At 64.3% G+C, this 111286-nt stretch carries 103 protein-coding genes and 3 pseudogenes (2 of these 106 running past the window's edge); 57 read left to right on the top strand and 49 right to left on the bottom strand.

What is annotated here, in order from left to right; genetic code table 11:
- From ACNFBT_RS22100 to csiR, 8 genes are all read right to left on the bottom strand, one after another.
- Positions 1 to 507, bottom strand: the 5' portion of a protein-coding gene (locus tag ACNFBT_RS22100) for a DUF3833 domain-containing protein (protein ID WP_416752935.1). It extends 39 nt beyond the left edge of the window; only the first 507 of its 546 coding nucleotides appear in the window; the start codon lies at positions 505 to 507; the stop codon falls past the left edge of the window.
- Between the two features lie 5 nt (positions 508 to 512).
- Positions 513 to 1058 (bottom strand): chalcone isomerase family protein, encoded by a 546-nt coding sequence (locus ACNFBT_RS22095; RefSeq protein WP_416752873.1) that lies wholly within the window; start codon positions 1056 to 1058, stop codon positions 513 to 515.
- Between the two features lie 545 nt (positions 1059 to 1603).
- Complete coding sequence (locus ACNFBT_RS22090; RefSeq protein ID WP_416752872.1) at positions 1604 to 2560, bottom strand: helix-turn-helix domain-containing protein; 957 nt, start codon at positions 2558 to 2560, stop codon at positions 1604 to 1606.
- Positions 2561 to 2658: 98 nt separating this feature from the next.
- Positions 2659 to 4743, bottom strand: coding sequence for a hydantoinase/oxoprolinase family protein (locus tag ACNFBT_RS22085; protein WP_416752871.1), 2085 nt, complete (start codon positions 4741 to 4743; stop codon positions 2659 to 2661).
- Between the two features lie 13 nt (positions 4744 to 4756).
- A complete protein-coding gene (locus ACNFBT_RS22080; RefSeq protein ID WP_416752870.1) occupies positions 4757 to 6502 on the bottom strand; it encodes a hydantoinase B/oxoprolinase family protein in 1746 nt (581 codons plus the stop codon).
- A 254-nt stretch (positions 6503 to 6756) separates the two neighbouring features.
- Positions 6757 to 7938, bottom strand: a complete 1182-nt coding sequence (locus ACNFBT_RS22075; protein WP_416752869.1) for a hypothetical protein — start codon at positions 7936 to 7938, stop codon at positions 6757 to 6759.
- Between the two features lie 76 nt (positions 7939 to 8014).
- Positions 8015 to 9355, bottom strand: coding sequence for a purine-cytosine permease family protein (locus tag ACNFBT_RS22070; protein WP_416752868.1), 1341 nt, complete (start codon positions 9353 to 9355; stop codon positions 8015 to 8017).
- A gap of 209 nt (positions 9356 to 9564) precedes the next feature.
- Complete coding sequence (gene csiR / locus ACNFBT_RS22065; protein ID WP_416752867.1) at positions 9565 to 10254, bottom strand: DNA-binding transcriptional regulator CsiR; 690 nt, start codon at positions 10252 to 10254, stop codon at positions 9565 to 9567.
- Positions 10255 to 10448: 194 nt separating this feature from the next.
- Here csiR and glaH point away from each other — a divergent pair, with 194 nt between their 5' ends.
- From glaH to gabP, 5 genes are all read left to right on the top strand, one after another.
- On the top strand, positions 10449 to 11426 hold the full coding sequence (gene glaH, locus ACNFBT_RS22060; protein ID WP_416752866.1) for a glutarate dioxygenase GlaH: 978 nt from the start codon (positions 10449 to 10451) through the stop codon (positions 11424 to 11426).
- Positions 11427 to 11561: 135 nt separating this feature from the next.
- Positions 11562 to 12812: an L-2-hydroxyglutarate oxidase gene (gene lhgO, locus ACNFBT_RS22055; RefSeq protein WP_416752934.1), complete on the top strand. Its 1251-nt coding sequence runs from the start codon at positions 11562 to 11564 to the stop codon at positions 12810 to 12812.
- A 38-nt stretch (positions 12813 to 12850) separates the two neighbouring features.
- Complete coding sequence (gabD, locus tag ACNFBT_RS22050) at positions 12851 to 14299, top strand: NADP-dependent succinate-semialdehyde dehydrogenase (RefSeq protein WP_416752865.1); 1449 nt, start codon at positions 12851 to 12853, stop codon at positions 14297 to 14299.
- Between the two features lie 72 nt (positions 14300 to 14371).
- Entirely contained in the window at positions 14372 to 15649 is a 1278-nt protein-coding gene (gabT, locus tag ACNFBT_RS22045) for a 4-aminobutyrate--2-oxoglutarate transaminase (protein WP_416752864.1), read from the top strand.
- Positions 15650 to 15795: 146 nt separating this feature from the next.
- Positions 15796 to 17202 carry a GABA permease gene (gabP, locus tag ACNFBT_RS22040; RefSeq protein WP_416752863.1) on the top strand — a complete coding sequence of 469 codons (1407 nt, stop codon included), beginning with the start codon at positions 15796 to 15798 and terminating at the stop codon, positions 17200 to 17202.
- A gap of 133 nt (positions 17203 to 17335) precedes the next feature.
- Here the strand turns inward: gabP and ACNFBT_RS22035 are convergent, their stop codons facing one another.
- On the bottom strand, positions 17336 to 18025 hold the full coding sequence (locus tag ACNFBT_RS22035; RefSeq protein ID WP_416752862.1) for a GNAT family N-acetyltransferase: 690 nt from the start codon (positions 18023 to 18025) through the stop codon (positions 17336 to 17338).
- A 401-nt stretch (positions 18026 to 18426) separates the two neighbouring features.
- Here ACNFBT_RS22035 and ACNFBT_RS22030 point away from each other — a divergent pair, with 401 nt between their 5' ends.
- The 3 genes from ACNFBT_RS22030 (at position 18427) to arsJ (ending at position 21125) form a co-directional block, all read left to right on the top strand.
- Positions 18427 to 18783, top strand: a complete 357-nt coding sequence (locus ACNFBT_RS22030) for a metalloregulator ArsR/SmtB family transcription factor (RefSeq protein ID WP_416752861.1) — start codon at positions 18427 to 18429, stop codon at positions 18781 to 18783.
- Positions 18784 to 18862: 79 nt separating this feature from the next.
- On the top strand, positions 18863 to 19867 hold the full coding sequence (locus ACNFBT_RS22025) for an ArsJ-associated glyceraldehyde-3-phosphate dehydrogenase (RefSeq protein ID WP_416752860.1): 1005 nt from the start codon (positions 18863 to 18865) through the stop codon (positions 19865 to 19867).
- Between the two features lie 19 nt (positions 19868 to 19886).
- A complete protein-coding gene (gene arsJ, locus ACNFBT_RS22020; protein ID WP_416752859.1) occupies positions 19887 to 21125 on the top strand; it encodes an organoarsenical effux MFS transporter ArsJ in 1239 nt (412 codons plus the stop codon).
- Between the two features lie 38 nt (positions 21126 to 21163).
- Here arsJ and ACNFBT_RS22015 read toward each other — a convergent pair whose 3' ends face one another.
- The 3 genes from ACNFBT_RS22015 to ACNFBT_RS22005 are packed head-to-tail and all read right to left on the bottom strand — an operon-like array spanning position 21164 to position 23021.
- Positions 21164 to 21907 carry a class I SAM-dependent DNA methyltransferase gene (locus tag ACNFBT_RS22015; RefSeq protein WP_416752933.1) on the bottom strand — a complete coding sequence of 248 codons (744 nt, stop codon included), beginning with the start codon at positions 21905 to 21907 and terminating at the stop codon, positions 21164 to 21166.
- Positions 21908 to 21943: 36 nt separating this feature from the next.
- Positions 21944 to 22555: a TetR/AcrR family transcriptional regulator gene (locus ACNFBT_RS22010; RefSeq protein WP_416752858.1), complete on the bottom strand. Its 612-nt coding sequence runs from the start codon at positions 22553 to 22555 to the stop codon at positions 21944 to 21946.
- A 4-nt stretch (positions 22556 to 22559) separates the two neighbouring features.
- Positions 22560 to 23021 carry a MaoC family dehydratase gene (locus tag ACNFBT_RS22005; RefSeq protein WP_416752857.1) on the bottom strand — a complete coding sequence of 154 codons (462 nt, stop codon included), beginning with the start codon at positions 23019 to 23021 and terminating at the stop codon, positions 22560 to 22562.
- Between the two features lie 259 nt (positions 23022 to 23280).
- On the opposite strand from ACNFBT_RS22005, the pseudogene ACNFBT_RS22000 reads away from it, so the two are divergent.
- From ACNFBT_RS22000 to ACNFBT_RS21940, 13 genes and pseudogenes are all read left to right on the top strand, one after another.
- Positions 23281 to 23495: pseudogene (locus tag ACNFBT_RS22000) on the top strand (helix-turn-helix domain-containing protein); the annotation flags it as partial.
- Positions 23496 to 23544: 49 nt separating this feature from the next.
- Positions 23545 to 23820 (top strand): annotated as a pseudogene (locus tag ACNFBT_RS21995) (DUF2000 family protein); the annotation flags it as partial.
- A gap of 52 nt (positions 23821 to 23872) precedes the next feature.
- Complete coding sequence (locus ACNFBT_RS21990) at positions 23873 to 23953, top strand: DUF2000 family protein (protein ID WP_416752932.1); 81 nt, start codon at positions 23873 to 23875, stop codon at positions 23951 to 23953.
- Positions 23954 to 23968: 15 nt separating this feature from the next.
- The gene (locus ACNFBT_RS21985; RefSeq protein WP_416752856.1) at positions 23969 to 24592 is read left to right on the top strand and encodes a LysE family translocator; all 624 of its coding nucleotides are present in this window, start codon (positions 23969 to 23971) and stop codon (positions 24590 to 24592) included.
- 300 nt (positions 24593 to 24892) lie between these two features.
- Positions 24893 to 26170: a cystathionine gamma-synthase family protein gene (locus ACNFBT_RS21980; protein WP_416752855.1), complete on the top strand. Its 1278-nt coding sequence runs from the start codon at positions 24893 to 24895 to the stop codon at positions 26168 to 26170.
- Between the two features lie 144 nt (positions 26171 to 26314).
- The gene (locus tag ACNFBT_RS21975) at positions 26315 to 27754 is read left to right on the top strand and encodes an amino acid permease (RefSeq protein WP_416752854.1); all 1440 of its coding nucleotides are present in this window, start codon (positions 26315 to 26317) and stop codon (positions 27752 to 27754) included.
- A gap of 47 nt (positions 27755 to 27801) precedes the next feature.
- The gene (locus tag ACNFBT_RS21970) at positions 27802 to 28692 is read left to right on the top strand and encodes a LysR substrate-binding domain-containing protein (protein ID WP_416752853.1); all 891 of its coding nucleotides are present in this window, start codon (positions 27802 to 27804) and stop codon (positions 28690 to 28692) included.
- 19 nt (positions 28693 to 28711) lie between these two features.
- Positions 28712 to 30097: a threonine synthase gene (locus ACNFBT_RS21965; protein WP_416752852.1), complete on the top strand. Its 1386-nt coding sequence runs from the start codon at positions 28712 to 28714 to the stop codon at positions 30095 to 30097.
- Complete coding sequence (locus tag ACNFBT_RS21960) at positions 30094 to 30531, top strand: Lrp/AsnC family transcriptional regulator (protein WP_416752851.1); 438 nt, start codon at positions 30094 to 30096, stop codon at positions 30529 to 30531. Before ACNFBT_RS21965 ends, ACNFBT_RS21960 begins: the two co-directional genes overlap by 4 nt.
- A gap of 221 nt (positions 30532 to 30752) precedes the next feature.
- Positions 30753 to 31796 (top strand): homoserine dehydrogenase, encoded by a 1044-nt coding sequence (locus ACNFBT_RS21955; RefSeq protein WP_416752850.1) that lies wholly within the window; start codon positions 30753 to 30755, stop codon positions 31794 to 31796.
- Between the two features lie 13 nt (positions 31797 to 31809).
- Positions 31810 to 33228 (top strand): aldehyde dehydrogenase family protein, encoded by a 1419-nt coding sequence (locus tag ACNFBT_RS21950; protein WP_416752849.1) that lies wholly within the window; start codon positions 31810 to 31812, stop codon positions 33226 to 33228.
- A 105-nt stretch (positions 33229 to 33333) separates the two neighbouring features.
- On the top strand, positions 33334 to 33690 hold the full coding sequence (locus ACNFBT_RS21945; RefSeq protein WP_416752848.1) for a RidA family protein: 357 nt from the start codon (positions 33334 to 33336) through the stop codon (positions 33688 to 33690).
- Positions 33691 to 33854: 164 nt separating this feature from the next.
- Positions 33855 to 35234, top strand: a complete 1380-nt coding sequence (locus ACNFBT_RS21940) for a purine-cytosine permease family protein (RefSeq protein WP_416752847.1) — start codon at positions 33855 to 33857, stop codon at positions 35232 to 35234.
- Positions 35235 to 35426: 192 nt separating this feature from the next.
- Here the strand turns inward: ACNFBT_RS21940 and ACNFBT_RS21935 are convergent, their stop codons facing one another.
- Positions 35427 to 36749, bottom strand: a complete 1323-nt coding sequence (locus ACNFBT_RS21935) for a CapA family protein (RefSeq protein WP_416752846.1) — start codon at positions 36747 to 36749, stop codon at positions 35427 to 35429.
- A 272-nt stretch (positions 36750 to 37021) separates the two neighbouring features.
- On the opposite strand from ACNFBT_RS21935, the gene ACNFBT_RS21930 reads away from it, so the two are divergent.
- From ACNFBT_RS21930 to ACNFBT_RS21905, 6 genes are all read left to right on the top strand, one after another.
- A complete protein-coding gene (locus tag ACNFBT_RS21930) occupies positions 37022 to 38875 on the top strand; it encodes a DUF1302 domain-containing protein (RefSeq protein ID WP_416752845.1) in 1854 nt (617 codons plus the stop codon).
- A 26-nt stretch (positions 38876 to 38901) separates the two neighbouring features.
- Positions 38902 to 40260: a DUF1329 domain-containing protein gene (locus tag ACNFBT_RS21925; protein ID WP_416752844.1), complete on the top strand. Its 1359-nt coding sequence runs from the start codon at positions 38902 to 38904 to the stop codon at positions 40258 to 40260.
- 343 nt (positions 40261 to 40603) lie between these two features.
- Complete coding sequence (locus tag ACNFBT_RS21920) at positions 40604 to 41509, top strand: LysR family transcriptional regulator (protein ID WP_416752843.1); 906 nt, start codon at positions 40604 to 40606, stop codon at positions 41507 to 41509.
- Between the two features lie 120 nt (positions 41510 to 41629).
- The gene (locus ACNFBT_RS21915) at positions 41630 to 42823 is read left to right on the top strand and encodes a M20 aminoacylase family protein (protein ID WP_416752842.1); all 1194 of its coding nucleotides are present in this window, start codon (positions 41630 to 41632) and stop codon (positions 42821 to 42823) included.
- The gene (locus ACNFBT_RS21910; protein WP_416752841.1) at positions 42820 to 44091 is read left to right on the top strand and encodes an MFS transporter; all 1272 of its coding nucleotides are present in this window, start codon (positions 42820 to 42822) and stop codon (positions 44089 to 44091) included. The genes ACNFBT_RS21915 and ACNFBT_RS21910 overlap by 4 nt, the downstream gene beginning before the upstream one ends.
- Before the next feature lie 68 nt (positions 44092 to 44159).
- On the top strand, positions 44160 to 45269 hold the full coding sequence (locus ACNFBT_RS21905) for a M14 family metallopeptidase (protein WP_416752840.1): 1110 nt from the start codon (positions 44160 to 44162) through the stop codon (positions 45267 to 45269).
- Between the two features lie 389 nt (positions 45270 to 45658).
- Here ACNFBT_RS21905 and ACNFBT_RS21900 read toward each other — a convergent pair whose 3' ends face one another.
- Together ACNFBT_RS21900 and ACNFBT_RS21895 are read right to left on the bottom strand one after the other, a co-directional pair.
- Positions 45659 to 46792, bottom strand: coding sequence for a M20/M25/M40 family metallo-hydrolase (locus ACNFBT_RS21900; protein ID WP_416752839.1), 1134 nt, complete (start codon positions 46790 to 46792; stop codon positions 45659 to 45661).
- Positions 46793 to 46816: 24 nt separating this feature from the next.
- Positions 46817 to 47137 carry a hypothetical protein gene (locus ACNFBT_RS21895; protein ID WP_416752838.1) on the bottom strand — a complete coding sequence of 107 codons (321 nt, stop codon included), beginning with the start codon at positions 47135 to 47137 and terminating at the stop codon, positions 46817 to 46819.
- A gap of 808 nt (positions 47138 to 47945) precedes the next feature.
- On the opposite strand from ACNFBT_RS21895, the gene ACNFBT_RS21890 reads away from it, so the two are divergent.
- From ACNFBT_RS21890 to ACNFBT_RS21875, 4 genes are all read left to right on the top strand, one after another.
- On the top strand, positions 47946 to 48788 hold the full coding sequence (locus ACNFBT_RS21890) for a sugar phosphate isomerase/epimerase family protein (RefSeq protein ID WP_416752837.1): 843 nt from the start codon (positions 47946 to 47948) through the stop codon (positions 48786 to 48788).
- 18 nt (positions 48789 to 48806) lie between these two features.
- Entirely contained in the window at positions 48807 to 49850 is a 1044-nt protein-coding gene (locus ACNFBT_RS21885; RefSeq protein ID WP_416752836.1) for an isopenicillin N synthase family dioxygenase, read from the top strand.
- Positions 49851 to 49883: 33 nt separating this feature from the next.
- Positions 49884 to 50693 carry an ABC transporter substrate-binding protein gene (locus ACNFBT_RS21880; protein WP_416752835.1) on the top strand — a complete coding sequence of 270 codons (810 nt, stop codon included), beginning with the start codon at positions 49884 to 49886 and terminating at the stop codon, positions 50691 to 50693.
- Positions 50694 to 50757: 64 nt separating this feature from the next.
- Entirely contained in the window at positions 50758 to 52314 is a 1557-nt protein-coding gene (locus tag ACNFBT_RS21875) for an amino acid ABC transporter permease/ATP-binding protein (protein ID WP_416752834.1), read from the top strand.
- Between the two features lie 93 nt (positions 52315 to 52407).
- Here the strand turns inward: ACNFBT_RS21875 and ACNFBT_RS21870 are convergent, their stop codons facing one another.
- The 5 genes from ACNFBT_RS21870 to ACNFBT_RS21850 form a co-directional block, all read right to left on the bottom strand.
- A complete protein-coding gene (locus ACNFBT_RS21870; RefSeq protein ID WP_416752833.1) occupies positions 52408 to 52695 on the bottom strand; it encodes a hypothetical protein in 288 nt (95 codons plus the stop codon).
- A 227-nt stretch (positions 52696 to 52922) separates the two neighbouring features.
- The gene (locus tag ACNFBT_RS21865; RefSeq protein WP_416752832.1) at positions 52923 to 53936 is read right to left on the bottom strand and encodes an alpha/beta hydrolase; all 1014 of its coding nucleotides are present in this window, start codon (positions 53934 to 53936) and stop codon (positions 52923 to 52925) included.
- Positions 53937 to 53968: 32 nt separating this feature from the next.
- A complete protein-coding gene (locus ACNFBT_RS21860) occupies positions 53969 to 54388 on the bottom strand; it encodes an organic hydroperoxide resistance protein (RefSeq protein ID WP_416752831.1) in 420 nt (139 codons plus the stop codon).
- A gap of 204 nt (positions 54389 to 54592) precedes the next feature.
- Positions 54593 to 54994, bottom strand: coding sequence for a helix-turn-helix domain-containing protein (locus ACNFBT_RS21855; RefSeq protein ID WP_416752830.1), 402 nt, complete (start codon positions 54992 to 54994; stop codon positions 54593 to 54595).
- 164 nt (positions 54995 to 55158) lie between these two features.
- Complete coding sequence (locus tag ACNFBT_RS21850; RefSeq protein ID WP_416752829.1) at positions 55159 to 55845, bottom strand: hydrolase; 687 nt, start codon at positions 55843 to 55845, stop codon at positions 55159 to 55161.
- 259 nt (positions 55846 to 56104) lie between these two features.
- On the opposite strand from ACNFBT_RS21850, the gene ACNFBT_RS21845 reads away from it, so the two are divergent.
- Positions 56105 to 56566 (top strand): Rid family hydrolase, encoded by a 462-nt coding sequence (locus ACNFBT_RS21845; protein ID WP_416752828.1) that lies wholly within the window; start codon positions 56105 to 56107, stop codon positions 56564 to 56566.
- A gap of 19 nt (positions 56567 to 56585) precedes the next feature.
- Here ACNFBT_RS21845 and ACNFBT_RS21840 read toward each other — a convergent pair whose 3' ends face one another.
- Positions 56586 to 57554 (bottom strand): LysR family transcriptional regulator, encoded by a 969-nt coding sequence (locus tag ACNFBT_RS21840; protein WP_416752827.1) that lies wholly within the window; start codon positions 57552 to 57554, stop codon positions 56586 to 56588.
- A 106-nt stretch (positions 57555 to 57660) separates the two neighbouring features.
- Between ACNFBT_RS21840 and ACNFBT_RS21835 the strand changes: the two genes are divergently transcribed.
- Positions 57661 to 58002, top strand: a complete 342-nt coding sequence (locus ACNFBT_RS21835; RefSeq protein WP_416752826.1) for a tyrosine-type recombinase/integrase — start codon at positions 57661 to 57663, stop codon at positions 58000 to 58002.
- Between the two features lie 348 nt (positions 58003 to 58350).
- Here the strand turns inward: ACNFBT_RS21835 and ACNFBT_RS21830 are convergent, their stop codons facing one another.
- The 5 genes from ACNFBT_RS21830 to ACNFBT_RS21810 all read right to left on the bottom strand — a co-directional run bounded on the left by ACNFBT_RS21830 (position 58351) and on the right by ACNFBT_RS21810 (position 61614).
- Positions 58351 to 58776 (bottom strand): GNAT family N-acetyltransferase, encoded by a 426-nt coding sequence (locus ACNFBT_RS21830; RefSeq protein ID WP_416752825.1) that lies wholly within the window; start codon positions 58774 to 58776, stop codon positions 58351 to 58353.
- Positions 58777 to 58866: 90 nt separating this feature from the next.
- Positions 58867 to 59442, bottom strand: coding sequence for a DinB family protein (locus ACNFBT_RS21825; RefSeq protein ID WP_416752824.1), 576 nt, complete (start codon positions 59440 to 59442; stop codon positions 58867 to 58869).
- An 82-nt stretch (positions 59443 to 59524) separates the two neighbouring features.
- The gene (locus ACNFBT_RS21820; RefSeq protein ID WP_416752931.1) at positions 59525 to 60382 is read right to left on the bottom strand and encodes a PhzF family phenazine biosynthesis protein; all 858 of its coding nucleotides are present in this window, start codon (positions 60380 to 60382) and stop codon (positions 59525 to 59527) included.
- A 115-nt stretch (positions 60383 to 60497) separates the two neighbouring features.
- Positions 60498 to 61178, bottom strand: coding sequence for a LysE family translocator (locus tag ACNFBT_RS21815; RefSeq protein ID WP_416752823.1), 681 nt, complete (start codon positions 61176 to 61178; stop codon positions 60498 to 60500).
- A gap of 31 nt (positions 61179 to 61209) precedes the next feature.
- A complete protein-coding gene (locus ACNFBT_RS21810) occupies positions 61210 to 61614 on the bottom strand; it encodes a VOC family protein (RefSeq protein ID WP_416752822.1) in 405 nt (134 codons plus the stop codon).
- Between the two features lie 140 nt (positions 61615 to 61754).
- Here ACNFBT_RS21810 and ACNFBT_RS21805 point away from each other — a divergent pair, with 140 nt between their 5' ends.
- From ACNFBT_RS21805 to ACNFBT_RS21770, 8 genes are all read left to right on the top strand, one after another.
- Positions 61755 to 63113: a PLP-dependent aminotransferase family protein gene (locus ACNFBT_RS21805; RefSeq protein WP_416752821.1), complete on the top strand. Its 1359-nt coding sequence runs from the start codon at positions 61755 to 61757 to the stop codon at positions 63111 to 63113.
- A gap of 92 nt (positions 63114 to 63205) precedes the next feature.
- The gene (locus ACNFBT_RS21800) at positions 63206 to 63637 is read left to right on the top strand and encodes a hypothetical protein (RefSeq protein WP_416752820.1); all 432 of its coding nucleotides are present in this window, start codon (positions 63206 to 63208) and stop codon (positions 63635 to 63637) included.
- Between the two features lie 208 nt (positions 63638 to 63845).
- Positions 63846 to 64199 carry a hypothetical protein gene (locus ACNFBT_RS21795; RefSeq protein ID WP_416752819.1) on the top strand — a complete coding sequence of 118 codons (354 nt, stop codon included), beginning with the start codon at positions 63846 to 63848 and terminating at the stop codon, positions 64197 to 64199.
- A gap of 105 nt (positions 64200 to 64304) precedes the next feature.
- Positions 64305 to 64754, top strand: coding sequence for a hypothetical protein (locus ACNFBT_RS21790; protein WP_416752818.1), 450 nt, complete (start codon positions 64305 to 64307; stop codon positions 64752 to 64754).
- Positions 64755 to 64843: 89 nt separating this feature from the next.
- A complete protein-coding gene (locus tag ACNFBT_RS21785; RefSeq protein WP_416752817.1) occupies positions 64844 to 65095 on the top strand; it encodes a DUF2933 domain-containing protein in 252 nt (83 codons plus the stop codon).
- 81 nt (positions 65096 to 65176) lie between these two features.
- A complete protein-coding gene (locus ACNFBT_RS21780; RefSeq protein WP_416752930.1) occupies positions 65177 to 67438 on the top strand; it encodes a heavy metal translocating P-type ATPase in 2262 nt (753 codons plus the stop codon).
- A gap of 111 nt (positions 67439 to 67549) precedes the next feature.
- Complete coding sequence (locus ACNFBT_RS21775; protein ID WP_416752816.1) at positions 67550 to 67819, top strand: heavy-metal-associated domain-containing protein; 270 nt, start codon at positions 67550 to 67552, stop codon at positions 67817 to 67819.
- 13 nt (positions 67820 to 67832) lie between these two features.
- Positions 67833 to 68276 (top strand): DUF411 domain-containing protein, encoded by a 444-nt coding sequence (locus ACNFBT_RS21770; protein WP_416752815.1) that lies wholly within the window; start codon positions 67833 to 67835, stop codon positions 68274 to 68276.
- 127 nt (positions 68277 to 68403) lie between these two features.
- Here ACNFBT_RS21770 and ACNFBT_RS21765 read toward each other — a convergent pair whose 3' ends face one another.
- Positions 68404 to 69369, bottom strand: coding sequence for a GlxA family transcriptional regulator (locus tag ACNFBT_RS21765; RefSeq protein ID WP_416752814.1), 966 nt, complete (start codon positions 69367 to 69369; stop codon positions 68404 to 68406).
- 96 nt (positions 69370 to 69465) lie between these two features.
- Here ACNFBT_RS21765 and ACNFBT_RS21760 point away from each other — a divergent pair, with 96 nt between their 5' ends.
- Both ACNFBT_RS21760 and ACNFBT_RS21755 read left to right on the top strand, forming a co-directional pair.
- Positions 69466 to 69918, top strand: coding sequence for a tautomerase family protein (locus ACNFBT_RS21760; RefSeq protein ID WP_416752813.1), 453 nt, complete (start codon positions 69466 to 69468; stop codon positions 69916 to 69918).
- 695 nt (positions 69919 to 70613) lie between these two features.
- Entirely contained in the window at positions 70614 to 71999 is a 1386-nt protein-coding gene (locus ACNFBT_RS21755; protein WP_416752812.1) for an APC family permease, read from the top strand.
- Between the two features lie 573 nt (positions 72000 to 72572).
- Here ACNFBT_RS21755 and ACNFBT_RS21750 read toward each other — a convergent pair.
- Genes ACNFBT_RS21750 through ACNFBT_RS21740 form a run of 3 tightly spaced genes read right to left on the bottom strand, consistent with a single transcriptional unit; the run spans position 72573 to position 73491 of the window.
- The gene (locus ACNFBT_RS21750; protein WP_416752811.1) at positions 72573 to 72797 is read right to left on the bottom strand and encodes a YMGG-like glycine zipper-containing protein; all 225 of its coding nucleotides are present in this window, start codon (positions 72795 to 72797) and stop codon (positions 72573 to 72575) included.
- Between the two features lie 11 nt (positions 72798 to 72808).
- Positions 72809 to 73192 carry a hypothetical protein gene (locus ACNFBT_RS21745; protein ID WP_416752810.1) on the bottom strand — a complete coding sequence of 128 codons (384 nt, stop codon included), beginning with the start codon at positions 73190 to 73192 and terminating at the stop codon, positions 72809 to 72811.
- Positions 73189 to 73491, bottom strand: coding sequence for a hypothetical protein (locus ACNFBT_RS21740; RefSeq protein ID WP_416752809.1), 303 nt, complete (start codon positions 73489 to 73491; stop codon positions 73189 to 73191). The genes ACNFBT_RS21745 and ACNFBT_RS21740 overlap by 4 nt, the downstream gene beginning before the upstream one ends.
- 383 nt (positions 73492 to 73874) lie before the next feature.
- Here ACNFBT_RS21740 and ACNFBT_RS21735 point away from each other — a divergent pair.
- A pseudogene (locus tag ACNFBT_RS21735) lies at positions 73875 to 74291 on the top strand (ABC transporter substrate-binding protein); the annotation flags it as partial.
- 77 nt (positions 74292 to 74368) lie between these two features.
- Here the strand turns inward: ACNFBT_RS21735 and ACNFBT_RS21730 are convergent.
- Both ACNFBT_RS21730 and ACNFBT_RS21725 read right to left on the bottom strand, forming a co-directional pair.
- Entirely contained in the window at positions 74369 to 75661 is a 1293-nt protein-coding gene (locus ACNFBT_RS21730; protein ID WP_416752808.1) for an OprD family porin, read from the bottom strand.
- 150 nt (positions 75662 to 75811) lie between these two features.
- Complete coding sequence (locus tag ACNFBT_RS21725; RefSeq protein WP_416752807.1) at positions 75812 to 76618, bottom strand: alpha/beta fold hydrolase; 807 nt, start codon at positions 76616 to 76618, stop codon at positions 75812 to 75814.
- Positions 76619 to 77098: 480 nt separating this feature from the next.
- Here ACNFBT_RS21725 and ACNFBT_RS21720 point away from each other — a divergent pair, with 480 nt between their 5' ends.
- The gene (locus ACNFBT_RS21720; protein ID WP_416752806.1) at positions 77099 to 77803 is read left to right on the top strand and encodes an MgtC/SapB family protein; all 705 of its coding nucleotides are present in this window, start codon (positions 77099 to 77101) and stop codon (positions 77801 to 77803) included.
- 72 nt (positions 77804 to 77875) lie between these two features.
- Here the strand turns inward: ACNFBT_RS21720 and ACNFBT_RS21715 are convergent, their stop codons facing one another.
- The gene (locus ACNFBT_RS21715; protein ID WP_416752805.1) at positions 77876 to 78985 is read right to left on the bottom strand and encodes a polyamine ABC transporter substrate-binding protein; all 1110 of its coding nucleotides are present in this window, start codon (positions 78983 to 78985) and stop codon (positions 77876 to 77878) included.
- Between the two features lie 91 nt (positions 78986 to 79076).
- Entirely contained in the window at positions 79077 to 79892 is an 816-nt protein-coding gene (locus ACNFBT_RS21710; RefSeq protein WP_416752804.1) for a carbon-nitrogen hydrolase family protein, read from the bottom strand.
- 130 nt (positions 79893 to 80022) lie between these two features.
- Here ACNFBT_RS21710 and ACNFBT_RS21705 point away from each other — a divergent pair, with 130 nt between their 5' ends.
- Positions 80023 to 80814: a LuxR C-terminal-related transcriptional regulator gene (locus ACNFBT_RS21705; RefSeq protein ID WP_416752803.1), complete on the top strand. Its 792-nt coding sequence runs from the start codon at positions 80023 to 80025 to the stop codon at positions 80812 to 80814.
- Positions 80815 to 80959: 145 nt separating this feature from the next.
- On the opposite strand, the gene ampC is transcribed toward ACNFBT_RS21705, so the two are convergent.
- A complete protein-coding gene (gene ampC / locus ACNFBT_RS21700) occupies positions 80960 to 82105 on the bottom strand; it encodes a class C beta-lactamase (protein WP_416752802.1) in 1146 nt (381 codons plus the stop codon).
- 124 nt (positions 82106 to 82229) lie between these two features.
- Between ampC and ACNFBT_RS21695 the strand changes: the two genes are divergently transcribed.
- Entirely contained in the window at positions 82230 to 83264 is a 1035-nt protein-coding gene (locus ACNFBT_RS21695) for an RNA methyltransferase (RefSeq protein ID WP_416752801.1), read from the top strand.
- A gap of 18 nt (positions 83265 to 83282) precedes the next feature.
- Here the strand turns inward: ACNFBT_RS21695 and ACNFBT_RS21690 are convergent, their stop codons facing one another.
- The gene (locus ACNFBT_RS21690) at positions 83283 to 84083 is read right to left on the bottom strand and encodes a helix-turn-helix domain-containing protein (protein WP_416752800.1); all 801 of its coding nucleotides are present in this window, start codon (positions 84081 to 84083) and stop codon (positions 83283 to 83285) included.
- Positions 84084 to 84167: 84 nt separating this feature from the next.
- Between ACNFBT_RS21690 and panB the strand changes: the two genes are divergently transcribed.
- The 3 genes from panB (at position 84168) to ACNFBT_RS21675 (ending at position 85964) form a co-directional block, all read left to right on the top strand.
- Positions 84168 to 84992, top strand: coding sequence for a 3-methyl-2-oxobutanoate hydroxymethyltransferase (panB, locus tag ACNFBT_RS21685; protein WP_416752799.1), 825 nt, complete (start codon positions 84168 to 84170; stop codon positions 84990 to 84992).
- Between the two features lie 96 nt (positions 84993 to 85088).
- Complete coding sequence (locus tag ACNFBT_RS21680; RefSeq protein ID WP_416752798.1) at positions 85089 to 85433, top strand: cupin domain-containing protein; 345 nt, start codon at positions 85089 to 85091, stop codon at positions 85431 to 85433.
- 222 nt (positions 85434 to 85655) lie between these two features.
- Entirely contained in the window at positions 85656 to 85964 is a 309-nt protein-coding gene (locus ACNFBT_RS21675) for an NIPSNAP family protein (protein ID WP_416752797.1), read from the top strand.
- A 357-nt stretch (positions 85965 to 86321) separates the two neighbouring features.
- Here ACNFBT_RS21675 and ACNFBT_RS21670 read toward each other — a convergent pair whose 3' ends face one another.
- From ACNFBT_RS21670 to ACNFBT_RS21660, 3 genes are read right to left on the bottom strand one after another with little or no spacing between them, the layout of a single operon-like run.
- Positions 86322 to 87749 (bottom strand): efflux transporter outer membrane subunit, encoded by a 1428-nt coding sequence (locus ACNFBT_RS21670; RefSeq protein WP_416752796.1) that lies wholly within the window; start codon positions 87747 to 87749, stop codon positions 86322 to 86324.
- Between the two features lie 5 nt (positions 87750 to 87754).
- On the bottom strand, positions 87755 to 90886 hold the full coding sequence (locus ACNFBT_RS21665; RefSeq protein WP_416752795.1) for a multidrug efflux RND transporter permease subunit: 3132 nt from the start codon (positions 90884 to 90886) through the stop codon (positions 87755 to 87757).
- Positions 90887 to 90913: 27 nt separating this feature from the next.
- Positions 90914 to 92062, bottom strand: a complete 1149-nt coding sequence (locus ACNFBT_RS21660) for a MexC family multidrug efflux RND transporter periplasmic adaptor subunit (RefSeq protein ID WP_416752794.1) — start codon at positions 92060 to 92062, stop codon at positions 90914 to 90916.
- Between the two features lie 187 nt (positions 92063 to 92249).
- Between ACNFBT_RS21660 and ACNFBT_RS21655 the strand changes: the two genes are divergently transcribed.
- From ACNFBT_RS21655 to ACNFBT_RS21645, 3 genes are all read left to right on the top strand, one after another.
- Complete coding sequence (locus ACNFBT_RS21655) at positions 92250 to 92816, top strand: TetR/AcrR family transcriptional regulator (RefSeq protein WP_416752793.1); 567 nt, start codon at positions 92250 to 92252, stop codon at positions 92814 to 92816.
- Positions 92817 to 93075: 259 nt separating this feature from the next.
- Positions 93076 to 94074, top strand: coding sequence for an ATP-grasp domain-containing protein (locus ACNFBT_RS21650; RefSeq protein ID WP_416752792.1), 999 nt, complete (start codon positions 93076 to 93078; stop codon positions 94072 to 94074).
- 131 nt (positions 94075 to 94205) lie between these two features.
- The gene (locus ACNFBT_RS21645) at positions 94206 to 95651 is read left to right on the top strand and encodes a SulP family inorganic anion transporter (protein WP_416752791.1); all 1446 of its coding nucleotides are present in this window, start codon (positions 94206 to 94208) and stop codon (positions 95649 to 95651) included.
- Positions 95652 to 95785: 134 nt separating this feature from the next.
- Here ACNFBT_RS21645 and ACNFBT_RS21640 read toward each other — a convergent pair whose 3' ends face one another.
- From ACNFBT_RS21640 to ACNFBT_RS21630, 3 genes are all read right to left on the bottom strand, one after another.
- Entirely contained in the window at positions 95786 to 96721 is a 936-nt protein-coding gene (locus tag ACNFBT_RS21640; RefSeq protein WP_416752790.1) for a universal stress protein, read from the bottom strand.
- A gap of 153 nt (positions 96722 to 96874) precedes the next feature.
- On the bottom strand, positions 96875 to 97783 hold the full coding sequence (locus ACNFBT_RS21635) for a universal stress protein (RefSeq protein ID WP_416752789.1): 909 nt from the start codon (positions 97781 to 97783) through the stop codon (positions 96875 to 96877).
- Positions 97784 to 98019: 236 nt separating this feature from the next.
- Positions 98020 to 98580: an Hsp20/alpha crystallin family protein gene (locus ACNFBT_RS21630; RefSeq protein ID WP_416752788.1), complete on the bottom strand. Its 561-nt coding sequence runs from the start codon at positions 98578 to 98580 to the stop codon at positions 98020 to 98022.
- A gap of 219 nt (positions 98581 to 98799) precedes the next feature.
- Between ACNFBT_RS21630 and ACNFBT_RS21625 the strand changes: the two genes are divergently transcribed.
- The gene (locus ACNFBT_RS21625) at positions 98800 to 99531 is read left to right on the top strand and encodes a hypothetical protein (RefSeq protein ID WP_416752787.1); all 732 of its coding nucleotides are present in this window, start codon (positions 98800 to 98802) and stop codon (positions 99529 to 99531) included.
- Between the two features lie 76 nt (positions 99532 to 99607).
- Positions 99608 to 100504, top strand: a complete 897-nt coding sequence (locus ACNFBT_RS21620; protein WP_416752786.1) for a universal stress protein — start codon at positions 99608 to 99610, stop codon at positions 100502 to 100504.
- A gap of 470 nt (positions 100505 to 100974) precedes the next feature.
- Here ACNFBT_RS21620 and ACNFBT_RS21615 read toward each other — a convergent pair whose 3' ends face one another.
- The 3 genes from ACNFBT_RS21615 to fnr form a co-directional block, all read right to left on the bottom strand.
- Positions 100975 to 101532 (bottom strand): GNAT family N-acetyltransferase, encoded by a 558-nt coding sequence (locus tag ACNFBT_RS21615; RefSeq protein ID WP_416752785.1) that lies wholly within the window; start codon positions 101530 to 101532, stop codon positions 100975 to 100977.
- A gap of 187 nt (positions 101533 to 101719) precedes the next feature.
- Positions 101720 to 104020, bottom strand: a complete 2301-nt coding sequence (locus ACNFBT_RS21610) for a heavy metal translocating P-type ATPase (protein WP_416752784.1) — start codon at positions 104018 to 104020, stop codon at positions 101720 to 101722.
- 557 nt (positions 104021 to 104577) lie between these two features.
- Positions 104578 to 105339 carry a fumarate/nitrate reduction transcriptional regulator Fnr gene (gene fnr, locus ACNFBT_RS21605; protein WP_416752783.1) on the bottom strand — a complete coding sequence of 254 codons (762 nt, stop codon included), beginning with the start codon at positions 105337 to 105339 and terminating at the stop codon, positions 104578 to 104580.
- Positions 105340 to 105781: 442 nt separating this feature from the next.
- Between fnr and ACNFBT_RS21600 the strand changes: the two genes are divergently transcribed.
- A complete protein-coding gene (locus ACNFBT_RS21600; RefSeq protein ID WP_416752929.1) occupies positions 105782 to 106822 on the top strand; it encodes an ATP-grasp domain-containing protein in 1041 nt (346 codons plus the stop codon).
- A 24-nt stretch (positions 106823 to 106846) separates the two neighbouring features.
- On the opposite strand, the gene ACNFBT_RS21595 is transcribed toward ACNFBT_RS21600, so the two are convergent.
- The 4 genes from ACNFBT_RS21595 to ACNFBT_RS21580 all read right to left on the bottom strand — a co-directional run bounded on the left by ACNFBT_RS21595 (position 106847) and on the right by ACNFBT_RS21580 (position 111180).
- Positions 106847 to 107812 (bottom strand): FAD:protein FMN transferase, encoded by a 966-nt coding sequence (locus ACNFBT_RS21595; protein WP_416752782.1) that lies wholly within the window; start codon positions 107810 to 107812, stop codon positions 106847 to 106849.
- Complete coding sequence (locus ACNFBT_RS21590; RefSeq protein WP_416752781.1) at positions 107796 to 109958, bottom strand: PepSY domain-containing protein; 2163 nt, start codon at positions 109956 to 109958, stop codon at positions 107796 to 107798. The genes ACNFBT_RS21595 and ACNFBT_RS21590 overlap by 17 nt, the downstream gene beginning before the upstream one ends.
- Positions 109959 to 109972: 14 nt before the next feature.
- On the bottom strand, positions 109973 to 110443 hold the full coding sequence (locus ACNFBT_RS21585; protein ID WP_416752780.1) for a DUF2271 domain-containing protein: 471 nt from the start codon (positions 110441 to 110443) through the stop codon (positions 109973 to 109975).
- Between the two features lie 233 nt (positions 110444 to 110676).
- On the bottom strand, positions 110677 to 111180 hold the full coding sequence (locus ACNFBT_RS21580) for a DUF2938 domain-containing protein (RefSeq protein ID WP_416752779.1): 504 nt from the start codon (positions 111178 to 111180) through the stop codon (positions 110677 to 110679).
- A gap of 74 nt (positions 111181 to 111254) precedes the next feature.
- On the opposite strand from ACNFBT_RS21580, the gene ACNFBT_RS21575 reads away from it, so the two are divergent.
- On the top strand, positions 111255 to 111286 hold the beginning of the coding sequence (locus ACNFBT_RS21575) for a helix-turn-helix domain-containing protein (RefSeq protein ID WP_416752778.1). 445 nt of this gene lie beyond the right edge of the window; 32 of the gene's 477 nt are visible here — the first part of the coding sequence; it begins with the start codon at positions 111255 to 111257; its stop codon lies off the right edge, out of view.

The raw sequence follows: 111286 nt of genomic DNA, 5'->3' as shown, positions 1-111286 counted from the left end.
GAACAGCGTCACCTGGCCAAGCTCGAAGCCCAACTTGCTCATGCTCGATCGATTGATCAGGGTGTCTTCGTCCATGAGGTACATCCAGTCGTCGAAGCTCACTTCCCAGGTCCGGCCATCCACCTCCAGGTTCAGGCGATAGCGCCAGCGCAGGGCATTGCCAGCGATTTCCCCGGACGCCTCGCCGACCACATCGGCGGCGCGCCCACGCCAGCGTCCGTGTCCTTCCGGCATCAGGGTCCAGACCCGCTGCTGGCGGGTGCCATCGCTATACAGGAAGCGCTCGTCGAGGATCAGGCGCTCGCCCTCGCGGCGGCTGGTGATATCCACCTTGAAACGCTTGACCACCTCGCCGGAAGGCTTCTGGAAAATGCCCCAGGCCTGCACCGGGCCGGAGAAGAATGCCGGCAGGTCCAGCGCGGGACGCTGCGCGGCATATCTCTCGACCCCGACGTTGCCGCAACTGCCCAGCAGGAGGGCGCACGAAAGCAGAAGCAAGCGGAAGATCAGATTCATGGTTCATCCACTCCGTTCAGGCCCAGCAACTTCCGGCGCAGTTCGGGATTGCGCGTACGCCGGTCCAGCCAGATCGAAAAGAACGCCCGGGCGAATCCGCTATCAGCCACCGCGTGCCGAAACGCTCCATCGACGTAGAACCGGCAGCCTTGGCCTGGCTGGTAGACACCGGTGATCCTTTGTCCGGCGCGCACATCGACGAAGGCCTTGCGCATCTCGCCGGCCCAGCGTGTCAGCAAGTCCTCGTCGTTGGTACCCAGACGGCGCATTTCATCGACGCTGCTTTGCACTAGCGTGTCCCGCGACAGGTCTCGCCGATAGGCCAGTTCCAGCGCGAAGGAGGACTCCCATCCGACCGGCTTGGCCGCACTCCAGAGGCTCGCGTGGTAGACCGGAACGCCGAACCAGCTGAACTGCCCTTGCCCGATCTGCACGGCACCCGGCACATCCCGCTGCCATTCTGCGCATCCAGGCGCGCTCCAGATTCCACACCACAGCGCCATGCTCAGGCCGATTGCACGCGAGAGAAGTGACTGGCGCATGGGGGCAGCTCATCGTCTGTTTTGCTAATACTTGTACATAAATATTCAAATGTACATATTTGTGATGAGGGATGTTTATTCGCAGGCCACTGAGCCACGCTGCGTGGAGCTTGGCAGTGGGTGAAATTCGGCTGCGGTACTCACCTGGATCGCTTCATTCGAGGCGAGCCGGTATCCGAGTGCGAAATTGCACCTGGGCTTTTTTCTTGAGTGTTGTCAGTCGTGCCCTGACAACGCCTGCTTTTCCAGTTTGATCCGAGGTAGTCGTTTTTGGCCGACTCCCGGCTCTGGTGAGAGGCCACAGGCGATAGCTGCCGTCGGCAAACGGCGGCTACCGACCCAGGCAGACGGTGGGCAGTTTGCTTCCGCTGGATAACCACCAGTCGTGGCCCAGCCTGATGCGAACAGGTTGCGGGAAACTATCAATGGGCACTCTGTTGGCTAAGCCACAGGCATTGGTAGCAGGGGGAGGGCCGTTGATGGTGGCGTGTCGGTGATGAAGGCGCTGTCTCCCCACCTGTCTGCAGCACTCGCTCCCACAGGAATCAGTGGGCGTGTGCACCCCGCACTTCGCGGGCGGTGCAGCCGAATCGCTGGCGGAAGGCCCGGGTGAACTGGGCCTGATCGTTGAAGCCCCAGTGATAGGCCAGTTCGCCGATGGAAAGGTGGCAGTGCGGGTCGCGCAGTTGGCGGTGCACGGCTTCCAGGCGTTGCTGGCGCACCCATTCGCCCAGGGTGTAAGGCGTGGCGGCGAAGAGCTTGTGCAGGTAGCGCAGCGACAGGCCGCAGGCGTTGGCGATGGATTGTGGGGAGAGGTTCGGATCGCCCAGGTTCTGCGCAACGAACTGTTCGACCCGTTGCAGGTGCAGGGCGCTGAGGCTGGAGCTTTCGCTGTTGAGCACGCGCTCGTCCTGTTGCAGCGCCAGCAGCAGGATGGACAGGGTCTGTTCCAGCAACAGGTGGTGGGCGGCGGGTGGGCAGGCGTCGAAGTGGGTGGCGCACAACGCCAGTTGCTCGACGAACAGCCGGCCCAAGCCGCGCTCGGCATCGAAGCAGTAGCGGGTGTAGCGCTCGGGCCCGCGCAGCTGGCCCTTGAGCGCACGCTCGGGGAGCTTGAGCACCCAGAGATCGTTCTCGGCGGCGTAATGGAAGCGGTAGGGCGCGTCTCCGCGTTCGACGATGAAGCCGCCCGGCGCGCAGCTCAGCTGGCGACCGTCCTGTTCGAAATGCACATCGGTACAGCGGGGCACCGTGACCAGGTAGAAGGCTTCGCGGTCTTCGCCGGCCTGGACCTTGCTGCGCGAATAGCCCAGCGTGCTGGAGCGAAGGCGGGAAAGGCTGACGGGGCTGCTGGGGGTATCCCAGACCTGCAGGTGGCCGTCGAAGGGCTGGTCGCCGTCGAACTGCAGCGACAGAGGGAAGTAGGTACTGCTGATTGCCTCGGCCCAGCGCGCCTGGCGTTCATGCTGCGACCAGCGGGCGGTCGACAACTCATGGGGCATGGCGTGTCCTCGTGCTTATTGCTTTTGTGAGGACAGCGCGGCAGGTCGAGCCTGCCGCGCTGTGTATCGGCCAATGATCCGCGTGATTCAGGGCTGCATCAAGCGCAGCGCGTCACCCGGTAAGTGGCGGAAGGTTCGAGTGTCGCCTGCCAGAGCGGTGGAACCACGATGTTGGTGGTGTCCTCCTCGATCACGCAGGGGCCCTGGACCGTCTGGCCCGGCAACAGGCGGTTGCCGTTGAACACGGCGGTGGACTGGAACTCGCCATCGGCACTGAACAGCATCGGACGCAGGCTGTCCGGCACCGCCGGCGGCGGGTTGGCCGGGCCCTGCAGTTCGAGCTGCGGCGGACGCGGCAGGTGGCCGATCACCGAGCACTCCAGGTTGACCAGTTCCACCGGGCTTGCGTCCTCGCTGTAGGAGAACAGCTTGCGGTGCCGCTCATGGAAGGCCTCGCAGAGCGCGGCCAGGCCCGCCTCGTCGAGCCGGTGCGCCTCCAGTTCCACGCTGCATTCGTGGATCTGCCCGAGGTAGCGCATTTCCAGGGTGTAGTGGCAGCTGCTGCTTTCGTCGCCGAAACCGTCGTCGCGCAGGTTGACCAGGCCTTGCTGGCGCAGCTCGGCCAGCGCCCGGTTGAGCTGGTCCAGGTCGACGTGCCCGGCGTCCAGGCGCATCGGCAGGGTGGTCAGCTGGTCATAGCGCACGTCGGAGAGGATCTGGCCGAAGGCGCACAGGCCGGAGGCGACCTTGGGGATCAGCACGGTCTGGATGCCGATTTCCTCGGCCAGGCGCACCACGTGCATGCCCGCCGCGCCGCCGGCGCCGATCAGGGCGAAGTCGCGCGGGTCGTGGCCACGTTCGATGGACACCCGGCGGATGCCGTTGACCATGTTCAGGTTGACCAGGGTGGTAATGCCGAAGGCCGCGCGTTCGATGCTGATGCCCAGCGGGTCGGCGATCTTCTGCCGGATGGCGTCCAGCGCGGCCTGGCGGTTCAGGCGGATGGTACCGCCGAGCAGGGCGCCGTCCGGCAGGTAGCCCAGGGCGAGGTTGGCGTCGGTCACGGTCGGTTCGCTGCCGCCCTTGCCGTAGCAAACCGGGCCGGGCTTGGCGCCGGCACTGCGGGGGCCGACCTGGAGCATGCCGAACTCGTCGAGGTGGGCGATGGAGCCGCCGCCAGCGCCGAGGGTTTCCACCTGGATCATCGGCACGCCGATGCGCTGGCGGAGGAAGTCCACGTCCTTGCTGAAGTTGGTGCGCCCGGCGTTGGTCAGGGTGATGTCGAAGGAGGTGCCGCCCATGTCCACGGTGATGATGTTGTCGATGCCGAAGGGACGCGCCACCGAAAGGCCGGCCTGGGGCGCGGAGGCCGGGCCGGAGTTGATGGCGTTCACCGCCCGCTCGCGCATCACGTTGCCCGGGGCGAGGCCGCCGTTGGACTGGAAGTAGCGCACCGGCTGCTGGGTGCCGAGCTCCTCGAACAGCGCGTCGATGCGTTCGACGTAGCGCGCCATCACCGGGCTGAGGTAGGCGTTGACCACGGTGGTGGAGGTGCGGGTGTATTCGCGGATCTGCGGGAAGACCTCGTAGCCGGTGCAGACGAACACCCCCGGCAGCGCGGCGCGCACCAGTTCGGCGGCGTGCTTCTCGTGGCTGGGGTTGCGCACCGACCAGACGAAGGAGATGGCCACGGCCTCCACGCCCTCGGCGCGGAAGTAGTCGATGGCGTCGTGCACCGCACGCTCGTCCAGCGGGCTGTGCTCGCGGCCGTCGCCGAGGATGCGGCCGCCGACGGGGCGGCGCAGGTGGCGCGGTACCAGCATGTCCGCCGGCGGGTAGTGGGCGTCGTAGCGGTGGCCTTCTTCCTTGTGGCCGAGGCGGATTTCCAGGCTGTCTTCGTGGCCGGCGGTGCAGAGCAGGCCGACCTTCACGCCGGTGCGTTCGATCAGCGCGTTGAGGGCGACGGTGGTGCCGTTGATGCACAGGTCACAGTTGGCAATGATCTCCGCCGGGGTGCGGCCGGTGGCGTCGGCGATCTGCGCCAGACCAGCGCGGATGGCCAGGGTGCCGTCCTGCGGGGTGGAGGGAGCCTTGAACAGCTGCACGCCGCCGTCACGGTCGGCCAGGATGAAGTCGGTGAAGGTGCCGCCGGCGTCGATGCCCAGGCGATATTGGTTGCGCATGTCGGATCTCCGGTCAGAACTGGCCGCGGGCGGCGCGGGTGGCGGTTTCGTCGAGGTGGCCTTCGGCGTCGAGGATCACGCCGTATTCCAGGGCCGCGCCCTGGGGCGAGACCAGGCCATTGCGGACGTCCTGCAGGACTGCCGCCACCGGGCGGCGCAGCGGGTCGCCGTAGCCGCCGCCACCGGGATTGATGTTGATGATCCGCTCGCCGGGCTGGATGGTGAGCATCGGGTTCTGCACGTAGTGGTCTTCCTCGCCGTCGGCGTGGCGGTGGATCAGGCGGCCGAGCTTGGGTTCGGGCATGGCGTTGCGCGCCCCGGCGGCGCCGGCGGTGGGCAGCTGGCGGCCTTCGCCGAAGCCGACCACGGTCATGGCGTGTTGCAGCGGCTCGATTTCCAGGCGGGTGCCGGAACCACCGCGAAATTCACCGGCGCCGCCGCTGTCGGCCATCAGGCTGTAGCGGTGGATCAGCACCGGGTAGGCATGCTCCAGCAGCTCGATGTCGCCGCTCATCAGGGCGCCGAAGCAACACAGCGGGCCGCAGGCGTGCCAGCCGTCCATCACCTTGTTGGCGCCCGCGCCGGCGATGATCGAGGCCAGCACCATGGTCACGTATTCGCTGTTGGCGTTGCGCGGGTCCAGACCGGCGATGTTGATGCCGCTGGCATGGCCCCAGGAGGCGGTGACGCGCTGCGGCGAGGCCTGCTCCAGCGCCAGGCGCACGGCGTCGGCCAGGGTTTCCATCGGGGTGGTGGTGCAGTTGACGTGGGGCGCGGGCTCCTGGGCGTTGCACAGGGTGCCCTTGGGGCCGACGTCGACGCTGACGCAACGGTACAGGCCTTCGTTATAGGGCGGGGCGACCTGGGCGAACATCATCAGCCCGAGGTAGACGCCGGAGACCGAGTTGCCCTCGTAGGAGTTGATGAAGTAGGGCACTTGGGGCGGGCTTTCGATGCGGATGTGCGCCTCGTCCCCGCGGATTTCCACGTGGGCGGTGATCGCCAGTTCGCCCAGGCCGTGGCCGGAGTCCTCGAGCACGGCGGTGCCGCTGTAGTGGCCGTCCGGTACGTCGCGAAGCAGGGCGCGCATGTGGCGGTCGGCCATGTTCTTCAGCTCGGCGATGCAGGCACGGACCTGTTCCACGCCGTACTTGTCGAGTAGCTCCAGCAGGTGGCGCTCGCCGACCTTGCAGGCGCCGTACTGGGCGTTGAGGTCACCTTCCTGGTAGGGACGGGCGCGCATGTTGGTGAGCATCAGGTTGATCACGTCTTCGCGACGCTTGCCCTTGTCCCACAGCTTGACCGGCGGGATGCGCAGGCCCTCGGCGTAGATTTCCTTGGCGTCGGGGTTGTAGCCGGCCGGCACCGGGCCGCCGATGTCGGTGAGGTGGCCCTTGCAGACGGTCCAGAACACCAGCTCGCCCTTGTAGAACACCGGCTTGTACATGCAGCAGTCGAGGATGTGGCTGCCCTTGTAGGCTGGGTCGTTGTGGTAGATCACGTCGCCTTCGGCGATGTCGTCGCCGAAGAAGCCGGCCACGCACTTCATGGCGGGAATCAGCGAGCCCAGGTGGATCGGGATGTCCTGGCCCTGGAGGATCATCTCGGGGAGGTGGTCGAACAGGGAATTGGAATAGTCATGGGCCAGGTTGAACACACTGGAGCGGCCGGTCTTTTCCAGGGTCAGGGTCATCTCGCGTTGCGCTGTTTCCAGCGCGCCGCGAACGACCGCGAGAGTGATGGGATCAACTGTTTTCATGGGGCACCAACGCTTGTTTTTATGTTTCGGGTGAGGGTCGTTCGTGTACGGCCCTTGCTGCATACGCTACGGCCGGCGGGGGCGGCTGGCTTGTCGCTGGGTGCACCGGTTGTTGCGTTTTGGCGCACTGGGGAGGCGGGCGGCCGGGCAGCAAGGAGGATGCCCCCGCGAGGCGGGGGCGAACGTCTGGACTCAGGCGAGGGAGGGCCGCCGGCATCGCTTGTGAAGACGCCTGTCAGCAGCCCGGCAGCGCCTCAGAAGTAGTAGCCAATGTTGCTGTACAGCTGGTTCTCCCAGTGGTCGGTGCCGCCCGCGCCCAGGCTCTGGGTGTAGCTGCCGCCGCCGATGTAGGGGTCGTTCTTGCCGTGCAGCCATTCCAGGGCGATCCATAACGGGCCCAAGGTGAAGGAGCTGCCGGCGATGAAGCGCTGGGAGTCGCGGAAGTCCCGTTCATCCTTGTCGAACAGGCTGTAGTTGGCGTAGAGCTTGACGCCGGAGAACCAGCCGTACTGGCCTGGCAGGCTGTAGCTGAGGTCCGCCACGTAGAGGTTGCCCTTGGCGGCGACGTTGAAGGTGCCGTCGAAGCTGCCGAAGCTCACCAGGCGGTCGTCGCCGGGATTCTCCGGGGTCATCTGCTGGCGCGCGGCCTGGGCCTGGAAGCCCCAGGGGCCGTTCTGCGCGGTGGCGTGCAGGGCGGCGGCGGTGCGGTGGCCGTCGCGGCCGGTGTCCTGGTTGTCCAGGGTGGAGGTCAGCAGCGAGACGCCGGCCTCGCCGCTCCAGTCGCCGGCCTGGTAGGTCCGCGCCAGGCGGCCGACGAGGATGTCCTGCTCGTGGTTGTCGCTGCCGTCCACCACGTAGTCATCGGCACTGGCGACGCTGGTGCCGTAGGTGCGGCCACCCCGGCTGGTGCCGCGGCCCTGCTCGGCGGGGATGGGGTAGTAGGCGGCCTGCAGGTCCCAGTCGCAGTGCCGGGCGAGGTACTTGAAGCCGATGTCCTGGGTGTCTTCCAGGCCGATCACGTTGCCCAGGGTCTCGAAGAAGGTGCTGCCGAAGTAGGGCGCCAGGCCGAAGGGGATGGCGGTCTGGCCGACCTGCAGCTGCTGTTCGGGGGTGAAGCGGTAGCCGATCCAGGCGTACTCGGCGAAGGCGATGTCGCCCACCCGGTCGGTGTAGTCGTAGGGGTAGTCGCCGCCGTAGAAACGATACTTGGCGGCCGCTATCCAGCTGTCCGAGTGGTAGTCGGCGGTGAGGAAGAAGGTGTCGAAGCTGAACTCGGAGATGTCGCGGTCGGGGTCATAGTCCAGGCGTCCGCGCAGGGCGCCGCCGAGGTCGAGGTTGTCGGTGATTTCCACGGCGCTGGCTGGCTGTGCCAGGCCGAGAACGAGGGTGGGCAGGGCTGCGAGAATCGAGATAAGCCGAGTGCGTTGCGGGTGCATGAACCGCTCCAGATGTTCTTGTAGTTGTTGGGGCATGTGGTTGTTGGGGAGGGGCCGCCCGCCGGGCGGCCGAAGATCAGCCCAGGTCGCCCTGGGGTTGGGTGCGGCGTGACAGCAGGGGCGCGAGGTAGCCGAGGAAGGCCACGAGGAAGGCGGCCGGCGCCGAGGCGGTGGCCAGCTCGGTGACGCCGCACAGGTGCAGGCCGATGCCCACGGCCGCGGAAGCCAGCCAGGCGAACAGGCCCCTGGCGCGGAAGGCGGGCAGGCCGTCGAGCCGATAGCGGGTATTGCGGGTGACCAGCAGGTGGGCGAGGGCGATGGCGACCCAGCCGACGATCAGCAGGCTCTGGTAGGCCAGTGCCTGGAGGATGTAGCTGAACACGTCGAAGAGCATCAGCAGGTAGACCAGCGCGCCGGTCAGCAGCGCCCAGGCCACGTAGGGCACCCAGGCCAGGCCCAGGTGGCCGGCGAACGCCTGCAGGTTGGTGGCGGCGAGGAAGAAGTTGCCGGTGTTGATGCGGGTCTGGCTGATCCAGACGAAGAGCAGGCCGCCCAGCCCCATCAGCTGGATGATCGCCAGCACCACCGAGACCTCGCTCAACCCGCCCTCGGTGGGGATGGTGGCGGCGAGGAAGATGCCCACCAGGCCGTTGAGCAGGAAGGCCACGCAGTAGAAGGGCATGCCGAAGTTGATCCGCGCGTGGTAGCGGCTGTCTTCCTTGCGGCCGAAGCGGGCGTAGTCCCAGGTGTACATCATCAGCACCCAGACGCCCATGAAGTAGGTGAAGCAGTTCCACCAGCCGTGGGGCACCGCTCCGCCCTCGGGCGCCAGTGCCAGCCAGGCGGAGGAGTAGCCGTATTCGCCGATGGCCATGGCCACCGCGGCCACGAGCCCGAGCAGGTAGAAGGGCAGCAGCACGCCGTTGAGCTTGTCCAGCCAGCGCAAGGCGTTGCCGAAGATCAGCAGCACGCTGTACACGACCACCAGCAGGAACGCGGCATGCAGTTCGAGGCCCGGCAGGTAGTGATGCAGCGCCACCGCCATCACCGAGCCTTCGAAGACCGCGTAGTAGATGGCCGTGGCGCTGAAGATCAGCGTGGCCAGCGCCGCTCCGGTGCGGCCGAACAGCACCTGGGAGAACTGCGCCACCGACAGGCCGGTGGCGATGGCGTGGCGGCTGATGATGGCGTTGACCAGGCCGTAGCTGATCACCGACAGCACCAGGCCGATGATGGCGTTCAGCGTGCCGTAGCCCATGGCCAGGGCGGCGGCCACCACCAGGTAGAACATTGCGCTGCAGATGCCCCACCAGGCCATGGTCAGGGAGCCGCGGCCGAGCCGCTGCGAGTCCGGGACCGCGCCCTGGGAATGGGACTGTTCAGGGGATGAATCGTGGTTCGAGAGTGCTCCAGCCATGACCGTACCTTTCTTGTTGTTGGAGTTGGGAGGCTCCAAGACGGTAAGGAAAGTCGGTCGGGCGGGATTGCCGTTGGGTGTACGGGTTTTTGCGCCTGGATGCACAGGCGCTCTGGGGCGCGGGTCGGGCGCGTGGGTGTGGTTTCAATCGCGATGCGAAGCGGCGCTTCGAGCCGCCTCGATCGAGTGCATTCCCCCGGCGCGGGGGATCAGCGCGTCCCGTTCGCCTGCATGATCTGGGCGATGATCGGCACCGGCGTCATCAGGTGGGTGCGCATCATCTCGCTGGCGCGCTTGGCGTCGCGGGCGAGGATGGCCTCGACCAGCGCGGCGTGCTCCTGGCGCTTGAGCTCCAGGGCCTGCTCGGAGAACACCGTCTGGGTCAGCCAGAGATGGCGATAGCGCTCGGCCTGGTCGAACAGGTAGGTGCGCGCCTGCAGCAGGTGCTTGGAGCCGCAGCCCGAGGCGATGGCGGTGTGGAAGGCCTTGTGGCGTTGGTCCCAGACATCCAGGCGCTGCTCGCGGGTCTTCACTTCCATCACCTTGGCCAGGGTGTGGGACTGGGCCAGCACCGAGGCTTCCCAGGCATCGTCGCCGCGCTCGATGGCGAGGCCGACGATCATCGCCTCGAGGTTCGCGCGGGCATCGTAGATGTCCTGCATCTCTTCCAGCGACATGGGCGCCACGCGGTAGCCCTTCTGGCTGATGGCGACCACCAGCTTTTCCGCCACCAGTTGCGAGAGCGCCTCGCGCAGAGGGCCGACGCCCAGGTCGTAGCGCTCCTTCAGGGCGCTCATCAGCAGCTTTTCGCCGGGCTTGAACACCCCGCGGATGATGTCTTGCTTGAGCCACTCATACCCGCTGAATGCCGAGTTTTGACGGGGAGCGAGAGCTTCCAAAGTCCTGTTCCTCAAAGCGTTTTGCGGATCATACCGAAACGTCGTATGGACGAAAAACAATAGACAGAGTATTCGAATGGCTGCGTTTTATAAAAATGTAGACATTTTTATTTGATGGCGATATTTTTTGATTGCCCGCCTGATCCAGGTCATTGCTGGACGGCCCAATCCATCCCCTATGCCAGGACACCGCCATGAACGCCTTTACGAAGATCGAGGACCTTGTGATGCCGCTGCCGCTCGAGACCCGGGGTTACACCGTCGCCCCCTCGAAGCAGTCGCCCCGCCTGCTGGAGTTGACCTTCGCCCGCGAAACCGTCGACGCCTTCGTCAAGGCCGTGGCCGAGTGGCCGGTCCAGGCGCTGGAGTACAAGTCCTTCCTGCGCTTCCGTTTCGGCGAGATCCTCGACGAGCTTTGCGAAGGCACCCTGCGCCCGGTGCTGCTGAACACCATCCTGGGTCGTTCCACCGGCGGCATGCTGATCAAGCCCGTTGGCCTGGATGACGTGAGCCAGGCCGAGGACATGGTGAAGTTCACCACCGCCTGCGCCCACCTGATCGGCCGTTCCAACTACGACGCCATGAGCGGCCAGTTCTACGCGCGCTTCGTGGTGGTCAACACCGACAACTCCGACAGCTACCTGCGCCAGCCGCACCGCGTCATGGAGCTGCACAACGACGGCACCTTCGTCAACCAGATCACCGACTACGTGCTGATGCTGAAGATCGACGAGAAGAACATGGAAGGCGGCAACTCCCTGCTGCTGCACCTGGACGACTGGGAGCAGTGCGACGAGTTCTTCCGCCACCCGCTGGCCCGCCGCGAAATGCGCTGGACCGCGCCGCCGAGCAAGAACGTCACCGAGGACGTGTTCCATCCGGTGTTCGATACCGACGCCGAAGGCCGCCCGACCATGCGCTACATCGACCAGTTCGTGCAGCCGGCCAACTTCGAGGAAGGCATCTGGTTGAACGCCATGTCCGAATCCCTCGAAGGCAGCGCGCAGAAGCTGTCGGTGCCGGTACCGGTGGGCAGCTTCCTGCTGATCAACAACCTGTTCTGGCTGCACGGCCGCGACCGCTTCACCCCGCACGAAGGGCTGCGCCGCGAACTGATGCGCCAGCGCGGCTACATCAGCTACCAGAAGCCGCGCTACCTGCGCGGTCAGTAATCAGGCAAGCAGGCTGGAGGGCCGCCCCGGGCGGCTCTTCGCCGTGTCCGGAAATCGCCGACCCGCCGCATCGAGGCGGGTGGGCCGATGCGGACCGCGTATCGATTTGCAGCGCCCCGGCGCGAGGTAATGGCTGTGTACGATTTCATCATCATCGGCGGCGGCATCGTGGGCATGTCCACGGCCATGCAGCTGACCCAGGTTTACCCGGACGCCAGGATTCTCCTGCTGGAGAAGGAATCCGGCCCGGCCCGGCACCAGACCGGCCACAACAGCGGCGTGATCCACGCCGGCGTCTACTACACCCCGGGCAGCCTCAAGGCGCGCTTCTGCCTGGAAGGCAACAAGGCCACCAAGGCCTTCTGCAACAAGCACGGCATCCGTTACGACGAATGCGGCAAGCTGCTGGTGGCCACCAACGAGCTGGAAATGGAGCGCATGAAGGCGCTCTGGGAACGCACCGCCGCCAATGGCCTGGAGCGCTCCTGGCTGTCCGCCGCCGAACTGCGCGAGCGTGAGCCGAACATCGTCGGCATGGGGGGCATCTTCGTGCCCTCCAGCGGCATCGTAAGCTACGCCGAAGTCACCGCCGCCATGGGCCGCGAGTTCCAGGATGCCGGCGGCGAGATCCGCTACAACGCTGAAGTCACCGGGCTCGACGAGCGCGCCGACGAAGTAGTGGTGCGCACCGGCAGCGACGAATTCCACGGCCGCTATCTCATCACCTGCTCGGGCCTGATGGCCGACCGTGTGGTGCGCATGCTCGGCATCGAGCCGAACTTCATCATCTGCCCGTTCCGCGGCGAGTACTACCTGCTGCCCAAGCAGCACAACCAGATCGTCAACCACCTGATCTACCCGATCCCGGACCCGTCCATGCCGTTCCTCGGCGTGCACCTGACCCGGATGATCGACGGCACCGTCACCGTCGGCCCGAACGCGGTGCTGGCGATGAAGCGCGAGGGCTATCGCAAGTCCGATATCTCCGTCGCCGACATGTTCGAAACGCTGACGTCCCCCGGCATCCTCAAGGTATTGGCGAAGAACCTGCGCCCCGGCCTGATCGAGATGAAGAACTCCCTGTTCAAGGGCGGCTACCTCAAGGAAGTGCAGAAGTACTGCCCGAGCATCACCAAGGCCGACCTCACCGCCTACCCGGCGGGCGTGCGCGCCCAGGCCGTGTCCCGCGACGGCAAGCTGATCGACGATTTCCTCTTCGTGAACACCCCGCGCAGCATGAACGTGTGCAACGCACCGTCGCCCGCGGCCACCTCCGCGATTCCCATCGGCGCCTACATCGTCGGCAAGGTTCGCGAGCAGATCGACGGCTCCCAGGCCGGTTTCACCGTCAAGGCCACCGATAACAAGCTGCGGGCCGCCGGCTGAGCCGACGTCACCGCCGTCCAACCCCGAGGATGACAAGCGTGCAACTGAAAGATCCCACCCTGTTCCGCCAGCAGGCCTATATCGATGGTGCCTGGGTCGACGCCGACAACGGCCAGACCGTCCAGGTCAGCAACCCGGCCACCCACGAGATCATCGGCAGCGTGCCGATGATGGGCGCCGCCGAAACCCGCCGCGCCATCGAAGCCGCCGACAAGGCCCTGCCGGCCTGGCGGGCGCTGACCGCGAAAGAGCGTGCCAACAAGCTGCGCAAGTGGTTCGACCTGATGATCGAGAACCAGGACGACCTGGCTCGCCTGATGACCATCGAGCAGGGCAAGCCGCTGGCCGAAGCCAAGGGCGAGATCGCCTACGCCGCTTCGTTCCTGGAGTGGTTCGGTGAAGAAGCCAAGCGCGTCTACGGCGACATGATCCCCGGCCACCAGCCGGACAAGCGCCTGATGGTGATCAAGCAGCCGATCGGCGTGACCGCGGCCATCACCCCGTGGAACTTCCCCTCCGCGATGATCACCCGCAAGGCCGGCCCGGCCCTGGCCGCCGGCTGCACCATGGTGCTCAAGCCCGCCTTGCAGACTCCTTACTCCGCCCTGGCCCTGGCCGAGCTGGCCGAGCGCGCCGGCATTCCGAAGGGCGTATTCAGCGTCGTCACCGGCAACGCCGGTGCAATCGGCGGTGAGCTGACCGGCAACCCGATCGTGCGCAAGCTGACCTTCACCGGCTCCACCGAAATCGGTCGCCAGCTGATGGCCGAATGCGCCAAGGACATCAAGAAGGTGTCCCTGGAACTGGGCGGCAACGCGCCCTTCATCGTGTTCGACGATGCCGACCTGGATGCCGCCGTGGAAGGTGCGCTGGTCTCCAAGTACCGCAACAACGGCCAGACCTGCGTCTGCGCCAACCGCCTGTACATCCAGGACGGCGTGTATGACGCCTTCGTCGAGAAACTGCAGGCCGCCGTGGCCAGGCTGAACATCGGCAACGGCCTGGAGCAGGGCGTCACCACCGGCCCGCTGATCGACGCCAAGGCCGTGGCAAAGGTCCAACTGCATATCGACGACGCCGTTTCCAAGGGCGCCAGGGTAGTCGCCGGCGGCAAGCCGCACGCCCTGGGCGGCACCTTCTTCGAACCGACCATCCTGGTCGACGTACCGAAGAGCGCCCTGGTGGCCAAGGACGAGACCTTCGGCCCGCTGGCGCCGCTGTTCCGCTTCAAGGACGAGGCCGAGGTCATCGCCATGTCCAACGACACCGAGTACGGCCTGGCCGCCTACTTCTATGCCCGCGACCTGTCCCGCGTGTTCCGTGTCGGCGAGGCGCTGGAGTACGGCATCGTCGGCGTCAACACCGGGATCATCTCCAACGAAGTCGCGCCCTTCGGCGGCATCAAGGCTTCGGGCCTGGGCCGTGAAGGTTCGAAGTACGGCATCGAGGATTACCTCGAGATCAAGTACCTCTGCCTCGGCGTGTAAGCACGGCGAATCACCCACCTTTCCTGTACGGGCCCAGGCCCGTACAGGGCGATCGCACTACCGGAGTCAACGATGAATACCAACCAGAGCCTGCAACAACGCCGCATGGATGCCATTCCCCGTGGCGTCGGCCAGATCCACCAGATCTTCGCCGAGCGCGCCGAGAACGCCACCGTGTGGGACGTCGAAGGCCGTGAGTACCTGGACTTCGCCGGCGGCATCGCCGTGCTGAACACCGGTCACCTGCACCCGAAGGTGATGGCCGCTGTTCAGGAGCAGCTGGCCAAGCTGACCCACACCTGCTTCCACGTCTTCGGCTACGAGCCCTACGTGGCACTGGCGGAGAAGATCAATCAGCTGCTGCCGGGCAACTTCGAGAAGAAGACCCTGCTGGTCACCACCGGCGCCGAAGCTGTCGAGAACGCCATCAAGATCGCCCGCGCCGCCACCGGCCGCAACGGTGTGATCGCCTTCACCGGCGCCTACCACGGCCGCACCCAGTACACCCTGTCGCTGACCGGCAAGGTGGTGCCGTATTCCGCCGGCCTGGGCCTGATGCCCGGCGGCGTGTTCCGCGCCCAGTACCCGAACGCCCTCCACGGCGTGTCGGTGGAGGAATCCCTGGCCAGCATCGAGCGCATCTTCAAGAACGACGCCGCGCCCCGCGACATCGCCGCGATCATCCTCGAGCCGGTGCAGGGGGAGGGTGGCTTCAACGTGGCGCCGAAGGACTTCATGGCCCGCCTGCGCGCCCTGTGCGACGAGCACGGCATCCTGCTGATCGCCGACGAAGTGCAGACCGGCGCCGGTCGTACCGGCACCTTCTTCGCCATGGAGCAGATGGGCGCCGCCGCCGACCTGACCACCTTCGCCAAGTCCATCGCCGGCGGCTTCCCCCTGGCGGGCGTGGCCGGCCGCGCCGAGGTCATGGACGCCGTGGCCCCCGGCGGCCTGGGCGGCACCTATGCCGGCAGCCCGGTTTCCTGTGCTGCCGCCCTGGCGGTGATCGAGGCCTTCGAGAGCGAAAAACTGCTGGATCGCGCCAAGTCCGTAGGAGAAATCCTCAGCAGCGGCCTGCGCAAGATCGGCGAGCGCCACAAGAGCCTGGTGGACGTGCGCAACCTCGGCGCCATGGTCGCCGTGGAGCTGTTCGAGGGCGGTGACCTGAACAAGCCGGCCGCCGAGCTGACCGCCAAGGTAGTGGCCAAGGCGCGCGAGAAGGGCCTGATCCTGCTCTCCTGCGGTACCTACTACAACGTCCTGCGCATCCTGGTTCCGCTGACCGTCAGCGATGCCGACCTGCAGCGTGGGCTGGCCATCATCGGCGAATGCTTCGACGAGTTGGCGTAAGACTTAAGAGCGTCACCCCTGGTCCCTTGCTCAACCCGTTTCTGCCCCGGCTACCAGCCGGGGCAGGGCGGGCTTTTTGGCTTCGCACCAGGTGATCGCGGGGAGCGGCGCCGCTCTCCGGGCACGACAAGAACAAAGGTAATGCCATGAAGACAGCTAAGAACAACCTGAGTCATGGGCTGAAGTCCCGCCACGTGACCATGCTTTCCATCGCCGGCGTGATCGGCGCCGGCCTCTTCGTCGGTTCTGGCCGCGCCATCGCCGAAGCCGGCCCCGCCACCATCCTGGCCTATATCTTCGCCGGCGCCCTGGTGGTGCTGGTCATGCGCATGCTGGCCGAAATGGCCGTCGCCTCGCCGGATACCGGCTCCTTCTCCACCTACGCCGACCATGCCATTGGCAAGTGGGCCGGCTACACCATCGGCTGGCTGTACTGGTGGTTCTGGGTGCTGGTGATCCCCATCGAAGCCAATATCGCCGCCACCATCCTCAACTCCTGGATACCCCAGCTGGATATCTGGGTGCTGTCACTGGCCATCACGCTGCTGCTCACCGCGACCAACCTGTTCAGCGTGAAGAACTACGGGGAGTTCGAGTTCTGGCTGGCCCTGGTGAAGGTGGCGGCCATCGTCGGCTTCATCATCCTCGGCGCCTGCGCGATCCTCGGCCTGCTGCCGAACACCGGCGTCAGCGGCGTTTCGCGGCTTTGGGACACCGGCGGCTTCATGCCCAACGGCTTCGGCGCCGTGCTCAGTGCCATGCTGATCACCATGTTCTCTTTCCTCGGGGCCGAGGTGGTGACCATCGCCGCCGCCGAATCCGACGCGGCCGAAAAGCAGATTTCCAAGGCCACCAATTCGGTGATCTGGCGAATCACACTGTTCTACATCCTGTCGATCTTCATCGTCGTCGCCCTGGTGCCCTGGACCGACCCGCGCCTGGCCAGCGAAGGCTCCTATGCCACCGTGCTGGAGATCCTCGGCGTGCCCCACGCCAAGGCGCTCATCGATGTGGTGGTGCTGACCTCGGTCACCAGTTGCCTGAACTCCTCCCTCTATACCGCCTCGCGCATGCTCTATTCCCTGAGCCGACGTGGCGACGCGCCTGCCTGCGTCCAGGCGACCACCAGCAGCGGCACGCCGATCTACGCCGTGCTGTTCTCCACCGGCGCGGCCTTCCTTACCGTGATCGCCAACTACCTGGTTCCATCCAAGGTGTTCGGCTTCCTCATGGCCAGCTCCGGCGCCATCGCGCTGCTGGTCTACCTGGTGATCGCGATTTCCCAGTTGCGCATGCGCAAGCGCCTGACGGCCGAGGGCAAGGCCATCCAGTACCGTATGTGGCTGTTCCCCTGGCTGACCTGGGGGGTGATCGTGTTCATCCTGAGTGTGCTGGTGGTCATGTTCTTCCGCCCTGACCACCGCATCGAAGTCATCGCCACCGGTCTGCTGACGCTCGCCGTCGTCTGCTCCGGCCTGCTCGTCACCCGCCGCAGGGCGCGGGAGCAGCTGGGTGGAAAACCGGATGGATTAGCGCGCGTCACGGACATCTAGCCGCGTTTTGGAGGGCTGCTTCGGGGCGAAGCAGCCTCTGACCGAGATGCGTTCATCCAGGATGACCCTGGGTCACCGTCAGCAACCAGCCGATCGCGGACGTCCAGGTCAGGGAATAACCCACCCGGGGCCATCAGTGAAGCGTAGGGAAGCGCTCTTTCACCAATGCCTGAGCCTGATAGGCCATCTGGTCGAGCAGGCGGTCGCGTTTTTTCTCGGCCTCGCTCATGGCCTTCCTGCCGTGTTGCTGCACCAGGTAGGTGTGGATCTGCCGTACTTCCTTGGATTGGTAGATCGGGGCGAGGTCCTGCACCGCCACCATGCCGTCCGAGCGGTGATCGCGGGTGTTCAGCAGCACGTGGGGGCCCTGCGCTCCCAGCACCTGAAAGCCCAGCGACTCGAAGGTCGGCACCTTGCTTGCCGCGCAGCCCAGTTCGACGTGGGGCCGATGCTCGATCACCCGTTGCAGCAAAGCCCGAGCAATACCGTGGCGGCGGTGGCTGGCCTTGACCGCCATGTAGGCCAGCGTGCAGGCCTCGGCGTCATCCTGGCTCGGCAGGTACAGGGCAAAACCCAGCACCTGGGAAGGGTCTTCATCCTCCAGGGCGAGGATCAACCGCGCGGTGCTTTCCACCGCGCCGTCCATGGCCTGCAGATACAGGTGCACCTCGTAGCCGATCACGTACTGGTACAGCTGATAGAGCGGATTGCTGGGCGTCAGCGGCACCGGGCTGATGTCGCTGAAATAGTCCACCACCATCTGCAGAACCTGACTCTTCAGGGATTCGGGGGGCGATGTGTCCAGGTTTACGAGGGTGAACATCTGAAGCGGGCTCCGGGCGTGCCCGATCCGAGGGATCGGCGCTGGCGCCATTGTAACGCAGGCGACCACGGGCTTTGATCCGCCTCGGGCTCACGCAAAGCCTTGACGATAATGCTGTTGCCACCGCATTCGGAGACACTGAGCTTTGTCGGGAACGGGTGTGGATGGAGGCTGGAACAGCGGGCTTCTCCCAGGAGTGCCAGATGCAAGACCGGGGAGCCGGTTATCTGATCGCCCTTGTCGTCCTCCAGCTCTGGCACTTGCGTTATATGCGAAATTCCATATATTCGAATTCTCATATGTATTGGGAGGCATGGCATTCGACTGTGCCTCCTGATCCCAACTTTTCGCGGGTCGTTGCGACCCTTGCGAGAAGTAAAGACCCAACCGCAGAGGCCGCCATGGCTGACCCAGTTACGCCCACCGCCGTATTCAAGTGCCTGGCCGACGAAACCCGCGTGCGCCTGATGCTGTTGATCACGCGCGAGGGAGAGTTGTGCGTGTGTGAACTGACCTGCGCCCTGGATGAAAGCCAGCCGAAGGTTTCCCGCCATCTTGCGCAACTGCGCGCCGGTGGGCTGCTGTCGGACCGGCGCCAGGGCCAGTGGGTGTATTACCGCCTGGCTCCCGCACTCCCGGATTGGGTGCATAGCATTCTGCGCGTCGCGCTGGACGCCAACCTGCACTGGTTGGAGCCCGACACCAGGCGCCTGGATGCCATGGGGGACCGCCCGGCGCGGGCGGCGACCTGCTGCTGAACGTCCGTCTCTCTGGCAGGGCCGGTGGCCCGATCAGCCAGGGATTCCTTTTTCTCGACAGACCTCTGAGAACACGAGCATGAGCATCAAGATCGGCATCAACGGTTTCGGTCGTATCGGTCGCCTGGCGCTGCGGGCGGCCTGGGGTTGGCCGGAGTTCGAATTCGTCCGGATCAATGATCCGGCGGGCGACGCGGCGACCCACGCCCACCTGCTGAACTTCGACTCGGTTCATGGGCGCTGGCATCACGAGGCCGGCGCCGAGGGCAATTGCGTGGTGATCGGCGGAAAGCGCATCCAGGTCACCGCCAACACGGCCATCGCCGACACTCATTGGGCGGATTGCGATCTGGTGATCGAGGCCAGCGGCAAGATGAAGACCGTCGCCGCGCTCCAGGCCTACCTGGACCAGGGCGTGAAGCGCGTGGTGGTGAGCGCGCCGGTGAAGGAGGCGGGTGCGCTAAACGTGGTCATGGGCGTCAATCAGCACCTGTTCGATCCGGCCGTGCATCGCATCGTCACCGCCGCATCCTGCACCACCAACTGCCTGGCGCCGGTGGTCAAGGTGATCCACGAAAAGCTGGGCATCCGCCACGGCTCGATCACTACCATCCACGACCTGACCAACACCCAGAGCATCCTCGATCAACCGCACAAGGATCTGCGTCGCGCCCGCGCCTCAAGCATGAGCCTGATTCCCACCACCACCGGCTCGGCCACGGCCATCGCGGAAATCTTCCCCGAGTTGCGTGGGCGCCTGAATGGCCATGCCGTGCGCGTACCCTTGGCCAACGCCTCGCTGACCGACTGCGTGTTCGAAGTGGAGCGCGCGACCAGCGTCGAGGAGGTCAACCAATGGCTCAAGGCGGCTGCCGAAAACGAGCTGAAGGGCATCCTGGGCTATGAGGAGCGCCCGCTGGTGTCGATCGACTACCGAACCGATCCGCGCTCGTCGATCATCGATGCGCTGTCGACCCTGGTGGTCAACGGCACCCAGGTGAAGCTCTACGCCTGGTACGACAACGAGTGGGGCTACGCCAACCGCACCGTCGAACTGGCGCGTCTGGTCGGCCTGGCTGGCTGAGCAGGGGCGAGCAGCGATCATGAAAGCGTTGTCAGCGCTGTCCACGGAAGTCCGGCAATACCTGCTGGTGACCGGCAACTACTGGGCCTTCACCCTCACCGATGGCGCGCTGCGCATGTTGGTGGTGCTGCACTTCCATACCCTGGGCTACACGCCGCTGCAGATCGCCGCGCTGTTCCTGTTCTACGAAATCTTCGGCGTCATCACCAATCTGGTGGGCGGCTACCTGGGCGCGCGTCTCGGGCTGAATCGCACCATGAACATCGGCCTGGGCATGCAGGTCTTCGCGTTGCTGATGCTGGCGGTGCCGGCGGCCTGGCTTACCGTCCCCTGGGTGATGGCCGCGCAGGCGCTGTCGGGTATCGCCAAGGACCTCAACAAGATGAGTGCCAAGAGCTCGATCAAGCTCCTGGTGCCGGACAGCCAGCAGGGCACCTTGTACCAGTGGGTGGCCATGCTCACCGGTTCGAAGAACGCGCTGAAGGGCGTGGGCTTCTTCCTCGGCGGCGCATTGCTGGCTCTGCTGGGCTTCAGGGGCGCGGTCGTCGCCATGGCGGCGGTGCTCGCGCTGATCTGGCTGGGCAGCCTGGTGATGCTGAAAAGGGACCTGGGCAAGGCCAAGGCCAAGCCGAAGTTTCGCGACATCCTGTCCAAGAGCCGGGCGATCAATATCCTGTCGGCGGCCCGGATGTTCCTCTTCGGCTCCCGCGACGTCTGGTTCGTGGTGGCGTTGCCGGTCTATCTGAGTACGGTGTTCGGCTGGGACTACTGGCGGGTGGGTGGTTTTCTCGCCGCCTGGATCATCGGCTACGGCATCGTCCAGTCGCTTGCACCAGCGATCACCGGCAAGCGGCGTGGCCATGTCCCGGATGGGCGTGCCGCCTTCGTCTGGGCCGGCCTGCTGGCGGTAGTGCCGGCGGCCATCGCTATTGGCCTTGCAGTCGGTTGGTCAGCGCAGGTCGTAGTGCTGGGCGGGCTGATGCTGTTCGGCGTGCTGTTCGCGGTGAATTCCTCGCTGCACAGCTACCTGATCGTCAGCTATGCGAAGGAGGACGGGGTGTCGCTGGACGTGGGCTTCTACTACATGTCCAACGCCCTGGGCCGGCTGGCCGGGACGCTGCTGTCCGGTTGGGTGTTCCAGGCCTATGGATTGGCGGCCTGCCTGGGTATTTCCACGGTCTTCGTGCTTCTGGCCGCAGCGATATCCGCAGCATTGCCCCGGCATTCGCAGGGCATGGGAATGCGCAGCGGAGTCTGATTGGTCGGCCTGCGGTCGAGGAGGGCGCAGGCCGGTTCTCAGCGCTTCACGCAGACAAACAGCGCATTCCCGGACGTGCCACCCCAGGGCGTGATGCGTTCGTAGTCATGCTCGAAGACCTGCACCTCGAAGTGCGGTTGCAGCAGTTCCTGCAGTTCGGTGAAGCTCAGGGCGACCATGGCGTGTTCGTCCTGCCAGGCCTGGGTCACCCCCGCGGTGGTCTTCTCGATGCTCAGGCGCAGCGCCTGCCGTTCGCCCTCGCCGCTGTAGTACCAGCCGGAGCCGAAGGTGAACTGGCTGCCCTCGTGCTCCACGCTATGGCGCACGAACGAACGGTTGTCGATCTGTCGCTTGTCCACGGTGTTGAAGCAGAACACGCCATCGGCCGCGAGCGCGCCGTGCACGCTGGCCAGGCAGGCCCGCAACGGCTCCAGCCCGGCGTTGTAGTGGATCGAGTAGAGGAAGCAGGTGATCAGGTCCAGCGGCTCGTCCACGCGGAAGTCCGCCATGTCCTGCCGGCTGAAGTGTGCCTCGGGGCAGCGAAGCTGGGCGATATCGAGCATCGGCTGGTTGATGTCCAGGCCGGCACTGCGATAGCCGAAGTCGAGGAAATGCCGCACGTGCGGCCCGGTGCCACAAGCAAGGTCCAGGTGCCTGCGCCCCTGGTTGCCGAACAGCTGGTGCAGCCGGCGCACGCAGTGGCTCTGCGCCTGGTAGTCGATGTCGGCGCACATCAGGTCGTAGTAGGCGGAAAGGTCGGTGTACAGCGCGTTGGATGACATGGATAGCCAGAGCGGGCGAGGGTGCGACATGTTACCTCAAGCCGAGCGCTCCCCGGCGAAAACAGCGCGCTCGAACCCGTCGCTGCGAGCGGCTGCCTCGTTGACGGCGGCCTCTATCTCCAGCATCCAATCGGTTTTCCCAACCGCCTGGGACATTGCGCGGGCGCCCACCATCGCCGCGAAGAGTACCAGCGCGTCCGTGCCGTTGCCTGAGGTGCCTGCCTCGCTGAGAAACTTGTCCAGCAGCTCCTTCGTGCCGGCCTGGTAGCTCTTTTTCGAGGTTGCCGTGGCGTTGCCATTGGCGATGTGCGGGGCGAAGGCGAGGAGCGGGCAGCGGCGTCTCGCGGACTTGTTGAGCAGGTACTGTCGAACCAGCGCTACGGAGCGATTCTCGGCGCTCCTGTCTGCTTTCGAAAACACGCCATCCCAGGCGTCCCGGGAGTGATCGAAGGCGAGCGCGAAGGCTTCGGCAACCAGCGCATCCTTGGAGTCGAAGTGCTTGTAGAAGCCGCCTACGGTCATGCCGTTGGCGGTCATGATGTCCGCCACCGACACCTGGTCGACGCCGAACTCGCGGAACAGTGCGGCAGCTGTCTCGACGATCTTCGTCCGGTTCTCCAGGGCTTTTGCCTGCGATGAGCGTCCCATGGGGTCAGCCTCCCTTTCTGAAGCACAGCACCTTGGTGACCAGACGCTGCAAGACTTGGCCATGCTGATTCGTGGTGAGGCACTCGAAGACGATCATTCCCCGGTCGGGCTTGGAGCGGGACGGGTTGATCTCGAGGATTCTGCTGGTGACCTGAAGCACATCGCCGGGACGGGTGGGCTGCGGCCAGGAAACTTCCGCGCCGGCGCCGATCACGCCTTTGGCAAGGGGCAGGCTCTTCACCAGCAGGCGCATGGTGATGGCGGTGGTGTGCCATCCGCTCGCGGCAAGCCCCTGGAAGAAAGTGTCCTGCGCCGCATCGGCATCCAGGTGGAAGGGCTGCGGGTCGAACTGCGAGGCGAACTGGATGATCTGTTCGGCATCCAGTGGGTGAGTGTCGCTGGTGAACACATCCCCCACCGCAAGGTCGTCGAGGTAGAGGCGCGTTGTACCCATTGCTGCTTCCATCTTGGTGTCCTTCTGCTCAGTGACGTTAATCATCTCGGCTAGAATAAATAGATTATGGCTATTATCTTTCGGGGTGCAGCCTTGCCGACGAGTGACACCCGCACGTTCTCTGTTGCGCCGCAACCGAACGCTGGTCCTTGCCATGACGATTGAACTGAACGACACCGCCAGCTCTGACTGGATTCGAGTTCGCGGCGACCAGGGCACCGGCATCGAGAGCCTGCATGCGCATTTCCGGGGGCATGCCTATGATGCGTCCGCTCTCCAGGCAGCCTTCGGCCAGTCGCCCCACGCCTACCTCATGAGACTCCTCTTGCGCACCGCACGAGCACTCCTTGCCGGCGGAATGACGCCGTCGAAGGTGGCGGTGGAAGCGGGCTTTCCGACCAGAGCCATCTGGGCGCCTGGTTCCGTCGCGCCTACCGGCTGACGCCGGCAGCCTATCAGCGGCAGTGCACGAACCTTACAGACTGAGCCGCCGCCATCTCCAATCGTTGCACTTCAGTTTTGCTTGGAGATCCCGATGTTCGACACCAAAGTAGCCTTCATCGTCCGCGACGACTTGCCAACCTGGCAGCGATTGAATGTGGTCGCCTTCCTTGCCACCGGCGTTGCAACGGCGGCCCCGGAAATCATGGGGGAGCCCTTTGTCGATACGGCCGGCCACCCCTACGGCAAACTTTCCGGGCAACCGATGCTGATCTTCGAGGCCGACCTAGCCGGTCTGCAGAAGGCCCGCCGCACCGGTCTTGCGCGCGAGCTGACGGTGCTGCCCTACGTCTTCGCAATGTTCTCCACCTATCACGGCGAAGCCAATCGCGAGGCATTCTGCGCTGAAAGATCCCGAGAACATGAATCTGGTGGGCCTGGCCTTGTGCGGCCCGAAGAAGGCAGTGGACAAGGCGATCAAGGGCCTTGCCCTGCACAAGTGAGCGCAGGGATCATTGATGAGTAGTGCAACACTGCTGGCCTTCTGGGCCTTTTCCCTGCTTTTCGTTTTCACTCCGGGGGCCGACTGGGCCTATGCGATTTCAGCGGGCATTCGCGGCAGGGGCGTCATGGCCGTTGTCGGTGGATTGCTGGCGGGGTACGTGGCGCTGCCCCTGATTGTGGCGGCGGGCTTCGGCATGCTGATCGCGGGGAACAAAGCGATCATGCTCGCCCTGACGGTCTTCGGTGCGCTTTACCTGATCTGGCAGGGTTTCAGCCTGCTGCGAAATCCGCCTGTGCCTCACGCCTCCGATACCGTCACCAGCGGAAGCGATAGAGCGCGGATGTTTCTGCGCGGCGCGCTGGTCAGCGGATTGAATCCCAAGGCCTTCCTGTTCTTCCTGGCATTCCTGCCGCCCTGGACGAGTGTCACGGAGGCCTGGAGCCTGTCCACCCAGATTGCCGTGTTGGGACTGCTGTATACCGCCAGTTGCGCCGTGGTCTATTCGATGGTCGGCATCGGTGCCGGCGTGGCGCTGGCGGTGCGCCACGCTGCCGCGTGCGTGGTGGGTCGATTTTCGGGCGTGATGATGCTCGGGCTTGCCGTGCTGCTGGTGTGCAAGGAGGCCGCCTTGTTGTAAGCGGCGATGGCCGGGAGCGGCGAATCCTTTTCCCGCCATTGTCCGCTTCCGGCTGTTCTCTGCCTCTCCCAGTGGCTGCTTCTGATCCGGTCTGCATGAAAAGGGCGAAGTGCGTGTACCGCTTCTGGCGGGCAAGGTCGTACAGGGTCTCTGCGACTCTGGAGGCTTGACCCGGAGCCATTAAAAAAAACGCCACTCAGACCCGGATTCCATCGTTTTTCAGATCCGGAGCGCGTCCCTATAGTCCCCGCAGACCGATCCAGGATCGGTGTAGTCAACTCAGTCGTGCGGGAACCGGATATGAACAAGAACGAAGATGTCGAGCGCAGCAGCGGTGCCGGAGTCGGTACCCGGGTGGTCTGGAGTGGAGAGCAGGTCCAGCACCCCTACAATGCGACCCAGACTCCGATCGTGGTGAGTGCCGCCTATGGCTACCAGGATATCGACGCCTGGTACGACGTCGCCCTGGGTAAACTGCCCGGCTATATCTACAGCCGCATGAGCAACCCGACCGTCGCCACGCTGGAAGCCAAACTCTGCGAGCTGGAGCAGTCGGAGTCGGCGGTGGCCTTCAGCAGCGGGATGGCCGCCATCAGCGCGGTACTGCATACCTTCCTGTCGAGCGGCAAGCGGGTGGTCTCGACCCGCGACAGCTACGGCGGCACCAACAAGATCTTCGAGGAGTTCCTGCCGCGCATGGGCGTGCAGGTGTGCCTGTGCGACACCCTGGATACCGAGGCCATCGAGCGCGAGATCGCCGCCGGCTGCGATCTGCTCTACCTGGAAACCCCCACCAATCCGACGCTCAAGGTGCTGGACATCCGCCGCCTGGTCGCGGCGGCGCGGAAGGTCGGCGCCCTGGTGGTGGCCGATAACACCTTCGCCACGCCGCTGAACCAGAACCCGCTGACCATGGGCGTCGATGTCGTGGTGCACAGCGCGACCAAGTTCCTCTCCGGGCATGGTGACGTACTGGGTGGCGTGGTCTGCGGCGCGGAGTCGCTGATGTCGCAGGTTCGCCATTACCGGGAAATCAACGGGGCGTCACTGGACCCGTTTTCCGCCTACCTGATCATCCGCGGCATCAAGACCCTGGCCGTCCGGCTGCGCCAGCAGCAGGCCAGTGCGCGGGCGTTGGCCGAATACCTGTGCACCGAGCCCCTGGTGGAGGCGGTCAATTATCCCGGTTTGCCCCAGCATCCGAGCCATGCGATAGCCCGGTCGCAGATGCGCGGTTTCGGCGCCATCGTCAGCTTCGTGCTCAAGGGCGGCATGGAGACCGTGGCTCGCCTGCTGCCGCGCCTGAAGTACGCCCACCGCGCCGGCAACCTGGGGGCCGTGGAAACCATCTACGGTCCGGCGCGCACCACCAGCCACGTCGAGAACACCCTGGAGGAGCGCCTGGCCCTGGGCATTTCCGAAGGGCTGGTGCGCATCTCCGTGGGCATCGAGGACACCGATGACCTGTTGGCGGACCTCGCACAGGCGTGCGCCGCGGTTCGCCAGGAGCTGGCCAGGGACGGCGACCCGGAGGGGCACGGCGACGTGGCCAGCCGGTCGATCGAGCTGCAGGTCTGAGACCTGCCGCGTGGCGCTCGCCGGTCGCGGCGGGTGCCACTTCATGAAGTCGAACAACAACAAGACGCAAGGCATCTCGATTCGCTGTGTCCAGACGAGGTCGTAGCAACGTCCTTGCCCGCCAACTTTCATGAGAGTCCAACTATGTCCGCGCAGACAACAACAAGCACAAATGCTTCGGCGCATTCCTTCAAGCAGGATATGCAGACCCGCCACATCGTCATGCTGGCGCTGGGCGGCGTCATCGGTACCGGCCTGTTCCTGACCTCGGGCTACACCGTCAACCAGGCCGGTCCGCTGGGTGCGGTGATCGCCTACATCATCGGCGCGGTCATGGTCTACCTGGTCATGATGTGCCTGGGCGAGCTGGCCGTGCAGATGCCGGAAGTCGGCTCCTTCAGCAGCTATGCGACCCGCTACCTGGGGCCGGGCACCGGCTACACGGTGGCGTGGATGTACTGGTTGACCTGGACGGTGGCCATCGGCTCGGAATTCACCGCCGCCGGCATGCTCATGGTGCGCTGGTTCCCGGACACGCCGGTGTGGATATGGAGTGCGCTGTTCGGAGCCGCCGTATTCATCAGCAACATCGTTTCAGTGCGGACCTTCGCCGAGACCGAATTCTGGCTGTCGCTGGTCAAGGTGCTCGCGGTGATCGCCTTCCTGATCGTCGGCGGTGGCGCCATTCTCGGGGTCTTCGAGATCAAGCAGGCGCACAGCATCGGGCTGGGCAACTTCACCCGCGAGGGGCTGTTCCCGACGGGCTTCTGGTCGATCGCCATGACCCTGCTGGCGGTGTCCTTCGCCTTCTCCGGCACCGAGTTGATCGGCATCGCCGCCGGCGAGACCCGCGATCCGGAGAAGAACGTGCCCAAGGCCATCCGCACCACGGTGCTGCGCCTGGCGCTGTTCTTCATCGGCACCATCTTCGTGCTGGCGACCCTGCTGCCGCGTGAGCAGGCCGGCGTGGTGGAGAGCCCGTTCGTGATGGTCTTCGAGATGATCGGCATTCCCTACGCCGCGGACATCATGAACTTCGTCATCATCACCGCGCTGCTGTCCGCCGCCAACTCCGGGCTGTATGCCGCCGCGCGCATGCTCTGGACGCTCAGCGACCAGGGCAACATGCCGCGCAGCTACGCGTCGCTGTCGCGTCGGGGCACGCCGTTCAACGCCATCGTCCTGAGCATGGTCGGTGGTATGGCGTCCCTGCTGAGCAGCGTCGTCGCGCCGGACACCATCTACCTCGCCCTGGTCTCCATTTCCGGGCTGGCCGTGGTGGTGGTGTGGATGAGCATTGCCGCCAGCCAGATCGCCTTCCGCCGCCATTACGTGGCCAACGGCGGCAAGGTGGAGGACCTGAAATTCCGCGTACGCGGCTATCCCTTCGTACCGCTGGCCGCGCTGTTCTGCTGCGTGCTGTCCTGCGTCGGCATCGCCTTCGACCCGGCCCAGCGGGTGGCCCTGTACTTCGGCTTGCCCTTCATCGCCTGGTGCTACTTCGTGTTCTGGCTGACCCGCAAGAGCCGGGAGCGTCGCCAGATGTCGCTGGAAGTCGTGGGGCGTGGTTCCGAGGCCGCCTGAGCAGCGCGATACTAGGCCGCTTGAACAGTTGCCATGAGGATCCGCCGTTGAGCCAGAAAGCCTTGCCCCCACTGAACTGGCTACGAGCCTTCGAGGTCTCGGCGCGTTACCTGAACTTCACCCACGCGGCGGAGGAGCTGCACCTCACGCAGGGGGCCGTGAGCCAGCAGATCCGCCAGCTGGAGAGCCAGCTCGGAGTGGCGTTGTTCAAGCGTCTGCCCCGGGGATTGGGGCTGACGGAGGAGGGCCAGTCCTACTTGCCGGTCGTGCAGGACGCCATCAGCCGGCTGGCGGTAGGCACCAACGAAATCTTCGGGCAGCGCCAGCGGCGGCCATTGAAGGTGCGGGGCAGTCTCTCGTTCCTGCACTTCTGGCTGGCGCCCCGGCTGGCGGAGTTCCGTCGTGCTCATCCGCAGGTCGATATCCGCTACATCAGCAACCTGTGGGTCAAGGAGATCGATGCCGAGGACGACCTGGAGATTCGCTGGGGCAGCGGGCAGTGGCCGGGTGTCGAGGCGCAGCGCCTGACCTGGGACCTGCTGGTCCCGGTCTGTTCGCCCGCGCTGATCGCCGACCGGCCTTTGCGCGAGGCGCGCGACCTGGCGCACCTGCCGCTGCTTCATGTGCTGGGCTACGAGGAGGGCTGGGGCTACTGGCTCAAGCGGGCCGGGGCCGATGATGTCGATTATTCGAGCGGCCTGCAGTTCGACACCCTGGTCTCCACCCTGCGCATGGCGGAGTTGGGGCTGGGCGTTGCCCTGGCGCGCTCGTCACTGGTCGAGGACCTCCTGCAGGAAGGGCGCCTGGTGGCGCCCTTTGCCCAGCGCATCGAGGCCAGCGAGTCGTTTTACCTGGTGCGCGGTTTGGGGCAGGCGCTGTCCCCGGACGCCCAGGCGTTTGCCAACTGGCTGGTGGCCATGGTGCACCGCCAAACATGAGTAGCAACCTGGAGTGACGATGCAGTACACAACCACCCGTGGCGCCGAGACAAGCGTGGACTTTCGCACGGCGCTCCTTTCCGGGCTCGCCGAGGACGGCGGGCTCTACGTGCCGTCGTCGCTGCCGCTGTTCAGTGCGCAGGAGATCGCCAGCTGGTCCTGGCTACCGTTCGATGAACTGGCCTGGCGGGTGATCGCTCCCTTCGTCGGCGACACGCTCGACGAGCCGAGCCTGAGGGCGCTGGTCAGCGACAGCTACCGGGGTTTCCGCCATCGCGCCATTGCGCCGCTGCAGCAGATCGGCCACAACGAGTGGGTCCTGCAGCTGTTCCACGGCCCGACCCGCTCCTCCAAGGACTTCGCCGCGCAATTGCAGGCCCGGCTGATCAGGCACTTCCTGGGGCGGGATTGCGAGCGCGCGGTACTGGTCGGCGCCAGCAATGGCGATACCGCCGTGGCGGCCATCGATGCGCTGGGGCACTGTCCCACGGCTCGCCTGCTGGCGCTCTATCCGCTGGCCGGGACGCCGGCGGATCGCTCGGAGGTGATGCGCCGCGCGGACTCCGACAGCGTGCGCAGCGTCGCCGTAGAGGGCAGCTTCGACGACTGCCAGTCACTGGTGTCCCGGCTGCTGCGTGAATGGCCCTGTCCCGAACTGATTCCGATCAGTTTCAACTCGACCAACTGGATCGGCGTGCTGGCGCAGATCGTCTTCTATTTCCATGCGGCCCTGCAGCTGGGCGGCGGCACCCGCCCGGTCGGCTTCAGCATTCCCGCGGCGAGCTTCGCCGAGATCTACGCAGGTTTCATCGCGCAGAAAATGGGCCTGCCGATCAACCAGATCATCGTCTCCACCAACCGCAACGACGCCCTGCACCGGTTCATCCATTGCAATCGCTACAGCCGGGGTTCCGCCAGCCGCACCCTGTCGCCCGCCATGGACTTCTCGCTGTTCTCCAACCTCGAACGCTTCGTCTGGGAGCTGTATGAGCGCGACGGTGAAGCGACGCGGACGCTGATGGAACACTTCGACGACTGTGGCGAGCTGAGCATCGGTAACCGCCAGTGGTTGCAGGCGCGCATGCTGTTCGACTCCTATGCCGTGGACGATGCGCTGATCCGCGACGAGATCGTCACACTGTTCCACGAGACCGGCAGCGCGGTGGACCCCCATACCGCCACGGGCGCCTACGCCGGGCGGCTGCACCGGCGCAACATCGGCGCGCCCATCGTGACCCTGGGGCAGTTCGCGCCGGAGAAGTCGGCGGCGCTGCTGGCGGAGCTGGGGGCCTGGCATGGAGCCGTACCGTCGCCGGCTGGCGGCGAGGCCGGCGGACCTGTGCTGGCGAGGGATGACCTGGCGGGGTTGCACGAGGTACTGATGCAGATGCGGGCCGGCCGATGAAGCGCATCCTCGATCCGCTGGACGAGCGCATCCTCGCCGAACTCACCGCCAACGCGCGCATCGCCCATGCGGAGCTGGGGCTCAAGGTCAACCTGTCGCGCAATGCGGTGCGCCAGCGCATCGAGCGCCTGGAGCGTGATGGCGCCATCCAGGGTTACACCCTGCGGGTGGGCGAGGGGCGGCGTCCCTCGTCGCTGATCAATGCGGTAATCTTCGTCTACCGCTACGACCGCATGCGCGGCGAGGAGGTGCTGGCCGCGCTGCGGACGATCCCGGAGATCGTGCAGTGCGAAGTGCTCAGTGGCGAGTTCGACCTGATGCTGCGCGTCGAGGCCGCCAGCCCGGAACGCGTGCACCACGTCTGGAAGGAGATCGCGGCGATGCCGGGTGTCGAGAACACGGTGACGTCGTTCGTGCTGTCGACCGTGATCTGAGCCGGCCAGCCCGGCCGCACCCCGCTGAAAAAGCCTGCAGGAAAACCAACGCCGCCCGGACCTTCGTCCGGGCGGCGTTTTTCATTCTGCGCGCGGATATCGCGCCTGTCCGGCACTGGTCAGATTGCCCATTAAATACAGCGTATTGCCATATTCAACTGGCATGGCACGGCTCTTAGGCTGATCGACATCGAACAACCGCCTGAGAAGGAAGGCAAACCATGACCGAATACAAGATCGCCCTCGTTGGCTTTGGCGGTGTGAACCGCGCCCTGGCCCAACTGATCGCCGAGCGTAACGCCCGTTGGCAGCAGGAGCTGGGTTTCAGCCTGAAGATCGTTGGCGTCACCGATCTCTTCCTGGGCTCGGTGATCGACCGCAATGGCCTGGATGCAGCCAGCCTCGCCGCACTGCCGGCCGTCAAGGGCGCCTTCGCGCAGATGCCGGAAGGCACTGCGGAAGCCTTCAACGAGTCCGTGATCAAGCAGTCCGGGGCCGACATCATCGCCGAAGCCACCTTCACCAATCCGAAGGACGGCGAGCCGGCGGCGACCTTCTGCCGCTGGGCCCTGGAGGCGGGCAAGCACGTGGTCACCACCAACAAGGGCCCGATAGCGCTGCACGGCGAGGAGCTCAAGCGCCTGGCCAAGGCCAACGGGGTGTCGTTCGAGTACGAAGGCTCGGTGATGAGCGGCACGCCGGTGCTGCGCCTGGCGCGGCAGACCCTGGCGGGTTCCGGCGTCCAGGGTTTCGAGGGCATCCTCAACGGCACCTCGAACTACGTCCTGACGCGCATGGAGGAAGGGCTCGGCTTCGCCGATGCGGTGGCCAAGGCGCAGGAGCTCGGCTATGCCGAGGCGGACCCGACTGCCGACGTGGAAGGGCATGACGTACGCCTGAAGGTTGTTATCCTCGCCAACGAGCTGCTCGGTGCGCACCTGCAGGTCAGCGATGTCGCCTGCAGCGGCATCAGCGGCATCAGCTCCGCCGATATCGAGAAGGTTCGCGAGTCGGGGGCACGCTGGAAGCTGATCGGCTCCGCCCGCCGTGAAGCCGATGGCGCGGTGAGTGCCAGTGTCGAAGCACGCTTGCTGCCGGCCTGGCACCCCCTGGCGGGCATCTCCGGCGCCACCAACGCCGTTGCCTTCGACACTGAACTGCTAGGCGCGGTAACCGTCTCCGGCCCGGGTGCCGGCCGCATCGAGACCGCCTTCGCCCTGCTGTCGGATATCGTCGCCCTCCACACGTCCGGCCGCCAGGCCTGAGGATCGAAACCCCATGAGCCTGACTTCCGTATCCCTGGTCTCCACTTCGGAGGCCACGCAGATCGACGTGTTCAGTCCCTTCGACGGCAGCCTGATCGGCAGCGTGCCGAACCTGGGCGCCCGTGACGTCCCCGGCCTGCTCGCACTCGCCCGGAAAGGCGTGCATGACAGCGCGGCACTGGCTCGCCACCGCCGTGCCGGCATCCTCGAACGCGCGGCCCAGCTCATCGAGAGGGATGCGGCGGATTTCGCCGGCCTGATCGTCGACGAGGCGGGCAAGACCCTGCGCCAGGCGGAGAAGGAGGTGAAGCGCTGCATCAACACGCTGAAGCTCTCCGCCGAGGAAGCCCGGCGTAACGCCGGCGAGGTGGTGCCCTTCGATGCCTACGAGGGCTCGGAGTCGCGCCAGGGCTGGTTCACCCGTGAACCTCTGGGGCTGATCCTGGCCATCACACCCTACAACGACCCACTGAACCTGGTGGCGCACAAGCTGGGGCCGGCCATTGCCGGCGGCAACGCGGTGATCCTCAAGCCGTCGGAGCTGGCGCCGTTGTCCGCGCTCAAGCTCGTGCAGTACCTCGTCGAGGCCGGTTTGCCCGAATCCGTAGTGACGGTGGCGACCGGTGGAGCCGACCTGGGCAAGGCGCTGGTCGCCGTGCGCGAGATCCGCATGATCTCCTTTACCGGCGGCTTCGCGACGGGTGAGCAGATTGCCCGTGGTGCCGGTCTGAAGAAGCTCGCCATGGACCTGGGCGGCAACGCCCCGGTGCTGGTGCTGGAAGATTGCGATCTTGCGGCCACCGTGGAGTCCTGCGTTTCCGGTGCCTTCTGGGCCGCCGGGCAGAACTGCATCGGGACCCAGCGGATCCTGGTCGATGCGTCGATCTATGCGGCATTCCGCGAGCGCTTCGTCGAACTGACCCGCGCGATGGTGCTGGGTGACCCGGGGCGGCGCGAGACCGACATGGGGCCGATGATCACCGAAGCCTCCGCTCGCCGGGCCGAGCATCTGGTGAACCTGGCGCTGGGCGAGGGTGCCCGCCTGCTCTGTGGCCACCAGCGCCAGGGGGCCGCTTATGCGCCCACGGTGCTGGAGGGCGTCGACCACGGTAGCCAGCTGTGGCGCGAGGAAGTCTTTGCGCCGGTGGTCATGCTGGCGCCGTTCGAGGATCTGGAGCAGGCGATTTCCCTTGCCAACGCACCGGAGTACAGCCTGCACGCAGGGCTCTTCACCCGTGATCTGTCGAAGGCGCTCAGCCTGGCGCGGCGCATTGAGGCCGGCGGGGTGATGGTCAACGACTCGTCGGACTATCGCTTCGACGCCATGCCCTTCGGCGGCTCCAAGTACGGCAGCCTGGGGCGCGAGGGCGTGCGCTTCGCCTACGAGGACATGACCCAGCCCAAGGTGGTGTGCATCAACCAGCTGGGTTGAAGTTTCGGGAGACGACCCTTCACGGCCGTCATTTTCACCGGGTGGGTCCGCTCGCCGCGCCACCCGGTGCTTTTTTCCGACCCCGGACCGAAGGAGGAATTGTCGATGATCACGCGTTACGCGATGGGCAACAGGATGTCCATGGCGGTCAGCTACGGGAGCGCGTTCGAAACGGCCGGAGTGGCGGCGGAGGATACGCGCGAGGATGTCCAGGGCCAGCTGCGGCAGGTACTGGCGACCATTGATGCACTGATGGCCGAGGCCGACGTCGGCAAGGACCGGCTGACCCGGGTGCAGATCTGGATAGCGGATTACCGCCACTTCGATCGGGTGAACGAGATTTACGATGCCTGGCTGCAGGGGCATCCGAAACCGGTTCGCGCCTGCGTCGGAGCGGACCTGGGAGAGGGGTACCTGGTTGAGGTGCAGGTGTTTGCGGTTCGTGGAGGGGAGAGTAGGTAGCGGCTGTTGGCGGCCGGTTGGCGCTCCAGCGATTCCCGGGGGCTGTTCAGGGGGAAACGAACCGCTGATCGCGTGAGTCGTTAGTAGCTACGAGGTGTTCGTGATCAGGCCGAAGAGCCCTCAATCACCCACTGATAATCGGGGGGATAAATCAGGAGGCGGTCGTGAAGCTTGAAAAGCGAAGTATCGAGTTTGTCCCTCACGCTGAGCGCTATGGCACACCCAGGCGGTTGTTCACTATCTGGTTCAGCTCCAATTTCCAAGTCACTGCCCTGGTGGTCGGCACCTTGGGTATCGCCTCTGGATTGAGCTTCGCCTGGACGCTGCTCGGCCTGCTGATCGGCAATCTCATCGGCACCATCTTCATGGCCGCACACTCCGCCCAGGGCCCTCATCTGGGCGTCCCGCAGATGATTCAGAGCCGCGCACAATTCGGTGTCTATGGCGCGGCGATTCCCTTGCTGGTGATGGTCACGGCGGCGGTCCTGTTCCTGGCCGCCAGTGGCGTCCTGATGCGCGATGCGTTGAAGGCGCTGGTGCCCATCAGCGATGACCAGGCCATCGTGGTGGTGGGGATTCTGACCTTCGTCATCGGTTTCGCAGGCTATGAGCTGATCCACCGTCTAGGGGCGTGGATGAGCCTGATGTCGACTCTGGTATTTGCCGGCGCGCTGGCTCTGATCCTGTTGCACCCCAGCGACGCGATATCGGCAACGGCAACAAGCGAGGGCTTTTCGCTGACGGCCTTCAACCTGGTCGTCGCGCAGGCGGCGTCCTGGACACTGGGTTACGGCCCCTACGTGGCGGATTACTCGCGCTACCTTCCGGCCAATGTCAGCACCCGCGCCACGTTCTGGACAACCTACTGTGGCTGCGCGCTGGGCTCTTTCGCCATGATGGCCCTGGGCGCCCTGGTGGCCGTTGCGATCCCCGCAGCGCTTGGGCATGACCCCGCAACCGCGATTGCCACGCTGTTCGGCCCCTGGGCTCCCTTGGCGTTGGGCGTGATTGCGCTCGGGGTGATCCAGTACAACGTGCTCTGCCTGTACAGCGCCTACATGTCTTCGGTGACGATCTTCGGAGCCTTTGGTGGGCTGCGACACGTCACGGCGTCTGCAAAAGCGTTGGTGATGGCAGTGCTGACCGTAGCCGCAACCCTGATCGCCATCGCCACCCAGTATCGTTTTGACACCTTCTTCGCAGACATTCTGATTGGACAGCTCTACCTGCTGATCCCCTGGAGTGCGATCAACCTGGCTGACTATTACTGGGTGTGTCACGGCCACTATGAGGTGGGCGAGCTGTACGATCCCAAAGGTCGGTACGGGCGCTTCAATCGACGAACGCTCGTGGTGTATGCCGTCTCGATCGTCGGCACGATCCCGTTCATGAAGCTTTCGTTCTACACCGGCTTTGTAGCGAACTGGCTAGGGGCGGACATCAGTTGGGCTGTGGGCCTGGTACTCGCAGGGGCACTGTACTGCATGGTGAACAGCCAGCCCTCGATCAGGCAACGTCAATTCCGATCTCCTGTTCCTGACTGACTGCGTGGCGACATGGGCTATACCGAGGTGATGAAGTCGCCTGCGGCTTGTCCATGCTCTGCTTCTGGCCGAAAGCAGGCTTAGGCTCGTCGTATGCCGCCCCTGCCTACTCAACGATGAGAATACGGCGGCGGCTATGCGGACGTGGGATGAGATAGCCGGATAGGCTCGTTCCCATCCGGCAAGTCCGTGTCAGACTTCAATGCGCGCAACGCTGCCGTCCAGCACTATATGCGTGCCATAGGGCTCGGACAGGGCTGCGAAACGCTGCAGAATTGCCTGCCCATGTTCACCGTCAGCCAGACGTGGGCGACCACGGCGGTGCACCGCCTCGCCCAGGCCCAGGCTCACCGGGTGCAGCTCGATCCCGACGAGGCGGCGCCCGTCGAACTGGCAGACCGGCACCAGGCTTTCCCAGAAGCGCGCATCGGAGGGAAAGCTGCGGGTGTCGTTCTGGGTGCGCTGCAGGAACACCTTTGACGGCGTCTGATTGCGGTCCACGCGGAACTGCTCGTAGCTGTCCGCCGGCAGGCGTTCCACCAGCTCGTTCTGGCCGATGAAGTTGCCCAGGCTGTAGAAGATCGGTTTGCCGTTGTAGATCTCCATGCCGCGCAGCAGATGCGGGCCGTGGCCGACGACGATGTCGACGCCGGCATCGATCATGCGCCGCGCCACCGGCTGGATGAATTCGGCGGCCACTTCCAGGTTCCATTCCCCGGTCGCATCGTGGCCCAGTTCATGGGCATGGATGCTCAGCACCACCACGTCGGACAGCGTTCGCGCTTCCTCGACCCAGCGCAGGATGTCGTCCATGTCCTTCTTGCGCGGCAGGGTGCGCAGGCGCGAGGACTCGCCCTGGCGGAACAGCAGCGGGGTAAAGGGGCCGAACACCGCCAGCGACGGGTCGGGGATCGGATGGGCGAAGCCCAGGTCGACCGCGCCCTGGTAGAGGCGGTCCAGGCCGAGGCTGGCGATGATACTGCGCATGGCCTCCATCTGTGCGCCCTCGAGCTGGTGCACGGTGTCGTAGCGCAGCGGATTCAGGCCGGGGCGGCCGGGCATGTCGCGGGTCTGTTCGCTGGCTTCCTGGCCCTTGCCGAAGGTGGAGGTGCAGGCCAGCAGCGAGACGGTGCCGGCGGGCTTGGTGCAGTACACCGGGCGGCGGGCTTCCTCGAGGTTGCGGCCGGTGCCGGCGTACAGCAGCTCGCGTTTGTCCAGCTGGGCGTGGGCAGCATCCAGGCCGGAGATGCCGTAGTCGAGGCTGTGGTTGTTGGCGGTGGAGAACAGGTCGAAGCCGCCGTCCACCAGTTCGTCGAGCACCCAGGACGGCGCGCCGAAGTGCGAGCCGCCGCTTTCCAGCACGGCGTCGCCCTGGAAGTCGTTGGGCAGCACTTCCAGGTTGGTGAAGCTGACGTCGGCGCCGCGCAGCAGGTCGAACAGTGGGCGCAGGGTTTCGTCTTCGCGGCTGTTCAGGCGGCGCTGCAGGATGCTGTCGCCGGTCAACGCAATCTTCATGGTCTACCTCATCGTCGGGAGTCGCTGATGGCGGCGGACTTTAGGGCAATGCGCGGCCTGGGTCGGCTGAATCCTGGGTATCGTAATAGCCGTCGGTTATCACCCATGGGCAGTACCCCGGTGGCGCTTCCATTCTGGCTATGGGCATCACTTTTTTTCAGAAGTCAGCGTTGTGACAGCGCTCATACCATGCGACCGCCTCCCGGCCCACGAGCCGCGGAGCAGGGGTGGCACGGCTTGCCGTGACCAGCACGATCCAGGCGGAGAGCAGCATGAGAAAAACAATAACCGGCGCCGCAGGCTTCAGGCCGCACGCGCTGGCGCTGGCTACCAGCATGGCCCTTGGCGGGGCATCTTCGGCTCAGGCAGTGAGCTTCAACGTGGGGGAAATCGAGGGTCGCTTCGACTCGACCCTGTCCATCGGCGCCAGCTGGGCGATGGACAGCCCGGACAAGAAATTCATCGGCACCCGCAACGGCGGTACGGCGTCCAGCCAGACCTCCGATGACGGTCGCCTGAGCTTCAAGAAGGGCGAGACCTTCTCCAAGATATTCAAGGGCCTGCACGACCTGGAGCTGAAATACGGGGACAGCGGCCTGTTCCTGCGCGGCAAGTACTGGTACGACTTCGAGCTCAAGGACGAACACCGTCCGCTCTACGACATCGACGACAGCGGGCGCGACACCGCCGCCCAGTCCTCCGGGGCCGAGCTGCTCGACGCGTTCCTCTACCACAACTACGACATCCGCGATCTGCCGGGCACCGTGCGCCTGGGTCGCCAGGTGGTGAGCTGGGGCGAGAGCACCTTCATCCAGAACGGCATCAACTCGATCAACCCGGCGGACGTTGCCGCGCTGCGCCGCCCTGGTTCCGAGGTGAAGGAAGCGCTGATCCCGGTGAGCATGCTGTATTTTAACCAGGGGCTCACCGACACCCTGTCCATGGAAGCCTTCTACCAGCTGGAGTGGGAGAAGACCGTGCCGGACAACTGCGGCACCTTCTTCGGCAGCGACGTGGCCGCCAAGGGCTGCGACATCAACATGGCGGTGAACGGCAGCGACTTCGACCGCGACATCGATGGCACCGGTATCAAGGGTGGCTACGGCTATGTGCCGCGCACCAAGGATCACGACGCTCGTGACGGCGGCCAGTTCGGCGTGGCGCTGCGCTGGATGGTTAACGACACCGAGTTCTCCGCCTACGCGATGAACTACCACAGCCGCACTCCCACCAGTAACTGGGTGGTGGGCAAGGGCGCGCTGGCCGACCCGGTGGGCGGCCTGATCGGGCAGGGCGGGCGCAGCACCGCGCGCTGGTACCTGGACTACCCCGAAGACATCCGCCTCTATGGCCTGGGCTTCAACACCACCTGGGGCAGTACCGCGGTGCAGGGAGAGATCAGCTATCGGCCGAACATGCCGTTGGGTATCAACTCCAGCGACGTTTCCGGCGCCGCCACCCTCGGATCGGCGGCGACAAGCCCGCTGGTCAACGGCGGCCTGCCGATCTTCTCCAGCGGCTGGGCGGATTCGAGCTACGGCTCGCTGATCCAAGGCTACAAGCGCATGCCCTATACCCAGGCGCAGATGACCTTCACCAACACTTTCGACCAGATCCCGCTGATCGCCGCCGAACGCCTGACCCTGGTCGGCGAGATCGGCTTCGGCCATATCGGCGATCTGGGCTCCACCGATGGTTCGGACCTGCGCTTCGGTCGCAGCAGTGTGTACGGCAACGGTGAACTGGCCAACGCCGGCTCCTCGTCCTTGCTGGGTCTGTCGGGCAACGCGCTGTGCGAGAAGGTGGTCAACACCGCCAATCCCAGCCAGTGCAACGACAAGGGCTTCTACACCCAGAACTCCTGGGGTTACCGGGTGCGCGCGGGGCTGGAATACAACGACCTGATCGGTGGCGTCTCGCTGCGCCCGAACCTGGCCTTCTCCCACGACGTGGAAGGCTACGGCCCGACCTTCAACGAGGGCGACAAGTCGGTCAGCGTCGGCGTCGATGCTGAGTACCTGAGCCGCTACACCGCCAGTATCAGTTACACCGATTACTTCGGTGGCGATTACAACGTCAACACCGACCGCGACTTCCTCGCCGTCAGCCTGGGCGTCAGCTTCTGATGCCTATCCGTCCCAGAGGTACAAGCATGAACAAAAAGCAATGGTTGCAGGCGAGCTGCCTGACGCTGAGTCTGCTCGCCGGCCAGGTCATGGCCGCGGTCGGTGCCGACCAGGCCGCGCGTCTGGGCAATGAACTCACCCCGATTGGCGCCGAGAAGGCTGGCAACGCCGACGGTGGTATCCCGGCCTGGACCGGTGGCCTGGCGCCGAACGCCGGCAAGGTCGATGCCGGTGGTTTCCTCGCCGATCCGTACGCGGCCGACAAACCGCTGTTCACCATCACCGCGCAGAATGCCAGCCAGTACAAGGACAAGCTCACGCCGGGCCAGCTGGCAATGTTCCAGCGCTTCCCCGAGAGCTACCGCATCCCGGTCTACCCGAGCCACCGAAGCACCAGCTACCCGCAGACCGTGATTGACGCGGCGAAGAAGAATGCCACCGCCACTTCGCTGGCCGCGGGTGGCAACGGGCTGACCAACTTCACCATGACCATTCCGTTCCCAATCCCGCAGAACGGACTGGAAGTAATCTGGAACCACGTCACCCGCTACCGCGGCAATGCAATGCTGCGCACCACCGCGCAGATGAACCCGCAGACCAACGGTGACTACACCATCAGCTACATGAAGGAGCAGTTCGCCTTCCCGTTCGGGCTCAAGGACTACGACCCGGCCAAGATGAACAACATCCTGTACTACTTCCGCCAGGAAATCCTTTCGCCGCCGCGCCGCGCGGGCAGCGTGATGCTGGTGCTGGAGACCATCGACCAGGTCAAGGAACCGCGCATGGCGTGGATGTACAACGCCGGCCAGCGCCGTGTGCGCCGTGCCCCGCAAGTGGGTTACGACAGCCCCGGCGCGGAAGGCATGCGCACCTACGACGACTTCGACATGTTCAACGGCGCACCGGATCGCTACGACTGGAAACTGCTGGGCAAGAAGGAGCTGTACATCCCGTACAACAGCTTCGCGCTCGACTCGCCGACGCTGAAATACGACGAAATCGTCAAACCTGGCCACCTGAATCCGGATCACACCCGCTACGAGCTGCATCGGGTGTGGCACGTAGTGGCGACCCTGAAGCCGGGCCAGCGCCATATCTACAGCAAGCGTGACCTGTACATCGACGAAGACAGCTGGCAGATCGCCGAGGCCGACGCCTACGACGGTCGCGGCAACCTCTGGCGCGTGTCCGAGGGCCATGCACGGCCATTCTATGACCAGCAGTTCACCTGGCTGACGGCGGAAACCCACTACGATGTGCTGTCGGGGCGCTATACGGTGTCCGGCCTGCGCAACGAGGAGAAGAGCAGCTACGACTTTGCCGTGCAGTCGAGCAGCAACGACTTCACCCCCAACGCCTTGCGCGCCACGGGCATCCGCTGACGGTGGGTTGCACTGGCGCTCACCGGCGCTCCTTGTGTTTACTCAGCGGCCTTCGGGCCGCTTTTTTTCGTCCTGGGGTTGGACGCTTTCCTTGGTAAGAGTGAGCTGGCCCGTGACCTGGGACGCGCGCCTTTTACGCCCTCTCCCTAGCCCTCTCCCTGAAGGGAGAGGGCTAGGGAGAGGGCGGGCCAGCGTTCTTCCAGATCATTCGCGAGCTCGCTCCTACAAAATAACGTTCGATGCGACCGGACAGTCCGCTCCCGTTTACCAACCGTTACTCACGCCGGCCTCGTTTTTGCTTTATGTTCGGACTCGTTACCGACCCCGAGCCGTCGTCCAAACCATGAAGTTGCATCAACTCCGCGCCATCGTCGCCATCTGCGAGAGCGGCAGCATCCAGGAAGCCTCGCGCCTGCTGCATATTTCCCAGCCCGCTCTGTCCAAGAGCATCAAGGAACTGGAGGCCGAGTTGGGCGTACCGCTGCTGGTACGCTCCAACCGCGGTATTACCGCCACCGAGTACGGCGAGCGCCTGGTGCGCCGCGCGCGCCTGGTGGTAGAGGAGGTGCGCCGTGCGCGGGACGAGATCGAGACCCTCAAGGGCGCCATGGACGGTCGAGTGGCTATTGGCGTGTCGCCGGTGACGCCCAGCCAGCAGTTCGCCACCTGTCTGCTGCGTTACCGCAAGCGCTACCCCAAGGTGCAATTGCAGATCAACGAGCTGCGTCCAGCCAAACTGCTTGAAGGCTTGCGTGAAGGTCAGCTGGACCTGGTGCTCACGTCGCAGCCGTCCTCGCGCAACGTCGACGGTTTTCACTGGCAGGAACTCTACGCCCAGCCCACCACGCTGGCAGTGCGCAAGGGGCATCCGTTGCGCCATGCGCGCTCGCTGCACGAACTGCTCGACGAGGAATGGCTGGTGCCCGATTCGCTGGATGTATCACTCGCCGGGCAGATGTTCGAGCAGTACCAGGTGCGCCATCCCGAACGCGTCATCGAGTGCGCCTCGGTGGTGCTCTATGCGGAGCTGGCGGCCAATACCGACGCGGTGAGCTTCTGGTCGCGGCGGGTGTTCGATCTGCCGATCGTGTCCAGCACCCTGGAAGCGCTGGACATCGCCGAGACCGTACCCGGCACCGATATTTCCCTGGTCTGCCGTCCGCCGGAGCTGATGACCCGCGAGGCGCAGACCCTGGTGGATGAACTGGTCTACGCCTTCAAGGGTCCGCACCTGCGCAAGGCCGACTGATCCTGGCTTGAGAGCAGGCGTCGATAACCAGCCTTGATAAGCATGCGTGAAGGTCATTATTCAGCATCGCGCGCGTGCGGCATCCTGCCGGCCACATCAGAACAATGAGCAGGATGCGGCATGAGTCAGCACCCCACGATAGAAAGGCTTGAGGCTAGCGCCGAGGACTTCTCCCGCATTCGCCGGGACCTTCATCAGTACCCTGAACTGGGCTTCGAGGAAGCGCGCACCAGTGCTATCGTCGCCGGTTACCTGCGTGAATGGGGCTATGAAGTTCATGAGGGCGTCGGCGGCACCGGCGTTGTCGGCGTGCTTCGTCAAGGCAATAGCGCGCGCAGTATCGGCATCCGCGCCGACATGGACGCGCTCCCTATCGATGAAGCCAGCGGCGTTCCTTATGCCAGCCAGCACGCAGGCCGCATGCACGCCTGCGGGCACGACGGCCACACCGCCATTCTGCTCTGCGCCGCCCGTGATCTGGCCGAGCAGCGGCAGTTCGACGGCACCCTCAACCTGATTTTCCAGCCCGCCGAGGAAACCCTGGGCGGCGCCGTGGCGATGATGGACGATGGCCTGTTCGAACGCTTCCCCTGTGACGCGGTGTACGCCCTGCACAATGCTCCTGGTCTGCCGGTGGGCTGTTTCCTGACCCGCGAGGGCGCGCTGTCCGCATCCTCCGACCGCGTGTCGATTCGCCTGACCGGCGTCGGTGGCCACGGCGCCATGCCGCACCTGACCAAAGACCCGATTGTCGCCGCCGCGGAGCTGGTGCTGGCGCTGCAAAGCATCGTTGCGCGCAACGTACCGTCCACCGAAGTGGCTGTGGTCAGCGTCGGAATGCTCAAGGCAGGGGAGGCGGCCAACGTCATTCCCGACCATGCCGACCTGCGCCTGAGCGTGCGGGCTACCAGGCCCGAAGTGCGTGAGCTGCTCAAGCGGCGCATCGGCGAAATCACCCGTGGCATTGCCGCCGTGCATGGCATGGAGCTGCAGTACAAATACGAGGAACTGGTGCCGGTACTGGTCAACACGCCAGAGGAAACCCACCTTGCACGCCAGGTACTGACCGAGCTGGTCGGTCCGCAGCGCCTGCTGTCCGAGATCCCTTCGGGCTTCCTCGGCAGCGAGGATTTCGCCTGGATGCTGGAGCGCCGCCCCGGATGCTACATCGCTCTGGGCAACGGCAACAGCGGCCCCAGCGGCTGCATGGTCCATAACCCCGGCTACGACTTCAACGACGCAGCCATTCCTTTCGGCGCGGCGCTCTGGGTGCGTCTGGTGGAGACTTCGCTGTCCAAAGGGGAGCAGGCATGAAACAGCGCACTGTAGTCCTCATCCTGCTGATGCTGGTGATGGTCATCAGCGTACTGGACAAGACCATCTTCGCCTTCGCCGGCGCGCAGATCATCGACGAACTGAAGCTCTCGCCCACCGAGTTCGGCTTCATCGGCAGCGCGTTCTTCTTCCTCTATTCCATCTCCGGGGTGCTGGTGGGCTTCCTCGCCAACCGCTTCCCGACGCGCTGGATCCTCGCCGGCATGTCGGTCGTGTGGATGGCCTCGCAGCTGCTGGTGGCGCTGTCCAGCGGCTTCGCCGCGCTGGTCGCCGGGCGCCTGTTGCTGGGCGCCGGCACCGGGCCGGGCACGGCGGTCACCCAGCACGCCTGCTTCAAGTGGTTCGGCCCGAAGGAGCGGGTGCTGCCCTCGGCGCTGATCCAGGTATCGATCATGCTCGGTGCCGTACTCGGCGCGCTGAGCCTGCCGCTGGCAATCCAGCACTTCGGCTGGCGCAACGCGTATTTTCTGCTGGCGCTGCTCGGGCTTGCCTGGCTGGCGGTCTGGCTGATCTTCGGCCGCGAAGGACAGCAGGCCGCGGAGGAGGGGCCGGACGCTTCGCTGCGCCTGCCCTATGGCCGCCTGCTGCTCAACCGCAGCTTCCTCTGGATCACGCTCATGGGGTTCCTCAGCTACCTGCCCACCGCGCTGGTTTACAGCTGGGTGCCGGTGTACCTGCAGAAGGGCCAGGGCATGACGCCGATGCAGTCGGGCTATACGGTGATGGTGGTGACGGTCGGGGTGATCTTCGGCAACCTGCTGATCTCCACACTGTCGCAGCGCGCGATGAAGCGCGGTGCTCCGGTCCAGCGCGCCATGGTCCTGCCGCCGATGATCTGCGCGGCGTTGGCCGGCCTGGCTTTCTGTGCGCTGAATCTGCTGCACGGTGAGCGTGTGGCGATTCTGCTGTTGTACGGTATTGGCGCCATCCTGGTGAACTTCCTGCCGACTTTCTGCAACACCCTCGTCGCCTATATCGCGCCGGCTGCGCAGCGCGGATCGATGCTGGCCATCCACATCGGTGGCATGACCAGCGCCGGCATGCTTGCGCCGTGGATCGTCGGTCAACTGGTGGAACTGCGCGGCGGCGACATCGCCCTTGGCTTCGAAGCCGCGTTGGGTCTGTTCGGAGCGATCACCATGGTCTGTGCCGTCCTCGGCTGCCGGATCATTCATCCCGAGCGCACCCGCCAATCGTTGCAGGGCGGCCGCAGCGAAGCGCCGCCCGGCGCCGTCCGCCACGCCTGACCTTTCCCGGCGGGCCCGCGCACTGGGCCCGCCATTCCCTGACTCGAACCCGATCATCCGGAGCGATGATGAATCCGTCTGCCTGTTTTTCCCAGAGCTACGCTGAGGCGCGTGGCAAATTCCTTGCCGCCTGCCTGTCGGCCGGCCTGGTCGTCGAATCCTACCGTCACCCGCTGCCAGGGCGCGATGGCGAGCCTTTGGCGCTGGACGTGGCGCGAAACGGCCCGCTGGATGCCAGCAAAGTACTGATCATCAGCAGTGGCTGCCACGGTGTGGAGGGGTTCTGCGGCTCGGCGGTGCAAATTGCGCTGCTCAGCGATCCCGACTGGCTGGAGGCATGCGCCGAGGCCAACTGCGCAGTGCTGTATCTGCACGCCGCCAACCCGTACGGATTCTCCTGGTGGCGACGCTGGACCCACGAGAACGTCGACCTCAACCGCAACTTCCGCGACTTCTCCCAGCCGCGCCAGCGTAACCAGGCTTACGCGACACTGGACCCGATCCTGATTCCGCGTCGTTGGCCGTCCTTCGGCAGTCAACTGCGCCTGCTGCACTACGCCCTGCGTCATGGTCGCAAACAACTGCAGGCGGCCATCGCCAGCGGCCAGGACAGCCACCCCAATGGCCTGTTCTACATGGGCTCGCAACCGACCTGGAGCAATCAGACGGTGCGTCAGGTGTTGCGTAAGCACGCGCGGGACTGCGCGCGGATCGGCTGGATTGACCTGCACACTGGGCTTGGCCCCAAGGGCCACGGTGAGCGCATCTACGTCGGTGACTACGCTGCCCAGTCCATGGCGCGTACACGGCGCTGGTGGGGCCCGGAGGTGACCTCGTCGCGGGACGGGGAGTCGGTGTCGGTGCCACTGACCGGCCAGATGATCCTCGCGGCCGCCAGCGAATGTCCGCAGGCGGAACTGACCGCCATCACTCTGGAGTACGGCACGCTGCCGGGGCTCAAGGTGCTCAAGGCCCTGCGCGCGGAGCAATGGCTGAACAACAATCCGGGCGTGCCGCAGGAAAAGGCTCTGCGTATCCATCGCCAGCTGCGCGATGCCTTCTACGTCGATGAAGACGGCTGGAAGCATCAGGTCCTGGAGCAAGCCGCCGAAGCCGCGCGGCAAGGATTGGCGGGGTTGTGCGAGGCCAATTCCCGGCTGGCATGCGCATCCCGCTAGTATTCGGATCGTTCGGATGTACCTGGAGCGTCAGGGGAATCGCCTGGAGCCGTTGGCAGTTTTCCAGGCGACCTCGATCAGTGGCGGATGACACCGCTGAAACGGACCGGAATCGTTTCGTGTGCCAACGAAGTCTGGTCCTCTCATGACGCTGCAACTGGATATCTGCGGCTGCGCGGTATCGGGGAGACCTGACACTCAGGGGGCTCCACTTGCGTTTCCAGTCATGCAGTCGTTGATCAATGACGTGGTCACCCTTGAAACGTTTGTGGTGCAGGCCATGCCGCGCGCCCAGCGGAGGGACAGCACCTGGCTGCCACGGCCGTTTCTGGATGGCGATCGAGGCACCGGGAGAGCAGGATCATCTGCGCGACGACGAGGCCTGCCGCTTACTGCTGCGCTTCCATGAGGCGATAGTAGAACCCGGCCATCAGGACGAGGTTGCTCACGCTGATTCGCTCGTTGGCGCCGTGGATGCCGGCAATTTCCGATACCGCTAATTGTCTCGGCGCGAAGCGGAAGACCTGTTCGGCCAAGCCCAGGTAGTGCCGGGAGTCGGTGGCGGCAGCGGTCAGATTCGGGATCACCGCCGTATTGGCAAAGCTCTGGCGAATGGTTTTCTCCAGAAGGCTAAAGGCTTCGCTGTCGGTGCTGCTGATGGTCGAGGGTTCCCAGCCGCCGGGCAGCTGTTGCACTTCCACCGGCAGGTTGCCGATCGCCAGGCGAAGATGCTCCAGGGCGGAAGCCTGGGTGTCGCGCGGATGGATGCGCAGGTTCAGCACGGCCTCGGCGCTGGGCGGCAGCACGTTGTCCTTCACGCCGCCCTGGATGATGGTCGGTGCGACAGTGGTGTGCATCTGGGTGGCGAATTCCTTGCTGTTGCCCAGGAGGTGGCGGGTCAGCGGCGCGAACAACCACTGGTTGGCGAACACCACGCGCGGCACTCCTTTCTGATAAGGGGCCAGCGCCATCAAGGTCTGTTCCACCGTGTCGTCCAGGCTCAGCGCGAAGGGATGCGCGCCAACCCGGTTCACGGCTTCGGTGAGCTGCCCGATAGCGGTCTGCGCAAAGGCCGGCGGCGCGGAAGAGTGGCCGCCGAGCGCCTTGGCGGTCAGCCTGACGCTCATATAGCCCTTTTCCGCGATGCCGACGAAGGCGGTATTCCGGGACATGCCGGGAACCATACCCTGGCCGACGAATCCGCCTTCGTCCAGCACCCAGGCCAGGCGCACGTTGCGCTGGCGGAGCAGTTCGGCGATGCGCTGATTACCTTGATGGCCGCCGGTCTCCTCATCGTGACCAAATGCCAGCAGGATGCCGCGTTCAGGCTGGAATCCCTTGGCCAGCAGGGCTTCGGTGGCCTCGAGGATCGCGACCATCGGCGACTTGTCGTCCAGTGCGCCACGCCCCCAGACGTAACCATCGCTGATGGCGCCGGAGAAGGGCGGCTGCAGCCAGTCCTTCTCGCTGCCTGGAACGACCGGGACGACGTCGGCATGGGCCATCAGCAGGACAGGGGGCAATTTCGTATCGCGGCCGACCCAGGTTTACAGGAGGCTATCGCCGACGGACTCTCGTCGCAGCTTCGCCGCCACATGGGGATAGCTTTGCGCTATCCATTGATGGAGGCCCGCAAAGGCCCGGTGGGTGTCCTGGCGTGCCTGTTCGTCGGATCCTTCCTCATGGGAAATGGTCGCGAAGCGTATGGCTTCCCCCAGATGGCGGGCGATGATCTTGCTATCCAGTTCCGCTGGCACGGCTTGGACCGGCTCCACGGTGGCTGGGGCGTGTAGGGAAAAAGTGCGCCAGGCAATCGCCAGGAGTAATGAGCCGAAGACTGCGGCCAACGCGCGTAACCAGGTTTTCATCCGTCCATCCTTTCTTGTGTCGCGCCAATGCTGGGCGCTCTGTTGTGCGGGATGGGCGGCAATCCTATCGGTCAGTGCCCAGGCTTGGGCACTGAGAGTTTCTTATCGTGATAACCGGATGTGCGTTGTGTTTACGCCTGATGCGGGAGTGTCGAACGTCCGCTCCTGGCCGGCTTGCGGCCTCTCTCGAACAGTTGAAGAAAAGGCTGTGCCGGCCAGGAGTTCCCCCACCTTGGGCATCGGCTCTAACGGCACAGCCGATGGGCGAGCCGTCGAGCGATGTTTCCCTTACCGAGGCGCAGCGCCTCTTGCCTTGCGGGGCTCGCCGCTACGAAGAGCCACGACCTAGAGCGCCTGCTCGTCGTTGCTTTTGTCTGAGCGAATTTCCCACGCCATACGACGAAAATTACTTCAGAAAAGTCTGAAGTAATTATTTGCATCGAGCTATTTTTCCTATCGCATCAAGCTGCGACAACTGCACCCACGCCAGGCCGCAGAGGCCTTGGTGTACGCGGATCGGAGCGCGTGAAAAGCTCCGGCCGTGCTGCTGTTCCTTACTGCCAAAGCCCGTCGCTAACACGCCAGGCACACAACAACAATCGGCGAGTACAGATCCGCGAAACAGCGGTCTGTCAGAGGAATACCACCGTGTCCATGCTTGCGCATTTCTCCCGTTCGACATCCTCCCCAACGTCCGCCGATTCGATTCGCCGCCTGACGCTCTCAGCCGTCGCGCCCGTGCGCTGAACCTCCCGCCGAATTCTTCGCCGTGCCTGACGGCGCGGTTCACGCTGCCCGGAGTTCGTTCATGCGACTCGAGATCTTCCGTACCCTGTGGGGCTACACCCAAGGCTGGCCGCAGGCCATCGCCGAACTGCGCGAAGCCGGTTTCGACGGCCTGGAAGCGCGCCTGCCCCTCGATCCCGCCATTCGTGCCGAGTACGCACGGCTGCTGGCCGCGGAGGGGGTGCCCTACATCGCGACCCTGTTCACCGCCCATGACGTGCTGCCCGATCAGTCGGCCAGTCCGCAGGTGCACCTCGACGACCTGCAGCGCAAGCTGGGCTGCGCCGCCGAGCTGTCGCCGCGCCTGGTCAACACCCTGGCCGGCAACGACCGTTGGCCGCTGGCCGCGCAGGTCGACTTCTTCGGCCGCGCCCTGGAACTGGCCGCCGCGCAGGAACTGACCTGCCTTTTCGAGATTCACCGCGCCCGCTCGCTGTACAGCCCCTGGGTGACCCTGGAGCTGATCCGGCAGCTGCCCGAGCTGCGCTTCACCACCGACATCAGCCACTGGGTGGTGGTCTGCGAGCGCCTGCTCGACGACCCTGCCGACGACCTCACACCCTTCGTCGAGCGCGTGCAGCACATCCAGGCCCGCGTCGGCTACGACCAGGGCCCGCAGGTGCCGCACCCCGGCGCGCCGGAATACGCCAACGCGCTGGCCTTCCACCAGAAGCACTGGGAAGCGGTATGGCGCGCCCAGCAGGCTCGCGGCCAGCAGGTCACGACCCTGACCCCGGAATTCGGCCCGGACGGCTATCTGCATCACCTGCCGTTCACCAATGCCCCGATTGCCGATCTATGGGCGCTGAACCGCTGGATGGCTCAGGAAGAGCGCCGTCACTTCCAGCGTTTCCTCGAATCCTGAGCTCTGGAGCCATCGATCATGCAGGCGCAAGCGAGCACGGCCTTCACCTCCATTCCCGTCGTCGACATCGGCGGACTGTTCAGCGAGCGTCTGGAAGATCGCCAGGCGGTGGCCGCCGAGCTGGGCAAGGCGGCTCGTGAAGTGGGCTTCCTCTACATCCGCAACCACGGCCTCGACCCGAAGCTGATCGAGGGTCTGCAAGCCGCCGCGCGGAGCTACTTCGCCCAGCCGCTGGAAGCCAAGATGCGTCACTACATCGGCCTCTCGCAGAGCCACAAGGGCTTCGTCCCGGAAGGCGAGGAGGTCTATGCCAAGGGCAAGCCGGACCACAAGGAAGCCTTCGACGTCGGCTTCGAAGTGGCTGCCGACGATCCGCTGGTGCTGGCCGGGACGCCCTTGCTCGGGCCCAACCGCTGGCCGGAGATCCCCGGCTTCCAGCTGCAGGTGAGCGCCTACTACAAGGCCGTGTTCGCCCTCGGCCGCAAGCTGTTCGACGGCTTCGCCCTGGCCCTGGGCCTGGACGAGGGCTACTTCGACCCGCTGGTGAGCCGGCCGCCGTCGAAACTGCGCCTGATCCATTACCCCTTCGATGGCGAAGCGCAGGATGCACCGGGGATCGGAGCACATACCGATTACGAGTGCTTCACTATTCTGTATGCCACCGAACCGGGACTGGAAGTGATGAACGAAGACGGTGAGTGGATCGACGCGCCGCCGGTGCCGGGCGCCTTCGTGGTGAACATTGGCGACATGCTGGAGGTGATGACCAACGGCGCCTTCGTCGCCACCGCCCACCGCGTGCGCACGGTACGTGAGGAGCGCTACTCGTTCCCGCTGTTCTACGCCTGCGACTACCACACGCAGATCCGTCCGCTGCCGCAGTTCGACAACGGCGGTCAGGAGTACGAAACCATCGCCATCGGCGAGCACATGTGGAGCCAGGCGCTGCAGACCTACAGCTACCTGCGCCGCAAGGTCGCCGACGGTGAGCTGGCACTGCCGGAGCGGGCGCGCAAGCCGTCCAGCTTCGGCCACCTGAAAAAACAGACGCAGCCTTCTTAAGCCGCGCATAAACCCTCGACTGGAGCAATCACGATGCTGAAAACCACCCGCACCCTCCTGGCCGCAGCCGTTGTCGGCGCCACCCTGTTGGGAACCCTGCAGTCCGCCAGTGCCGCCGTGACCAGCACGCCGGGGCAGTTCAAGGTCGGCATGGAAATCACCTATCCGCCCTTCGAGTCCTATGACGGCGACAAGGTGGTGGGTTCCGACCCCGAGCTGGCCGAACTGCTGGCCAAGCACATGGACCTCAAGGCGAGCTTCGTGAACACCAAGTTCTCCGGGCTGATCCTGGGCCTGAACGCCGGCCACTTCGACGCGGTGATCTCCGGCATGTACGTCACCCCCGAGCGCGCCGCCCAGGCCATGGCGATTCCCTACGCGCAGACCGGCGCAGCCATCATGGTCCCGGCCGACGGCAAGGAGCGCCCGCTGAAGCCTGAAGACCTCTGCGGCATGAAGATCGGCCTGGAGAAGGGCACCACCTGGGTGCCGAAGTTCGAGGAGCTGTCCAAGACCTACTGCGTACCCAACGGCAAGGGTGCCATCAGCGTGAGCGAATACCCGTCCGCGCCCGAAGTGACCCAGGCGCTGCTGTCGAAGAACGTCCAGGCTCAGGTGGAGATCTCCGGCGCCGCGCACATGATCGCCGAGCGTTCCAAGGGCCGCGTGGTGGTCAGCTCCACCGAGCTGATCTACAAGCAGACCCTCGGCATGTATGTGAAGAAGGGCAATCAGGAGCTGTACGACGCACTCAAGACCGCCTTCCAGAAGACCAAGGACAGCGGCGAATTCGCTGCCCTGCTGAAGAAGTACGCTCTCGAAGAAGCTCCGGCGACCGAGTGATTCCGCTTTAACGCAACATGAAAGACGGGCTGGCCTCGCGCCAGCCCCGTTCGCCGAGGTGCCCATGCAATTCGACTGGTCCTACTTCTTCTCCCTTTTCTCCTTGCCGGATTTCTGGAAGGCCTGCGTCACGGTGATTGAGCTGAGCACCCTGACCTGGCTGATCGGCATGGTCCTGGGCTTCCTCCTCGCCTGTGCCAAGCTCTCCGGCTCGCGCTGGCTGCGCGCGCCGACGGCGCTGTACATCTGGTTCTTCCGCAGCGTGCCGCTGCTGGTGCTGGTGGTCTTCGTCTACAACCTGCCGCAACTCTTCCCGGCCAGCGGCGCGCTGCTGTCCGATCCGTTCATTTCCGGTCTGCTCGCCCTGGTGCTGACCGAAGCCGCGTACATGGCCGAGATCCATCGCGGTGGCCTGATCTCCGTGGCCAAGGGCCAGAAGGAAGCCGGTCGCGCCCTGGCCATGGGCGGCATCGGCATCCAGCGCCTGATCGTCATCCCGCAGGCGTTCCGCATCTCGCTGCCGACCCTGATCAACGAGTACGTCACCGTGGTCAAGCTGACCTCGCTGGTCTCGGTGATCTCCCTCACCGAGCTGCTGCAGGTCGGCGAGCGCCTCTACGCGCAGAACTTCCTGGTGATGGAAACCCTGTCGGCGGTGGCCATCTACTACGTGCTGATCGTCACCCTGTTCGGTTGGGCGCTGCAGTACCTGGAGCACCGCCTGGACCTCAACGCCCGCAAGCCGGAAACCCTGACCACCGAGCAACTGGAGCGCCTGCGCAAGAACCTCCCGGCGACCCCGGTGGCCGGCCGCGAGGCCGCTCCAGCCGGTGCGCCGCCTGCGCTGCAGCTCAAGGGCATCCGCAAGAGCTACGGCAAGCACGAGGTGCTCAAAGGCGTCGACCTGCGCGTGGGCAACGGCGAGGTGGTGTCGATCATCGGTCCGTCCGGCTCCGGCAAGACCTCGCTGATCCGTACCGTCAACGGCCTGGAAGGCATCGACGGCGGCGCCACCGAGCTGTTCGGCAAGGCCTACATCGAGGCCGGCAAACCCAATCCGGCGCGCCTGCGCGAAGGCGTGCAGCACATTGGCATGGTGTTCCAGAACTTCAACCTGTTCCCGCACCGCACCATCCTCGACAACGTCACCCTGGCGCCGCGATTCCACGGTCAGGCCGGGCGCGACATCTGCGAGCAGAAGGCCCTGGCGCTGCTGGACAAGGTCGGCCTGTTGGCCCATGCGAACAAGTACCCGCACCAGCTCTCCGGTGGCCAGCAGCAGCGCGTGGCCATCGCCCGTGCCCTGGCCATGGCGCCGGCGATCATGTTGTTCGATGAGCCGACCTCGGCGCTGGACCCGGAGCTGGTGGGCGATGTGCTCAACGTGATCCGCGACCTGGCAAAGGAAGGCATGACCATGGTGATCGTCACTCACGAGATGGACTTCGCCATGTCGATTTCCGACCGGGTGATCTTCATGGAGCACGGCCAGGTGCAGGTCGACGCCGCACCGGCGAGCATCCGCACTGGCGAATGCGGCGAGCGGGTGATGCGCTTCATCGGCCTGGAGCGCCAGGCCGAGCAGGACGAGGCGCAGCGCCGGGCGTTCCTCGCCGGCTAACGTCCAAAGACCAGGCGGCGCGCAGGAGCGCCGCCAGGAAATCCTTCCCCGGAGGGAACAAAGGCCCGGCGCGGTATGCGCCGGGCCTTTTGCTTATTGCAGGTTGCCAGCCACCGCGATGGTCTGCGCGGTGATGCAGTTCGACTCCGACGAGCAGCACAGGTACACCGCGTCCACCGCATCCTGGGCGGCGTCGGGGCGGCGAAGAATGCGCAACGGCGCGGTCATGTGGCAGTCGAGGATGGCGTACCACGGCTCTCCAGTGATCTTCAGCATCACGTCGTCCGAGGTGCAGCCGGCATTGTTGACGGGGATGCCAATTCCGTCGAAGGCGTCCACCGTTGCCTTGATGTAGCGCCCGGCGAAGTCAGGGGCGGTCACGTCTCCGCGACAGTGGTGCCTCTGGCTGCGCGTTTGCCCCTTGTTGTCGATGCCCGTTTGGGATCGGATGCTGCCGCTGCCCGAGGTCTGCTATCGATCCATAGGTGCCCTTGGCTGAGGGCTGCTAACGTTACACCGGGAACGAAAAAGCCCGCTGTTTAGCGGGCTTTTTCGTTCCCGGCGGTGATTACCAGTTAATGGCATACATCTCCGGTCTTGAGTGAGGGTCACTTCAAATGAACCTTCAGCTCTTCGGAAGCCTGCAGCATTGCAGAGCGTACCGCCGGAACCTGGCTGACCACGTTCAGCAAGCCGTAGTCATGGATCATGCCGTTGTAGCGCACCGCAGTGACCGGCACGCCGGCCTGGTCCAGTTTGCGAGCGTAGGCTTCCCCTTCGTCACGCAGCACATCGGCACTCGCGGTCTGGACGAGCGCTGGCGGCAGGCCTTTCAACTGCTCAGTGGTAGCGCGCAGCGGCGAGGCGTAGATCTCGGCACGTTGCTTGGGGTCGGTGGTGTAGTTGTCCCAGAACCACTTCATCATGTTCCTGGTGAGGAAGTGCCCCTCAGCGTACTGGTTGTACGACGCTGTCTCGAAGTTGGCGTCGGTCACTGGCCACAGCAGCACCTGGTACTTAATGGCCGGGGTACCTTTGTCCTTGGCCATCAGACTGACCACGGCTGCCATGTTGCCGCCGACGCTGTTGCCCGCTACCGCCAGGCGTTTACCGTCTACATTGATTTCCTTGCCGTGCTCGGCCACCCATCGAGTTGCCCCGTAGGCCTGGTTGATCGCCGTCGGGTAGTGCGATTCAGGGGACGGGGTGTAATTGACGAACACCGCCACCGCCCCGGACCCAACGACCAGATCGCGCACCAGGCGCTCATGGGTCGGGAAGTCGCCGAGCACCCAGCCACCGCCGTGGAAGTACATGAACACAGGCAAGGTCCCCTTCACACCCGCCGGACGCACGATGGTCAAGCTGATGTCCTGGCCGTCGACGGTGATGATCTTCTCGCTGACATCCGCCTTGGGCAGTGTCAGTTTTACCCCGGCCTGAGCGCCGGTCAGTACCGCGCGGGCGTCCTTCGGCGAAAGCTGCTCGATGGGTTTACCACTGCCTGAATTCAGTGCATCGAGGAATGCCTGGGTGTTGTGTTCGACGCCAGAGTCAGCGAATGCGTTACCGATCGACAAGGCAAGGAGCGAGCCAACGAGTGTTTGGGTCAAAACGTTCATTTCATATCTCCTGTTTCTGGTGAGGCGGGAAGTCAGACGGTGACGTGCAGGCGGACATCGACGTTGCCACGGGTTGCGTTGGAGTACGGGCACACGTGGTGGGCCGCTTCCACCAACGCTTGTGCATCGGCTTGCTCCAGGCCTGGCAGGTTGATGTTCAGGTCGATATCCAGGCCAAAGCCGCCTGGGATCTGGCCAATGCCGACCTGCGCAGTGATCGAGGCGTCGGCTGGAATGCTGCGTTTGCGCTGGCCGGCGACGAACTTCAGTGCACCGATGAAGCAGGCCGAGTAACCCGCGGCGAACAGTTGCTCAGGGTTGGTGGCATCACCACCGGCACCGCCCAATTCCTTCGGAGTGGCCAATTTCACGTCGAGGTGCTTGTCGCTGGAGATGGCTCGGCCATCACGACCACCGGTTGCGGTTGCGACTGCGGTGTAGAGAACTTTCATGGCTTTCCTCACTTTTGAATTTCTTTGGGGGTTCTGTTGGCGATTTAAATTTTTGCGCGCTAATAATGCACAGCTAGTCACTGCTCAATAAGTTTGCGCGCAAGCTAATTAGAGGGTCGTCTGTAGCTGTAACAAATTGATTTTCAAGGGGGTTACACCTCAGTCCGCTTGGGCTCGCCCGCGCCTTGATGGTGCCTTACCGTCTCAAGCAATGAGCGGCATCGGGCAGATTGCTTGTTGCTGCCAAGCCTTCGGTGTCATGCCTTCAGCCTTCACGAATGTGCGGCAGAAGTGAGATTGATCGCAGAAGCCGCATTCCAGTGCGATTTCTGCGAGCAACATCGTGGAAGTCTTCAATAGCTCCCTGCTCTTCATCACCCGCTGTTCACGCAACCATTGTTGCGGTGACATCCGGGTACTTTCCTTGAACATGCGTGAGAAGTGACTGCGCGACAATGCGCACGCTTTGGCGATTTCAGTCACCGATATGCAGGTATCCAGCCTCTCCAGCATCAGCTGTTTGGCCGTTCTCAACTGCCAGGATTTGAGCTGCCCTGTCGAAGCCAGTGTCAGCGTCGCCAGCACGGTAGAGTTGTCCTTGTTCATACACACCCATTAATCCAGGTAGCAGGATGCGAGCGTCTGACGCGAACAGCGCTGGGCGCTGGAGATCCCCAGAGGTTCCAGGCCAGGCTCGTTGATTCGGATCAGCCGACTGCGCACCCTTCGCACGTCAGTGAACAGCCCCCAGGGCAGGGGCTGGCGATGGCTCAGACAGATGCAGCGACAGGCGCCAAGGTGGGGCCATGCTGAACGCGCTCAGGCGCCTTGTGCACCATGGTGTAGGCGTAGTCGACGCCCATGCCATAGGCACCGGAATGTTCCTTGACCAGCTCCATCACGGCGTCGTAGGTGTCGCGGTTCTTCCAGTCCCGCTGCCATTCCAGCAGCACCTGCTGCCAGGTCACCGGTACCACGCCGGCCTGGATCATGCGCTGCATGGCGTAATCGTGGGCTTCCTTGGTGGTGCCGCCGGAGGCGTCCGCGACCATGTAGATTTCATAGCCGGCATCGTTCATTGCCGACAGGGCGAAGGTGGCGTTGCAGACCTCGGTCCACAAGCCGGAGACGATGATCTTGTTGCGGCCATTTCGCTTGAGTGCGTCACGCACCTTCTGGTCATCCCAGGAGTTCATCGAGGTGCGCTCCAGCAGCGGGGCGTCCGGGAACACAGCGAGCAGCTCGGGGTAGGTGTGGCCTGAGAAGCTTTGTGTCTCGACCGTGGTGAAGGTGGTGGGGATATTGAAAATCTTCGCGGCCTTGGCCAGGCCAACGGTGTTGTTCTTCAGCGTTTGCCGGTCGATGCTCTGAACGCCGAAGGCCATCTGCGGCTGCTGATCGATGAAGATCAGTTGGCTGTTGAGCGGGGTCAGGACTTCAGTCTTAGGATTGCTCATTGTTGTTTCCTTTCAATTTGATGAAGTTCAATCGCACCCGTTTCGGGGCCCACACGTTGCAGGCATTACCGTAGCCACGAGTACGCTCCTCAGCGTCGTTGCTTGAGGACGAGCAAAAGATAACGAAACAACGCGCCTCTCGGTGGCGCACTTTTGCGCCTATGTCGGCTCATTTTTGCGCCATGGAATACGCAGCCGCGCTGCTAGCATTCGCCGTTCCATTCGGATCAAGCCGGTCCGTCATGTGCAGGAGAATGCAATGGCAGCTTCACAACCGTTCAACAAGCAGACCGCCTACTGGGGCGTTTCCTGGGAGGAGGCGTATGGCTATCCGCAGGCACGGCGGGTAGGAAACGAGATCTACGTATCCGGCCAGTTCAACCATGACGAGGCCGGCAATCTGCTAGCCCCGGCGCCGCTGAACGCCGACGGCAAGCCCAGTGATTTCTCGTCGATGGGCGGGCAGATGCAGGTCGCTTACGACAACATTGCGAAGCTGCTCGCCTTGTATGGCGCGACGCTGCAAGACGTTGTCGAGGAAACGCTTTATGTACTGGACATGGACGCTGCCTTCGCGGTGGTCGGCAAAGTGCGCAAGGCGGCCTATGGCACTGAGCGGCCTCAGTGCGCGAGCAATATCATTGGGGTGTCGAGGCTTGCCCAGCGTCCGCAGCTGATCGAGATCGCGTGTAAGGCCGTGATTGGCGCTCGGGAAATCTAAGCTGCACTCCCGGTTTCGATCAGGTGACCGGGAGTACCGACTGCCCCTCGACCAAGGGCTTTTGACTGGCCACGGCAGCGGCGCAGAAGGTCATGAATGCTTTGACGCGCCACGATTTTCGAATGTCCTGGTGCGTCAGCAGCCACAACTCGTCCTGAAGCTCTGGCACCACCGGGCCGGCACGTACCAACCCTGGGGTGATGTCGCCCAGCATGCAGGGCAGGAATCCAAAACCCAGGCCCGCCGCGATGGCGACACTTGCGGCTGCAACAGAATCGGTGCGGTAGGCAATGCGCTCAGCGGCGACCCTGCTTTCGACATAACTTGTTGCCCTCAAACCGCAGAGCGCCGCCGAGTAGGACACCCATGCCTGCCCCTCTTCGAAAAGGGCCTCGCCAGTCATCTGCTTGGCGCTGCAGTAAGGTGCCCAGGCAATGTTCGCCAGTTTACGGCCCACCAGGCTTTCTGCAGGTTTTCTCGTCGCTCGAATCGCGATATCCGATTCATCCCGGGCGAGGCTGAGGGTTTCATTGCCCACCAGCACCTCGATGCTGATCCCCTCGTTCAGGGCCTTGAAGTCCGCGATGATGGGGGTGAGGAAGTACAGCAGCAGCGAGTCGCTGGTGGTAATGCGAAGTTTCCCGAGGGGGCCTTGGCCTGAACGTGAAACACGCCGCGTGACGCTGACGATATCCAGCTCCACTCGCTCGGCGAGTGCTCGCAACTCAGCACCCTCGGCGGTGAGCAGATACCCTGATTTGCGGTGGTCGAACAGCGCGATGCCGAGCGTTCGCTCAACTTGAGCAACGCGGCGCGAAACGGTGGATACATTGATGCCAAGCTTCTTGGCCGTAGCCGAACGATTGCCGCAATCACTGAGCGTCTTGATGATGCGCAAGTCGTCCCACGAGAGCTGATTGACAGCCTCGGCTACGTCCCACTTCGTCCCATCAGGGGCAGCCGGAGCTTTTCCAGTTAGCGAGTTCACGCGGTTCGTTCCAGATGTGAAGGCGCTGATGATACGAGAAGGGGGTGGGTGAAGCAGCCACATTGTTCCGGCGATTGGTTGAAAACCGTTATGCCGACTGGTTGCTATGGGGCGGTTAGCGCCCCTGGCTCTGGAAGCCTGGATACATCAAGCCCATCTCCAAAGCGAGGATTGCCTTTTTCCAAGCCGGCTACATGCCTCAATGCATCTCTCCACCCGGCATTACGCCCGAATCGTCAAAGCATGGGTAAAAGCTATTGGCCTTGATCCAGCCATGTATGGCACCCACACGATGAGACGTACGAAGGCATCGCTGATCTATCGCAGGACAAAGAACCTGAGAGCAGTTCAGCTCCTGCTCGGCCATGCGAAGCTTGAGAGCACGGTGCGATACCTAGGCATTGAGGTCGATGACGCATTGGAGATGGCGGAGCAGACGGACGTCTGACGACGCACAGCGACGGTCGAGGTATGACCGTCGCTATCCGACCCGAAGCGGACAACCACGACAGGCTGCATACGCCCAGTAGTGGGTGGCGGGAACTTACTCTTACCGCAACTGGCCAAGGGCGCGTTTAATCCGCCCCAACGAGCGACGTGAGTGATAGTCAAACACGCTATTCTGCCCAACCAGTTGGAGCGCCAGTCGGGCCAGGTGAACACGCTTACACAGGGTTCAGTGTGTCGCGTTCACCGATTGAATCCACAACCCTTGGCTGACATTGAAGACGAGCGCCAAATGGGCGATTGCAGCCTGCTACGCAGTGCAGCTATCGGCTCAAGATCCAAAACACGGTCAGCACAACGACTTCTGGAAATACAGCCGGGTATGTCCCGGTGGGTAATCTGCCAGGCGTCCGAATTCGGAGTAACCAAGTTTTTGATAGAACCCGGGTGCCTGAAAGCTGAACGTCTCCAGCCAGATACCTGTGCAGTTCTTTTTCCGCGCGACATCTTCGGCCATGCGCATTAGCCGTTCTCCGATACCCTGGCCACGCATCGACTCGGGAACACTGACCAGATCGATGAGCAGCCATCGATAAGAGACCTTGCCGTACAGCCCGCCAATGACTTCGTTACTGTCAGGATCTCGTAGCAACAGGGCAAACGTTTCATGGGCATCGTCACCACCGTTGGCCAGGTTATGGGCCAGCAACGGGGTCAGAATTCCTAACCGCTCTTCTTCAGTCGCATTTTCCGAAAGCTGGATTTCTACAGACATGGCGCTCTCCCTGAGCAGTGAATAACTGGGGCGGCAAGGTTGCCCTTTGCGCATCCATCGAGAGTTGCTGCTCACCAAAGGCACAAAGGCTCAGCGAGCCTTGCGATAGTGATCCCTGATGAATACGGGCAGATCGTTCGAGGGGGGCGTAAACGGAATCTGGTACATCATGTCACCGACGAAGCCGCGGTGATAGGTGGCGTGGTTGATCAGATGCAACACGATTTCTTCCTGTGTCATGGCACCTTTCCCCCCTCCGACAAACTCGAAGTGGACGACAGTGGACAGATCCTCGAACGACCAACTGTCGACGAGATTCACGTACCACTGGTCCATGAGCTGAACCGCGTCCCACAGATTACCCAACGTTGGCGCATGTTCAGTGTTGCGGGACGTGTAGTGGTGCTTCTTGCCTTGCAGATGGTGCCGGAAGATATCGTCCACCACATACACGTGGTTCAGCGTATGAACCATGTTGCCAAAGCGCGTCTGCCTGGGGCGAAGCGCCTCGCCGTCCGGCAGGTTCCTCACGCTGTTGAACGTCAGCTCATTCGCCCAGGCCTTGTAGCGCACCAGCATTTTCAAGGTGTCCGTGGTGGATGCGGACGGAACAGCGGGGAGGGTGGTTCCTTGGGATTCCAGCTGGCTTTCCGGAGCCGAAGACATAGGTGTAAATCCTTGTTTGAACACAATTGATGAGTCGATGACGGCCTTCGCAGCGAGGCTCTGTTGACCTGGGCCGATCCTGTCATCCGTACGGAATGTGCCCCGTCTGACATTCACCTAGCCCCTGAAGATGGCCGGTAACCTGTGTGTGCGTTTTACCGCCGATCCAGAATTGGCCTGCGCTATCGCCAGTCACATGAATGCGCCCTTTGCGGCCGAGGCGGGTACCTTGGGCAGCGATATAGGCACCCTCAACCACGCCTGTGCTGAACAGCCACTGCGCCAGTGAGGCGTTAAGGCTTCCCGTGACGGGGTCTTCGACGGTAGCGCCCAGGTGATCGCTGAAAAAGGCGCGAACTTCGAAAGCAGCGTCACCATGGGAATGCGGGCCAACCACGCCGATGTCGATCCTGCGCGGCCAGCTTCGTTGCGGATTCAGGCCAAGCACGTCCTCTGCCGAAGCCAACCTGATTCCCAGCCATCCGGGACCGTTGTCGATCCAGGCGGAATCGACGACCTCGTGCGCTCCAATCCCCAGAAATTGCACCGCCTCGGTCAGTTCTTCCTTCGAGGGAGGGCCGGAGCGAATCAGCGGTGGCGCGCCAAAGGACAGCAGCCCTTGGTCACGGCGAATGGTCACCAATCCCACTCCGCACTCCTGGACAATTTCCGTCTCTTTCTTCGGCGCCCGCCCGGTGGAAAGCCAGGCATGGCAACTGCCCAATGTCGGGTGCCCGGCAAAAGGCATTTCTCTTTCCAGTGTGAAAATCCGCACCCTGTAATCGGCCAGCGGATGCGTGGGCGATAGCACGAAGGCTGTCTCCGACAGGTTGAACCAGCGCGTGAGGCGCTGCATTTCATCGGTCTCCAGCGTATCGGCCCCGAAGACTACGGCCAGCGGGTTGCCGGAAAGAGGTTCGGCGCCGAATACATCGATCATCTGAAACACACAGGTCACAACACCACTCCTTACGTTCGTAATGACATGGGCAAGTCCGATCAGCCTGGGTGGGGCGTGATCAATCGTCGGCTATCGGCTCAGGTACACCGGGGCATCAGTCTGGCGACACCAGGAGCTTCAATCCCGCGACGGCAAACAGCGCCGAGACAAGCCCTTGAATCCAGCGCCGAAGCCTGGCGTAGCAGGCGATCATCCGGGCGGTCGAAAAGAGGATGGCGTAGCCACCGAATATGATGACCCCGAGCAACGCGCAGCCGCCGAGGATCGCGGCAACGGTGCCGTTGGGGGCGTTCTCGCGCAGTCCCAGCGACATGATCGCCATCCAGGACATGATCGCCTTGGGATTCCCGATGTGCATGAGGACGCCCTGGCGGTACAGCGGCAGGTAGCGCGGTGGCGCGCGTCCGTCATCCACGCCAGTGAACGCCACGGTCGGCTGCATGGCGGACCTGCCCGCACGCAGCGCCAGATAAAGCAGGTAGATGCCACCGATCACCTTGATGACGAGAAGCGCCCGGGCATAGGTGGCCAGCAAGGTGGAGATGCCGGTCGCCGCCAGCAGCGCCCAGAAGAGCGAGCCTGTCATGACGCCGCCGGCCAGGATGAGGGCGGGTGTACGTCCGTCACGCATTGCCGCTGCCATGATCGCCATGTTGCTCAGCCCCGGACTGGCGGCGGCCAGGAAGTACATGCCGAAGGCGAGTGCGACAGGACTGCCGATCATCGAGGCATCCTCCGGCGCGTATCCCGAAACCCATGCAAGGGTTTCGGCCATCCAATCCGCTCCATGGCATGGGACTTCTTCATCATTCCTGGAGGTCTCCGCGATAGACGATGTGGACCTTGTTCCCATCGGGGTCGCGCAGATAGGCGCCGAAATAGCCGTGGCCATAGTGAGGGCGCGCTCCAGGTATTCCTTCGTCCGTACCGCCGCTCGCAAGGCCCGCAGCGTAGGCCGCTTCCACGGCTTCTTCCGAGGCGGCCAGGAAGGCGACCATGCTGCCGTTGCCAACCGTCGATGGCTCGCCATTGCGGGGGATGTAGACGTAGAAGCGTGGCAGCGCCGCTGCACGGGTCACCCAGCATAGCGCCGGCGGCCCGCCATCCGGCGCGACAGCACGGCGTTTCAGGCCGAGCGGGGCGAGGGTTGCATCATAGAAATGGCCGGCTCGCTCCAGATCCTGCGCGCCAACAGTCACATGGCTGAACATCGGACTCTCCGTTGCCCCCGTCATTGCAGCGAGGCTGTTCGTGAAACAGTTGAACGTCGCAAACAACCCTAATGCACGTTACACTTTTGATCTATTTAAATAGTGTCACGTGACACTAATAATCGATCGGGACGTTAACGATGCTTCTTCAATCGCCGTGGACGCCGCGCCTTGCGGAGATCGACGCGAGTGTCGCCGAGCGGCTGGTTCGGGCTCTGGCCGACGACATTGTCGAGGGGCGGCTGAAAGGGGGCGACCGCCTGCCTGCCCATCGAGACCTCGCATGGCAACTGGAAATCGGCCTTGGGACGGTGACAAAAGCCTATGCAGCCCTCGAACGGCGAGGGTTGGTACGCAGCGTCAAGGGCCGGGGAACCTTCGTGGCGATCTGTCAGGCGCATGAGGAGCGGGAGATTGATCTCTCGTCCAATGTGCCGCCGGCGATGCTGACCGCCCGTCTTCTGGCGCGGACCCTGGCTGGGGTCGCGCGGAAGATCGACGCAGATCATCTCAATCTCTACTCGCCACCTGCCGGGCATCTGGAGCATCGACGTCTATTCGCCCGTTGGCTGGAAACCCTCGGTGTATCGGTCGATCCGTCGAATCTGGCGCTGACGGGCAACGCTCGCCAGGCCATTTCGCTGGCTTTCGATCTCACCTGTGGGCCACAGGGGGTGATCCTGACTGAGAGACTCACCTATCCCGGTGCGATTGCGCTGGCCCGGCGCAAAGGTTATCGGATGCAAGGCGTCGAGATTGACGCAGAGGGGATGGTGCCGGAGGCCCTCGCCAATGCCCTCGACAGCGTCGCATCAACCGCCAGCAGGGCGGTCTACCTCACGCCGACGCTGCATAACCCGACCACGGCAACGATGGGTGTGGCACGAAGGCAGGCTATCGTCGATGTCTGCCGGCGGTCGGGTGCCTGGATCATCGAGGACGGTGTCTACGCGCTGGGGCCGCCACTTGCGCCTGCGCTCGCGGCGTTGGCTCCCGAGAGAGTCTTCCACGTCAATGGGCTGTCCAAGTCCCTCGGTCCCGGATTGAGGATCGGCATGCTCACGCTGCCGGCGGGAATGGCTGCCGCGGCGCAAGAAGTCCTGCAGGACATCCCCATGGCTCCGTCGCCATTGTCCTGTGCGGTGGTGGAGGACTGGCTGTCCACGGGTGTCATCGCGTCCATCCCGCAGGACTTGCGTCATGAAGCGTGTCGAAGATCGAGCCTGGCCGTTTCGCTCCTTGGCGCCGTCGAACTCATTTCGCATCCGGATGCCTATCACGTCTGGCTACCGATGCCGCGCGACACTGCCAATCGCCTCGCGGCAGCGGCCGCCGCGCTGGGCATCCGAGTGACGGCCCCCGAATCGGTCATGGTCGAACCTAGTGACCAGGCGGCCGGAATCCGCCTTTGTCTCGGCGGTCCGCTGCTTGAAGATTTGACGCAAGGGCTGACGCTTCTGGCGAGGCTGGTGAAGACCGAGACTGGCGCGATCGCATGACGTCTGGCGGAACCGCAGGCCGGCAGGTGTCTTGTCGAGTGCAGTAGGGTTGGCACAAAGGATATGGAGCGATTTCCAGGGAGGAGCAGTTCATGGTTCACGAGTACAGCTTTGCGCTGATCATTGCGGCGGTGCTTGATGCATTTGCTGCTGCATTGCATATCGGCGTCGTGATAGTCGGGCCGCGCTGGTATCGGCTTTTCGGTGCTGGCGAGCGTTTCGCCCGCGCCGCCGAGGCTGGAAGCATGTATCCGGCGGCCGTGACCTTCGTGATAGCCATGGTCCTTTTTGCCTGGGCGATCTACGCCCTATCCGGTGCAACGGTGATTGGCCCGCTACCGTTCCTGCGCCCGGTCCTGGCTGCGACCACACTGGTTTACCTTCTCCGAGGCATTGCCGGCCCATTCTTGCTGGTTGGCACCGGACACAGTCGGCAGTTCGTCATCATCAGTTCGGCAATCTGCCTGGTTTTCGGAGTCGCTCACTTGCTGGGGCTGGCTCAGATGTGGGGCCGACTCGCATAGGCTTCTGCCTGGCGCAAGCTCTCTCGCTGAACGTCCGTTTCCGAGCCGAAGCAGACGTCCATGCAGGTATCTAGACTGTTGCGAAAGCGGCATCTTTGTTTGATCCGAATCAAGTGTCGCAAAGCCGCCAGCGGTAGTGTCTAGGTTACTTTTGCTACGGACTGAGCAGATGATTTGGTTCCGGAACCATCAACGTACGTTGCTACGCATGGCCTTCGTGCTGTGGGTGCTGGCGTTCGGGGTTGCGGCAAGCCATGGCTGCCTGTCCTACGCAGAGCATGACCCCGCGCTAGCTCATACAGACGTCTCAGTCAGTCTGGAGGGGCAAGCGCACCAGTTGCATGCCAGCGGCTGCCTACAATTCTGTGACGACAGCGCGTCCGCGCTCAATCTGGTGCTGGGGTACCTTCCGTTCGACCAGGCCCTCTGGGTGCTCCTGCTCACGCTTCCGGTCCTCTTCCTGTCTGCCGTAATCCCTCCGCGCTTCGGCGCACTCGCCACGCACCTGCCTGCGCCGCCCCGGCCGCCGGCACGCCTGAGCTTCGTCCGCTTCAACGATTGACCCGCCTTCCGTGCACCCGGACCACCGGGCGCACAGTCTTGCTGCGCCTGCACGACCAGGCGCGGCTGTGCTTCATTTCACCCGTTGAAACACCTGGAGATCGCCATGCACATCACCCTCAAATCGCTCGTCGCCGCACTACTGATCGGCAGTCCGCTGCTTGCCGTGGCTGTCGACGAACATCACCCCGATCAGGCCCCTGCGAAAGCCGAGAGCAAGTCGGCGCCGGCTCAGGGCCAGGAAAAGGCCATGTCCGAGCAGATTCAAAAGATGCAGGCCATTCACGACAGGCTCGCTGCCGCCAAGACCCCGGAGGAGCGCCAGGCGGCCATGCATGACGGCATGCAAGCGATGAAGGAAGGCCTGGGCATGATGCAGAACGGCTGCGCCGGCAAGGGCATGGGGCAGCACATGAAGATGATGGACTCGAAGATGATGGGAATGATGATGCAAATGATGGATCAGCAGGCCGGCATGATGGACCCGCAGTCAGGCATGAAGGGCATGCCCATGCAGCAACCCATGGGCCAGCCGGCCCAGAAACCAGCCCAGTAATCACACGGCGCGGCTCCGGTCTTGGCCTGCAGGGCGGAAGCATCCCCAGGCCAAGGCGGGGCATCCCACTTCCGCCCTGGAGAATACTCATGAACGCTTCGCCTTCATCACACCAGCAGCCGCCATCCTTCTGGCGCAGCAAGCCCGGTATTGCCCTGGGTATGTTGCTGGTAATTGCCTTGTTCTACCTGGCTCGTGAGCACTACGGTCATATCTCGCTGCTATTGCCATACGCGATCCTGTTGCTGTGCCCTCTGATGCACATGTTCGGCCATCACCACGGCGGCCACGGCCATCACAGTGGAACGGGAAAAGCCCCCAAGGACGACGAAAGAGGCTGACTCATGCACGGTCATGAACACGCACACTCATTAGCCGGAAACGAAACCTCCTCTGGCGAAGTGAAAGACCCCGTCTGCGGGATGACTGTCAAAACAGACAGTGCCCATCAACTGCAGTACGCCGGGAAGGTCTACCGGTTCTGCAGCGAAAAGTGCCTGTCGAAGTTCAAGGCGGCACCGGAAATCTATGGCGCCGCTGTGCGGGAGGAGACGACCAACCTCCCGGCAGTTGCAAGTGACACCTGGTACACCTGCCCAATGCACCCCGAGATTCGTCAGCTCGGTTCGGGCACCTGCCCCAAGTGCGGCATGACCCTGGAGCCGGTTCTGCCGGAACTGGAGCAGGACGAGAACCCCGAGCTCCGGGACTTTTCCCGGCGCTTCTGGTGGACCTTGCCCCTGACCATCCTTGTCACGCTTCTGGCCATGGGCGGACACGCCTTGAACCTGTTCCATGGCGCCACGCAGAACTGGGTCGAGCTGGTGATCGCCAGCCCAGTGGTGCTCTGGGCGGGGTGGCCGTTCTACGTGCGCGGAGTGCGCTCGGTGCTCCAGCGCAGCCCCAACATGTGGACGCTAATTGGCTTGGGTACTTCCGCTGCCTATCTCTACAGCCTCGTAGCTACCCTGGCGCCGGCGGCCTTCCCGGCGAACTTCATGATGGAGGGCCGCATCGGCGTCTACTTCGAGGCGGCGGCTGTCATCATCTCGCTCACCTTGCTAGGCCAGATGCTCGAACTCAAGGCGCGCTCGCAGACGTCGGCGGCCATCAAGTCGCTACTTGGCTTGGCACCGAAGACGGCCCGGCGGATCAATGCCGATGGCAGCGAAGAGGACATCCCGCAGAGCCATGTGCACCCAGGCGACCGGTTGCGCGTCCGCCCCGGGGAGAAGGTCCCGGTCGATGGCCTGGTCGTACAGGGGGAAAGCGCAGTCGATGAGTCCATGCTGACTGGCGAACCTCTGCCGGTGCTCAAGCAAGTGGGCGACACGCTCATTGGGGCAACCTTGAACACCCACGGTAGCCTGGTGATGCAGGCGCAAAAGGTCGGGTCGGAAACCATGCTTGCGCAGATCGTGCAGATGGTCGTGCAGGCGCAGCGTTCGAAGGCGCCGATGCAGCGCCTGGCTGACGTCATTGCCGGCTACTTCGTGATGGTCGTCATCGCCATCGCGGCCCTGACCCTGATTGGATGGGGCGTCTGGGGGCCACAGCCCAGTTGGGTGTTTGGTCTGATCAACGCCGTGGCGGTGCTGATCATCGCCTGCCCCTGCGCCCTCGGCCTGGCGACCCCGATGTCTGTAATGGTCGCCACGGGCAAGGCTGCTGGCAGCGGAGTACTGTTCCGCGATGCGGCGGCCATCGAGAACCTGCGCAAGATCGATACGCTGATCGTTGATAAAACCGGCACCCTCACCGAAGGGCGGCCGGCCTTCCAGAGTGTCGAGGCAGCGTCTGGATTCAGTGCCGAAGAGGTCCTCTGGCTGGCCGCCAGCCTTGACCAGGGCAGCGAGCACCCACTGGCCCATGCCATCGTCGAACAGGCCAGGACCCAGGGGCTGGCGTTGAGTGAAGCAGAGGAATTCGAGAGCGCCTCGGGGATTGGCGTGCGCGGCCAGGTTGATGGGCAGCGCCTGCTGCTGGGCAACACTGCATTGCTGGCCGATGCGGGCGTGTCCTGCGGGGCCCTGCAGGTACGTGCCGAACAACTGCGTAGCGAAGGCGCAAGCATCATGTACCTGGCGGTGGACGGTGCCCTGGCCGGTTTGCTGGCGGTAGCTGACCCCATCAAACCTACCTCCAGGCAGGCCGTTCAATACCTCCAGGCCGCCGGAGTTAGGGTCATTATGGCCACTGGCGACGGTCCGACCACCGCGCGTGCAGTGGCCAGGCAATTGGGTATTGAAGAAGTACACGGCGAGGTCAAGCCACAGGATAAGGAGCACCTGGCTGCCAGTCTCCAGGCGGCTGGGCATCGTGTGGCGATGGCCGGAGACGGCATCAACGATGCGCCCGCCCTGGCGCGCGCCGATGTTGGCATTGCCATGGGTACCGGTACGGACGTCGCGATGAACAGTGCCCAGGTCACCTTGGTCAAAGGTGACCTGCTTGGCATTCTCCGCGCTCGCAACCTGTCCATGGCGACGGTGCGCAACATGCACCAGAACCTGGCCTTCGCCTTCGCTTACAACGCCATGGGCATCCCCCTCGCCGCCGGGTTGTTCTACCCCCTGACGGGGCACCTGCTGTCCCCAATCATTGCTGCTTTGGCCATGAGCGTCAGTTCGGCATCGGTCGTCTTCAATGCCGTGCGCCTGCGTAAAGCCTCGCTCGATGGATAAGTTCCGGAGGCTTGACCTTGCCACTATGGCAAGGTCGAGGATAGCTCCACGCTCCGGACAGGTTCAGCCAGTGTTCCGGGCAATAAGGTTTCTTGTTGAGGAGTCACCACGATGAAAAGTATTGATCTGCACGTTGAAGGCATGAGCTGCGCTTCGTGCGTCCGCCACGTGAATGCTGCATTGGCGCCAGTCACTGGGGTTGCCGAGGTGTCGGTTGACCTCGCGGCGGGCCGGGTGCGCGTCAGTGGCGACGCCGATGCCCAAGCATTGATGGCCGCGCTGCAGGATGCCGGTTATCCGGCCAAGGTCGAAGCATCGACCCAGGCCTCGGAAGGTGGCAAGGCGCGTGGCTGCGGCGGCAGTTCCTGCTGCTGTCACTAAGAGGGGGAGCATCATGCACAAGGCACTTCGCTTGACCGCACTGGCCGGGCTGTTCATCGCATCCATCGCCCAGGCCGCCACAACCATCGACGTCTACCGCGACCCCAACTGCGGTTGCTGCAAGAGCTGGATCAAGTACTTGGAGGCCAATGGCTTCAGCGTGAACGACCATGTCGAGCCGAACATGAGTGCGGTCAAGCAGCGCTTTGGCGTGGTACCGCGCCTATCGTCCTGCCACACCGCGGTGATCGGTGGAAAATTCGTGGAAGGGCATGTTCCGGTGGCGCAGATCCACGAGCTGGAGAAGCGTCCGGAACTGCTTGGGCTCGCGGCTCCAGGCATGCCCATCGGCTCGCCTGGCATGGAAATGGGGCAGACCCAGCAGGCTTATCAAATCATTGGGCTTACTCGCGATGGCACCGACGAGGTCATCGCCGACTATCCGGCAACCCAATAACCGTTTGGACTTTCCTGCCGGCGGCTTTCAAGTAGCGTGTCTTGAACTCAACAAGACGCGCCGCTTACCCCGGATGGCCGCTACCGACCCGAAGCGGTGGTTCAAGAATGGTAGAGCAGCCGCTCGATCAACTCTGACGCAATTGTCGTGGGGTCGAGTTCAAGTGTCGGCGTATCAAGCGCCGGAGAGCTGTTGCGTCCTGGTAGCCGACCTGCGCCGAGACGGCCTCGACGGAGTATTTTCCGGATTCGAGCAGCGCTCGGGCCTTGTTCAACTGCACCCGCTGGATAAGCTGCCGAGTGGAGTGCCCGGTGGCCTTGTGGACATGGCGCGACAGGGTTCGCTCGGACATGCCGAGGCTCGCGGCGAGCGCCTTGACGCCGGGCAGTTCCGGCAGCGAATCCTCGATCTGTGCGGTCAGGCGCGAGATCAGGGCATTGCCTTGCACCAGTACGGCGGGGATAACGAACGGCGATTGCAGCTGTCGGCGGTCGAGCAGGAGAGCCTTGCTCACCGAGTCGGCAATCTCGGGCGACAGGCGCCGGCGTAGTAGATGCAGCATGAGGTCGGTTTGAGCGAAGGCGGCACCCGCGGTGGTCAACGGGGGATCGGCCAACACCATGAAGTCCGGGTCGACACGGCAGCCCGGAGAGATTTCCTGCAGGTGTGGCGCCAGCCACCAGGACGTTGTCACCCGCCGCCCCTCCAGCAGCCCGGCCGCGTGCAGCAAGAAGACGGCAGAGCATGACGCTGCAATCTCCTGGCCGTTTGCGATGTGAGTACGCAACGCCGAGAGCAGGGGGGCCGCCCACGGCTCCTGGAGACGCTGCTCAAGCAGGCCGATATCACCGACGCCAATACCCGGTATGACCCAGCAGGAGTTGTCCTGGTCGTTTTGCTCGATCGGTTCCACCTGCAACTGCAGACCATGACCCAGCGTCACGGGGCCGGGTTGAGGGCCACATATCCGCCAGCGCGGCGTCGCCAGGCCACGCCGCTCGCCGACGCTTGTTGCAGTGGCGAGAATGTCCAGGGTGACGGTCACGCTGGAGGCGAACGCGCCCGGAATGACCAGAAGGGTGAAGTCATGCATTGTCCGATTATGCTCGAAAGAAGACGGATCGGTCACTTTTGCAGGGGGCGGAGGCCTGGCCCAATAGCGCCTCTACCCATTGCCAAGGTTTCATTCATGCCCAACATCCTGATCAAGGTTCCCACCGGCGCATTCAGCGAACAGCAACGGGAGCGCCTGTTGAAGCGCGTCAGCGAGACAGCAATCGCTCATGAATACATGGGAAACGATCCTCGGCAGCGCAGCCTGTGCTGGGTGCTCATCGAGGAGGTTCGCGCGGCAGATTGGTTATGCGGTGGGGTGAACCCGCATGCCCAGGTCATTCCCTGCATCGTTATGGTCAAGGTGCCTGCCGGCGTCCTCGATGAGCGAATGCGCGAGGACTACGTCCTGGGCCTGCACCAGGCAATCGAACACTGCAAAGAGCCGGACGATGGGCGCATGCTGATGACTTCGATACAGCTGATGGACATCGCCGATGGCACATGGGGAGCGAACGGGAGCCTTTGGCACCTTGCCGATTTCACCCGTGCTGCCGGTTATGGACACCTGCTTCCGAGTATCTCGTAGGTCATGCTGGATCAGCGTCTGGAGGCGGGAAGCAGTTTCAATCCTTCCTGCCTCGAACCTCTGCTGTTGGCCGTTGGCAGTCATCCGCAGCGGCTGCTTCCGAATCCACGCTGAGGTTGATACGGGCCAGGAAGGGCAGCCGTCCGCGCGCGCAACGAAGGGCAGGGGATGCTCCAGGCGCCCGCGGATTTCGTTGGTCATCAGCAACAAAAATCCTCGTTTCGCGGGGCGCCGGCGTGCGATTAAATGCGCCCGCAACCATCTTCTGGCCGCCTCCTTACGTGAAGTTGACCTTGCCTGGCCTCACCGGCAGACAAGGTGATTTTGCTCGCCCAAGGAGGCGGTCTTTTTTTGCCGGGTGGGTGCGAATGCCTCGATGGCTGAAGGTACGCAATGAGGGCTCCCGTCATCCGCGCATGCCTCGATTCACGCGGTGGAGACTCGATCTGTCCGGCCCTGCAAGTGGCCGGCCCATCTGGATCATCACTCTTCGATGCCGTGGGTGGCTGCATGACCGGTTCGTATGAGGGCAGGGGCCGAGCGTGAAAACGAGGCTGCATGTCGACCATTTTTTTCATTGGGCTCGAACATATTTTTAATAATTTTCCTCAGCTGGAAGCTGACGCACCATGCGCGCCCCATTCGAATAACAACGTCCTTTGAGGCGAGCGAAGCAGGAGTGCCTTGAGTCAGCCATGAAAAAAATAACAAGCGTAATGGATACCTCTCACCCGACCCACCAGCCTCATTGCGAGTCGGGCTCGCCCCGCACGTTCCGCAAATCATTGGGCATTACCGCACTCGTAGTCTTCGGGCTGGCCTATATGGTGCCGCTGGCGGTGTTCACCACCTACGGCCTGGTTACCCGGATGACCATGGGCCATCTGCCCACGGCCTACGCCATTACCCTGGCCGCCATGCTGCTGACGGCATACAGCTACGGTCGCATGGTCCAGGCCCACCCGTATTCCGGCTCCGTCTACACCTACACGCGCAAGACCTTTGGCGCCTGCTTCGGCTTCATGGCCGGCTGGACGCTGCTGCTCGACTATATCTTCCTGCCGCTGCTCAGCTACCTGCTGATCGGCATCTACATGTCCGAGTATTTCCCGACGGTTCCCGCGGCAGCGTGGATCCTGGGGTCCATCGCGCTGGTGACCTTCCTCAATCTGGTCGGCATCGAGTCGATCACGCGGGTGAACTGGATTCTCATCGTTGCCCAGGCCGTATTCATCGTGGTGTTCATCGCGCTTTCGCTGAGCCACCTGAACGGCCAGTCGGAGCCGGTTTCGCTGCTCCAGCCGATCTATGACGAGCATTTCAGCTTCCCGCTTGTCATGTCCGGCGCGGCCGTTCTGTGCCTGTCTTTCCTCGGATTCGACGCCGTCTCGACCATGGCGGAAGAGACGCCCAACCCCAAGCGCCAGATCCCCGCGGCCATCATGCTGGTGACCCTGATCGGTGGCCTGCTGTTCATCGTCGCCGCCTACTTCGGCCAGCTGGTTTTCCCGGAATGGACGGCACTGACGGACGCGGACTCCGCCGCGCTGGACGTGATGCGTCGCATCGGCGGCGAGGGTCTGGTGACCTTCTTCACCGCGACCTATGTGGCGGGTTGTTTCGCCTCCGCGATGGTGTCCCAGGCCAGCGTGTCACGCGTGCTGTTCGCCATGGGACGGGACGGCGCGCTGCCCCGGGTATTCGGCAAGCTGGTTTCGAAGAAGCGCGTTCCGGCCACCGCGATCATGCTGATCAGCCTGCTCTCGCTGATCGCGCTTTTCGTCACCCTGGATACCGTCGCCAACATGATCAGCTTCGGTGCGCTGTTTGCGTTCTCGGCGGTGAACCTGGCCGTGATCAAGCATTACCTGGTCGACCAGAAACTGCGTGGCACGCGTCATTTCCTGAGCTACGGCGCGCTGCCAGCCCTGGGCTTCCTCAGCACGATCTGGCTGTGGTCGAGCCTGTCCGGCATGACCTTCATGATCGGCTTCGGCTGGATGTGCCTGGGGTTCATCTGCCTGCTCAGCGCCACCCGCCTGTTCCGCGTGCAACTGCTGGAACTGCACATGGCGGAATGATCGCTCGCCGGAGTGGCGCCGAGATATCGGGCGTCACTCCGCTTTCCGGTGGTGGATAGTTCTTTCCATTCTGACCGTCACGCCAGCGGAGGAAATCGGTCTAAAAAGTCCCGGCCAGCTCGCCGGGACTTTTGCTAACCTCAATCCAGTAGGTGAGAACGCAGACTGATGCGCAAGTGGATAGCAAGGAGACGTGGGGCACGTTCCCGGGGTACACGGCTGGCAACATCGATATGTCCCATAGGCCGCGTGAAGTGGAGAGGTTGAATCTCTTCCGCCAGATTCCTCAGAAACCTTGTAAGCCGGAGACCAGCGCCGGCCACCTACTAAAACCTCAAGGCCCGACCCCGTGTCGGGCTTTTTCGTTTCATCCGGACGGTCGAAGACTCCAGTCGTGATTCAGGAAGGCCTCCTGGGCGTGCACAGAACCGATGAGAGCAGGCGATCAATGACCCGGGAGCGCTGCGGCGGCCCGGATCGATCTGCCTCCCGCACCCAGGCGGAGCCCGCCTGAAAGGGGCGTTCGATGATCCCTGCCAGAGAAACACCCTGTCATCGTACGGACCGGCCAGACTACTTCTGCTGCTTGCCTTTGATATTGCCGACAACACCCCCGGCGACGGCGCCAACCGCTGCGCCGGTCCATGCACTGCCGCCGGCGATTGCGGCAATGCCGGCGCCGGCGGCGGCACCGATGGCGGCGCCGCTCACCGTCCCTTGCTGCTCGGATGTCATTGAGGTGCAGCCGATCACACTGGCTGCGGTGAGGACTGCGGCAAACGAGAGGAACCGTTTCATGTTCATCTCCGCTATTGGTTCTTCTGAAGACCGGGCACGACCATTTCGAACCAGATGGTCTCGATGATGGGCCGTTTCACGCGATCGGGATTGGCGGCGTACCATTGGTTGAGCTTTTCGCGCACGGAGTCGAGCGATTGTCCCTTCAGGCCCCTGCCGAAACGAGGAATCAAGCTCTGCTCATCGGAGGGGGGCTTTGACCCGTAGTAGGCCGCCTCCACCTGGTAGGCGTTGGCGATGCCGATGAGATAGACCTTCTTGAGCTGCTCCGACGACTGCATCCATTGCTCGCCAGTCACCATGGGCACCTCGTCTGCGCGGGCAATGCCAGACGCCGTAGCCAGGGGCACGCATAGCGCCAACGCCAGCATGCCAATTCGCAATCTCTTCATCATCTCTCCTCCTCGCTGGATTGAACCCCAATGCCGTGCCGCGACCGGCGTTTACCGGACAGGATCACTTCGCTGCTATTGGTGTATCCAGGCACTGAACAATCCACTAACGCCTGTCTTGCCTGGGTAATGGTGAGGTTGGATGCCGCCATGTCGCCCCTGCCGGCAACGTAAAAGGTCTTGCCATGGATCGTGAGGACTCGAAAGGTCCTGCGCTCTTTCATTCCGTCAAGATCACCGGTCCACGGCCGTTGGATCTCATTCGTATCGATTGTGGGCGTGCTCGATTGCGACATCGCCAAGGGCTTCCCCTCAACGGCAGCAAGGGCCGGGGCGGTAGGAAATGCGCAGAAAATTACTGCAAGGCCAGCAAGGACCAACCGCGGGTTCGTTCTACGATGAGCTGGGGAGGGGAGCGGAAAGCTCATCGACATGATTGCGCTCCAACAGGGTAGTGAGCTTCCACTACTTCGATGTTCAGATTGTCGCGCTGAGTCTTGGGCGGCTGTTCAGGTATGGGGACCACGGCAGAAAAAAGCGCCCAGCGAAGCCAGGAACATCACAAGCCGAAACACGCCGGAATACTCACCTGCCGCACCTCGTTCCACCCAGCAAGTTTAGGGGCCGGGACCGGAGAAGTTAGACGATTTTGCTGTTATCGACCTATGCCTTAGCCTTCGCGCCGATGGGCCTGGACCCGCACAGCCAGAACCCCGACGACCTGAAGAAGGCCGAGGCGGCGCTGCTGGCCATCCGTCCCTACGTCCGCGGCGTGGCGATCGGCTACAGCATCCCGCGCGAAGGCTCCACCGTGGCAGTGGACATGGTGGTGATTCCCAAGGGCGCGCCGCACCTGGCCAATGCCTACGCGTACATGAACTACCTGCTCGAACCCAAGGTGATCGCCAACATCAGCAATGCGGTGAAATACCCCAATGGCAACGCCGCCGCGTTGCAGTACGTCGACCCGACGCTGCGCAACAACCCGGCGGTGTACCCGTCGCAGGCGGTGCTCGATACGCTCTTCCCGATCCAGACGCTATCGCCGGCAGGGATGCGCCTGAGCACCCGTCTGTGGACGCGGGTGACCAGCGGCAAGTGATGCTCGCAAGGAGCAGGCCGATCGCCTTCGGCCCGGAGATGGGGCCAGGGCGCAGGTAGCGGCAAGCAAGGCCCGTCTCAGAGGATCAAGAAGTTGTAGCTGGCGATCAGTCGCACCTCGTCCACGTCCCGCGCCGACTGTTCGTAGTTGGTGCGGTAGGTGGCGTTGCGCAGGCGCAGGCTGAGGTCCTTGAAGGTGCCGGTCTGGATCACGTACTTGCACTCCAGGTCGCGCTCCCATTCCTTGCCTTCGTCGCCGCTGGCCAGCCTGATGTGGTCGCCGTTGACGTAGCGGCTCATGACGCTCAGGCCGGGAATGCCGACGCTGCGCAGGTCGAAGTCGTAGCGCAGTTGCCAGGAGCGTTCCTCGGCGTTGGCGAAGTCGTTCACCTGCACGTAGTTGGCGAGGTAGGGGTTGCTGCCGTCGAGGTAGGGCATGGAGTTGTCGCCGTTCATGCGCTGCCAGCCGGCGCTGAGTGTGTGGCCACCCTGGGCGTAGGCGAGCAGCAGGCTGAGGGCGCGGTTGTCGATTTCGCCGGCGCGGGCTGCGCCGTCGTCATCGCTGTCGAACCAGCGCAGGTCCGCGGTCAGTTTTCCGGGGCCGATGGCCTGCTTGCCGACCACGCCGACGTAGCGCTGGCGGTAGACGTTTTCCAGGCCGCCCTGGGCGTATTGCAGTAGCACCTGGTCGCCCAGCTGGTAGTCGGCCTGGTACGAATCGAAGCGGTTGCCGGTGGTGTCGCAGGCGTAGCGCTTGTTCTTGCAGTTCAGACGGATGTCCTGGGCGTCGGTGGAGTCCCGCGCGGTGTAGCGCTCCAGGCGGGTGGCGCTGAGCTTGAGGCCGGAGATTTCCTCGCTGGTCAGTTGCGCACCATGGAACATGTTGGGCAGCAGGCGGCCGTCGTTGTACTTGAGCAGCGGCATGTCCGGCAGCAGGGCACCGTATTTGAGCTGGGTATGGGCAACACGCAGCTTGCCGGTGACGCCGGCCTTGGCGTACTGGTCGGCGGAGTGGCGTGGGTCGTGGCCGGTGGAGGGCAACAGGCCGCTATTGCTGTCGGCGGGGCTGGAGTCGAGCTTGACGCCAAGCATGGCCAGGGTGTCGATGCCCAGGCCCACAGTGCCTTCGGTGTAGCCCGATTGCAGGTTGAGGATGAAGCCCTGCGCGGTTTCCTCACGCTTGGAGGCGCCCTGCGGGTTGGACGAGGTGCCGTCGCGGAAGTCGCGGTTGAAGTACACCGTGCGCGCTTCCAGGCGCGCGCTGCTGTCCTCCAGGAACGCGGCGCTGGCCGGCGGCGCGATGCCGCCGAGCAGGGCCAGTGCGCCCAGGCCGCGGAGCGAGCGGGGCGAGGAGGAGAGGGGCGAAAACATGGTGGAACTCCCGTGCAGCGGTAAAAAAGCGCGGGAAGGTGTCACAGATGGTGGGCGAGGTCTTTGCGACCATGGTCTAGCGTGGCGACAGCGAACCGGCCGCTCTGGAACGAGGCTTGGGTTTGTTCCGGGCGGTGTTGAGGTACTCGTCTAGCCTGCCGTCGCGCCGCCGAAGCGCCGGAGGAAATCGCCCACCGCGTCCAGCACCGCCGACTGCTGCTGGCGGTGCGGGACGTGGCCGCAGTCGGGCAGCAACGTCAGTACCGTGGGCACGCCCGGCACAGAGGTGAGGCGTTCGGGGTGCGCCGCCGAGCCGTATTCGTCCTGCTCGCCATGCAGGCTGAGGATCGGGCATTTCACCAGCGCCAGTTCGGCGTCGAGGTTCCAGTCGCTGAAGTCGTTCGACAGCCAGGTATCGACCCAGGCGCGCAGTACCCAGAAGGCCTTGTCGCCGTGGTACTTCTGCAGGCGCTCCAGCTGACCCTCCCTGGCGAATTCCTGTTCGGCGGCGCGGATGCCGTCGCGGGTCTGGTGCTCGACGAAGGCCTGGGCCGATTCGGTGATCAGCGCCGCGCAGGCCTGCGGATGCTGTGCCGCGCAGGCCACTGCCATGGCGCCGCCGACGCTGTGGCCGAACACCACGCAGCGCTCGAAGCCGAAGTGCCGTTGCAATGCCGGGAAGTGCTCCCGTGCCTCGTCGTCGATGAAGCCCAGGGGCAGGGCGCCGGGGTAGCGTTCGGAGCGGCCGAAGCCCAGGCGGTCGTAGGCGATCACCGGGCGGCCGGTGGCACGCGCGAGGTGTTCCGGGAAGTCCCGCCACAGCGCCACGCAGCCCAGGGAGTCATGCAGCAGCAGGATGGGCTCGTCGCGCGCGTCGGCGGGCGTCCAGTCCTGGGCGAAGAGCTGGCCCTTTTCGGTGCCGATCCAGTGTTCGCGGGTGCTGACGGGCAACGGCATGGGGCTCTCCTGCTGGGCGGGCTGATGCACTTTTCGTTCGCCATGGTATTCCGGCCAGACGCCCACCGCGATGTTCAGTCGAGCGCGCCAGGCCAGGGACGGCACCGGCACTACTCCGGCGCGCTTGCTCCTAATGAAACCTTAAGGCGGCGCGAGGAGGATGAAGACTTGCGGCCGGAGCTGTCCCGGATAGTGCTCACACCGGGTCCGGTCGCTTTTTTTTCAACTTGCACAGGAGTCCTGCCTTGGACACTTGCCCTGGTCGATTGCGACAGGTCTGAACAGCGAGCCGTCCGGCAGAACCCTGCCGCTGTCTCGCTGCGTTGCGGACAGTGGCGATACGCATCCCCCGCGGATGACGCCTCACCATTCCCCTCCGGGGCCTCGCCAGGCCCTTCGATCTCTCGCGATCCATCCCCCGATAGCGCGCCGGCCCCACCCGGCGCATGGACCGGCCACGCGCCGGATACGAGGTGGAACATGGATTGGAAAATCTTCCTGCTGCGGGTCGCCGCGGCACTCGCCCTGGGCGCCCTGATCGGCGCCGAACGCCAGCTGCGCCAGCGCCTCACCGGGCTGCGCACCAACGCCCTGGTCAGCACTGGCGCCTGCCTGTTCGTGCTGATGACCCAGGCCATGCCGGGCCTGTCGGCCGATGCGCCGCGCATCGCCGCCTATGTGGTTTCCGGAATCGGTTTCCTCGGTGGCGGCGTGATCATGCGCGATGGCCTGAACGTGCGTGGCCTGAACACCGCCGCCACGCTCTGGTGCACCGCCGCCATCGGCGTGCTGTGCAGCATGGGGCTGCTGCTGGAAGCCGCGCTGGGCAGCCTGGTGGTGCTGTGCGCCAACATCCTGCTGCGCGACATCGCCCAGCGCCTGAACCATCAGGAGGTGCTGCCGGCCAGCGAGGCGGAGCAGCGTTACGGGGTGGCCATCGTCTGCCGCGCCGAGGATGAGATCCAGGTGCGCAGCCTGATGCTGCACAGCCTGGACGGCGGCGAGCTGCGCCTGCAATCGCTGCACAGCGAAGACCAGCCCAACCCGACCTGGCTGGAAGTGCGCGCCGAGCTGCTCGGCGGCCATGGGGCCGCCGGCCAGCTGGAGCGCATGGTCAGCCGCATCAGCCTGGAGAAGGGCGTCAGTTCGGTGCGCTGGCAGCTGTTCGAGCTGGCCAGCGACTGACGTCTGCGCTCGCTAACGGAACGACAGCCGTAGCGCGGCGCCGGTGGCCAGCCTCGCCGGTGATGAGCGGAGTCAGGTACCGGTCTTGACCTTGCTCCACACCCGCGTGCGCACCCGCTCCGCCTTCAGTGGCAGGGGTTCGAGGGGGAACAGCGTGGCCATCACTTCCTTCGATGGATAGGCGCCGGGGTCGTCGCGCAGCTTCGCGTTCACCAGCGTCGTGGCATCGCGGTTGGCGTTGGGGTAGCCGACGTAGTCGGAGCTCTTGGCGATCACCTGCGGCCGCAGCATGTAGTCGATGAAGGTCAGGCCCTGCTCGGGATGTGGTGCATCCTTGAGCAGCACGAAGCTTTCCACCCACACCGGCGCGCCTTCGCGGGGGATGCTGTAGGCGATCTTGCGGCCATTGCCCGCGCGCTCGGCGGTGAGCCGCGCATCGAACACCCCGCCTTCCCAGCCGACCACCGCACAGGTGTTGCCGTTGGCCAGGTCGGTGATGAATTTCGAGGAGTCGAAGTAGCGCACGTAGGGGCGGATCTTCAGCAGCAGCTCCTCGGCCTTGCGGTAGTCGTCGGGGTTCTGGCTGTTGGGCGGCAGACCCAGGTAGTGCAGGGCGATGGGGACGATCTCCGTCGGCGAGTCGAGCATGGCGACGCCGCACTGGCTGAGCTTGGCGATGTTCTCTTCCTTGAAGATCAGGTCCCAGGTGTTCACCGGCGCCTGGTCGCCGAACAGCTCGTGAATCTTGTCGACGTCGTAGCCGATGCCGGTGGTGCCCCAGAGGTAGGGCGCGCCATAGCGGTTGCCGGGGTCGTTCTTCTGCAGGGTGGCGAGCACTTCCGGGTCCAGGTGCGGCCAGTTCGGCAACTTGGTGCGGTCCAGTTCCTGCAGTACGCCGGCCTTGATCAGGTTGGGCATGACGTCGCCGCTGATGACTACCACGTCGTAGCCGGTGCGCCCGGCCATCAGCTTGCTCTGCATCACCTCGGCGTTGTCGAACACGTCCAGCACCGGGGTGATGCCGCTTTCCTGCTGGAACTCCTTGGGCGTCTCGGGGGCGATGAAGTCGTACCAGTTGTACAGGTGCACGGTGGGGCCGTCGGCGGCCCAGGCGCCGCCGAGGGGCGCGCCGATCAGGTTGGCCAGCGCCAGGGCCGATGCCAGTAAACGGGGGGCTTTCATGGGATGCTCCTGGCCGTCCTCCGTGGGGAGCGCCGGCGGTTTTCATTGGAATTGTTATGGGCAGGTTGCAACCGGTAAAGGGCGGCTCGCTTCAGGGAATCAGCAGTTCGCGGCGGCCGTCGGCGTGCTCGATGCGCTCGCCCGGCAGGCGGAAGCGTTTCTCCCGGTGATAGTCGTACAACTCGCGGGCTGCAGCGAGCCGGGTGAAGTCCAGTTCGATGCTGTGCCGGCATTCCTCGCGCCCGGTTTCGAACAGCAGGTGGCCGAAGGGATCGAACGCGGCGCTGCCGCCGGCGAAGATCAGGTCGTCGTCGCCGCTGCCCACGCGGTTCACCACCACGGCGAACACCTGGTTCTCCTGCGCGCGGGCGGCGATGGAGGTGCGGTGCACGTGGCCGTAGGGCTCCATGTTGCCGTCGGTGACCAGGATCAGCTCGGCGCCCAGCTCGGCCACGGCGCGGGCGGTCTCGGGAAACTCGGCATCGAAGCAGATCAGCAGGCCGATGCGCACGCCGCGCCACGGGAAGGTCACGTAGCGGTCGCCAGGCTCCACCAGGCCGGGTTCGGAGACCCACAGGTGGGTCTTGCGGTAGTGCGCCTGGATGCCTTCGGGGGCGATGAACAGCGTGGTGTTGTAGAAGCGTCCGCCATCGTTCTCGATCAGCCCGACCACCACGGCGACTTCATGGTCGCGGGCGGCTTGGACGATGGCGCGCACGCTCGGGCCGTCGAGGGGCTCGGCGTTGGCGGCGATGTTGCCGGCGTCGAGGAAGCCGGTGATCTGCGACTCGTGGAAGACCACCAGATCGGTGTCCGGCGCGCAGGTGGCGATGGCCTTGAGGATGCGCTGTAGGTTGTAGGCGGTGTCGCCGTCGCGGCCTGCCAGCTGTACCAGTTCGAGTTTCATTGTCGGGCCTTGTTGTTGTTCGAGTGGGTCCCTCCGGGGCCAGTGACAAGGCCCCGGAGGCAATGCAAGTATGCGTTTCGCCTAAGGATTTCCTATCACGTCGAGTAGTTAACCCCGGGGGGGTATGCGGATGAACCTGAGCCTTGCGGATGTGGCCTGGCACCGGTCGGTGGGGCAGTTGGTCGAGTCGCTCGACCGGCCCGGCTTCTGGCCTGCACTGGCGCGGGTGCTGGATGAGTACGTGCCGCTGGATAACTGGGTGGCGCTGCTGTTCAGCGATGGCCGGCCCTACCTGTTCGCCGAGAGCCCCTACGAAGGGGAGTCACCCGATCCGCTGTTCCACGACTACATCAAGGGCCTGTACCTGCTCGACCCGTTCTACGTCGCCAACCGCGAAAGGCCCGGCAGCGGGTTGTTCCGCCTGTCCGAGGTGGCGCCCGAGCGTTTTCGCCAGACCGAGTACTACCGGCTGTACTTCGACCGCAACGTCAAGGAGGACGAGGTGCAGTACAACGTGCAGCTCGACGAGACGCGCACCCTGTGCCTGTCGCTGGGCAGCAGGCGGCGCTTCACGGTGGAGCAGATTGCGCTGCTGGACCTGATCCGCCCCTGGGTCGCCGGGCTGATGCGCCAGCGCCTGTTCTTCGAAGGCGCCATGGCCGAGCAGCCGGCGCGCCAGGTGCCGCGCTGGCAGGGCGACCTGGAGGCGGCGATGGCGCGCCTCGGCACGCCGCTGACCGCCCGTGAGCTGGACGTGATCCGCCTGATGCTCGGTGGCTGCTCGAACAAGGAAGTGGCGAACAAGCTGGATATCTCGGCCGAGACGGTGAAGGTCCACCGCCGGCACATCTACGCCAAGCTGAACATCAAGTCGCAGCCGGAGCTGTTTGCGCTGTTTCTCAAGGCCCAGGCCGACGCCTGAGAACCTGTTTACGATCTCGCGAGCTAGAGCAGAACAAGGCAAAAACAGGCGAGGAAGCGGAGTTTACGTGCTGTAAATGAGCATTCCGAGCCTGTTTTTAACGCAGTTATGCCAACGCACAGCAGATCGTAAACAGGTTCTGAGCTCACTGCAGCCGCGAGAGGATGTCCCAGGCCAGCTTCACCCGCACCTCGTTGGGGTAGTTGCGGTTGGCGAGCAGCACGATGCCGCGCTGCTTGGCCGGCACGAAGGCCACGTAGGCGCCGAAGCCGGCGGTGGCGCCGGTCTTGTTCACCCAGACCTTCTGCTGCGGCGGCAGCGGTGGGGTGATGGCGGTGACCTGCTGGCTGCCCTGGATCATCTGGCTGCCGTTGTACTGCTGCAGCTCCGCCAGTTTCGGCGGGTAGGCGTACTGCTCCCAGATCAGGTCCTGGGTCATCGGGCCGACCTTGTAGTAGCCGGTGCGGGTGGCGTCGATCGCGGCCTGCAGCTTCTCACCCAGCTTGACCCGGCCCAGCTGGATCTCCACGAAATGCAGCAGGTCGCGGCTGCTGGAGCGCACGCCATAGGCCATGTCGGCCAGTACGTCGGGGTTGATCCGCACCGGCGCGTCGTCCTTGTCGTAGCCCTGGGCGTAGTAACCCTGGCGGGTGACCGGCACTTCGATATGGGTGTTGGTGAGACCCAGCGGGGCGAACAGGTTGCGCTGCATCGCCGTCTTGAAGGGTACGTCCAGTGCACGTTCGGTGGCGAAGCCGACCAGGGCGATGCTCGGGTTGGCGTAGGTGCGCTGGCTGCCGGCGAGGTACTGCGGCTGCCAGTCGTTGTAGTACTGGGTGAGCTGCTCCGGCGTCTGTACCGTGTCGGGAATCTGCAGCGGGAAGCCGCCGGCGGTGTGGGTGGCGAGGTTGATCAGGCTGACCTTGTCCAGGGCGCTGCCGCGCAGTTCCGGCATGTAGCGGGTAGGGCTGTCCGTGAGCGACAGCTTGCCGGCGGCCTGGGCGAAGGCGGCGAGGGTCACGGTGAAGGTCTTGCTGATCGAGCCGATCTCGAACAGCGTGTCGCTGGTGACCGGCTGGTGGTTCTCCCGCGAGGCCAGGCCGAAGTTGTAGAAGCGCTGCTCGCCGTTGTCGGTGACGCCGATCGCAAGCCCGGTAATGCCGTTCTCGCGCATCACCGCCTCGGCGGCCTTCTGCACCTTGGCGTCGAAGTCGGGCGTCATGGCGTTGGCCGGGGAAATGCTGGTGAGGGTGAGTGAGCAGCTGAGTACGAGCAGGCCGGTCAGGCGCATGGCGAACATCCTGTTGCGATGGGCAAGGGCTGACCCTAGCACCGCCGCGCCCATCGCTCCAGTGCGAGCGCGGCGACAGCTTGCGCTACGCCGCAATCCCCGCCGGTGGTAGCATGCGCGCCCCATGCACTTCACCGACCTCGATCAACGCCTCGCCGACCTTGGCGCGCTGCCCCGGCATCGCGCCCGGATGCTGCGCGCCTGGTTGCAGGGCAGGGCGCTGGACGCCGGCACCAAGCGCCAGGCGACGGAGAATTTCCTGCCCCTGGCGGTACGCAACGGCGTGGCGGAAATCGTCGCCGAGCTGGAGCAGCTGGCGCGGTTGCATTCCCGCCATCCCGGCGCGGACGGCTCCGAGCGCCTGCTGGTGCAACTGCGCGATGGGCAGATGGTGGAGAGCGTGCTGCTGCCGCGCGGCGGCGTGTGCGTGTCCACCCAGGTCGGTTGCGCGGTGGGCTGCCTGTTCTGCATGACCGGCAAGAGCGGTCTGCTGCGCCAGCTCAGCGCCATGGAAATCCTCGCCCAGGTGGTGCTGGCCCGCCGGCTGCGACCGGTGAAGCGCGTGGTGTTCATGGGCATGGGCGAACCGGCGCACAACCTCGACAACGTGCTCGAAGCCATCGACCGCCTCGGCACCGAGGGCGGTATCGGCCACAAGAACCTGGTGTTCTCCACCGTGGGCGATCCGCGCGTGTTCGAGCGCCTGCCGCAGCAGCGGATCAAGCCGGCGCTGGCGCTCTCGCTGCACACCAGCAATGCCGAATTGCGCGAGCAACTGCTGCCGCGCGCGCCGAAGCTCAGCCCCGACGAACTGGTGGAACTGGGCGAGGCCTACGCCCGGCAAACCGGTTACCCCATCCAGTACCAGTGGACGCTGCTCAAGGGCATCAACGACGGCCAGGACGAACTCGACGGCATCCTGCGGCTGCTCAAGGGCAAGTTCGGCGTCCTCAACCTGATCCCCTTCAACAGCCTCGAAGGCGACCAGTACCAGCGCCCGGATGGCGAGCGCATCAATGAGATCGTCCGCTACCTGCACAGCCGCGGCGTGCTGACCAAGGTGCGCAACAGCGCCGGGCAGGATGTCGACGGCGGCTGCGGGCAATTGCGCGCTCGCGCCAGCGGGTTGATCGCCAGCAGCCGCCGCTCGCGCGACTGAGTTCGCTCGCGTTGTGCTTCAGTCCGCCGTCGATCCGCGCAAACGTCTGGTCATTGCACCCGGCGTCATGCCCAGGCGCCGCTGGAACAGTTCGATGAACGCCGAGGTCGAGTCGTAGCCCAGTTCGCCGGCGACGCGGGTGACGGAGTCGCCCTGCTCCAGGCGTGGCAGCGCGGCAAGCAGGCGCGCCTGTTCGCGCCATTCGCGGAACGACAGGCCGGTTTCCTCACGGAACAGCCGGGCGAGGGTGCGCCGCGACGCGCCCACGCGGCTGGCCCAGTCGTCGATGCCGAGCCGCTGGCCGGGCTGGCGTTGCAGCTCGTCGGTGATGCGCCGCAGCCGTGGGTCGCGCGGCAGCGGCAGGGACAGCCCGGATTCCGGCGCGCGCAGCAGCTCGTCCAGCAGTACGTGCAGGAGGCGGTCTTCCGGGCCGTGGTCGGGATAGTCGCGGGGGAACTCGGCGGCGCGCTGGATCAGCCCGTCGAGCAGCGGCGAGATGGCCAGTACGCGGCACTCGCCGAGCCGTGCGGCAATGCCGGGCTCCAGGTAGAGGCTGCGGAACGTCACGCGGGTCCTGGCGTGCGCACTGTGCGCCACGCCGGCGGGCAGCCATACCGCATGGCGCTGCGGTATCACGCAGGCGCGTTGTTCGGTGCAGGTTTCCAGTACGCCGGCGGCGGCGTACATCAGTTGGCCCCAGGGGTGGGCATGGGCCTGGACGCGATGTCCGGCCGGCATCTCGAAGGCGCGCAGCCAGAAGGGGCGGGGCAGGGCGGCGAAGCCGGGCAGCGTGAGTTCATTTTGTCCTGTTGGCGGCATATCTCGTCCCTATCCCTGAAGTCGGCCACGAAGGGCGATGGTAGCGTCTTCCGTGTTCGACATCAGCCATGCACGGGAGAGCCCATGAGCAGCCATCGCCACGACCGCCGCCTTTCCATCCACGACATCCGCCAGCGCCGCGAGACGGGCAGCCTGGTGGTGCTGACCGCCTATTCGACGCCGATGGCGCAACTGCTCGACGAGCATGTCGATGTGCTGCTGGTGGGCGATTCGCTGGGCATGGTGCTGTACGGCATGCCGCATACCCTGGCGGTGAGCCTGGACATGATGATCGCCCACGGCGCCGCCGTGGTCCGTGGATCGCGCCATGCCTGCGTGGTGGTCGATCTGCCGTTCGCCAGCTACCAGGCTTCGCCGCAGCAGGCCTTTCTCAGTGCCGCACGCATTCTGGCGGAAAGCGGTGCGCAGGCGGTCAAGGTGGAGGGCGGCGCGGAGATGGCCGAGACCATCGCCTTCCTCGTGCAGCGCGGCATCCCGGTGATGGGCCATGTGGGTCTGATGCCGCAGAAGGTCAACTCGATGGGCGGATTCCGGGTCCAGGGCAAGGAGTCTGTGGGGCAGGCCGCGGTGCTGCGCGATGCCCGCGCGGTGGCCGAGGCGGGCGCCTTCTCTCTGGTGTTGGAGGGCACGCTGGAGGCGGTGTCGCGTCAGGTGTGCGAGGCGCTGGAGATTCCGGTGATCGGCATTGGCGCCTCGCCTGTCTGTGCCGGCCAGGTATTGGTGACCGAGGACATGCTGGGCCTGGGCGGCGAGCATATGCCGCGCTTCGCCGAGGGCTACGTGCGGGTGGACGAGTTGATTGCCGAGGCCGCGGCGCGCTTCGCCAGCGATGTGCGTGAGCGACGCTTCCCGCAGCCCCGGCACTGCTTCGGGATGCCCGTGGCCTGAGCGCCAGCTGGCATCCGGAGGTCGGCCCCAGGCAAATTCCCCGGCGCGCGCGGGCCTATGGTGACGGTCCTTCCGTTGCATCGACCTGGAGCCGAGATGTCCGATTTCATTACCGTTCTGCGCGAAACCTGTCCGACCCCGGTGCTGGACGCCACCAAGTGGAAGCGCATCGGCGGCGACCCGCACACCGTCAACCTGAATGCCTACACCTCGAAGGACGGCAGCAAGATCATGGGCACCTGGATCTGCACCCCCGGCAAGTTCGAGGTGAACTACGAGAAGTGGGAGTACTGCCACTTCCAGGACGGCTACTGCATCATCACCCCCGAGGGCGAGCAGCCGATCCACCTGCGTGCCGGCGACGTGTTCGTCATCGAGCCGGGCATGAAAGGCACCTGGGAAGTGGTGGAAACGGTGCGCAAGTACTTCGTCTTCGCCTGATACAGGTCCATGAAAAAGGGAGCCAAGCGGCTCCCTTTTTCATGGGCGGGTTTTCTCGAGACTCCTCGCTGATCGACTGACTCGCCGCCGGTCTTGCGCTGAAGCCAAAGGCCGGAGGATTGGCGGAAAGTTACCGATATTGCCGGTATTGCTGCTGTCGCCGCGCAAGGTTCGTTCGGTAGAGTGGTGCTCTCACTCACCTGCCTGAAGCGAGCCAACGAGATGGTTACCTGCCACCTGCGTTACGTACTGGACTCTTACAAGCTCAAGGAATTCGAACACTACGGCCGGCTCTGGATCGGCCTGGTGGAGAAGTTCGGCGGCAAGCACCACGGCTATTTCATGCCGTCGGAGGGGGCCAGCAATATCGCGCTGGCGATGTTCAGCTTCCCGAGCCTGGCCGACTACGAACGCTACCGGCAGCAGTCGATGATCGATCCCGACTGCCAGGCCGCGTTCCGCTACGCCGAGGAAACCCGCTGCATCATCAGCTACGAGCGGAGTTTCTTCCGGCCGGTGTTCGACGCGTGATTGGCGGGGTAGGGCGCTGACCTGTAGGAGCGGACCTTGTCCGCGAAATCCATTGCGAAGAAATCTGTGGCGACAGGGGAGTGCCGATGCCTTACGCGGTCCCATTGGGCGCCGGCCATGTCGGCGCATCGCGGATAAGATCCGCTCCTACCTGAAATATCGCGCCAGGGCTGCCCTCTCCCCCCGCCCTGGCTGCGCGCCCCGCTCCAAAGAGAGAGGGAGCTTTCCGTGCCGGCTGACGCAACTGCATCAAGCTGCGCCGAACGGTCCCCTCTCCCTTCAGGGAGAGGGTTGGGGAGAGGGAGGCTCTTGGCACGAAATACCAGAAGAAAACAGTGCAGGAGCCAAGATGGCGGGTCAGCGCTGCGCCACCGGCTTGCCATCCCAGCCACCGCCCAGCGCGCGGAACAGGTCGACCAGGGCGATCTGCCGCTGGGTGCTGGTCTCGATGTAGGCCGCTTCATTGATGAAGTTGCTGCGCTGCGCGTCGAGGTAGCGCAGGTGGCTGTCCACGCCGCCTTCGTAGCGCGCCTTGGCCAGCTTCAGCGTCTCCTCGGTAGTGTTGGCCAGCGCCCGGCGGGCGACTTCCTCGCGGCGCAGGGTGTCGGTGGCGGCCAGCGCGTCAGCCACTTCGCGGAAGGCGGTCTGGATGGTGCCTTCGTAGGCGGCCACGGCGGAGTCCTTGCGTACCTTGGCCAGGTCCAGGTTGGCGCTGTTGCGCCCGGCATCGAAGATCGGCAGCGACAGCGTCGGCACGAAGCTCCAGGAGCGCGAACCACCGTCGAACAGCCCGGACATTTCCGCACTGGAGGTGCCGAAGCTGCCAGTCAGGCTGATGCGCGGGAAGAATGCCGCGCGTGCCGCGCCGATGTCGGCGTTGCGCGCCTTGAGCTGGTGCTCGGCGGCACGGATGTCCGGGCGCCGCTCGATCAGCTCGGACGGCGTGCCGGGCGCGATGTCCTGGACCAGCATGGGTTTGTCCAACGGCACCAGCGGGATGCGGCTGGCGGCGTCCGGCGTGCCGAGCAGCAGCACCAGGGCATTGAGCGACTGCTGCTTCTGCCGCGCGTTGCTTTCCAGTTCGGCGCGGGACTGTTCCACCAGCCCCAGCGCCTCCTGGTAATCCAGTGCGGTGGCGGCGCCGGCCGAGCGGCGCTGGGCGATCAGCGCGAGGGAGTCCTCGCGGCTGGCCAGGGTCTGCTCGGTCAGCAGCAGGCGGCGCTGGGCGCCGTCGTAGCTCAGGTAGGCCTGGCTGACTTCGGCGACCAGGGCGATCTGCGCACTGCGCGCAGCTTCCTCGGTGGCGAGGTACTGCTCCAGGGCGGCGTCGGTCAGGCTCTTCACCCGGCCGAACAGGTCCACCTCGTACTCGGGCAGCGACAGGCCGACCTGGTAGCTGCTGCTGACGCCGGAACTTCCGTTGCTCGACAGGTCACCCGGCAGCCGCTGGCGGTTGCCGTTGGCCGCCGCGCTCAGGCCCGGCACCCGCTCGGAACGCTGGATGCGGTACTGCGCGCGGGCCTGTTCGATGTCCAGCAGGGTCTGGCGCAGCGAGCGGTTGTTGTTCAGGGCGATGTTCACCAGGTCGCGCAGCTCGCTGTCGACGATGAAGGTCTGCCAGTCCAGGTGGCTGGCGGACTGACCCACTTGCGCGGCCGGACTGTTCCAGTTCGCCGCCACCGGCGCTTCGGGGCGCTCATAGGTGGGCGCCATCGAGCAGCCGGCTATCAAGAGCGGGGCCAGCGCCAGCAGCAGGGCCGACGCGGTAAAGGCGGGTTTGCGCATGGCGGTCACTCCGTGGCCTCGAGGGATGGATGGGCGGGTTTGGGCTTGCGGCGCAGCAGCGACAGCAGCCAGACGAAGCAGATGGGCACGAAGATCACCCCCAGCAGCGTGGCGCTAAGCATCCCGCCAATCACCCCGGTGCCGATGGCACGCTGGCTGGCGGCGCCGGCGCCGCTGGCGATGGTCAGCGGCACCACGCCGAGGATGAACGCCATGGAGGTCATGATGATCGGGCGGAAGCGCAGGCGGGCGGCCTCGATGGCGGCCTCGCGCAGGCTGTAGCCCTTCTCCCAGAGTTCCTTGGCGAACTCGACGATGAGGATCGCGTTCTTTGCCGCCAGACCAATGATGGTGATCAGGCCGACCTTGAAGTACACGTCGTTGGGTAGGCCCACGACCATCACCGCGAGCACCGCGCCGAGGGCGCCGATGGGCACGATCAGCATGACCGACAGCGGGATCGCCCAGCTCTCGTAGAGCGCCACCAGCAGCAGGAACACCACCAGGATGGCGAGGGCGAACAGCTGGCTCGCCTGGCCGCTGGCGACCTTCTCCTGGAAGGACAGGCCGGTCCACTCGTAGCCGATGCCGGCCGGCAGGTCGGCGACCAGGCGCTGCATCTCGGCCATGGCTTCACCGGTGCTGACGCCGGGCGCGGCGTCGCCGGCGATGCGGATCGACGGGTAGCCGTTGTAGCGCACCAGCTGTACCGGGCCTTCTTCCCAGCGGGTGCTGACGAAGGCGGACAGCGGCACCAGCTCACCGCCGGCATTGGGCACGTAGAGCTTGAGCACGGCTTCCGGGGTCATTCGTTCGCCCTGTTCGGCCTGCACCACCACGCGTTGCTGGCGGCCGGCGTTGGCGAAGTCGTTGATCACCGACGAGCCGAAGGCGGTGGACAGCGCGCTGCTGATCGACTCGAAACTCACACCGAGGGTCCGCGCCTTGTCGCGGTCGATTTCCAGGCGCAGCTGCGGCGCCTCGGCGAGGCCCTCCATCATCGCGTAGAGGATCTTCGGGTTACCGTTGGCCTGCCCGAGCAGTTGGTCGCGGGCCGCCAGCAGCGCCTCGCGGCCGAGGCCGGCGCGGTCCTGCAGGCGCAGCGAGAAGCCACCGGAGTTGCCCAGGCCGTCGATCGGCGGCGGGGTGACCGCCATGATCGCGCCGTCGCTGAGGCCGGCGAAGCGCTGGTTGGTCAGCGCGGCCTCGGCATCGGCGGACTGCTCGGCGCTGCGCACGGACCAGTCCTTCAGGGTCGGGAAGGACAGCGCGGCGTTCTCGCCCATGCCGGAGAAGCTGAAGCCCATCACCAGGAACACCGAGTCCACCGCCTCGCGGGATTGCAGGTAGCGCTCCAGCTCCTGGCCGGTGAGGTCGGTGCGCGCGCGGGTGGCGCCCGGCGGCAGCTGGATGTCGACGATCATGTAGCCCTGGTCTTCCACCGGCACGAAGGACTCCGGCAGGCGCACATAGGTGTAGCCGAGCACGGCGATGATGCCGGCGTAGACCAGCATGTAGCGCCCGGCGCGCTTGACCAGCGCGCTGTTGAGCAGGGTGTAGCGCTCGGTCAGGCGGGCGAAGCCGCGGTTGAAGGCGCCGAAGAAGCCGCGCTTCTCGTGGTGGCCTTCAGGGATCGGCTTGAGCAGGGTCGCGCACAGCGCCGGGGTGAAGGTCAGGGCGAGGAAGCCGGAGAACAGGATCGACACCGCCAGCGACAGCGAGAACTGCTGGTAGATCACGCCCACGGAACCGGCCATGAACGCCAGCGGCAGGAACACCGCCGCGAGCACCAGGGTGATGCCGACGATGGCGCCGGACACCTGGCCCATCGCCTTGACCGTGGCGGCGGCGGGGGAGAGGCCTTCCTCGGCCATGATCCGCTCGACGTTCTCCACCACCACGATGGCGTCGTCCACCAGGATGCCGATGGCCAGCACCATGCCGAACATGGTCATCATGTTCACCGAGAAGCCCAGCAGGTACATCATCGTCAGCGTGCCCAGCAGGCACACCGGCACCACGATGGCCGGGATCAGCGTGTAGCGGACGTTCTGCAGGAACAGGAACATCACCAGGAACACCAGCACCATGGCTTCGATCAGGGTGTGGATCACCTTCTCGATGGCCACGTCGACGAAGCGCGAGGTGTCGTAGGGCACTGAATACTCGACGTCGTCGGGGAAGTTCACCGACAGCTCGGCCAGGCGTTCCTTCACCAATGCGGCGGTCTGCAGCGCGTTGGCGCCGGGGGAGAGCTGGATGGCGCCGGCCACCGCCGGCTTGCCGTTCAGGCGCGAGGCGAAGTTGTAGCTTTCGCTGCCCACTTCCAGGCGCGCGACGTCCGCCAGCTTCACGGTGGAGCCGTCGGGATTGGCGCGCAGCACGATGCGGCCGAACTCCGCCGGATCGTCCAGGGTGCCTTTCACCGCCAGGGTCGCGGTCACTTCCTGGGCCGCGCTGCCCGGCGAGCTGCCGAAGGCGCCGGCCGGCACCTGCACGTTCTGGCCACGGATGGCGTTGCTCACGTCATCGATGGAGAGGCCGTAGCCGACCAGCTTCTGCGGGTCGATCCAGACGCGCATGGCCGCTTCGGAAGAGAAGAACTGCAGCTTGCCGACGCCTTGTACGCGGCGCAGCTCGTTGTTGATGTTGCGCGCGGCGTAGTCGCCCAGGGCGGTGGTATCGCTGCGCTGGGCGCCCTCCTTGTAGTTGAGCGCATAGATCAGCAGGAAGCCGGCGCTGGTCTGCTCGACCTCCAGGCCCTGGGTGAGCACGGCCTGGGGCATGCGCGCCTCGGCCTTCTTCAGGCGGTTCTGCACGTCCACCTGGGCCAGCTCCGGGTTGGTGCCGGGCTGGAAGGTGACCACCACTTCGGCGGTGCCGTTGGAGTTGCTGGTGGATTCGAAGTAGAGCAGGCCCTTGGCGCCGTTGAGCTCCTCCTCGATCACGCTGGTGACCGAGTCCACCAGCACCTGGGCGGAGGCGCCGGGGTAGGTGGCGGTGACGGTGATCTGCGGCGGCGCCACGTTGGGGTACTGCGCCACCGGCAGCAGCGGAATGACCAGCAGGCCGGCCAGGGAAATGAACAGCGCCACCACCCACGCGAAGTTGGGGCGCAAGATGAAGAACTTGGACATGGGATATTCCTCGCGGCGAGCCCGGCCTTACTGGCGGGCTGCCTGTTGCTCCTGCGGCTGGCGCGGTTCGACCTTGCTGCCCGGCTGCAGGCCGGTGAGGCCGCCGACGATCACCTGGTCGCCGCTGGCCAGGCCCTGGCTGATCTGCCAGCGCGAGCCCTGCATCGCGCCGGTCCGCACCTGGCGGGTCTCGACGCGGCTGTCGGCGCCGATCACCAGCACGTGGGCGCTGCCGTCGGTGGCGCGCTGCACGGCGCGCTGCGGCACCAGGATGGCCTTGGCGTCGCTGCCCTGGGGCGCGGTGACCCGCACGTACATGCCCGGCAGCAGCACGCCGTCGGGGTTGGCGAAGGTGCCGCGCAGCGAAACCTGGCCGGTGCCACGGTCCACCGAAACATCGGTAAACAGCAGTTCGCCCTGACGCTCGTAGTCCGTACCGTCGACGCGGATGCTCAGCGCCTGGCTCTGGCCGGCGGACAGGTTGCCGCCCTTGAGTGCCTCGCGCAGGCGCAGCGCATCGGCCACCGGCTGGGTGAAGTCGGCGTAGATCGGGTCGAGCTGCTGGATACGCGCCATCAGCGTGGCCTCGCCCTGGCCGACCAGCGCGCCCTCGGTAACCAATGCGCGACCGATACGACCGGAGATCGGCGCCTTGACCGAGGCATAGCCCAGGTTCAGCCGCGCGGTTTCCAGGTCCGCCTGTGCCGAACGCACCGCCGCCTGGGCGCTGCGCATGTCGGCGGTGGCGCTGTCGAAGTCCTGCTGGCTGACCGCTTCGATCTTCACCAGCGGCTCGTAGCGCTTGACCCGCGCCTGCGCCTCATAGAGCGAGGCCTGCGCACGCGCCAGCTCGCCCTCGGCGCGGGACACGGCGGCCTTCAGCGGCGCCGGGTCGATCTGGAACAGCAGGTCGCCGGCCTTCACGTCGGCGCCTTCGGCGAAACGCTTCTGCAGCACGATGCCGGCCACCCGGGCGCGGACTTCGGCCACCCGCATGGGCTCGATGCGCCCCGGCAGTTCCGAGGTCAACACCAGCGGCTCGGTGACCACCGCCACCACATCCACCGGACGGGCGACCTCGGCGGCCGCTTCCGGCTCGCCCGAAGGCCCGCAGCCGGCCAGCGCCATCGCCGCTACCAAAACACTGATCGTCCCTATTGCACGCACGCTGCCCATGATTCACCCGGGTCTGTCTAACTGGAAAGGTGCGCATGATCCTTTCAAACTCAAATTGAGTCAATATTGTCTCATTTGCTTCCTGGTTGTATAAAATGTGTCATCTCCTTTCAAAAGGAGGGCCTCTTTCTGCACAATGAGACTTTCCAACATCAAAACAACCCGACATCCAGTTCCGAGGCTACGAATGACACTCACTGCCCACGATGAACGCCTTCTCAACGCGCTGGCCGTGGCCATCGTCGATCGCCCACGGGCGACGCTGAAGGAGCTGGCGGAGTCGGCGGGGGTGAGCAAGGCCACGTTGCACCGCTTCTGCGGCACCCGCGACAACCTGGTGCAGATGCTGGAGACCTATGGCCATTCGGTGATCCGGAAGATCCTCGAGGCTGCCGAGCTGCAGCAGGACCCGTCGCTGGACGCGCTTCGCCGGCTGATCGCCGAGCACCTCAAGCACCGCGACATGCTGGCCTTCCTGATATTCCAGTTCCGCACCGAAAGCCTCGACGTAGAGACCGCCACCGAGCGCTGGAGCTACTACATCGACGCCGTGGACGCCTTCTTCCTGCGCGGCCAGCAGAACGGCGTGTTCCGCATCGACATCACCGCTGCGGTGTTCACCGAACTCTTCCTCTCGATGCTCTATGGCATGGTCGACGCCGAGCGCTACGGCCGGGCGGCCAGCTCCAGCTCGGCCAGTGTGCTGGAGAAGCTCTTCCTGCATGGGGCGCTGGTGCAGACGCGGGCGGAGTAGGGCCTCGCCGGGCGATGCCGGACCCCGGAGGGCGCTGCCGGTTACGGTGATCGAGCACACCTGGGCGCAGCGATCGGTTTTCCGACTTCCCTGGCCGGTCCGTCGCCGGTGCATCTACCGTCTACGCTGAACCTATAGGAAGACCGGGCCAGGAGGGCGATTCGGCAGTCAGGCAGTAGAGTCAACGTGAGGCCGTGGAAATGGGTACTGGTGTCCCTGCTCCATTGTTTTCCCGACGCGCCCGCGACGGGAATTCGAAGTGAATACGCGATCCCCCTGTGGATCGACCCCGACGCTCCTCGTCACCGCCATTGGTTCCTTCGCCGCAGAAGCAGTTATCACTTCGTTGCGCCGTTGTTCGCACATGCGAATCCTCGGCAGTAGCACGGTTCCGCAGGAATGGACGGCCACCTCGGCCCTGCTCGATACCGTGCACCAGGTGCCCGCCGCGCGGGACGCGCAGGCTTATGCCGGCAGTGTTCTTTCGCTCTGCGAAGCAGAAGGGGTCACCCATGTATTGCCGCTGACGGACGTCGAGGTCGATGCCTTCGTACTGCACCATGAGGTGTTCTCCCGCCGCGGCATCACGTTGTGCATGTCGCCGGTCGAAAGCGTGCGCGTGAGTCGTGACAAGTGGCGCGTCTTCGAGGCGTTTCGCGGCGATCCGCTCATCCACACCATTCCCACCTGGCGGCTGGAGGAGCTTCCCTCGACGGGGTTGGCCTTCCCCCTGATCGCCAAGCCGCGCGGCGGCCGCAGCAGCGAAGGGCTGGAGCGGATATACGACGTGCACGACCTTGTGTACTTCCGCAGGAAGCTGGATGGGCGCGGCTATATCGTGCAGCCGCTGCTCGAGGGCGAGGTGTGCGTGGTCGATGTCGTGCGCCAGCGCACCAGCGGGCGCGCGGTGGCCATGGCCAGGCAGGAGCTGATGCGGACCTCCAACGGCGCCGGCATGACCGTCCGGATGTTGAACGATCCGGCGCTGATCGATGCGGCGCTCGAAGTCGCGCGCGCCCTCGATCTGGATGGCTGCATCAACGTCGAGTTCCTGATGCACGCCGGCATCCCGCTGCTGATGGACATCAACCCCCGGTTTTCGGCGGGTGTCGCCTTCAGCCAGATGTCGGGGTACGACATGGTGATCAACCATTGGCGATGTTTCTCAGGGGAGACGCTCGACGAGTCCGTCATGCCCGAGCCGCGTATCTATGTGCGCCGTATCGTCGAGGTCGGGCCCTGGGTTCCGGAGAACTGATTGGCCAGTGCCTTCGCTCTACCGCTGCCGGATGTGGCGGCCGTCGCCAGGCGAGCTTGGCGAGTGGCCGTGCGTGACGCGTTTGCGTACCATTGCCGGCCTTTTCCGCAGCACCCGTACCGAGTCGAACCATGAAACCCGCCCGCCTGCGTGCCGATGTCCTGGCAGGACTGACCACGTCCTTCGCCCTGGCGCCCGAGTGCATCGCCTTTGCCCTGGTCGCCCACCTCAATCCGCTGATGGGGCTGTATGGCGCATTCATCCTCTGCACCCTGACTGCACTGTTCGGCGGGCGGCCCGGCATGGTCTCCGGCGCGGCCGGTTCGATGGCGGTGGTGATAGTCGCCCTGGTGGTGCAGCACGGCGTGCAGTACCTGCTGGCCACGGTGCTGCTGGGTGGCCTGGTGATGGTCGCCTTCGGTCTGTTGCGCCTGGGCAAGCTGGTGCGGATGGTGCCGCATCCGGTAATGCTGGGCTTCGTGAATGGCCTGGCGATCGTCATCGCGCTGGCCCAGCTGGAGCATTTCAAGGACGGCGAACGCTGGCTCAGCGGCAACCCGCTGTACCTGATGCTCGGCCTCGTGGCGCTGACCATGGCGGTGGTCTACCTGCTGCCGCGCCTGACCCGCGCGGTGCCGCCGGCGCTGGTGGCGATCCTCGGCGTGGGCCTGCTGGTCCACCTGCTGCACGTGCCGACCCGCACCCTGGGCGACATGGCGCACATCGCCGGTGGCCTGCCGCCGTTCGCTCTGCCGGACATCCCGTGGAACCTGGAAACCCTGCGGATCATCGCGCCCTACGCCTTCCTCATGGCGATGGTCGGCCTGCTGGAAACCCTGCTGACCCTGAACCTCACCGACGAGATCACCGAGAGCCGTGGCTTCCCCGACCGCGAGTGCGTGGCGCTGGGTGGCGCCAACATCGTTTCCGCGCTGTTCGGCGGCATGGGCGGCTGCGCCATGATCGGGCAGACCGTGATCAACCTCAGCTCCGGCGGCCGTGGCCGGCTGTCGGGCGTGGTGGCGGGGGTGATGATCCTGCTCTTCGTGCTGTTCCTCTCGCCGCTGATCGAGCGCATCCCGCTGGCGGCGCTGGTCGGCGTGATGTTCGTGGTGTCGCAGCAGACCTTCGCCTGGGCCTCGCTGCGGGTATTGCACAAGGTGCCGCTGAGCGATGTGCTGGTAATTGTCGCGGTGACCGCGATCACCGTGGCGACCGACCTTGCGATTGCCGTGTTCTGCGGCATTGTCATCGCCGCGCTGGACTTCGCCTGGAAGCACGCCCGCGAGCTGTACGCGGACGTGCATGACGAGGCCGACGGCAGCCGGCTCTATCGCGTGCACGGCACGCTGTTCTTCGCCTCGACCACGCCGTTCCTCAACCAGTTCGACCCGGCGGGCGATCCGCAGCAGATCACCCTGGACTGCGCGCACCTGAGCTTCGTCGACTATTCGGCCATCGCTGCGCTGAAGACCCTGCGCGAGCGCTATGCCAAGGCGGGCAAGCACCTGCGCGTGGTGCACCTGTCGGAGCGCTGCCGGCAGTTGCTCAAGCGTGCCGGTATGCAGCACGCGTGAGGGGTGAGAGCGGCATGAAACATGCCGGCCATGGAACGGGTCCTATGGTGGCCGGGACGACGCCCGGCTTGCATTGGTGATGCAGGGGGCGGAACACGTCCTGCTTGATCTCCAGTTTTCACGATCAATGATCGTCACTGCGCCTTCTCGATACCCTGCTGCAACCTGGGGTGCCCCGTGGCATCGGCGCCGACTGCCAGCAGGCTGCCGGAAACATGGTACAGCAGCCGTTCGGTGGTGCTTCCCAGGATGCGGTCCAGGCCCAGGCGGCGCTGCATTCCAAGCACCATCACGTCAATCTGATGGTCATTCATGAAGTTCGTGATTCCCTGAGCGGCCGGGCCGAGGACGAAGTGGCGGCGTTCCGTGGGAATGCCCCATTTGTCGCCCACTTGGTTGAACGTTTGATAGAGCGAGATTCGAACTTGCTCCGCATAACTGGTATCCCAACTGCTGCTCAGCATCGCCGAGTCATACCCGATGGCCGTTGGCAGGTCGCATGCGTGCAGTAGATGCAGTTCGGCGCCGCACAGGCTGGCCATATTCCGCGCGGCCTGGATGATCCCTTCGTTGAGTCCGCTTGCGAGAAGCTCCGGTCTAGCTACATCCAGGGCGGCCGCCACTTTGAGCGGCAATGGATGGGGCGCCTCGGCAACCAGGTGCAAGGGGACCTGGCAAGCTCTCAACAGGCGGTAGTCCAGCGGTGTGACGAATACCCGTCGCAGAGCTGGCTCGTGGTGCACATTCTTGATCACCAGGTCTGCTTCCAGCTCCGCCACGCGTTCCAGAATTTCCTTGCAGGGCTCGGCGCTCCAGACGACCTCACAGGTCACGGTCAATCCCGTGCGGCGAAGTTCTTCGGTTTCGCGTTCCAGTTCTGCACGGCACTGCCTCAACAGCTCATCGCGCAGGTGATCGATCAGGAACGGCAGGCCCAGCCGCGGCTCGAAGAACATTCCGATATGCAGCGAAGCGTTGCCTCGTCGCACAATCGCCAAGGCACGCCGATAAGCGGGTGAATGCTGCCAGTGAGGGGCGGCGACCAGGAACACTTTCCGGTACTGGCTCATCGTCTTGCTCCGCTGCCGGTTACTCTTCAGTTGCAGCCTGAAACGAGGAGGGCGGTTCGACTTTGATACTCATCAACTTCAGCCCGTCCGGTGTACCTCCGCCTGCAATTCCACCAGCCGGCAAAGCACCTGGGGCTGCACGACGCTCTACCGTCAGCTTTCGGAGCCCACGGCAAGCACACTGCTGGGTATCTGATCGAGAACGTGCTCCGTCGTGCTGCCGATCAGGCGATCTACGCCCGTGCGATGTACGCGCCCCATTACCACGATGTCCATCGTGTTCTCCTGGGCGAAATGGGATATGCCGCGAAGCGGGGTGCCCATCAGGAAATGGCGTCGCTCCTGGGGGACCCCGTGCTGGTCGGCCAGGCTGACGAAGGACTGATGCAGGGAGCTTCGCAATTCCTCGATCAGGTCTACCCAGGCGACGGTGCCTTCGCCGCGATTGGCCATGTAGGCCGGCATGCAGTCGTAGATGTACAGAAGATGGAGTTCGGCGCTGCACTGCAGGGCCAGCCCGTTTGCCGCCGAAATGATCTGCTCGTTGATGCCGCTGATCAGGGTTCGCGGATCCGCCGGATCCACCGCCGCGACAATTCGGCGAGGCAGCGGGTGGTATGCGTCATGGACCAGATGGAGCGGTTTGGGACACTCGCGCAGCAGGTACCAATCCAGCGGAGTGACGAATGAGCGCTTGAACGCTGACTCGTGCTGGATGTCCTTGATTACCAGGTCCGGCTGCAGTTCGCGGATGTCCCGGAGCAGGTCTGCACGTAGATCAGTCGTCCAGGCCACGGATGCAGTCATGTCGAGGCCTGCGCCACGCCCACGCTGCAAGTGGCACTCTTTGTCCCAGCGCTCACGCTGCACCGACAGCAGGCTCTCACGCGTATCATTCTGTACGTGTCGCGCCAACAGGCCGAACGTGGCGAAGGGTTCCACGTAAGCGATCACATGCAGGGATGCCCCACAGGCAGCCGCCAGGGCCGTCGCGCGATGCAGCGCCGGAGCGTCGTGCAGGTCTGGGTGAGCGATCAGCAGGAGTTTCTGAATCTGGCTCATGGTGCACCTCGGTCATTTCAATGGGCGCGGCGGATCAGGAGAGTGCCGACGCCAGTGCATCGTCAGCACCGGTGTGTCGCAGAATCGACGAGCGTCCGGTCGCCTTGATGCACCTGCATCCATCGACTGACGGTCGGGAGGAGGGCGCGTGCACGTGGGTGATGTAGCGCGCCTTCCAATGCCGTAACCGTAGCTATTGAAGAATGGCGCCCCCGCTCCTCGAGGGCGCCGGCGTTTCACTTGGCCGCCTTGACGGGAATGATCTTCTCGGGATGAACCGCCTCGGCGCGCTTGGGCAGTTGCACCTGCAGGACGCCCTTGCTGAACTGGGCCTGGATCCTTTCCGGGTCCACCTCTCGAGGCAGCCGGAACACCCTCTCGAAGCTGCCGTAACGGCGCTCGGAGATGTGGTACTCCTTGCGCGCTTCGTTCTTTTCTTCCTTCTTCTCGCCTTTGATGATCAGGCAACCATTGGCCAGCTTGATCTCGATGTCCTTCTCATCCATGCCGGGCAGCTCGGCGTTGATCCTGAACTCCTCCGCCTGCTCGCTGACATCCACCGCAGGCAAGCCATGGGTGAATGGCTCGCGACGCCAGAAGGGATCGGCATCGAAGGCACTATGACCGAAGGGAAGACGTAAAGGGGCACGGCCGAAGTCGTCGAAGAGGGTGTCGATTTGCCGGCGCAGGTTCTCGAAGGGATGCCATGGATTGTAATGGCTGGCGGTCTGCGCAGAAGCCTTGGCCGGTTGGCTGGGAACCGTGCTGACGGGTACTTTTTTCGCGGGCTCGGACATGATGCATTCCTCCGCAGGATGAAGGTTGCCTCACTGACGAGGCCATTCGATTCTGCGGCCACCGTGGGCGTGCACTTTGATGTCGATCAAATGCGGTTTCGGACATCGCATCCATTTTCCCGGAGGCAAGTTGACGGCGATCAAGGCAGCCCGAGCGTCGCTACTTAGCCTGAGTTCGTAGCTGGCGTATCTCGCCGGCGCTCGCCTTGGAGGCGCGGCATGGAACGGGAGACTGTTTGCCGGGTGCGAGTTCTGGATGTACTGCCCCTTGCGGGTGCGATCCAGTGTCTGCGTCTGCTGTTGGAGAACAGTGAGTCGGAGGCCGTCATTCCCGGACAGTACTGCGTGCTGCATGACCACGGACGGGAGCCTCGTCCGTTCGATTATGTAAGCCTGCCCGGGCGAGATCGACGCTTCATCGTGGCCGCGCGCCAACCCGGCCTGCCACTGACATCGGAACATCTCGGTTATCGCGGCCCGTTTGGCACGGGGTGGCCTTTGCCGCTGGGCGCCTCCCGGCTGCTGGTCTTCGCCAGCGAGGGTGGAATATTGGCCGTGGCCGCGGCAATCGACGAGTTTGCCTGCTGGATGCCGTGGGTACGCTTGTCGCTCATCCATGATGCGACGAGCCCGGCTCACCTTCCCGACGATTGCCGGAGCTGGTTGCGGACACTGGGCCTGCTCGCCGAGGCCGGGCCGGACTCCTGTCCACTGGAGCGGCTGCGGGAGTACCTGAGCAAGCAATTGCCTGACCTTGTGTATTGCGCCGCTCCGGCTCCTCTTGCACAACGAGCGGCTCGCCTGTGCCAGTGGTATGGCGTGCCAGCGTCTCGCATCTGGCTGCGAGACGAGCGGTGTTTGCTACCCGACGGAGCCTGGCCGACATCGATCCATGATGGCCCCGTGCAGCGCTTTGATCGTTTCAACGGACGTATCCGGAACCGCCCTTGATCAGCATCAAAGTCCGCCGCACTGGAGCGGCACAGGCTCATGGCATAACGCTCATATGCATTGCACCGGAGGCATCATGAACGCCTTTGCCCGTCTGCTTCTGATCTGCGACCCTGAACTTCACTATTCCCCTGCCATGGCTCGCGCCCAGGCCCTGGCCGGCTCCTTCGGCGCAAGCCTGCACGTTGTGGTGTTGGGGGGCATGCCAGCTGGCCTGGCGCTTCTCGATTACAGCACTCAGCTACGTGCCCGTGAAACTATCCAGGAGCACCGTCAGGCATGGCTTGATGATCAGCTCCAACTGCTACGTGGGCACGGTATCGATGCCAGTGCAGAAGCGATCTGGAGCGAAGAGCCGCTGGAAGACATTCTTCGACTGGTAACGACGCGTCAGATCGATCTTGTGGTCAAGGATACGCAGTACGAGCCAACGCTGAGCCGCACCTTGATGCATCCGCTGGATTGGCAACTGCTCCGCCAGTGCCCGGTACCACTGCACCTGGTCAGCCTTGCGCAACATCCGTTGCCGCGCAAGGTGGTGGCGGCAATCGACCTTTCGCAGGACGAACCCGAGGTCAATGCCCTGAACGACCGGATTGTCGACTCAGCCCGGCAGTTCGCTCGGCAATGCGACGCGGAGCTGCATCTGTTGCAGGCCTACGATGTGAGCTCCAGCTTTCTTGCCTATGCCGCAAGCCCGGTAGCCTGGACTCCGGAAGTGGCTGAACAGTTGAGCGGTCGCTCGCGCCAGCGCATGGACGATATTGGCGCACGATTCGGCGTGGGACGTCCCTGCCAGCATCTGGCCAAGGGGCCAGCCATGCGAGTCATCGCTGATTTCGCTGCCCAGCAGCAGATGGACGTCGTCGTCATGGGGACCCTCTATCACGCTGGGCTGGCGAAGATCATAGGCAGCACCACCGAGCAGACGTTGTATCGCGTCAACTCCAGCATTCTGGCGGTTCGTCCCTGAGGCAAGACCATGAAGGTGTTCGCGTTGCTCGTCGTATTGCTCTCCATCTGGGCGATCGCCTGTGTCGCCTGGATGGAGCTTCGTTACACGCCCGCCGGTGGGGACAGCCAATACGTGTTTCTCTGGGATCGTTGGGAGAACCGCGTATGCCTGGTGTCCATCAACGAGCCATCGAGAATCATCTGCGACCTTCGCTCGTTGTGGGTAGATTCAGGAGACGGAAAGGGGCCCATGGTCCGCAGACCATGACAGCGGCCCGGGAGGCCTGCTCAGCCGGCGCGTCGCCGTTCACTTCCACGGCGGCTGCCCGTGGGCAACTCATGGGGCGCTGCGAGGCGTTGATGGAGTCGTTCCAGGTACTCGCGAGCCTGAAACTCATCGGCGAAAGGAACCCGGTATTGATCGAGCTGCACGTAACAGCGGCCGTCACTGGTGCAGAGTAATTGCGTGCGCATGAGTACCTCCCCGCCTTACGGCGCTGGCTGCAATTGCAGGGTATGAATGATTTGCGCGGGATCACCGGGGTCCTGGCGGCTGCTGAATCCAAGGAATCGCGCCAGTTCGTGCATCGCGCTGTTGGCCGCCGTGTCGATCGAATACATCTGCTTGAAACCTTGCAGCCTGGCCGCTTCGATCAAATGGCGCATCAGTGCCACGGCCAATCCTCGATGACGCCAGGCATCGGCTACGGTCACCGCACACTCGCACTGCTGGGGGGCCGCCCCGCGCGCGTAACGACTGATGCCGATCTCGACCAACTCCCCATCCTGATGCGCCAGGGCGACGTAGGCGACGCTGTCCTTGAAGTCGACCGCCATCAGTTGGTCCAGCAGGGCCGGACTGACCTCCTTCATGGTGCACAGGAATCGGAAATGGCGCGCTTCCGGAGACAGCCTGGCAATGAAATCCGCCTCGCGCGTTCGGTCTTCGGGACGAAGTGGACGGATCAGCACATGGCTTCCGTCATTCAGAGTCTCGACCCAGTGTTCATCCGGACATTCGCAAGATGCTTCGCAATGAGTTGACATGGAGACCTCCTGGCACGGCGCCTCTACTCGGGTGAGCCGCTGACTTACTTGTACGCCGGGAGGGACACATGAATTTGATCATGATCAAGCGGCCGCCATCTCATCACCTTCAGCCGCCGACCGGCAGGCGCCTGCAGGTACATCGACAGCTGCCGTTCGCGCCTCGCTCGCAAGAGCCACATCCCCATCAACGCCGATCGAGGTATCGATACAGTTCTTCTTCCTGGTCAAAATGCAGCTGGACCAGGGTGTCAAGGCGGATCAGCAGTGTCTGCACCTCCTTCAGCGATACCGCTGGCGGCTCCTGAAGAAGGTCATCGCGCACGCGAGTGAGCAACAGGATCAGCCGGAAAATCTCGCGATGGCCATAACTGAGCGCTGACAATGGATCATCTCCCGCCAGTTGCGCAGACAACATCGGGTAGAGCGTGCGTTCGTCCTCGCGCTCATGTTCGGCCAGCTGTTTCTGCAACTCATCGACGAGTCCGTTCAATGAAGCGCGAGCGACATCCGGGGGCAATTGCGCGAATGTCTCGGCCAGTTCCCGCAACCGGGCGCGCACTCGCTCCAGTTGCACGTGGTCTTGATGAAGGCGGTCCACTTGCTCCCCAGTCAGCCGTTCCGTCGGCACTTTGCGCATAGCCAATGTTCGCAGGGCACAGGCTATGGCCATCACGTCGATCAACTCCTGGAGAACCGCGCCGGCAAGCGCGGAAAGGAAACCAGAAGCCGCTACCAGCATCGCCAGTAGGGACAGGCCCATACCGATCCATACCGCCTGACGGGCGATGGATTTTGTCTGCCTGGCGATTTCCAGTGCTTCCACCAATCGGTCCAGACGATCCACCATCAGCACCACCCCCGCGGCTTCAGAGGAAGCGCCAGTACCCGCAGCCCCCATGGCAACGCCTACATCAGCCGCGGCAAGGGCTGGCGCGTCATTGATGCCATCCCCGACCATTGCGGTGCGGCCCAGCAGTCCGCCTTCCTGAACCGCCCGGACCTTGTCCGCTGGAGCCAGCCCGGCCTGCACCTCATCAATGCCGGCCGCCAGGGCGACCGCCTCCGCATTCTCCTGACGGTCCCCGGTGAGCATCACGAGCCGCTCGATACCGGCAGCCCGTAGCCGACGCACGACGCGCGGCGTCTCGCGGCGAACTACGTCAGCGAACAGCACGGCTCCCGCCAGCTCTCCGTCTACAGCGATGAAGCTGCCACCGTACGCGCCATAGTCCATACGACGCAGCACGCGAGCCGCCCATTGACCCGGCTCCGCTCCCGCGCAGACAAAGGAAAGAGTGCCCAGGCGAACGCGATGAGCGTCGACCCGACCCTCAAGACCCGCGCCCGGCACTTCTTCCACTTGCGAGGGTTCGTGCAGCTCCAGCTTCTGCAGCCTGGCGGCATCGACCACCACCTGGGAAATGGGATGCATCGACGCTTGTGCCAGGGAGGCGGCCATGGCCAGGACTTGAGCTGCTTCCTGCTCTTGCGTCACTTCCACCGCTTGTACCTTCGCCTGGCCGCTGGTGAGGGTTCCGGTCTTGTCCAGGAACAGCTCTCGCACTTCCGCCAGTGCTTCAAGGGTCGCGCCATCCTTGAACAGGATGCCTCGTCGTGCCGCACGTGAGATTCCGCCCATGATTGCGATGGGGACGGCAAGAATCAGCGGGCATGGCGTGGCGACCACCATCACGGCGAGAGCACGCAGTGGCTCGCCGCTGATCAGCCAGGCGGCCCCGGCCAGCAATAGCGTCGCCGGGACGAAGAGCAATGCGTAGCGGTCGGCCAGGCGAGCGAAGGGCGCCTTGGAGCGGCGTGCCGTTTCGGCCAGTCGCAACACTCCGGCGTAGGTGCTTTGCTCCGCCGTCTGCAACGCCTCCAATTTGAATGGCTCCCCCAGATTGACGATCCCGCTGGGCAGGGGGCTGCCCTCGACGCGCGTAACCGGCAGGGGCTCGCCGGTCAGTGCCGATTCGTCGAGGCTTGCACTGGTGCTCAACAAGCGACCATCCACCGGTACAACCTCACCCAGGCGAACCATCAGCACCTGGCCCACGTGAACCTGGTCTATGGGGATGCGGCACAATTCGGCTTCCTTGACCAGCCACGCATGGCGTGGTGCGCGATCCAGCAGCGTCTGAAGCTCTCGCACGGCCCGGCGTGAGGTGTAGAACTCCAGCGTGCGACCGCTGGAAAGCATCAGCGCCACTACCGCAGCCACGAGCCATTGCTCAAAGCCCAGCGCCGCGACGATGGCGAGCAAGGCAATCAGGTCCACGCCGGCTTCACGACGTAGCAGGCGCTGCACAACTTCGGCGAGCAACACCAGCGTCATCACGATGCTGCCTGCAGCCCAACTCACCCCGGCCAGATCGGCCCGCCCCAGTGCCTGGGCCAGGCCGCCAAGCGCGAGGCCCAGGCAGGTAGTCAGCAGCAGCGCTGGATCGATCCACTGTGTCCAGACTTCGATTGCCCTGCGTTCCATGGTGTTCATCCCTGGGGCGACGGATTGCGGTTACTGAATCCCGTCACAGTAAAGCGATCACCTGTGACGCCATTCCAGTGTGGCCGGTCGACGTCACAACCGTCTTGTTGTTCCGGCGCCTTACGAAGCTTCCCAAGGTTACGTCTGGCACACCTTCCAGCGCGCTTCGTCAGCGTCCTGAGACTGGCATCGGCGCTCATTGGTCGAAGCTCAGTCGGCCACCGCTCCAACTGGGCATGTACCCGTCGTACCTGCCGTCCGCGAATGCAGTATTTCCTCTGCAATAAGAAGGGCGCCTGGCTGGCCGACATGCTCGCAAACCAGGGATGGCGATAGCGCGGAGTTCTCGGGGAGTGGTGGGTGTCCGGTTGGATTCATGATGGCCTCCGGGGCATCGCAAGGGATTGCTGGCGAACAGCCTCCGCCTGCGCGAAGTGCTTCGCTTTGATGCGAATCAAACCGGTCTCTGCGCTGCTTGGCCCACCGTTTGGAATTGCTCCGGATGGCAGTCCCGTTGAGTGCCTTGCCTGGCTTGCGCCGTGACGTCGAGTCGGCGATCAAGGGAATTGCTCAGGCCCCCTTGGCACAATGCTCCGCTCCTCGATGCCACTCAATCGACACAGCTCCGAGCGGCTGAGCAGGTGCACCTCCCGGCCGTGGCATTCAATCAGGCCGTCCTGAACGAAACGCGTGAACAAGCGGCTGATGGTTTCCAGTGTGAGGTCCAGATAATTGCCGATATCGCCGCGCGTCATGGGGAGCATGAACTGATCTTGCCGTAGTCCTCGTTGCTGATAGCGTGCCGAAAGGCTGAGCAGGAATTGCGCAAGGCGCTGCTCCGCTCGCTCACGATTGCAACGAATATGCTCGTGTTCTCCGTGGATGCCCTGGCTGAGAATATGCAGCAGTTGGTGACGTAAACCAGGGATACGTCCGGACAGGTCCTCCAGCTGCTGCAGGTCGATGGCGCAGACCATGGAGGTCTCCAATGCCACCGCGAAACCACGAAACTCAGCGGCGCCGATAGCATCCAGCCCAATCAGCTCGCCCGGCAGAACAAAGCCCGTCACCTGTTGGTCACCACTGGCTTCGAGCAGATAGGTCTTCAACGCGCCAGAACGCAATGCAAATACCTGCCGCATGGGCTCACCGGCTCGAAACAGATATTCCCCCTTATGCAAAGGTCGATTGCGCCGGACTATCCGGTCCAGTTCCGCGACTTCGCCATCGGTCAGGCTTGCGGGAAGGCAAAGCCGACTCAGCGAGCAGGCGTGGCAGTTGACCTGTGGAAGAGGTAGTGGGCGCTGGGTGTCTGGCATGGCGGAAGCCTCGACCAGAGGGCGATCCGTAAAGTTTAGCCGCTGCGCAATGTCGCTACAGGGGCATCGACAAAAGGGCGGCCAGGCTTGGTGTGCGTACCGCAGGCACCAGTACCTGGCCATTGACGGGCCTCACCTGGACGCGGGCTCGCGCTCATGAGAATTGGGTAACGGGGTGCTTGCCGACAGGTCTCAGTGCTTCGCCGAAGGCAAGGTATGCAGCAGATGATCCTGGTCCTCCAGCGACACAGTGAGCGATTGAATGGGCCTCGCTCTTCACACTGTCTTAAGGTCATGCGCGCAGCATTTGGCCAAAGCTCCAAAGAGGATGGCAGGCGCACCGGGCTGGATGACTCAAGATCCCCCGACGTCTCATCGAGATGGCTCAGGGGATACCAGATTAGGGTGCGAAAGGAAGGACTTCATTGTTCTGCCGTGTTTATTGGCGTACCGCTGGCAGAGTATTCAATTGAACATTCAGTCTCGTTCAGGTCTTTCGTCAACCTACCTGGTAACCGCCATAGGGTCTTTCTGTGCGGAGGCGGTCATTCACTCCCTTCGCCACGCTCCGCAATCGCGAGTGGTGGGGGTAAGCACACTTCCTCGAGAGTGGAGCGCTGCTTCCGTCATGCTGGACGCGTTCCATCGCGTTCCGCCTGCCAGGGACATGCCCGCCTATATCGCCCGTGTGTTGGACATATGCCAGGCGGAGCAGGTAACCCACGTCCTGCCTCTCATTGATCTTGAGGTCGATGCTTTCACTCAGTGTCGAGATGCGTTTTCAGAGCGGGGCATCATCTTGTGCATGGCTCCTGCCGAAGCCGTTCGCATCAGCCGGGATAAATGGTTGGTCTTCGAGGCGTTTCGAGATCATCCGGACGTTCACCCAATCCCTACCTGGAAGATGGAGGATCCCGCGATAGAGGACCTGCCTTTTCCCTTGCATGCCAAGCCACGTGATGGCCGATGCAGTGAGGGGCTGGCACGAATCCTCGATAAGGATGATTTGATTTACCTGCGAAAGAAGCTGAAAGGGCGCCCTTACGTCGTGCAGCCATTACTGGATGGCGACGTGTGCGTCGTGGACATCGTGCGGCGGCGCGACAACCAACAATGGGCTGCAATGGCGCGACAGGAGCTGGTGCGAACCTCCAACGGTGCGGGGGTTACAGTCAGAATGCTGAACGAGCCGGCGTTGATCGACGCAGCTCGTCAGATCGCGACGACGCTGGATCTCGATGGCTGCATCAACGTCGAGTTTCTGGTGGGTGGTGACTGGCCCCTGGTAATGGACATCAATCCACGTTTTTCCGGCGGAGTCGCGTTCAGTCGTCTTTCCGGGTACGACATGGTGACCAACCATTTGCGCTGCTTCCGGGGCGAGCCGCTCGATCCTCCTGTTATACCTGTCCCGGTCATCCATGCGCGTCGTTATGTGGAGACCACCTTTGCATTTCCGAAGGATCAATCAGGGCAGTGCTGAAAGCCTGCCGATTTGATGTAGGCCTCAGCGCTCTGCGCCGTTGCCTTCGACCCACAACTGGTGCAGTCCGCCCTTGTCGCGTAGCAGGAAGAGTGCACTCAGACCGTACTCGCGCGCCACTGCCGAGCCGCGCTCGGGACCCAGCACCATCAGTGCGGTGGCCCAGGCGTCGGCAAGCATGCAGGTCGGTGCGAGCACCGAAACCGAGGCCACGCCATTGGCCACTGGAACGGCGTGACGTGGGTCCATTGTGTGGGCATAGCGCGTACCTTCCTGCTCGTGGAAGTGCCGGTAATCACCCGAAGTAGCCAGCCCTCCGTCGCCCATCTGCAGCACACCAAGGGCCGTGCGGACACCTTCCTGAGGCGCCTCGATGGCCACCGTCCAGGGCTGGCCGCCTGGTTTGCCTCCGCGCGCGCGGAACTCGCCATCGATGCTTACCAGATAGTCGCGGATGCCGCGATCCTCCAGGCAACGTGCCAACTGGTCGACGCCGAAGCCCTTGGCGATACCGGAGAGGTCCAGATGTACCCGGTGACGCTTGCGTACGCGGCCGGTGCCGAAGTCGAACTCCAGTGCCGCCGCGGCGCTGGGTCCGGGTTGGCACCTGAGCGCTTCGCGTTCCCCGCCCTTGGCCAATCCCGCCAGGGGTCCGAAGCCCCAGGCTCCGACCAGGTCGCCCACCGCGATGTCGAATGCGCCGTCGGATGCCACACCTACCTGAATCGCGGTGTGCAGCACCCAGAGCAATTCGCTTGGCAGCGTCATCCAGATGCCCGGCTCCAGGTCGTTGAAGCGCATCAGTTCCGAGTCGGGCCGCCAATTCGACATCTGCAGATCCACCTGCGTGACAGCCAGGTCCAGTTGCCGTTCCAGCTCTCCCGCGTTCTGTTCGTCGGCGCTGTAGAACACGGCACGGTAGCGAGTTCCCATGGTTGCGCCATTGAAGTCGTAACGCTCGACCGTGCGGGGTTTAGAACAGGTCTTCACGGTAGCGTCCTCCGGCCCTGAGATGCTCAACGCTCAACGCCAATGGGCCGAGCAGTTCATCGATCGCGTTGCGGACACTTTCGGCCATGCCACGCCCACCACAGACCAATACCTGGGCTCCGGCAGCCAGCAGTTGGCGCAGTTCCAGTGCGTCCCGGTGCAGGCAATCCTGCACGTAGGTGCGTTGTGGACCCGCCGAATAGGCGGTGCGCAGGTCATTCAGACGGCCATCGGCCAGCGCCTTGTCGAGTTCGCCCTGGAAGGGCACCCCCGCTTCCGGGGCGCGACCTCCCCAATACAGATAGAGCGGACGGTCGCGCAGGTTCCGCCGTACGAAACCGACCAGAGGGGCAATGCCGCTACCAGCGCCGATCAGGATCAGCGGCGCATTCCCCGAATGCGGTCGGAACGCGTGGTGTGGCTGTACCGTGGCACTGATTGCATCGCCTGGCCTGAGGTCATGCAGGTAGCTTGAGCACAGTCCGTCTGGGCGCAGGCGTACACAAATGTCCAGCAGGCCGTCTCGGCTGTCGCTGGCCAGCGAGTATTGGCGCGGCACATCGGTACCCGGCGCGTAGACCGCCAGCAGGTCGCCCGCCTGGTAGGGGTTGGAACCATCGATCGGGGCGAAGCGCAGTACCGCCAGGGGGGTATCACCGGGCGCATCGTGCAGGTGTCGCTCCACCAGCCTGAACCGGGATTCGGGGCGAGGTACGCCGACCTTGCCCATCATCAGGGGCACACCCAGTGCGTCGCCCAGTTCACTTACCCAATCCGTGAAAGCATGAGGCTGCGCGGCTTCCATGTCCCGACGCGGTAATAGGCGCCGCAGGCCTTGTCTGGCGAGGGCGGCGTCTACCTCGGCGGCGTATTGGCAGAAACGTGGGAATCGGCGGTCGCCGAAACCCAGCACGGCGAAGCGCGCGTCGGACGGTAGACGAAGGCATTCGAGGTTTTCCAGGAAGCCCGCTGCCGACTGCGGGGCTCCGCCATCACCATAGGTGGCGGTCAGCACCAGCAGTTCGCGCGCTGCCGGAAACTCGCGCGCGCCGTGACTCAACGCAGCGCTATGCACCCGTCTTCCGCTTGCCGACAGTACTTCCTGGAGTGCATTGGCAAAGGCCCAGGTGCCATTGCTCTCGCTGCCTACCAGCAACACGCAGTCGGCGTTGTCGGCAGCCGCCTGCACGGCGTTGCGCACCGGACTCCCCCGGCGCCGCAGGAACAGCAGCAGGCCGGTAATACCTAACAAGGGCACTCCCAGGGCCGCCACGCCAAGCACGGGACTGGCGGCCCCCAGCAGCTCACCGCTGTGCAGGCGATAGAAGAACTCATTGAAGCGCTGAATCGACGTGTGGGGCTGATAGCCCAGCAACTGGCCGCTGACCGGGTCGACAAAGCCGTCGCCCAGCGCGGTACCGAGGGTGTACGCCGCCTGGCTGTCCCCGGGAGCCGGGAACTCCAGTTCTCGCAGTTGCCGCAGCGGTACCTGGCGCAACGCTTCAAGGTTGCCGGGGGACTGCGGTGCTCCCTGGGCCAGATGAGCAGGGAAGGTGGGCTCCTGGTCCGGCCCCGTGGGGATCAATTCGAAGTGTTCTGCCGACAAGTAGATGCCGCTCAGGCCGAACAGCAGCGCCACGGGCAGCAGGGCCCGGCCGACCTGATTGTGCCAGCGCGAAGCGGCGCCGCCGCGAACGGGGCGCGCCAGCTTGCGCCAGCCGCCCTGGCGGCGGGCCAGCAGCGCCAGTCCGGAAATGCCCAGCAGGAGCATACCCACCGCGCCGCACGCCACCAGAGCGTGTCCCGGCTCGCCCAGCAACAATTCGCGGTGTACCGAGCGGGCGACACGGTACAAGGCGGAAGGCTCATAGGCGCCCAGTACATGACCGTCGACTGGAGAGACTTGTACCGCGCCTTGTTCGCCGTAAGCGATCAGCAGGCCGGACGGGCGTCGCTCCAGCCGCTCCAGGCCGGGCACTTCATGGCTTACGCGCTCGGCGATCTGGGCCACGCTGCGAGGCGGTTCCCCTCCCGCCTGCAGGCGCTCAGCCAGAGGTTGGGTCGCAAGCAGCGCTCCACTGCCTGCCAATACGAGGAGCAGGGCAGTCAGCAGGATGCCCGGCCAGGCGTGCAATCGACGAAGCATGGTGGCCGCCGTCCTCAAAGGTCGTAACGGAAGGCCGAGACGTAGCCGCTACCGGCATTGTCCTTGCCGGCCCCGTCGAGGGTCAGGGGTATCGTCAGTTCGGCGCGGTTGGAGCGCTTGTCTTCCACTGCGCTGTCGATTCGAATCTGGTACCCGGCGTCGATCAGGCTGTCGGCCACCTCCACTGAAACCTTCAGGGTGTCGCCGCTACCGACGCTGGCGCCGCTCAGGCCATCGAACTCGGCCGTACGCAGGCCGCTGCCGCGGGCCCAGTCACCCAGATGCTTGTAATACTTGGCCTTGCGGCCAGCCACCCACAGCGTGCGCTGGTACTGGCCCTGCGCGTCGGTCAGGTAAATGGCCAGATAGGCCTTGTTACCGCTGTAGTCGGCAAGGGTGGTGCTCAAGTTCAGTTCTCGGGCCTGGGCCAGTGCGGGGCCAGCGAGAGCGCCAGCCACGGCCAGGGTCACGGCAGTGGTCTTCATGATGGAGTCTCCTAGGAGGGAGATTTCACATTGAACCGCTGCGCTTAAATCAAGCTGAACCGATCGAGGACGCTACTTCAGACAGGCTTCAGGTAAATCTGCTTGGCATCGGTGTGTGACCTCGAAGAGGCGAAGGATGCTGAGCCTCCCAGAATGCCGCCAGGCAGCATTCCCAAGGGTGTCTGTCTTTGCCGACGGCAGCGAGCCCTTCGTCAACCCGTTCGAGCCGGCGCTTACACGGTGCTGACGGCGACGGCCACCAGCGCGCCCAGGTAAAGGCCGACGCCGAACACCAGGTGCGTGCCCAGGCTCTTGATCCGCGCCTTGCCCGGTGCCGGCGTCCTGGAGGCGGCAATGCCCAGTCCCAGCGCGGGCTGCATCACCAGGTAGGGCAGGGCGACCGTGACCAGGCCGAACAGCAGCGCCGGCAGCGGGCCGGGCCGGGACAGCCAGTCCGGGCCGCTCAACATCAGCAGCGCCCCGGCGAAACCGATGCCGATCAGGTAGTGGGCGATCCAGCCGAGCGCCCGTTCACCGGCGATGGCCGGGGCCTTGCCGATGGCGGTGTGGCGGAAGCGGCCGTGGCGCATATGGCCGATCCAGCGGCCGACCATGGCGTAGTCCAGCGAGGGGACGCCGAAGACGCGCTTGAGCAGCAGCGTCCAGCCATCCATCAGCAGGGTTGCGAGGATGCCGATGAGCAGGCTGTGAAGCAGGAAGGTGATGATCGGGTTCATGTGGGTCTCCTGAAGGGGTATGGTGAAGCTCCGATCAACACAGCATCCCCGCTCAAGTCGACTTGAGGTCAAGCATGAAAGAGATGGATATCGGCCAGGTGGCGCG

The sequence above is a fragment of the Pseudomonas sp. NY15181 genome (genome assembly GCF_048068055.1).
Taxonomy (GTDB): domain Bacteria; phylum Pseudomonadota; class Gammaproteobacteria; order Pseudomonadales; family Pseudomonadaceae; genus Pseudomonas.
The sequence above is the reverse complement of the archived record's forward strand: the minus strand, read 5'-3'. Positions and strand labels throughout refer to the sequence as shown.

What these genes read in the sequence shown, in the direction of transcription:
- ACNFBT_RS21945 (WP_416752848.1), top strand. Translation starts at nt 33,334, where the DNA reads ATGATCACGCGTTACGCGATGGGCAACAGGATGTCCATGGCGGTCAGC.
- ACNFBT_RS21765 (WP_416752814.1), bottom strand. Translation starts at nt 69,369, where the DNA reads ATGCATGACTTCACCCTTCTGGTCATTCCGGGCGCGTTCGCCTCCAGC.
- ACNFBT_RS22085 (WP_416752871.1), bottom strand. Translation starts at nt 4,743, where the DNA reads ATGCGCAACCAATATCGCCTGGGCATCGACGCCGGCGGCACCTTCACC.
- ACNFBT_RS21980 (WP_416752855.1), top strand. Translation starts at nt 24,893, where the DNA reads ATGAACAAGAACGAAGATGTCGAGCGCAGCAGCGGTGCCGGAGTCGGT.
- ACNFBT_RS22080 (WP_416752870.1), bottom strand. Translation starts at nt 6,502, where the DNA reads ATGAAAACAGTTGATCCCATCACTCTCGCGGTCGTTCGCGGCGCGCTG.
- ACNFBT_RS21640 (WP_416752790.1), bottom strand. Translation starts at nt 96,721, where the DNA reads ATGAGCCAGTACCGGAAAGTGTTCCTGGTCGCCGCCCCTCACTGGCAG.
- ACNFBT_RS21715 (WP_416752805.1), bottom strand. Translation starts at nt 78,985, where the DNA reads ATGAAAGCCCCCCGTTTACTGGCATCGGCCCTGGCGCTGGCCAACCTG.
- ACNFBT_RS21695 (WP_416752801.1), top strand. Translation starts at nt 82,230, where the DNA reads ATGCACTTCACCGACCTCGATCAACGCCTCGCCGACCTTGGCGCGCTG.
- ACNFBT_RS21580 (WP_416752779.1), bottom strand. Translation starts at nt 111,180, where the DNA reads ATGAACCCGATCATCACCTTCCTGCTTCACAGCCTGCTCATCGGCATC.
- ACNFBT_RS21620 (WP_416752786.1), top strand. Translation starts at nt 99,608, where the DNA reads ATGAACGCCTTTGCCCGTCTGCTTCTGATCTGCGACCCTGAACTTCAC.
- ACNFBT_RS21760 (WP_416752813.1), top strand. Translation starts at nt 69,466, where the DNA reads ATGCCCAACATCCTGATCAAGGTTCCCACCGGCGCATTCAGCGAACAG.
- ACNFBT_RS21860 (WP_416752831.1), bottom strand. Translation starts at nt 54,388, where the DNA reads ATGAAAGTTCTCTACACCGCAGTCGCAACCGCAACCGGTGGTCGTGAT.
- ACNFBT_RS22015 (WP_416752933.1), bottom strand. Translation starts at nt 21,907, where the DNA reads ATGTCATCCAACGCGCTGTACACCGACCTTTCCGCCTACTACGACCTG.
- ACNFBT_RS21730 (WP_416752808.1), bottom strand. Translation starts at nt 75,661, where the DNA reads ATGTTTTCGCCCCTCTCCTCCTCGCCCCGCTCGCTCCGCGGCCTGGGC.
- ACNFBT_RS21990 (WP_416752932.1), top strand. Translation starts at nt 23,873, where the DNA reads ATGAATCTGGTGGGCCTGGCCTTGTGCGGCCCGAAGAAGGCAGTGGAC.
- ACNFBT_RS22025 (WP_416752860.1), top strand. Translation starts at nt 18,863, where the DNA reads ATGAGCATCAAGATCGGCATCAACGGTTTCGGTCGTATCGGTCGCCTG.
- ACNFBT_RS21745 (WP_416752810.1), bottom strand. Translation starts at nt 73,192, where the DNA reads ATGATGAAGAGATTGCGAATTGGCATGCTGGCGTTGGCGCTATGCGTG.
- ACNFBT_RS21835 (WP_416752826.1), top strand. Translation starts at nt 57,661, where the DNA reads ATGGGGCGGTTAGCGCCCCTGGCTCTGGAAGCCTGGATACATCAAGCC.
- ACNFBT_RS21855 (WP_416752830.1), bottom strand. Translation starts at nt 54,994, where the DNA reads ATGAACAAGGACAACTCTACCGTGCTGGCGACGCTGACACTGGCTTCG.
- ACNFBT_RS21820 (WP_416752931.1), bottom strand. Translation starts at nt 60,382, where the DNA reads ATGATCGATGTATTCGGCGCCGAACCTCTTTCCGGCAACCCGCTGGCC.
- ACNFBT_RS21895 (WP_416752838.1), bottom strand. Translation starts at nt 47,137, where the DNA reads ATGAAAACCTGGTTACGCGCGTTGGCCGCAGTCTTCGGCTCATTACTC.
- ACNFBT_RS21635 (WP_416752789.1), bottom strand. Translation starts at nt 97,783, where the DNA reads ATGAGCCAGATTCAGAAACTCCTGCTGATCGCTCACCCAGACCTGCAC.
- gabP (WP_416752863.1), top strand. Translation starts at nt 15,796, where the DNA reads ATGAAGACAGCTAAGAACAACCTGAGTCATGGGCTGAAGTCCCGCCAC.
- ACNFBT_RS21800 (WP_416752820.1), top strand. Translation starts at nt 63,206, where the DNA reads ATGGTTCACGAGTACAGCTTTGCGCTGATCATTGCGGCGGTGCTTGAT.
- ACNFBT_RS21810 (WP_416752822.1), bottom strand. Translation starts at nt 61,614, where the DNA reads ATGTTCAGCCATGTGACTGTTGGCGCGCAGGATCTGGAGCGAGCCGGC.
- ACNFBT_RS21910 (WP_416752841.1), top strand. Translation starts at nt 42,820, where the DNA reads ATGAAACAGCGCACTGTAGTCCTCATCCTGCTGATGCTGGTGATGGTC.
- ACNFBT_RS21955 (WP_416752850.1), top strand. Translation starts at nt 30,753, where the DNA reads ATGACCGAATACAAGATCGCCCTCGTTGGCTTTGGCGGTGTGAACCGC.
- ACNFBT_RS22070 (WP_416752868.1), bottom strand. Translation starts at nt 9,355, where the DNA reads ATGGCTGGAGCACTCTCGAACCACGATTCATCCCCTGAACAGTCCCAT.
- ACNFBT_RS21645 (WP_416752791.1), top strand. Translation starts at nt 94,206, where the DNA reads ATGAAACCCGCCCGCCTGCGTGCCGATGTCCTGGCAGGACTGACCACG.
- ACNFBT_RS21925 (WP_416752844.1), top strand. Translation starts at nt 38,902, where the DNA reads ATGAACAAAAAGCAATGGTTGCAGGCGAGCTGCCTGACGCTGAGTCTG.
- ACNFBT_RS21625 (WP_416752787.1), top strand. Translation starts at nt 98,800, where the DNA reads ATGGAACGGGAGACTGTTTGCCGGGTGCGAGTTCTGGATGTACTGCCC.
- ACNFBT_RS21890 (WP_416752837.1), top strand. Translation starts at nt 47,946, where the DNA reads ATGCGACTCGAGATCTTCCGTACCCTGTGGGGCTACACCCAAGGCTGG.
- ACNFBT_RS21680 (WP_416752798.1), top strand. Translation starts at nt 85,089, where the DNA reads ATGTCCGATTTCATTACCGTTCTGCGCGAAACCTGTCCGACCCCGGTG.
- ACNFBT_RS21755 (WP_416752812.1), top strand. Translation starts at nt 70,614, where the DNA reads ATGAAAAAAATAACAAGCGTAATGGATACCTCTCACCCGACCCACCAG.
- ACNFBT_RS21660 (WP_416752794.1), bottom strand. Translation starts at nt 92,062, where the DNA reads ATGGGCAGCGTGCGTGCAATAGGGACGATCAGTGTTTTGGTAGCGGCG.
- ACNFBT_RS21725 (WP_416752807.1), bottom strand. Translation starts at nt 76,618, where the DNA reads ATGCCGTTGCCCGTCAGCACCCGCGAACACTGGATCGGCACCGAAAAG.
- ACNFBT_RS21780 (WP_416752930.1), top strand. Translation starts at nt 65,177, where the DNA reads ATGACTGTCAAAACAGACAGTGCCCATCAACTGCAGTACGCCGGGAAG.
- ACNFBT_RS22095 (WP_416752873.1), bottom strand. Translation starts at nt 1,058, where the DNA reads ATGCGCCAGTCACTTCTCTCGCGTGCAATCGGCCTGAGCATGGCGCTG.
- ACNFBT_RS21920 (WP_416752843.1), top strand. Translation starts at nt 40,604, where the DNA reads ATGAAGTTGCATCAACTCCGCGCCATCGTCGCCATCTGCGAGAGCGGC.
- ACNFBT_RS21785 (WP_416752817.1), top strand. Translation starts at nt 64,844, where the DNA reads ATGAACGCTTCGCCTTCATCACACCAGCAGCCGCCATCCTTCTGGCGC.
- ACNFBT_RS21775 (WP_416752816.1), top strand. Translation starts at nt 67,550, where the DNA reads ATGAAAAGTATTGATCTGCACGTTGAAGGCATGAGCTGCGCTTCGTGC.
- ACNFBT_RS21615 (WP_416752785.1), bottom strand. Translation starts at nt 101,532, where the DNA reads ATGTCAACTCATTGCGAAGCATCTTGCGAATGTCCGGATGAACACTGG.
- ACNFBT_RS21915 (WP_416752842.1), top strand. Translation starts at nt 41,630, where the DNA reads ATGAGTCAGCACCCCACGATAGAAAGGCTTGAGGCTAGCGCCGAGGAC.
- ACNFBT_RS22075 (WP_416752869.1), bottom strand. Translation starts at nt 7,938, where the DNA reads ATGCACCCGCAACGCACTCGGCTTATCTCGATTCTCGCAGCCCTGCCC.
- ACNFBT_RS21675 (WP_416752797.1), top strand. Translation starts at nt 85,656, where the DNA reads ATGGTTACCTGCCACCTGCGTTACGTACTGGACTCTTACAAGCTCAAG.
- gabT (WP_416752864.1), top strand. Translation starts at nt 14,372, where the DNA reads ATGAATACCAACCAGAGCCTGCAACAACGCCGCATGGATGCCATTCCC.
- fnr (WP_416752783.1), bottom strand. Translation starts at nt 105,339, where the DNA reads ATGCCAGACACCCAGCGCCCACTACCTCTTCCACAGGTCAACTGCCAC.
- ACNFBT_RS21720 (WP_416752806.1), top strand. Translation starts at nt 77,099, where the DNA reads ATGGATTGGAAAATCTTCCTGCTGCGGGTCGCCGCGGCACTCGCCCTG.
- ACNFBT_RS21690 (WP_416752800.1), bottom strand. Translation starts at nt 84,083, where the DNA reads ATGCCGCCAACAGGACAAAATGAACTCACGCTGCCCGGCTTCGCCGCC.
- ACNFBT_RS21985 (WP_416752856.1), top strand. Translation starts at nt 23,969, where the DNA reads ATGAGTAGTGCAACACTGCTGGCCTTCTGGGCCTTTTCCCTGCTTTTC.
- ACNFBT_RS21655 (WP_416752793.1), top strand. Translation starts at nt 92,250, where the DNA reads ATGACACTCACTGCCCACGATGAACGCCTTCTCAACGCGCTGGCCGTG.
- ACNFBT_RS21610 (WP_416752784.1), bottom strand. Translation starts at nt 104,020, where the DNA reads ATGGAACGCAGGGCAATCGAAGTCTGGACACAGTGGATCGATCCAGCG.
- ACNFBT_RS21845 (WP_416752828.1), top strand. Translation starts at nt 56,105, where the DNA reads ATGGCAGCTTCACAACCGTTCAACAAGCAGACCGCCTACTGGGGCGTT.
- ACNFBT_RS22010 (WP_416752858.1), bottom strand. Translation starts at nt 22,555, where the DNA reads ATGGGACGCTCATCGCAGGCAAAAGCCCTGGAGAACCGGACGAAGATC.
- ACNFBT_RS21790 (WP_416752818.1), top strand. Translation starts at nt 64,305, where the DNA reads ATGCACATCACCCTCAAATCGCTCGTCGCCGCACTACTGATCGGCAGT.
- ACNFBT_RS21865 (WP_416752832.1), bottom strand. Translation starts at nt 53,936, where the DNA reads ATGAACGTTTTGACCCAAACACTCGTTGGCTCGCTCCTTGCCTTGTCG.
- ACNFBT_RS22030 (WP_416752861.1), top strand. Translation starts at nt 18,427, where the DNA reads ATGGCTGACCCAGTTACGCCCACCGCCGTATTCAAGTGCCTGGCCGAC.
- ACNFBT_RS21670 (WP_416752796.1), bottom strand. Translation starts at nt 87,749, where the DNA reads ATGCGCAAACCCGCCTTTACCGCGTCGGCCCTGCTGCTGGCGCTGGCC.
- ACNFBT_RS21805 (WP_416752821.1), top strand. Translation starts at nt 61,755, where the DNA reads ATGCTTCTTCAATCGCCGTGGACGCCGCGCCTTGCGGAGATCGACGCG.
- ACNFBT_RS21875 (WP_416752834.1), top strand. Translation starts at nt 50,758, where the DNA reads ATGCAATTCGACTGGTCCTACTTCTTCTCCCTTTTCTCCTTGCCGGAT.
- ACNFBT_RS21965 (WP_416752852.1), top strand. Translation starts at nt 28,712, where the DNA reads ATGCAGTACACAACCACCCGTGGCGCCGAGACAAGCGTGGACTTTCGC.
- ACNFBT_RS21885 (WP_416752836.1), top strand. Translation starts at nt 48,807, where the DNA reads ATGCAGGCGCAAGCGAGCACGGCCTTCACCTCCATTCCCGTCGTCGAC.
- panB (WP_416752799.1), top strand. Translation starts at nt 84,168, where the DNA reads ATGAGCAGCCATCGCCACGACCGCCGCCTTTCCATCCACGACATCCGC.
- ACNFBT_RS21930 (WP_416752845.1), top strand. Translation starts at nt 37,022, where the DNA reads ATGAGAAAAACAATAACCGGCGCCGCAGGCTTCAGGCCGCACGCGCTG.
- ACNFBT_RS21975 (WP_416752854.1), top strand. Translation starts at nt 26,315, where the DNA reads ATGTCCGCGCAGACAACAACAAGCACAAATGCTTCGGCGCATTCCTTC.
- ACNFBT_RS22005 (WP_416752857.1), bottom strand. Translation starts at nt 23,021, where the DNA reads ATGGAAGCAGCAATGGGTACAACGCGCCTCTACCTCGACGACCTTGCG.
- ACNFBT_RS21825 (WP_416752824.1), bottom strand. Translation starts at nt 59,442, where the DNA reads ATGTCTTCGGCTCCGGAAAGCCAGCTGGAATCCCAAGGAACCACCCTC.
- ACNFBT_RS21815 (WP_416752823.1), bottom strand. Translation starts at nt 61,178, where the DNA reads ATGGCCGAAACCCTTGCATGGGTTTCGGGATACGCGCCGGAGGATGCC.
- ACNFBT_RS21905 (WP_416752840.1), top strand. Translation starts at nt 44,160, where the DNA reads ATGAATCCGTCTGCCTGTTTTTCCCAGAGCTACGCTGAGGCGCGTGGC.
- ACNFBT_RS22035 (WP_416752862.1), bottom strand. Translation starts at nt 18,025, where the DNA reads ATGTTCACCCTCGTAAACCTGGACACATCGCCCCCCGAATCCCTGAAG.
- ACNFBT_RS21880 (WP_416752835.1), top strand. Translation starts at nt 49,884, where the DNA reads ATGCTGAAAACCACCCGCACCCTCCTGGCCGCAGCCGTTGTCGGCGCC.
- ACNFBT_RS21585 (WP_416752780.1), bottom strand. Translation starts at nt 110,443, where the DNA reads ATGAAGACCACTGCCGTGACCCTGGCCGTGGCTGGCGCTCTCGCTGGC.
- ACNFBT_RS22090 (WP_416752872.1), bottom strand. Translation starts at nt 2,560, where the DNA reads ATGCCCCATGAGTTGTCGACCGCCCGCTGGTCGCAGCATGAACGCCAG.
- arsJ (WP_416752859.1), top strand. Translation starts at nt 19,887, where the DNA reads ATGAAAGCGTTGTCAGCGCTGTCCACGGAAGTCCGGCAATACCTGCTG.
- ACNFBT_RS21750 (WP_416752811.1), bottom strand. Translation starts at nt 72,797, where the DNA reads ATGAAACGGTTCCTCTCGTTTGCCGCAGTCCTCACCGCAGCCAGTGTG.
- glaH (WP_416752866.1), top strand. Translation starts at nt 10,449, where the DNA reads ATGAACGCCTTTACGAAGATCGAGGACCTTGTGATGCCGCTGCCGCTC.
- ACNFBT_RS21665 (WP_416752795.1), bottom strand. Translation starts at nt 90,886, where the DNA reads ATGTCCAAGTTCTTCATCTTGCGCCCCAACTTCGCGTGGGTGGTGGCG.
- ACNFBT_RS21960 (WP_416752851.1), top strand. Translation starts at nt 30,094, where the DNA reads ATGAAGCGCATCCTCGATCCGCTGGACGAGCGCATCCTCGCCGAACTC.
- ACNFBT_RS21710 (WP_416752804.1), bottom strand. Translation starts at nt 79,892, where the DNA reads ATGAAACTCGAACTGGTACAGCTGGCAGGCCGCGACGGCGACACCGCC.
- ACNFBT_RS21935 (WP_416752846.1), bottom strand. Translation starts at nt 36,749, where the DNA reads ATGAAGATTGCGTTGACCGGCGACAGCATCCTGCAGCGCCGCCTGAAC.
- ACNFBT_RS21795 (WP_416752819.1), top strand. Translation starts at nt 63,846, where the DNA reads ATGGCCTTCGTGCTGTGGGTGCTGGCGTTCGGGGTTGCGGCAAGCCAT.
- ACNFBT_RS21830 (WP_416752825.1), bottom strand. Translation starts at nt 58,776, where the DNA reads ATGTCTGTAGAAATCCAGCTTTCGGAAAATGCGACTGAAGAAGAGCGG.
- ACNFBT_RS21705 (WP_416752803.1), top strand. Translation starts at nt 80,023, where the DNA reads ATGAACCTGAGCCTTGCGGATGTGGCCTGGCACCGGTCGGTGGGGCAG.
- ACNFBT_RS21850 (WP_416752829.1), bottom strand. Translation starts at nt 55,845, where the DNA reads ATGAGCAATCCTAAGACTGAAGTCCTGACCCCGCTCAACAGCCAACTG.
- ACNFBT_RS21630 (WP_416752788.1), bottom strand. Translation starts at nt 98,580, where the DNA reads ATGTCCGAGCCCGCGAAAAAAGTACCCGTCAGCACGGTTCCCAGCCAA.
- ACNFBT_RS21770 (WP_416752815.1), top strand. Translation starts at nt 67,833, where the DNA reads ATGCACAAGGCACTTCGCTTGACCGCACTGGCCGGGCTGTTCATCGCA.
- ampC (WP_416752802.1), bottom strand. Translation starts at nt 82,105, where the DNA reads ATGCGCCTGACCGGCCTGCTCGTACTCAGCTGCTCACTCACCCTCACC.
- ACNFBT_RS21950 (WP_416752849.1), top strand. Translation starts at nt 31,810, where the DNA reads ATGAGCCTGACTTCCGTATCCCTGGTCTCCACTTCGGAGGCCACGCAG.
- ACNFBT_RS21590 (WP_416752781.1), bottom strand. Translation starts at nt 109,958, where the DNA reads ATGCTTCGTCGATTGCACGCCTGGCCGGGCATCCTGCTGACTGCCCTG.